This window comes from Ensifer sp. GW821-FHT05G01 (genome assembly GCF_059419585.1).
The window spans coordinates 168,999-284,341 of record NZ_JBWKSC010000002.1; the positions used below are offsets into that span (position 1 = coordinate 168,999).

A 115,343-nucleotide genomic window follows, 5' to 3' on the forward strand; every position below is an offset into this window, starting at 1 on the left:
GTCAAGGTTTATGGTACCGATCTCAAGGAGATGGAGCGGATCGCCCGCGATGTCGAAACCGTCCTGAAGACCATCCCCGGCACATCGAGCGCCTATGCCGAGCGGGTGATCGGCGGATACTATCTCGACATCGTCCCAGACCGCATCGCGCTCGGTCGCTACGGTCTGAGCATCGACGACGTGCAGGAGGTCATCGGCACGGCGCTCGGCTCCGAAGTGGTCACTTCGACCGTGGAAGGCCGTGAACGCTACGGGGTGGCGGTGCGTTATCCGCGCGCCTTGCGAAGCGATCCGCAATCGATCGCCCGCGACGTCCAGGTGGCGTTGCCGGGTGGTGGAACAGTGCCTCTCGGCGAGGTCGCCGAGGTGAAACTGACGCGGGGAGCGACGACGATCAGGACCGAGAACGGACAACTGGCTGTGTACGTCTTCGTAGACATCGCCGGACGCGACCTGGGCGGCTATGTCGGGGAAGCACAGCAAACCGTTGCCGATAGCGTGAAGCTACCGTCTGGATACTCAGTCGCCTGGAGCGGCCAGTACGAATATCTCGAACGGGCGAAAGCACGGTTGGCGATCGTCGTGCCGTTGACGCTCGCGTTGATCTTCCTTCTGCTCTACCTCAACTTCAAAGCGCTCACCGAGACGCTGATCGTCATGCTGTCGCTACCGTTCGCGCTCGTCGGCGGCATCTGGCTGATGTGGTGGCTCGGTTTCAACGCCTCCGTGGCCGTCGTTGTCGGCTTTATCGCCCTTGCCGGGGTCGCGGCCGAGACGGGTGTGATCATGCTGATTTATCTCGACCAGGCCTGGAAGGAGCGGCGATCTGCCTGCCAAGCCGAACATCGAGACGTGACGAGAGCCGACCTTCATCAGGCGATCATGGTCGGGGCGGTCGAACGCGTACGGCCGAAGATGATGACCGTCGTCGCGATCATGGCGGGCCTTGTGCCAATCCTGTGGAGCACGGGTGCCGGCTCGGAAATCATGCAGCGCATCGCCGTGCCGATGATCGGTGGCATGATCTCGTCGACGATCCTGACGCTCGTGGTGATCCCGGCGATCTACGGGCTGGTCAAGGGATGGCGGCTGCCGGCGGAAGCAGCCGCCCGGACGGTCGAAACCGAGGTCGAACAAGCGGCCCTGACGGAGGCTGCCGAGTGAAAGGAGGATGCCATGACGAACGATATGATGGGTGGCGGCATGATGTGGGGCATGGGCCTTGTGGGTCTGATCGGACTCGTGCTGATCGCACTCGTGATCGCGGCGCTCGTCAAGTACCTCTTCTTTCGATGAGGCGTTGCCCGCGCCCCATACCACAATGTTCACGCCCCAGCCCGGCGGAGTGACGCATGATGGCTTGTATTTGCGGGAATTCGGCGTGTTTCTCTCGGGTGTCATGAGACCTGGGCGGTCCAACAGCTTTTCAGTGTGTTCCTCGCGGTCTTCGTCGCCGCGCGGATCTTCGTCTATGCGGAGGAGTGAGATCGGAAAGGAAGTTATTGCCATGGTCGAAATCACCACGGAGAAAACCTCGAAGGCGGACGGCGGCTTCATAAAGGTTTCACTACTGAATTGGCCGACGGCTGGTAAACTGACCTTGTTTAACAGGGATGATTTGATGGCAACGGGCGACCGACAGACGCACTGGCAAGGCGTATACACTACCAAGTCTGATATCGAAGTCAGTTGGTACGAGGACACTCCGGAGCTATCGCTGACCCTGCTGCGGGAGGCGGGACTTACCCAGGGAATGTCAGTAATCGACATTGGCGGTGGTGCGTCGAGGTTGGTAGATGCGCTGGTGGCCGCCGGGCAGGTCCACGTTAGCGTCCTTGATCTTTCTAGCGCAGCGCTCGGCAGAGCAAAGTCTCGGCTGGCAGACACGGCTCATGTGCAATGGATTGTATCGGATGTGACCTCATGGACACCGGACCGGGAGTATGATCTCTGGCACGATCGGGCAGCTTTTCATTTCCTGACAACGGTCGTCGATCAGCAAGCCTATGTTCGCGTGATTGCACGAGCCCTCAGAGAGGGTGGCAAAGCTGTGATCGGCACCTTCGCTTTGGATGGCCCGGAAAAATGCAGCGGTCTTCCTGTTACCCGTTATGATGCGGAGAGCTTGCAAGCTGTTCTTGGCGAACAGTTTAGGCTCGTTGCGACGCGGCGACATGAACACGCAACCCCATGGGGAACAGTGCAGAAATTCCAATTCAGCACTTTTGAAAAGGTCGGAGATCCAGGCACACCGCCACCGGCTTTAATCCCATAAGCTCGTTCGGTTCAGCAACGTTCCCGCCGATCCAACGGCAGTACGGGTCCTGTGGGTAGAGCTCGGCTCCAATTTCCGAGGCGATCTCCCGGCTTGTCGACCGGTCACGGGCGGCACCTGCGCTCCCAACGACGTGTGGACTCGGTGCGATCACGTTGGTCAATGCGTGACGATCACAGAGCCGCCCCGCACGGCCCCTTTCGTTTGATGTTTCGAGTGCTTGCAGTAGGTGCTCGGCGACGTCCAGCCACCGCAGCCAGAGTGCCCAAGTTCCTTCTTGTCGTCTTGCGCGGTGGCCATGGGCGAACTCTCCGGCTGGTCTCTGCGAGCCACGGCTTGCAAAGGCGGGAGGTTCAAGGCGCTATCCGATCCTGATCCTATGGTCGTCAAGGAAGGCGTAGGGCGGGATTGGAAGGTTGCGCGGTGCGGGGCCTTTTCGGACTCGTCCCGAAGCATCGTAGATCGATCCGTGACAAGGACAGAACCAGCCGCCGTAGGGACCGCGCGGATCGCTGTCTTTCTGGCCAAGCGGGATACAGCCAAGGTGGGTACAGACGCCCACCATGATCAGCCACTCTGGCCGCGGCGCGCGTTCACTGTCGGTGGCAGGATCGATCAGGGCCGGGTTGCCATCGTCCTCCCGAGCCTGAGCCAGCATTGCGTCCGTTCGGTAGACGACGAAGACAGGTTTGCCGCGCCATTTGATCGTGATGCGCTGTCCTGGCTCGATGAGGGAGATGTCGACTTCCACAGAAGCCATAGCGGCGACGTCGGCGGATGGTTGCATGCTGTCAATAAACGGCCAGAGGAAGGACGCGGCGCCGACGAGCGTGGCCATGCCCGTGCAAATGTAGAGAAAGTCGCGTCGGGTCGGTCCGCGCGGCTGTTCGATCTTGTTGACGGCGTCGGTCATGGCACCACCGCCCCGAGGGGAACCTTCGTCTTGTCTCTAGTTCAGCGACCCATCAATTTTCCGCTTCCGTTGCGGTCACGTCAACAGGTGGACATTCTCGACGCCTCTCTGCCTTGCGGAGATTTGAGACGGTTCGACTATGTCGGTGACTTCGGGCGTCTCCGCCAACCGCAATGGCCCTCTTCAAGTGCCGGATCAGCGTGCCCGGAGAATGTCCGCGAGCCGTTCCTGCTTAGTTGCCGCGAGGCCAACGTCGAGCCCTGAAAGGACATCCTCCAGGTGGCTTTTCATCAACTCGGCGGATTGAGAGGCGTTTCCCTCGGCGATCGCCTCGACCAAAGCCGCATGAGCATGGCTTTCGCAGGTCGTCTCGCGCTTCTTCCAGTAAAGCGCGACCACGAGGGACGAGCTGGAGACGAGTTCGCGAACGAAATTCGTGAGCACGGTGTGATTGGCGATCTCGGCGATCTCTATATGGAATTGCGCGGATGCTGCGATAGCGTTGCTTGCGTCGCCGGAGCCGACGGCCTCGTGCTCGGCCTCCATGTGCCGGCGCAGCTTGGCGACATCCGACTTCTTGGCGACTTCTGCGGCGATGGCTGCAACTTTCGGCTCGATCAAGAGCCGCGCTTCAAAGACCTCGCGCGCCTCCTGCTTGGTCGGACTGGAAATGAAGGTGCCCCGGTTCGGCTGGAGTTGCGCGAGCCGATCGTGGGTCAGCGCCTGCAGTGCCGATCGGACAACGGTTCGGCTGACGTCGTAGATTGATGCCAGTTCATCCTCGGGCAGCTTCGTCCCGGGTGCCAGCCGATGACTGACGATCGCATCGCGCAGCGCGACATAGATCGGCCACCAACTGGTCTGCTTCTCCGCGGATCGGTCGTCTTTGAACATGGACTTGTCTCGAAACAGCTTAAACCCGCGATGTATTATCTTCCTGGTTGTGCGTCTAGCCGGTGTATGGCCCTCCAGGCAAAGTATCGTCGATACTTCCAGCAGGGGATCGGGTTGGTGACCGAAGCGCCACGTCCAAATAGGCGCTTCGGCACGCCGAAGCGTTAAGGTCGCTCGGCCGTTCCATTGGGGTTCTGTCTACCGGACGCAGACGGGACACTCGGTTTTGACCGATCCTTCGCCTCGGGCAACGGTCCGCCGTAGCCGGCAACGATATCGTGGTGAGCGAACTCGTCCGGTTTTGTCAGCACGAACTGATTGTCGGCGACGATGTAGTTGTTGGCATGCAAGCGGGCGATGGGCTGATAGACTTCCGGAAGGACATAGCGGCCACTCGCATCGAGGCATTCGTCGCGAACATGCATCTGGACGACTTCGCCAATGACGATCGAGCGGAGGCCGTAGTCGAGGATTTGGGACACGCGGCACTCCATGGCGCAGGGCGATTCCCGGATACGCGGCGGTGCGACTTTGACGGAAGGCACGCTCGTCAGCCCGGAGACCTCAATCTCGTCGACGTCGCTCGGGAAGTTGATGCCGGTAATGATCATCTCCTTGGCGATGGCCATGTCCACCATATGGACGACGAATTCGCCCGACCGACGGATATTCGCCACCGTGTCCTTCGAGTTGCCGTCCGGGCGTGTCTGCATGCCAAGGATCAACAGTGGCGGATCGTGTGAGAACACGTTGAAGAAGCTCATGGGCGCGGCGTTCTTGCAGCCCTGCTCGTCAATGGTGGTGACGAGCGCAATCGGCCTCGGTCCGACGAAGCTGCAAAGCAGGCGGTAGCGATCCTTTTCCGGCAACTCGGTAAAATCGAAATCCATGACTAGCTCCGTACTGCTGTTGCGAGTGCTGCAAGGTTGATGTTGTCGCGCAGCTTGAGACCGGCCGGGGCGTATTCCGCCAATTTTCCGGCGTAGGCTTTCGGCAACGGGTAGGCCAGATCTCCAACCTTCGAGGTCCGCAGGCCCATGCCCACAATCGCTTCGGCGAACTTGACCGCGGCTGCAACTCCGTCGATGACGGGAACGCTCAGCCGCTGCTGCAAGCGCTCCACGAGGTTTGACATGCCAGCGCAACCGAGCACGATCGCCTCCGCACGATCCTCGCTCAGAGCCTTCTGACACTCCGCCAATATCGCAGCATCCGCCGTCGAATCCAGCTTTTCAAGGTCAAGTACGGGCACGTCAGTGGCACGCACGCGCCGGCAATGGTGCTGCATGCCGTAGCTACGGACGAGGTGTTCGGAGATGATCCGAGTACGCTCAAGGGTCGTCACGATCGAGAAACTCGTCGCCACGAACGTTGCGGCATGCATGGCAGCTTCGGCAATGCCCAGGACTGGTGAAGCGGTGATTTCGCGCGCGGCGAGCAGGCCGGGATCGCCGAAGCAGCCGATGATGTATGCGTCTGCCGTCTCCCCTTGCGCGATCTCGTCGATCACGCCCACCACGCTCAAAGCCTCGTCGTAGTGCCCCTCGATCGAGGCGGCACCCGAGCGCGACGTCGCCAGGATGATTTTGCTTCCGGCAGCAGCAACCGTTCGGGCGGTATCACCCATACGCTCTGTCATGGTTGAGGTGGTATTCGGATTTATGAGTTTGATCAGCATTCATTCCCTCCCGGATTGTATACAATAATTATCGATATTGTTGAAGGCGTCGGGGCATTTCAGATGCCCCATGTAGCTCGGCTACGGTGCTTGGCTGCATGCCAAGTGCGGCGATAGAGCCGATGGTTCCAGCCTATTCCCCTCCTGATGCCTGTCGAATTTTTGTTTGTCGGCCAAAATGTCGACAATACAAAATACGATCTTGACGCAAAATTGTATACATGAGAAAGTCCTTAATGTCTATACAAAACGGTGTGGAGGCCGCTTGTATCGACGGCGCGAGGAGCGCCCAAACGGAGGAAAAAACTCATGTCAGTGAATAGACGTACGTTCCTGCAAGGGGCGGCCGGCGCTATCGGCTTGGCCATCGCACAGGGTGCATTGTCGAAAATCGCCTATGCGCAAGGTGCCGCGGGCACGCTCAGGGTTGCTATCGCGAAACCTGCCGGCAACCTCGATCCGCAAAGCCACTATGCCATCTGGGCGATCCAGGATCTGATGTTCGAGCCGCTCGTGAAGTACGGCAAGGGCGGTCAGATAGAACCTTGCCTTGCGACCGACTGGAAAATCGCAGACGGAGGCAAGACGCTGCATCTGACGCTGCGCGAGGGTGTGACGTTCCAGGACGGCACTAAATTCGACGCCGCCTCGTGCAAATGGAATCTCGAGCGCTGGATGGGTCTCGACCAGTTCAGTTGGATGAATTGCTCCAAGCACTTCCAGTCACTGGACGTGGTCGACGACTACAACATCACCCTGCACTTTAAGGAGCCGGTGCTCGCGCTGATGCAGGAGCTTTCCTATACGCGGCCGACGCGTTTCCTTTCGCCCAAGTCGGTTGGCGCCGACGGCAAGTTCAAGGATCCAGTCGGAACAGGCCCCTGGCGCCAGGTCAGCGCGGATGATACGCAGAGCGTCTTCGAGCACCACGAAGGCTATTGGGGTCAACTGCCGTCCTACGAGCGCCTTGAAGCCAAGGTCATCCCCGACGCTCGGTCGCGCGTCGCGGCGCTTCGCGCCGGCGAAATCGACCTGATCGGCGGTTTCTGGATTGCGCCGCTGACGCCGGAAGAGGGCAAGCAGCTCGAGGGGGCGGGCTTAAACGTGGTCGTCGATCCCGGCAACGTCACGCTGGTCTTGGCGTTCAATCCTGATCGCGCCGAGGCGCTCAAGGATTCGCAAGTGCGTAAGGCTGTCAGCATCGGCATCGACCGCGCGGCGATCTCCAAGGTGCTCTACCACGGTTACGCCAAGCCCGCAGGCAACATGTTCTCTGGTGCCTTGCCCTATGCCGGGACGCAGTATGATGCTCCCGTCCGCGACGTTGCGGCCGCATCGGCCTTGCTCGAAAAGGCCGGTTGGACGGGTAGCCCGATCCGGTCAAAGGACGGCAAGCCGCTGACGCTCGAACTCGTCGTCAGCCCCGACGCAGTGCCGGGGTCGCGCGTTATCGCCGAAGTCATCCAGTCCGAGATGAAGGAGATCGGTATCGACCTCGTCATCCGTTCGGTCGACCACGCCTCCAAGCACACGGATATGCTAGAGCAGAAGTACGACCTCGGCTTCTTCCTCACCTATGGCGCGCCATACGATCCGTTCGGCTCGATCGTGGCGCTCTGCCTGTCGACTTTCAAGAATGACGTCGAGGGCAAGCTGGTGACCGATCCGGTCAACCTCGATCCGTTGATCAATGCGGCGACGGCCGCGACCGGGGATCAGATCCAGCCGACCATTCAGAAGGTCTACGACTGGCTGAGAGACAACGACGCGATTGCGCCGCTCGTCTACGTGCCGAGCATTTGGGCGCATTCGCAGCGGGTCCACGGCTTCACCAGCCCGGTCACCGAATACGACATGCCCTACGAAAACATTCTGCTGGACGAATAGGAGGGTATCTTGATCCACTTCATCAGCAAGCGGCTGAAGCACTCCTTGGTCCTATTGTTCATGGCATCCGTGGTTTGCTTCACTCTCGTCGTATCGGCACCCGGCAATGTTGCCGTTCTGATTGCCGAGTTGCGGGGAGCCGTCGCCACACCCGGTTATGTTGAACAGGTCGAAGAAGAGATAGGACTGAACAAGCCACTGCTGATGCGCTACGTGGATTGGCTTGGCGATGCGGTTCGCGGAGACTTTGGCATCTCCTATAGAACCGGACAGGACGTCAGCGCGGATCTCGCCAACCGGATGCTCGTGACCGGTACGCTGATTGCGGGCTCGGCCGTGATCGCCACTCTCATCAGCCTGGCTCTCGGGTTCCTCGGAGCCTTTTGGCCCTACAGATTGCCGGACCGCGTCTCGCGCGGTCTGGCGCTCCTCGGCGCGTCAACCCCGACGTTCTTTGTCGGCGCGCTGATGATCTACGCTTTCTCCGTTACCTTCCAGCTTCTGCCGTCGTTCGGGTTCGCCGGCCCGAAAAGCTGGATCCTGCCGTGGCTCACCGTCGCGGTTCTGCCGGCGGCCGTCCTCAGTCGCGTCGTGCGGGTCGGTTTGGAGGAAGCAATGACCAGCCCCTTCGTTCTGACTGCAAAGAGCAAGGGCCTGGGCCGCACGGCGATCCTCTTCCGCGAGGCGCTGCCCAACATCACGCCGCTCTTCATCAATGCACTCGGCACCCAGGTCGGTTTGATGACTGCAACCGCGATCATCGTCGAACCGCTCTTCGCCTGGCAGGGCGTGGGGGATTATTTCCTCGCCGGCGTGCGCTTCCGCGACTTCATGGTGGTGCAGGCCTGCCTGCTCATCTTCCTCACTTTCTTCATCGTGGTGAACCTGATCGTCGATCTAGCGGTTCTTTTGACCGATCCACGCATCCGTCGCCAATGGAGCTGATCATGAACATGCTCAATCCCATTCTGGCCCGATTGAACAAGATGCCGCGCGCGGCACTGATCACCATCGGCCTCTTCCTCGCGCTCGGAACCTTCGCGCCCTGGCTTGCGCCCCAGGATCCGAGCACCCAGAACCTGCTGGAGGCGGGGCTTGGTCCGTCCGCCGCCCACTGGCTCGGGACCGACCACCTCGGACGCGACACTTTCAGCCGGCTCATCATTGCCGCGAACACCTCGCTCGTCAGCGTCGGTTCGGTTCTCGGCGTTGCCATGACTATCGGCATCCTGCTCGGAACGATCGCCGGCTATCATCGCGGCTGGGTGGATGACCTGCTGATGCGCGTCGTCGATGTCGGCTTGTCCGTACCGAGCCTGATCATCTCGCTCGCCGTCATCGGCATCGTCGGCCCAGGATACTGGACGATGGTGCTGGCGCTGGCGCTTGCCTGGTGGCCCATGAGCGGCCGCATCAGCCGGGCTGTCGCCGTCAGCATCATGAGCAAGCCGCATATCGAGGCCCTACGTGTGCTCGGAGCCAGCCCCTGGCGCATCTATTTTGGTCACCTTCTGCCGGGCACCATCGGCTCTGTGATGGTCTATGCCACGGCCGATGCCGGCACGGCTGCGCTGGCGGTCGCGACACTGAGCTTCCTTGGTCTTGGCATCCAGCCGCCGACGCCGGAGTGGGGGCAGATGCTCGTCGATGCGCTGCCCTATCTCGAATCCGATCCGCGCCAGGTTCTGCTTCCAGGCCTCGCTCTAACGGCCGCCGTGATCGGCTTCAACACACTCGGCGAGTCCATCGCGCTTAACCGCATTCCGAAGCCGCTGACCCGGCGCATGCTGGCACTCCGCCGCGCCGAGGTTGGAAGCTGGAGCAAGGAGAATTCCGATGCATGACGAAGCGCTCCTTGAAGTCAGCAATCTGACCGTCAACTTGCTGACAGCGAAATCCGCAGTCCGTCCCGTAGACGGTGTCAGCTATTCGGTCCGCCAGGGCGAGTGTCTCGCCATTGTCGGCGAGAGCGGTAGCGGCAAGACGGTGATGAATTTCGCACCGCTCGGCCTGATGCCAACAGGCGTGACGACGATGCTCTCGGGATCCGTCAAGCTCGAAGGACGCGAGCTGATCGGGCTGCCCGAGCCTGAGATCCAGAAGCTGCGCGGCAAGTCCGTCGGCTTCATCTTCCAGGATCCGATGAGTGCCCTCAACCCGGTGCGCCGGATCGGGCGGCAGATTGCCGAGATGGCCGAATTGCATCTGAATATGACGCCGAAGGCCGCCGAGGCGCGCGCCCTCGAACTGGTCAAGCTCGTCGGGATCTCCGACCCGGTGGCACGGTTGCGGCAATATCCGCACGAGCTCTCCGGTGGCTTGCGTCAACGCATCGTCATCGCCATTGCGCTTGCGGGCGAGCCGAAGCTGCTGATCGCCGACGAGCCGACAACCGCGCTCGACGTGACGGTTCAGGCGCAGATCCTGCGGTTGCTCAAGGACGTGCAGCGTCGGCTCAACATGGCGATGGTGTTGATCACCCACGACATGGGCGTGGTCGCGGGTGCCGCCGACAACATCGTCGTCATGTACGCGGCGCGTGCCGCAGAATGCGGTCCAGTCGACAAGGTGCTGGTCAGCCCGCGTCACCCGTACACAAGGGGGCTGATCAACGCGATACCGAGGCGGGAGGACCCGATCGGGTCGGAGTTCCGCGGGCTGCCCGGCATTCCGCCGACGCTTGGTGCACCGATCAAGGGCTGCGCGCTTGCGCCGCGTTGCGAGCTCGCCGTCCCCGCATGCAGCAATAGCCGCCCCCCGTTGGTCCGGTCGGACGACAGCGCGGTTCTCGTGGCTTGCCCGGTCGTCAATCAAGGAAAGGCTGCCGCATGACCCAAGCACCTGTTCTCAAAGTCGAAAATCTGCAGACTCGTTTCAAGAGCGTTCAGCGAGGCAAATTCGTCCACGCCGTCGACGACGTTTCGATCGAGCTCTATCCGGGTGAAATCGTCGGCCTTGTCGGTGAATCCGGCTGTGGCAAGTCGACGCTCGGACGCACGATCGTCGGGCTCGAGAAGGCGAGCAGCGGACGTGTGCTGCTCGATGGCGTCGACCTCAGCGGTCTCTCGGGCGCAGCCCTTCGCGACAGCCGTCGGGCGTTGCAATACGTCTTCCAGGATCCGTATTCGTCGCTGAACGATCGCCAGACGGTGGGCGAGGCGATCGATGAAGCTCTTGTGATCGCCGGCACCAGATCGCCAGAGGAACGGGATCGCCGGACGAAGGAGCTTCTGGACCAGGTCGGCCTGGCGTCCGCCGTCAGAGACCGTCATACGCGCGAACTCTCGGGCGGCCAACGTCAGCGCGTGGCAATCGCTAGATCGCTTGCTGTGAACCCGCGCGTGCTGATCTGCGACGAGCCGGTGAGCGCGCTCGATCTTTCGATCCGTGCCCAGGTGATGAACCTGTTCCTGCGGCTGCAAAAGGATCTGGATGTGGCATGCCTGTTCATTGCCCATGATCTGGCACTGGTGCGGCAGGCCGCCTCGCGGGTCTATGTCATGTATCTCGGCAAGATCGTCGAACACGGCTCGTCTCAGGAACTCTACGACCGCCCGAGCCATCCCTATTCGCAGATGCTGCTGGCATCCGCGCCCGAGGTGGATCCACGGATCGAAAAGCACCGCAGGGGCCCGTTGATGATCGGCGAAGTCCCCAGTCCGACAAACCCGCCGTCGGGCTGCCGGTTCCGGACCCGCTGCCCCCTGGCGGTGGACGACTGTGCCAAGGCTTTGCCGCCGTCCCGTGTCCTTCTGCCGGGTCACAGTGCCGCCTGCACTTTCGCGGTGGATCTTCATCGCGGCAAGCGTTCGGCTCTCGTTCAGCATGAGGTGTCGGCTGCATAGGGCCTGGGAGCACTAGCAGATGGCCTAGCAAAGGATGCCCGCGACGGCGCGCTTGGGCGTTGCCGGCCGGGAGATAGCCCGTCTATCCGAAGCCCACAGTTCCCTCGCATCCTTTAAAGCTGGGGATGCGCGACTGCCCCGCCATCGCGCGGGGCTCTTTTTTGTCATCACGGCAAGAAACCGGAAGTTTACGCGACGGAATGAAGTGCGGCACGCCGAAGCAGGGCCTCGCCGCGAATCCTGCTACCGCTAACAGTGGTAGGATTCGCGTTCGAAACGTATCAGGCGGGACTCTCGGTCGCCTTTGGCCCACGTTGCGCGGCTGTGACAATGACGATCGCCAGAAATGCAGCGGCGCCCGCCATGCCGACGGCGCCTGTAATCCAAAGCGAGTGCACGACACCCAGACCACCCATTGAGACCGCCATCGCGACGGGGGCGATGGCGGACGTCAGTTGCTTGGCGGAGGTGCACCAGCCAAGCCGCCGCCCGTATCCTTCGCGGCCGAACAGTTCGAGTGGCAGGGTGCCGCCGACAATGCTCGTCAGGCCGGACCCAAGACCGAAGCAGATCGCGAACAACACCGCTCCGGGTCCCCAGGGCGTGGTCAAGAGCAGGATCATCAAGCCGATCGGCAGAAGCGCCGTCGCAATGACTGCGAGCCAGCGCTGGGATAGCTCCTTGCCAAAGCCCAGATTGGTCAGACGGCTGGCGACCTGGGCCGGACCAAACAGCGACGCCACCAGCAATCCCGCCGCTCCAAGACCGAGCGCCTGGGTCAGCGGAACCATGTGAACCAGGATCGCCGAGAGGGCGTATCCTTCGACGGCAAAGCCGACCAGCATGAGGGAAAACACCAGCATGCTTCCATTCGCGCGATGTTGGTCCCCGGGCGCGGTGGTCGTGGCTGCCACCGCCGGAGCGGATCTGGACGTTAGCCGCCCCAATGCAAGATGAACCGGAAGGCAGACCAGAAGGTTCATTGCGGCAAAGAGCAGATAGATCTCGCGCCAGGACAGATACCCGTGAAGCCACGAGGTCAGCGGCCAGAACACCGACGATGCGAATCCTGCTATCAGGGTCAGGTGGACTATCGACGTCTGCGCTGTGCGACCGCCCACCTGGACGATGGCGGTGAATGCCACGGCGTAAAGGACCGCCGTGGACACAACCTCCGTGAGCGCCAGTCCCAAGGCGAACGTCGTCGCTCCCGGTGCGAACGCCGTCAGGCAGAGCGACAGGGCGGCAAGAACGGAGCCTGTGGCCATGAGCCGTCCTGCTCCGAACCTGTCAGCAAGATGCCCCGCCACAGGCGCGGCAAGGCTGCCGACGAACAGGGCGATGGAGAAGGCCCCGAACACCCATTCCTGTGATCGACCGATATCTCGAGCAATGTCCGGCACCAGGATGCTGAAGGCGTAGTAGAGGGTGCCGTATCCAATGACCTGCGTGGCACCCAGGCCCCAGACTGTCCACACAGGCAGTTTGCTTTCCATCGTCAGACACCCTCGCTGACGGCTTCGGGCCGTGGCGAGCTACCGCAGCCACAGCCCGATCTGCCAGAGGATTTCGCGACAGCGTCTGCGACGCAGCACGCGTCAACTTCCACCGGCGCGGGACCGCCGCAGCAGCCGGCCGATGAGGTAGTGACAGGATCCGCACTACACACGCCCGTTTCCGGAAGGACAAGCTCGACCTGTCGTGCGGCCGCATGGTCGCCTGCAATCTCGGCGACGACCGATCGTACCTGCTCGTATCCGGTGAGCATCAGGAAGGTCGGCGCGCGGCCGTAGGATTTCGAGCCGACGATGAAGAAATCCTTCTCCGGATGTCTGAGTTCTTCGACGCCGTGCGGTGGTACCGTGCCACAGGAGTGCAGGTTCGGATCGATGAGCGGAGCGAGCGCGGGTGGCGCTTCGACAGCGGGATTGACCTCGACCCTCAGTTCCCGGAGGAACGAGAAGTCAGGCCTGAACCCGGTCGTGACGACGACCTGATCGACAGCAAGACTGATCGGCCCATCGCCCGCCGTGGCCCCGATCACAAGGCTACTGCCGTCGATCGCGATGCTTTCCGCCGCGAACCCGGTCAGCATGTTCAGACGCCCATCGGCGATGGCGCGCTTGGCGGCCAGCCCGAGGGCTCCGCGTTCCGGAAGCTGGTCATTCAATCCTCCACCGAGAAGACGCTCGACTCCGCTGTGGCGGAGCGCCCAGAAGATTTCGGTTTTGGGTTCGGTCTGCTGCAGTTCCATCAGCGCCAGGGCGACGTTGATCGCGGAATGGCCGCCTCCGACCACGAGCACACGCTTACCGATGAAGTCTGCCCGGCGCGCGCCGGCGACGTCGGGGATACCGTATGAAACCTTATCTGTAGAGCGTTCGCCCCGTACCGGGAGACCACTTATGCCCATGGGGTTCGGTTGCGTCCATGTGCCGGAAGCATCGATGACGGCTCGGACGGCAACGTCGTGCTCTCCGAGTGTGTCGGAGTAGCGCACGAGGAACGGTCTGCCGACACGCCCGTCCGAGGATACCTTGTCCAAGCCGTGGCGCGCGACGGCGGTCACCGTCGCCCCGAGCTTCAATCCTTTCGCAATCGCTGGGACACGCGAAAGCGGCGCTAGGTAGTCTTCAACGATTTCTCGGCCGTTCGGCAGATGGTTCGGCGCAGGCGCATCCCAGTCGAACGCCTCGAGGAGGTTTCGCGCGGCCGCATCGATGTTGTACCTCCATGGAGAGAAGACCCTTACGTGGCCCCACTCTAGCATCGCAGCGCCGACGCTCTTACCTCGTTCCAGGATCAACGGCTCGATGCCGCGCTCGACGAGGCGCGCGGCGGCGGCAAGTCCGACGGGACCAGCGCCGATGACGGCGACAGGGAGATTTTCAATCGAGGTCATGTGGTCTCCTTTTGTATTTCCAGAAGGTTCGAAATAAATGCGCAAAAAAGGGGCTTACACAGCCGCCTTCTCGGGACGCTTGGCGCACCCGGCGTCGATGCAGCACTCGTCGACGAGATAGCCGACAAGCGCGTTCATGTTGCGGTAGTGGGCGGTGCAAATCAGGGTCGTCGCCTGACGGTCCTGGACCACCAGTCCAGTATCCACGAGCCGCTTCAGATGGTGCGAGAGCGTGGAGGCCGGGATGTCGAGCTTCTCCTGCAGCCGCCCGACGGGAAGGCCGTCGTCGCCGGCGCGAACCAGCGCGCGATAGATGCGGAGACGCGTCACGTTTCCGAGGGCCTCGAGCTGAGATGCTGCTTTTTCGATAATCATGGAAATAGCGGTATCGCGGGCGATGTCGCGTGTCAAAGCCTATTTCGACAAATGCAAAAATAAGCCATGCCGAGGCCAAGCATGTAGCTCAGATGTACGGTGGTAAGTCATCTGCCGTGCGATCAATCAGAGCAACAGTTGCCGCCCGTTCCGCTTCTCCGCGCCTCCTGGATCGGCGGACATGGTACTGAGCCATAAGAGCAAAACACGCAGCAATCTCCGTCCTTTGGCCGCAAGACCGCTTCACAGCCCGTACAGTCGTAGAAGAACTGGCAAGCATCCGTTGGCATGGTTTCGGTCGCCTGCTTTCCGCAATGTGGGCAAGTCAAAGTCGAGCGCAGCTCCATCACGAATCCTTCTCTGGTTTTAACGTCGGAATGCAGCCGCGGGGCGATGCAATAGGTCGTTGGCGGTCTCGGCGCCCAAGATCATTTGAATCTCGCCCACGGACTCAGGAGGTCCCTACGGACGTGGCCGGCCAACGGCCAAGCTTCGGAGCGACGCGTACGTAGATCAGTTCGCTGACCAGCTCGACCAGCGTCTGCGTTACGATGATTGCGGGAAGCACGGGGAGGGCATCGGGAACGGCAAGGGCAAGCGGCAGAACGACCAGAGAGTTGCGCGTGGCGGCACTGAAGGCGACTGACCGCGCCGACGGCACGTTGAGGTGGAACATCCTGGCGGTGGCCCAACCCGCCACGGGGGCGACGACGGCGAAGGCCACGTAGATCGGCAATACTCGCAAGGCATCATCGAGGGCCGGACCTAGCTGCGGGACCACTGCAGCGACGACGACAAAGAGCACGACGGCGGTCGCCGGAACGGGCAGCAGGCCCAGTGCCGCGGAGATGCGCGCGGCGACAGCACTTCTGCCAGCCCAAAGCTGGACGAACACGGCAAGTGTCAGGGGAACCACAATGAGCCAGACGAACGCGTGTACGAACGGTCCAACCTGAACGAGTGCGGCCGCTTCGGAGCCCAGGAACAACGCCAGATAGCCCGGCAGGAGCACCATCTGGACGATCAGAAGCGCGGGCGTCGCCGCGAGCAGGAGCCGGGCGTCGGCGCGGCCGAGATGCGAGAACGTGACGACATAGTCGATGCAGGGGGTAAGTAGCACCAGCAATACGCCGAGACGCAGCATGGGATCGGCAGGCAGGAACTGGACGAGCGCCGCCACGATGGCGGGGACGACCAGAAAGTTGGTGACGAGCAGGACCGCGAGAAACCTGACGCGGGAGAATGCCTGCCGCAGATCGGCGAGCGGAACCTGAAGGAAGGTCACAAACAGCATCAGCGCGAGGGCAGGATTGATGCCGACCTCCAATGCCGTTGTGCCGGGGATGATAAGCGCGACGACCGTCGCCAGGACCACGGCGCAGAAGTAGATGCCGACTTGGTGTTTTTCGAGGATCTCGCGGAGGCTGGTCAAACGGACTGCTTTCCTCTTTCAGGTGATTGGCGGCAATGTTTCATGCAATCAACTGGATAACCACCCAGATCGCCTCATATTTTCGTGGTCAGCGTCAGCAGCCATTTCGGCATCGCGCCTTCGAGTGCCGTTTGCAGCACCCTGTCGCTTCCGGTGAGCGTCATCGTTCCCGCCAGGATCAAAAGAATGCCCAACGCGATCTTCAGGCCGCCCGCCGATCTCGTGATGTTGCCGCGCCAGCGGGCCAGGGCCTCCCGCGATAGCGAGCCGAGCAGCAGCAACGGCAGCGCGGCCCCAACGCCGAAGGCAAGCATCGTTGCGCTGACGGACCAGAGGTTCTCGCCTCTTGCGGCCATGACCGAGGCTGCGCCCAGAGTGGGGCCGACGCAGGGAGTCCAAACGGCTCCGAGCAGCAGTCCAACGCCGAACTGGCCTCCGATCCCGGAGCTGGACATTCCACGGAAGCGGCTTTGCGTCCAGTCGCTGAGCGGCGCGGCAGCCGTCGCGAACTTCGCCTGAAGTTGCGGGACGACGAGCACCGCGCCGACGAGGATGAGCAGCACAGCGGAGGCCATCCTGAACAGCGTCATGTCAAGACCGATGGAGAATCCTATCGTCGCGACAAACACGCCTATCGCCGTGAACGAGATGGCGACGCCAGCAGCCAGCGCGAGCGGGGCGGCCCTATGCTCGGCCGCCGCACCCGCCATCACGACCGGTACGAGCGGCAGGACGCAGGGCGACAGGATCGACAGGATGCCCGCGAGGAAGGCGAGTGCTGCCATTGTCAGAGCGCCTTGCGCAGGAAGGCCTCGATCTCAGCCGGATCGCTGACGCCAATGCTCCTGTCGATCTCCTTTCCGTTCTTAAAGAGGACCATGGTGCTCTGCGACTGCACCCTCAGCTTTTGAAGGACGTCCTTCTGGCTGTCGTAGTCGACTTCGAACTTTTTCATCGACGCGAAGTCACCATTGCCGACCAGCTTGGCGACGACGGGCTTCTGCGCCTGGCAGACTTCGCACCAAGGCGCTGTGACGTGGACAAGCACCGGCACTCCGGCTGCGGCTGCCTCGTTGAAGCCAGGAACGAGGTCTTCGGCAGCAATGGCAATCGGTCCTGCCGACAGCGTTAGAAGAAGGGCGGATGCGGTGGAAAGGAACAGGCGGCGGTTCATCGTGCGATCTCCAGATGTTTGGATATGGAAGGCGGCGCAAAGTGGGCGAAGAGCGTGTCGGCGGCATCGCGGGCCGCCTCGGGCGCGGTGATCTTGAGGCTCACGCCCTCGCGGGTCTCCGTGAGATAGAAGTCGAGGAACGCGCAGCATTCCGTCTCCTTGCGGACAAGGTCGCGCAACTCGTCCAAGGCTTCGGTCGCGTAGGTCAGTTCGATTGACAGCGGCTGCCTAGACACGTGCCGCAGGTGGCGCGATGCGAGCGCCTCGATCTGTGCCGTGCAGGTCTTGAAGTCACCCGCGTCCAGCGTGCAGGCGATGGGCGCGTCCTTTTTCTCCTCGGTGGAGCACGATTCGCAGCCACACTGACCCACAGTGGACATCGCAAAAGTGCCCTCGCGCCCGGTGGCCTGCCTGCGGGAAAGTAGGAGCAGACTTCCCAAAGGCAGCAAGACCAAGAGCGCCAGTGACCCCCAGGTGGCGGTGGCCCCCGCGGCGACACTCGCTCCGGCGGCGACTGTCAGCAGCGGGGCCGCGCAACAGGCGGCGCAGGCAACGAGGCCCACGCCCGCGAGTTTGGTCGTATTGTTCATTCTCTCGATCTCCCTCAATCGTGAATGGTCGAATCCTACTCCTTCAAGTAACTTGAAGGGCAAGGGAGCTAGATCGCAATGAACGTTCACATGTCCGTGTTCACCATCGGAGCACTCGCCAAGGCATCAGGCCTGACGACGCCGACCATCCGGTACTACGAGGAGATTGGGCTCATTCCAAAGGCGCGGCGCTCGGTTTCGGGGCAGCGTTACTACGAGGACGCGGACCTTTCGCGCCTGACTTTCATCAGGCAGTGCCGGGATTTTGGCTTCGGCATCGAGCAGGTGAAGGTGTTACTCGACCTCTCGATCAGCCAGGACAGAGACTGCATCGAGACGCGTGACATCGCCCAAGCGCATCTGGCGGAAGTGCGGCAGAAGCTCGATGAGCTGCAGGCGTTGGAGAAACGCCTCGCAGCGTTCGTCGATCGATGCAACGAAGCGTGTGCTGGCGGCCCAAGCTGCGACTGCGTCATTTTCAGGGAACTCGCCGAACCGACGTCGCAATCCTGTTGCGGGGGCGCGTAGGGCACGCGTCCACGCAGCGCTGGCGGGCCCGACGGGCTCAGATCGCCTTTAGGTTCACCCGCTTTTCGAGCTTCTCCGCATCTTCCTTGCGCTCGCTGTAGCGGTCGACGAGATGGGCCGACGCGTCGCGCGTCAAAAGCGTGAACTTCATCAGCTCCTCGCAGACGTCGACCACGCGGTCGTAGTAGGACGACGGCTTCATGCGCCCGTTTCCGTCGAACTCCTGGTAGGCCTTGGCGACCGACGACTGGTTCGGGATCGTGATCATCCGCATCCAACGCCCGAGCAGTCGGAGCGAGTTGATGGCATTGAAGGACTGCGAACCGCCCGACACCTGCATGACGGCGAGGGTCTTCCCCTGCGTCGGTCGGATCGAGCCGATCGACAGCGGGATCCAGTCGATCTGCGCCTTCATGATCCCGGTGATGGCTCCGTGGCGCTCCGGGCTGACCCAGACCTGGCCCTCCGACCATGCCGAAAGCTCCCGGAGTTCCTGGACCTTCGGATGGCTCACGGGTGCATCATCCGGGAGCGGTAAACCGGAGGGATCGAAGAAGCGCACCTCAGCCCCGAAATGCTCCAGCAACCGCCCGGCCTCCTCGGCCAGCAACCGGGAATAGGAGACCTGGCGCACCGACCCGTAGAGGATCAGGATGCGTGGCGGATGCGTCGAAAATTGCGGCCTGAGGGTGTCGACATCAGGCTTCTGGAGATGGCGCAGGTCGGCGGCGAGAAGATCAGACAATGCGACGCCCCCCTTCATCGAGAACCTTCTCGCCGTCTTCCTTGGTGAAGGCGCCCTTGTGGGTGTCGGGGAGGATCTCCAGGACCACCTCGGACGGGCGGGATAGGCGCGTTCCCATCGGCGTGATCACGAACGGCCGATTGATCAGGATTGGATCCTTCAGCATGGCATCGAGCAACTGATCATCGGTCAGCTCCGGGTTGTCGAGGCCGAGCTCCGCATAGGGCGTGCCCTTCTCGCGGATCGCCTCGCGAACGGTGAGCCCCGCATCGGCAATCATCCGCACGAGCTGGTCGCGCGTCGGTGGTTCGGTCACGTATTCGATGATGGTCGGCTCGATGCCCGCATTGCGGATCATTTCGAGTGTGTTGCGGGACGTTCCGCAGGCTGGATTGTGATAGATGGTGACGTCCATGGTCATGCCCTTTCGGTAATCGCTTTATCGGCGACGGTGTTTCTGGCGACGGATGGGCTTGCCTCGTACCAGCCCTTGGAACGGTTCACGATCCAGACGACGGACAGCATCACCGGCACTTCGATGAGGACGCCGACCACGGTTGCCAGCGCGGCACCCGACTGGAAGCCGAACAGGCTGATCGCCGCCGCGACGGCAAGCTCGAAGAAGTTCGATGCCCCAATCAGTGCGGACGGTCCCGCGACGCAGTGCTGTTCTCCGGACATGCGGTTCAACAGGTATGCGAGACCCGAATTGAAGTAGACCTGGATCAGGATCGGAACGGCAAGCAGCGCGATGATGGTCGGCTGGGCGATGATCTGTTCGCCCTGGAAGCCGAACAGCAGGACCAAGGTTGCCAGCAACGCCACAAGCGAGAGTGGCTGCAGCTTGGCCAGGAGCCCATCGAGGGCCTTCGTGCTGCCGTCGGCCATCATGATTTTGCGCACGACCTGCGAGATCGCCACGGGGATGAGGATGTAGAGTGCGACCGAGATCATCAGCGTGTCCCACGGCACGGTGATGGCCGAGAGGCCGAGCAGCAAGCCGACGATCGGAGCGAACGCGACGATCATGATGGCGTCGTTGAGAGCCACCTGCGATAGGGTGAAATGGGGCTCGCCCTTGGTGAGGTTGGACCAGACGAAGACCATGGCCGTGCAAGGCGCCGCAGCTAGGATAATCAGGCCGGCGATATAGGAATCGATTTGGTCGGCGGGAAGCAGTGGCCTGAAGAGCCAGCCGATGAACAGCCATCCGAGCAGGGCCATGGAGAACGGCTTGACCGCCCAGTTGATGAACAGGGTGACGCCGATCCCGCGCCAGTAGCTGCCGACCTTGGTCAAGGATCCGAAGTCGATCTTCAACAGCATGGGAATGACCATCAGCCAGATGAAGACGGCCACGGGGATGTTGACCTTGGCGATTTCCGCCGCGCCGATCGCTTGGAAGACGCCCGGCATGAAATGTCCAAGCGCAATGCCGACGAGAATGCAGAGAAACACCCAGACGGTGAGGTATCGTTCAAACGAGGACATCAGCTTGCCTCTGCCTGGGGCTGAGTGGAGCCTTCCATTTGGCCGATCTGGCGCAGTTGCTGTTCGAGCGCAAGCTTGTCGATGGAGGAATGCGGAAGGCTGAGGAAAGTCATGATCCGGTTTTTCAGGAACCGGGCGGCGGTCGCGAAGGCGCGCTGGATTTCGACCTCAGAGCCGTCAACGGCCGCGGGATCTTCGACACCCCAATGCGCGGTCATCGGATGTCCGATCCAGACCGGGCAGGCTTCGCCGTGCGCGCTGTCGCAGACGGTGAAGATGAAATCCATCTGTGGTGCGCCTGGCTCAGCAAAGACGTCCCAGCTTTTCGAGGAAAACCCCATGGACGGATATCCGAGTGCCTCAAGTTCCTTGAGGGCGTGAGGATTGACTTCGCCCTTTGGCTGGCTGCCTGCGGAGAAGGCCCTGAAGCGGCCGCCACCTTCCTTGTTGAGGATGGATTCGGCGAGAATAGAGCGAGCGGAATTGCCCGTGCACAAGAAGAGCACGTTATAAACGCGGTCAGACATTGTCCTTGTCCCTAGTGGTGTTGATCCGGGTTCTGAGAGTTACGAAAACTCATGCGGTCACCTTTGCGGGCGGGCAGCAGGGCATGAGTTCGGCAATGAGTGGGGTGCAAATCTCCGCGTTGCCGCCACAGCAGTCTCTGATCAGGAATAACGTCAACTCCCGGAAGACATCAAGGTTTGCGCGGTAGACGATTGAACGGCTATGCCGCTCGCCGGCGATCAGGCCAGCCTGCGTCAGTATCTTGAGATGCGCAGACATTGTATTTTGCGGCACGTCGATGGTTTTCGCCAACTCGCCGACGGGCAGACCGTCAGGCTCGTGCTTGACGAGGAGCCGGAACGTGTCGAGACGGGTGCTTTGGGCAAGAGCGGCGAGCGCGGCAATGGCTAAATTTGTATCCATATATCCACGTTAATGGATATTACGGAGGTCGTCAACGTGTACGGGACTCGGACGCCTGCACGGAACGATTGGAATGAGTTTAGTTGATAACGACCAGAATATGCCGCGCGTTCGTCTGGCGAAGGCTTCCTTCCAACTGGGTTCAGCCCTCTTTCCGGAACATCAATGATGTCCTCGTCGGTGATGACGGAAATGCTAGAACTGTGCCAGTCTTTCATCCGGACATTGGTCGTCAAGGATTTGCCCCCGCGCGGCTCGCGAGCGAAATCACTTGCGTCACGACAAATCCTCGCCGAATTCAAGCCGCCGCAAAGCGTTGCGTTCCTCGGCACGACGTTGTTCCGAAAGGATTTCACGTTCGATCGAAGAGATCTGCTGCCTCGCAAAATCCGCAACAACACTATCGTCGTTCAGCCAGGGCTCGATCAGCGTCTTTTTTTCCCTGAGGCTGTCGACGAAACCAAACTCGCCATGCACGACGCCAGTGTTCTGAATGCTCCTTGCTACGCCCGAACGGACAAAATCGCTCTCCGGAAAGCTCACGAGCAGAGCCTTCAATACCGCATGGGTTGAGGGTTCGCCGTGGAAGTTCTGCATCACACCGAGAACGAACCGCGCGTCGTCTTCGTCGCCGGCCGTGACCCGTGCGATCAATGCATCGGAGATGTCCGCTGCGCACGCAGGGAAAATCTGGGCAAGAACCTTTCCGCCCCGAAATGCAAAAAGCGATGAATCTGCATCAAACCAAGACCGCGTCTTGTTCAGGGCCAGCTCAGCGTTCGAGGAGAGCCGCCGCGTCAGAAGCTGAAACCTGTATGGAACCGCCTCGAAGCGATGGTCCCCGCTTTCCTCTCTTGGATGTGCAAAACGCCTACCGAGGAACTCCCAGACACGCTCAAGGTATCCAACTGCCACATACGACACGAGTCGTTCGGCATCGTAAGACAGCTCGGTCAATTCCAGAAGGCTTTCAAGGATCAGATCCGCGTCGACCGCATCGAGCTGATCGAAAAACGGCGTCTTCGTTGGGAGCCACGCGTTCCGGATCCAGCTTGGATCCGCATTGTTGATGAAGTGCCGGAGCGCCGGTCGGAAAACGACATCGAGTGGAGGAACCTTGTCGGGAAATTCCCGAATGACAAACACCGCGCATTCGGCGATCGCCTGGCGGTCATCTTCTTCAAGCGAGCGATGCAGCAACTGGGCGAGCGTGTCGGGATCGTCCGGGGACGATCCGCGCCAATGCAAGGCGATGGCGGACAGATGTCCCGGCTTAGCGAGGAAGGTAGTAAGGACTCGCCGGTAGAGTTCGTGGTCGGCTCCCTGGAACAGCCCGTTTAGAAAGCCCGGCAGGAAACGCAGCAGATCATCGTTGGCATTGTCGAGCATGAACTCGGCGATGCTGGGGTTCCGCTTCGCCAAGTTGACAATGAATTGGCCAAGCTTGGGAAAAGTTGCGAGGTCGTTCGACTTTGTCGCAGCGCAACGTTCGAGAAACCGCAACCAATCTTCCTGCGTTTCGTCGGTAACCTCGCCGAGCATGGCAGTGCTTTGTTCGTCCCGATAGGATTCCACCCTTTCCGGATCGAACTCCGGTTCATCCCATTGCCATGCCATGACGCCTTCGTATCCAACGAGGATCTTGTACCGAAAATACGTAGGGTCTTCGTTGAAGGCATCCCGAATGGTTCTGATCGCCAGCGTGAGTTCAGTGGCTTGATGCTGGCAACCGAGCGCAGCGCCCGTCGTGCCGAGCAACGGTATGGCGTGATGGTAATCGTAGAGCAGCGAGTGTTCGATCGTCTCGCGCAATTCATACGAAAGAGAGGGGGCTCTCGCCGCAAGGAAGTCGATTATTCGCTTATGATCGATGAGGCATTGACGCTGGAAGTCAGGGTTTGAGTCTCCGCGATTTGCCGGTCGCTTGGCGTTCTCAAGAGCGTGGAAAATTTTGCGCCGTTCTTGGTCTGAGCCGGCTTGTTCGAAGAACTCGAAAAGGGCTGAGATCGCGGTCTGCCTCAACTCATGTACTTGATCAATCGGAACTTCCCCGAACTGAATTGATACCGCATCGGCGGTCCATTCGTTTCCCGTCGCCTCCGCGTCCAGCATCTGATTCCATGTCTCGATAAACAGCGGACGAACTGTTGATGGCACCACCGCTTGCATTTTCATGACCGAAGCGAGCCGGCGCTGCACCTCTGACCCGACTTGATGCCAAATCTGGAGATTGTATTGAGCGAGGCGGCCGACGGTCTCGGAGATCTTCGTTCTGATGCGCTCGTTCGATTCGTCGGCAAAGATTTTCTGCAGAGCTTGAAAGCACTCCTCGATTGCGGTGTAGCGGAACCGGTCGATAATCTCGACGGCCTTTTCGGTCACGTCACTAGCTTCGTAGCCCTTGTAGCTGGAAAATGGGGTTTCGATCGGCTGTACTGGCGTAACCCGAGCCGTGATAGCTGCCTCAACGAGGACGTCGAGCACTTCTGGGAAAATCGACGGTACGTCGTCATAGAGCGGAAGAAGGTCGTCCCCCAGTGATGTGACGAACTGGTGACGATCGTTGTTGTTGGAAGCATTCCTCAAGGATTCAAGAAGCTTCTGATCGAAAAGCTCTTTGCCTGCCACGAGGCGCTCGTAGTCCTGCTGGACGCGCTGGAACTCGTAGCCCGCGGGCACGAGGTACTGATCCATAATCCGGTCGAACCGCTTCTTGATCTGAGTCAACGCCTCGGTGCCAAATTCCTGGCGGTCATCGACCTTGTAGATGATGTCGTGCGACGTCTCGGCCCACGCATGGATGAGAATAGTCTGGATCTGTATCTCGCATCGAAGGCCGGCGAACTCCTGGTACTCCGGGAGTACGGAGCGGGCTTCGTTGAGCGACACCGTGTAGTGAACCGCCCGGTAGCGGGTTTCGTCATTCTCCGGCAAGGGGTGATGAATCTTGGTCGCTGCGCGATCAACGTCGAAATTATCAAATACGATGCTGGAGTTCAGGAAACGGTTGACGTCATTGTTCGTATAGAAGATGAGGCGAACGCCGGCGAGGTCCCGCCGCACCGCCGACACGTCCGCATCAATAATGCCGGCTTCCTCCAAGCGCTTGCGAAGACTCATGGCCGTCTTCGCCCGAGATTGGATGGATACCGGTCGTGGCAGATCCCCCGTGGCACTAATGGCCCTCTCAAGGATCAGACGAACTGTCTCGGCGAAACGCTGATACCGGGCGAAATGCGAACGCTCGTACTCGTCTATGTTCATTCGGGGCCTCCGATGCAACCCTACAAGCCCTGAGCGATGGCGACGAGTTGCTCGTCACAGTTGCAGCGCCCTTGCCCACAGATTTCATTTGTCCGCCGATCTCCTCGGTCCGGATGCTGGCACATAGCTTGTCTATGGCTGCGTACTGTGATCAACACCCCTTATAGATGTTGAGATGCGGTTCTTGAGGAACCGTGCGGTCTGAGCGAAGGCTTTTTGCACTTCGATCTCGGTGCCTTCGACGGCTGCCGGGTCTTCGGCACCCCAATGCGCGGTCATGGGATGACCAATCCAGACCGGGCAGGCTTCACCAGCCGCGCTGTCACAGACGGTGAAGATGAAATCCATCTGTGGTGCGCCTGGCTCAGCGAAGACGTCTCAGTTTTTCGAGGAAATCCACTTGGACGGATACCCCAGTGCCTCAAGCTCTTTGATGGCGTGAGGGTTGACCACGCGCTTTGGATTGCTGCCAGCGGAATAGGCGCGGAGGCGGCCATTGCACTCGGCATTGAGGATGGACTGCCAAGAGGCGGTCAACAGATGTATTAACGTAAAAGCAAGGATTCGGCTTCGAGTCTTTATTGTCAACAATTAGTATTGATTGGCGTGTATCACATTCATCCTAGTAAAGCTAAGAATATATTTTCGTTTCCACAAATATTGCCGATCGACATAGATCTATGCGGTTCGCTAATGTCCACTCCCGAACGACGCAACATGAGGGCGTCGAAATAATCGCAGGCTCCGCCGATCGGCCGGACGAACTAGCCATCGGCCATGGCGATAGCTCGACGCTGGGACTGGTCGTATGAATGAATTGGTCAAAGGAAGTGCTTTCCAAGCGCGGATCGAACTGGTGGTCTTCGCAGACGGAGAGCGGTGTCCTATGCTCCTTGACGGAAAGGGAGTTCCATATTTCGATCCGGCGGTTTGGGCATTGACGAGATATCGCCAAAAGAGTGCCTCTACGGTCGAGCAAGCACTTCGAGGAGCAATGCTCATCCACCTGTTCTGCTGGCTGTATGAGATTGACTTACTTGAGCGTGTCCGAACAGGCTCATTCTTCAGTGTCGGCGAATTAGAGGCTTTGGCAACGCTCGCTTGCCTGCCCTTCAACGACATACGGAAGACGGTCAAGAAGAAGACGAAAACTCGGGCCGCTGTAAGGGGTCGCGCCCGGAACGCCTCTGCTCTTCTTCGGCGCCTACCTCGGGCAAAGCGGCTGAAAACGGTGGCAGCAGAGACGACGTCAGTCAGGCTGCACTATGTATGCAGCTACCTACGGTGGCTTGGCGAAAGACAGAAGGCGCGGTTCCAGGATGAGTGGTCGGGTGACGCATTCTCTCGTTCGCATGTTTATGAAGAACGATTGGCGGGCATCCTAAAACAAGTGAAAGAGAGAGGGCCCTCTGCAAGCTCAAAGGGCCGTTCCAGCTTCATTCCAGGTGCTCGAGACCGCCTGCTGGCAGTTGCCGATCCCTCCAGTCCAGAAAATCCATGGACCAGCCCATTCGTGAAACTACGCAACTGGACAATCGTTCAATGGCTTATTGGGACAGGAATGCGCAAGGGCGAACTTCTAGGCCTCTTGGTTGCTGATTTTAATCGGGTCAAGCGCTACTGCGAGATCCGACGCAGGCAGGACAATAAACGAGATCCGCGCCGAAGGCAGCCGGCAGCAAAGACGTTCGAACGGCTCGCACCTTTGGTCGAATCTCTGACGAAGCTCGGCGAAGAGTATCTGGCTGCTCGTTCCAAAATCGAAGCTGCGCGAAAGCACAGCTTTTTGTTCGTTTCACAAAGTGGAAAACCGCTCTCACTCAGCGCGGTAACCCGATTGTTCGCGACATTGAGAGAGAACTTTCCCGACTTGGGCGACGCCACTCCGCACACTTGTCGCCATCAGTGGAACGAAGACTTCTCCGACTATGCAGACACCATCGGAATGAAATCGGAGGACGAATTGAGGGAGAGGATATGGCTGATGGGGTGGTCGGCCAAATCGAACATGCCGGCTCGTTACGTTAAGCGCAGAACGAAGGCGAAGGCAGATGAACACAGTCGCGAAATGCAAACAAGTCTCATGAAGCGTCGCTCAGAACGGGACCCACGTAGCTAGAGGTCGGCATAGTCCCATTGACTTAATCCTATGGAGAAAACTGTTTTGCTTCGAACCTCACCCAGGGACCGGTTGCCAGAAGAGGCGATCACGCGCGATGGCTTTAGGTATTCGCCCCTACTCGACCATTGGTGCATTGTGACGGAGACCGGAAGAAAGCACTTCCACTTCAACGATCTCCGGGTCTCACCAGACCTGACTGCGAGCTTCAAACAATTTATATCCACCCTCCTTCTCGCCGAGAGTCCAAATACGGTCCATTGGATGTACCAGCAGGTCAGGAGCCTATTGGTGTATGTGGGTAGTTATGACAGCACGTCGACTGAAATACTGCCATCGCACCTGTTGAACTTTGGTGGATCACTGGCCCAAGAACATCGCTATCGGTCCGGAGACGCAAATTGCGCCGTGCGTCTCTGGTCTAAGCTCACTATTCCGGGCATCTCGCATGCAGCCTTTGTAACAGCCGCCGAGATGCCGAGAAAATCGCGCAAACGGGCGCAGGCAGTCCGATTGCGAGACCCCTATATGGGAGCTTACACCAACATCGAGTACGATGGATTGTACAAAGCCCTCCACGCAAAATTTGCTACTGGAACGCTTTCACTTTGCAACTATGCCATTTGTTTGCTCAGCGGGGCAATCGCGCCAAGACCCGTCCAACTAGCAAGTCTCATGGTCGGTGACTTCAAGGCAAGGGAAGTGAATGGAGCGGTTGAGTATGTGCTATCTGTTCCACGTGCCAAGCAAAGGGGCGGGAGGCATCGATCCCAGTTCACTGATCGTCCTCTTGTCGAAGACATTGGGATCGTAATAGAGGCGCAGGCACGTCTTGTTCGGAAACAGGCGAAAGACGCCGGCTTAAAGCATCCAGATCAAGTGCCGCTGTTTCCAGCAAATCACGTTAAATCCACATTCTATATCGGCGGCGGAATACCTGTTGCGCCAACTTCTGGATCGATAGCGACGCGCATCATCAACGTTATGGAGAGCCTGCAGGTCAAATCAGAAAGAACCGGCGAGGCTATCAATGCGCATGCCACGCGGGCCCGCCGAACACTAGGCACTCGAGCGGCTCAAGCGGGCTGCTCGCTTGAGGAAATCGCCGTTCTCCTCGATCATACATCCTTGAGGGCGGCGCATCACTACATCGAAATCCGGTCAGAACTTCTCCAGAATATCGACCGAAAGGTGGCGATTTTGCTTGCACCCCTTGCTCAGCGGTTTGCCGGCTCAATTCAGAACCGGATCAATGACCAGGAAGTCCGCGTGCAAAGGCATGTTTTTGGCGTTGGCGACTCGGGAGCGCCCGTTGATGTTGGTGGCTGTGGCAAATTTGGCTTTTGCGGCCTCGGGAGGCCAATAGCCTGCTACACATGCCGATTGTTCTATCCTTGGCAGGATGGTCCTCATGGGGCCATCCTGGAAAGCCTTCTAGCGCGCCGTGAAAAAATGGCGGCCGAGGGCTCTCTGATTGTCGCTCAATCGCTTGACGACACTATTCTTGCGTGCGCCGAAGTTGTTCGCCAGTGCCAGCTTATGGCTTCAGGCGCAGCCGAATGAGTGACTTCATACCGTTCATACCGAAATCCGGCCAGTCTGATGCTGAAAACATGGCGGAATTCGTAAAATTCTGTCGCCACGAGTTAACCGTGTTCGGGGCAGATCTGCGGTTTGAGGCGAGCACCTGGGATGTTAGTCGCCACTATCGACGTCGAGGACACAAGAGCAGCCTACTTAACTTCACTCGAGTGGGCCCCAGGCATGGAGTACTCGGCGGTGCATTCCCCGAACCGTTCGGAGAGCAATGCAGAGCCTATATGCGATATACTGCCGTGACCAGTGCCAATACCAGCCCTCCAGTGGCCCACCTGATTGCGCTTCGTGAATTACTTCGAGCCTTTGAAGATAAAGGTTTGATCGCAGATTTGTGCTCGATCAATGCGCACATCCTCGATCATGCCGTGTCACTTGCAAGCGCAAGAAAAGCGGGGGGATACGCTTCGAGGGTTGGTGTGTGTCTCGCTCCTTTGTCAAGGTTTCTCAGAGATAAGAAGCTGGCGGTGAATGCTCCAGTTGCTTGGCAACATGGCCATCCATGGCCGTCACAACGTTTGCATTTGAGCGGGAAAGCTGATGAGCGTCGCGCTAAATTGTTACCGTCTCAGGACGCCATAGACGCTCTTCCACAAGCCTTCCTGCTCGCTGAGAAGCCGGGCGACGTTATCCTGGCATCGGTGATGGCTCTCTTAGTCTGCGCCCCAAGTCGAGTGAACGAGGTCTTTGCACTGCCTGAGGACTGCGAGATCAAGCCTCTAGTTGATGGCGAGGATGGTCATCTGCTCCGTTGGGCAGGATCGAAGGGCTACCGTGACTTTGAGAAGACGATCCCCGGTGTCATGACTGACCTGGCGAGAACTGCGATCGATCGCATCAGAGCCGCCACCGGCGAAGCACGCCATATTGCATTATGGTACGAGAACCATCCTACTGAACTTTACTTGCCGGATGATTGCGCCCACCTCCGGGGACAATCTTTGTCAGCCGCGGAGCTTTCACAGATTATTGGTTTTACCAAAAAAGGCAGTGCGACTGAATGGGCGGAGTCCCGAAAAATTGCACGCGTTCTGGCTCGGTCACCAAGCGGACAAAAAATGTATATCTATCGTTTCGAGGACATAGAGCGGGAAATACTAGGGTTGCTTCCCAGAGATTTTCCGATTGCGGACAGACCTACCGGGCTGAAGTACAGCCAGGCTCTTACAGTGGTCCACCGGAATGAATTCGGGTACGAAGGCAGTGTCCGGTGGCGATGCATGATAACTCTACTTGATTATAACAATGTACAACGCAACTTCCATTTTCCGCACAAAGGGATCTTTATCCGTCTGGGGCTTTCGACGCCGGAGCACCCCGTATCGATACGGACGAACCAGCTCCGCCACTATCTGAACACGCTTGCCCAGACCGGTGGCTTGTCTGAAGTTGAAATTGCTGCATGGAGTGGACGGAAGGATATTCGTCAAAACGCGGCTTACGACCATCGTACGCCGGATGAAGTGCTAGCTTCCATACGTATGAGAGAAAAGCAAACTTCCTCCGCTGACGGCCGGGGCGTAACGATCAACTCGCCAGTTAATAGAACGGAGGCAGCAGCCCGAGCGATTCAGGGGCATTCCACCGATCTCGGTTTTTGCGAACATGATTTCGCATCATCGCCGTGTGCCAGGTTTATGGAATGTCTGCATTGCACCGAACACTCTTGCGTCAAAGGCCTTGATCCACACCATCTGGAACGCGTCTCGACGGCTTTGCAGCACGCTCAAAGAAGCCTAATCGAGGCGGAAGCGGGAGTGATGAAGGAGTACGAGGGGGCTATCGAATGGGCTACGGCCCATAGGCAACACATCATACGCCTCGAGCAATTGCACGCCGCGCTCTCTGACCCCCAAATTCCAGATGGTTCGATTATCCGCCTGTCCAAATCTGACCGCTATTCGGTAGTTGAACAAGCGATGCTTGACCAAGGAATGGAGCGACCTGCACTTGCGTCAGCCCATTCGACTCTGCTTACCAGAACCGCCGATGACTAAACGCCTAGCCGCGAAAAGGCGGCGGGCACGACGCCGAAGTCCAGCAATTGACGCTGCTCGCGTTGCACGAATTGTTGATATCGTAAGGGCTTGGAACGGGGCCCTTACCTGGGAAGCGCTTTGTCGGCAAGTGGCAACTGAAACTGGCAACCTGTACTCGAGGCAAGCGCTAAACAATTTTACCGAGATCAAAGCGGCCTACGCCGCATATCGTGAGACCCGAGGTCACCATAAAGTCGCCAAGCCGTTATCAAGCACGCAGCAAAGGATCCTGGAGCTAGAGCAAAAGGTCATCGAGCTTGAGGCGGTTCGAGACGTCCTTCTCGAAAAATTTGCTCGTTGGGCGATAAACGCCAGCACAAGAAATCTTGATGAAGCATTCTTGGATCAACCGCTCAGACCAATTAATCGCTCAGAGAATCTATAATTATCAGCGACCTTTCCTTAATGCCTCCGAAGCCGATGATCGGTCCGTCACGCTGCGGCCAGCGCCGTCCGCGATAGAGTGGTCTACATCAATCTCGTGGCGGTGACGTCGACGTGCCGCCTAACCGCGTCGGCCAATTTGTGCACGCCATCGTTCTGAGTAACATTTGCTCGCCGTCCATGCTTTGGGTCGGGAACATTTTTCCGGATTCTGCTCCCGTTTGGAGCCGCAAGCCGCCAGATACGCGTAAAGTGGGGAGGAGCCATCCCCAAGCCCGGACGCAAGGCGCGGCTACGATCTCGCCCGAGACTGAATTCATATATACACTACCGATATTTCGCCTTCATCGACGCCGTCGCCGACCACAGAGATGAGTCTGGGCGCTGCTCAGGGTATCGGCAACTCGTGGCCGTGACGCGCAGCTCTGAGCCATCGAGTCGATAGCCGCTGTCAAAGCTAAAGCCGAAGATACCCACCACCCGCACTTGGCCTACCCTCTGCAACCCCGGCCAGCGCCGGGCAGGCCAAGCGCTGATCGCCTGCACGAGGGCTGAGATCGCGCTCCACGAGCAATAATCGGCGCCGATCTGTGTCAATCAAGAAAAAAGTGTTTAACTGCAAGAGTTTAACGGTCTCGGTTTACATGGTCAACCGACATGTGCTTTAGAACTTGTTGTAGCTGACGCCGGCTGACGCCGTCAGCTTCGTTGTCGCCTTGATTTTTGCGCGGATTTCCTCGGCAATCTCGGTGGCGATCTCCATGCCCTTCAGATTGTCGGTCACGTCGAGATAGGCTTCGTCGAGTGAGAGCGGCTCAATGACAGGCGTATATTCGGCGAAAATCTCGCGGATCTGCTGCGATACGCCGCGATAGACGTCGAAGCGTGGCTTGACGAAGATGAGGTCGGGACATTTTCGTTTCGCCGTGACGGACGGCATGGCGGAGTGGACGCCAAACTTGCGCGCTTCGTAACTGGCGGCGGCAACGACGCCACGCGCAGCGGCGCCGCCGACGGCGACCGGCTTGCCCCGCAATTCCGGATTGTCGCGCTGCTCGACCGATGCATAGAAGGCATCCATGTCGATGTGGATGATCTTGCGCTGCCGCTCGGCTACTGACGCATTCGCCGCCGGCTGCCTTTCGTTCATGCTTTCGATAGGCTCGGCCACGTGCCGCTCCTTACTTCCACATGGTCCGCATGCGCGCGCCGACATCGATGCGGATCTGACGGGCGCTGCGCTCGGACGCGGAGGCGCTGACCAGTGGCCAGGAAGCCGTCTCGAAGAACTGCAGGAGGGTTGCCGGAATGAAGCGCGTGCGCGCGGCGTAGACGTGACGATCGCCTTGCGCGTGCTGGCCGCTCGTGAAGAACCGCTGCGGCGTGATCAGTGTCAGGCTGTCCTTCGCCCGCGTCATGCCGACATAGAGCAGCCGGCGTTCCTCCTCGAGCTCATGCGTTGTGCCGACGCTAAGATCGGAGGGGATGCAGCCGTCGACGACATTGAGCATGAAGACGGAGCGCCATTCCTGCCCCTTGGCCGAATGGATGGTCGACAGGATCAGGTAGTCCTCGTCAAGCAGCGGCACTCCCGCCTGGTCGCTGGTCGCATCCGGCGGATCGAGTGTCAGCTCGGTGAGGAATCGTTCGCGGCTGGGATATCCTCCGGCAATCTGCTCCAATTGCAGGAGGTCGGCTTTTCGTGTGTCCGCATCCTCGTGGATGCGGTCGAGATGCGGCTCGTACCATTCGCGCGCCTGGGCAATTTCGCCCGGCCAGCCGCCGGCCTGTTTGCGCAAGCTCTCGATCAGGGTCACGAAAGCGCTCCAGCTGTCGCCGGAGCGCGGCGGCGCGGGGATTTCCGCAAGTGCCGCCAGCGGTTCCGGATCGGCGGCAATGGCGTCGAGGATCTTTCCGGCGGTCTGCGGGCCGACACCCGGCATCATGTGCAAAAGGCGAAAGCCTGCGACCCTATCTCTGGGGTTCTGGGCGAACCTCAGCACGGCGAGCATGTCCTTGACATGGGCGCTGTCGAGGAACTTCAGCCCGCCGAATTTCACGAAGGGGATGTTGCGTCTGGTCAGTTCCACCTCGAGTGGCCCGCTGTGGCTCGATGTGCGAAACAGCACTGCCTGCTGTTTCAGCGTCATGCCGACCTCGCGGTTTTCCAGCACCTTCTCGACGATATAGCGCGCCTGGTCGGCCTCATCGGCGACCGCCAGCAGTTTCGGTCGTTCTGGTGACTGGCGCTCGGTCCAGAGGTTCTTGGTGAAGCGCTCGCGGGCGAGATCGATGACACCATTGGCGGCGGCGAGGATCGTTTGGGTAGAGCGGTAGTTTCTGTCAAGCGTGATGACGTCGGCCGGCGGGGTGAACGTTCCCGGGAAATCCAGGATGTTGCGCACGGTCGCCGCCCGGAACGAATAGATCGACTGCGCATCGTCGCCGACAACTGTCAGGCCTCGACCGCCGGGCTTCAAGGCCATCAGCACGGAGGATTGCAGGCGGTTGGTATCCTGATACTCGTCGACCAGCACGTGGTCGAAACGGTTGCCAATGTCCTCAGCGAGTTCCGGCACACTCACGGTCTGCGCCCAGTAGAGCAGCAGGTCGTCGTAATCGAGCACGTTCTGCGCCTGCTTCGCCTCGACATAACGGACAAACAGCTGCTTCAACTGCTCCTCCCAGCCAGAGACCCAGGGGTAGTGCGCGCGCAACACTTCGCCCAGCGACGTCTCCGAATTGACCGCCCGCGAATAGATCGACAGGCACGTACCCTTGGTCGGAAAGCGTGTCTCGGTCTTGGAGAGGCCCAACTCATGCCGCACGAGGTTCATCAGGTCGGCGCTGTCTTCCCGATCGTGGATGGTAAAATCGACATTGAGCCCGATCTGTTCGGCATAGATGCGCAAGAGGCGCGCGCCGATGCCGTGGAACGTTCCCGCCCAGGTGAGCGCATCGGTGGCCACCGACGCGTTCGCGCCAAGCACCTGGGCGCAGATGCGTTCGACCCGTCGGGCCATTTCGGATGCCGCGCGGCGCGAAAACGTCATCAACAGGATACGGCGCGGATCGGCGCCATTGACGATGAGGTGGGCGACGCGATGGGCGAGCGTATTGGTCTTGCCCGACCCGGCGCCCGCGATGATCAGAAGTGGCCCGGCGATCGTTTCGCCCGGAGCGGTCACGCCAAATTCGACGGCATCGCGCTGTCGGTCGTTCAATTTTTCCAGATAGGCCGCCGCCACGCCGAAGTCCCCGGTAAGTCTCTGCCGATTCTACCCCATGCGCCAGGCGTCGGCGCAAATTGCCCGGCGCTCCGGGCAATGCCGAGGCATCCCCGCCCACGAAATGAGCGATTCTTGACGGGGAACGAATAAGGAACATATCAGCCGTGGGACATATTGCAAAGGCCCCCGTTGGCAATGGCAAAGATGCGCCGCGGTTTCCGTCCGCAAATTCTCGATCCGGCGGCACGACAATCTGTCCCATTGCTGGCGGCTATCGAAGCCGCGTGCTAGCAGGTTATGCCTTCGCGCCAGACTTCAGCCAACGAGCGCATTGCAAACGAGCCCGCCCGCACCGTGACACCAAACGATCTGCAAGCCGACAATTTGTCCTCCGATACGCCGCCTTCTGACACGCCCACCGCGCGCATGCTGTCGTGGGCGCGCAACTCGGCGGTCTATCGCCTCGAGCGCCAGATGATGACCGAGAAGCAATTGTTCGACGCCATCACCCGGAAGGCGCGACAGAAGTTCGAGGATATCAGCCAGGAGCAGCTGAAGGCTGTTGCCGACTTCGCGGTCAAGTTCGCCTATGATCTGAACGCCCTGAACGATACCGATTACGCGCAGGTCAGCACCCAATCGGCGGTGCGCAGCGGAAAATCGAAACGGGCGATTGCCCAGAAACTCCAAGTAAAAGGCATAGACCGGGAAATCGCAGCCCTCGCGCTCGAGGCGACCGATGATCTCTACGCGGCCGTCGTCTTTGCCCGCAAGCGCGGCTTCGGTCCTTTTCGTCGCGGTGAGCTCGACGACAAGCGCAAAGCCAAGGAACTGTCCGCATTTGCCCGCAACGGCTTCGGCTTCGAGATCGGCAGAAAAGTATTCGACATGAGCCTCGGCGAGGCGGAAAGCGCGCTGCGGAAGGATGCCGTCCGATAGAGGCAAGGCCCGTCGAATTCATCTGCTCTGTCGGGTTGTTTCGCCCCTGGCTGACTTTGGATGTTGCTCCGGCATGGGCCGCATCAGCTCCTCGCGCGCGCCCGACCGAGTGAATTTTGCAACAGTCGGACGACCGCGAACCCCTGGCGGTGATCATCCACCAGTGAGATCGGATTTGACCACATTTCGGTCACGAATGGGACCAAAAGCAGACCTCTCTCCGCGCATGTCCCCAACCCCGGAATAAAACAGTGTCATTTCAATTGTCCCGCCGATCGCTGCTTGCAGTGGCCGCAAGCTCCATTTTGAGCGCCTGTACCCAGGTCCCGAAGCCCGGTCTCGAGGCAAAAGCCGCCGACAAGGCCAACAAGGACGTCATTACCCCTCGCGAGATCGATCCGATCGAGCCTGAGCGCAAGGACGAACCGGCGCCGAAGCTCGACTACGCCAAGATCTACGGCCCGGTTAAGGACGAGGGCTATGATGTTCCGGCAGTCGAGTTCGGTGCGATCAAGCCCGAATTCCTGCGGCAGGAAGTTGCCTATGCGACCAACGAGCCGGCCTATTCAATCGTCGTCGATACCCAGAAGATGTACCTCTACTGGGTGCTGCCCGGCGGCAAGGCGATCCGTTACGGCGTCGGTCTCGGCGCCCAGGGTCGCGCCTGGAAGGGCAGGGCCGTCGTGCACTGGAAGCGCAAGTGGCCGCGCTGGACGGTGCCGGACGACATGGTCGCGCGCCAGCCGCACCTGAAGAAATACGGTATCGAGGCCGGCGGCATGGATCCGGGCCTCAGCAATCCGCTCGGCGCGCGGGCGATGTACATCTTCCAGGATGGCCAGGACACGCTCTATCGCATCCACGGTTCGCCGCAGTGGCGCTCGATCGGCAAGAATGCGTCTGCCGGCTGTGTGCGGATGCTGCAGCAGGATGCGATCGATCTTTACAACCGCGTCCGCGGCAAGACACCGCTGCTCGTTATCTAAGGCCGGGTTTCGTTCGTGGGGGCATCCGTTGCTCCCACGTGGACTGGTCCGTCTTAATAGATCGGCGGCGGTGCACCGGGAATGCCGCCTTCTCCGGGCAGGAGATTATCCTGCGGCAACGGCTCCGCCTGTTGCGCCGCCATGCCGCCGCCCGACAGGTCTGTCACCACGATCGGCGTGCCGTTCGGGACGCGATCATAGAGATCGACGACGTCCTGGTTGATCATGCGCACGCAGCCCGACGATACCGACTGGCCGATGGTCCACCATTCCGGCGAGCCGTGGATGCGGTAGAGCGTGTCCTCGCCATTCTGGAAGATGTACATGGCGCGGGCACCGAGCGGGTTCTTCAGCCCCGGCTCCATGCCGCCTGCCTCGATGCTGTACTGCTGCAGCTCCGGCTGGCGGGCGACCATCTCGTTCGGCGGCTTCCAGCGCGGCCATGGCCGCTTGTACTGGATGACGCCACGCCCGGCCCAGGCGAAGCCGGCGCGGCCCAAGCCGACGCCGTAGCGCATCGCCTGGCCGTTCTCGTAGACACGGTAGAGGAAATGGTTGCCGACATCGACGACCAGTGTGCCTGGCCGCTCACCGGTCGGGTCGGGAACCATCTGCCTGTAATACCGCGGGTCGATCTTCTCGTAGGGGATCGCCGGCAGCGGGTAAGTTTCTCCCGGCCGCTCGCCATACATCTCGGCAACAAAGGTATTGGCGGCCGGCACCGGTTCCGGTGCCGGGGCATATTGCTGCGAAACCCGCTCGCGCGTCGACCCGCAACCCGCCAGTCCGAGCGCCGCTATCCCGGCGGAAAGCTTGAGGAAGGATCGGCGACCGACGTCACGTTGGGGCATGGGGGTCCTCAGTTACCTGTGTTCGATGATCACCGGGAATGACGCATTGCTGTCGCTCATCTCCCGACGCCGATCACAGGCCGGCATAGGGATCTGCCAGTGCCGCATCCGGTCGGCTAATGGGGTATTTAGTTGCCGATATCTTTGCGGCCAGCTTTTCAGCACCGTTTTTCTCGAGCAGTGCCCGGAAACTCGGGTGCATGCCGCCGTCGACATAGGCATTGACAGGTGCGGGCGTCTGATTGGCGACCAGGCCGGCAATCTTTGCGTCTTCCGTCTGCAGCCTTGCCATTAGCCCGGCGTCGGGAGCTGTGGTGGCTGCAGGGCAGGCGGCAAGCGGATCGGTCGGCTCGCCATCGGCAAACTCGGTATTGAAGACATAACGGCCCCCACAGACCGAAACCTTCGGCTGGCGCTTCGTCGCCTCGAAGATATCGTAGCCCTGCTTGATGTTCTTCCAGAAATCGAAGTTCGGGTCGCTGCTGTGCTTGGCCATGTTCGTTGCCGTCATGCGGAACGGGTAGGCTTGCACCTGAAATTGCCCTTGGCCACCGGCGAGCGCACGCTGAACCACGGGATAGATTTCGCCAACCCCCTGGTCCGTCAGCGCGTAGCAGCCGGATGACGAGCAGGCGCCATGCACCATAAGCGCCTCGCCGGTATAACCGAGCGCCGACTCAAGCCGGTTCGGATAGCCGAGATTGAACGACAGGTAATATTGCGACTTCGGGTTCAGCATGCGTGCCGACACATGGTAGAAGCCTTCCGGCGCCTGGCGGTCGCCCGACTTGGTCTTCGGCCCAAGCTTTCCGGACCAACGGCACATCGGGTAGGTCTTCAAGAGCGCATACTGGCCCGACTTGTTCTGTTTCCAGATCTCCAGTTCGCTTTCCTGCTTGAAGATGCGAACGAGCACCGGGCTTTCCGGCTTGGAGCCATTCTTGGCCATGGCGGCGATCAGCTTTGCCGGGATCGGCGGCGGCGCACGCACGTCGTCGAAGGCCGACATGCAGCCGGAAAGGGCGGTGGCGACCGACACGGCAAGGGCGGCGCGCCGGGCCTGCTTCGTCTTGCCCAGCAATTCACCGGCATTTGCTGATGACAGGGAAAGAAGATGTCTCGTTATGCGCCGCATGCGGGCTCCTTGAAATGGCGACCGGACCATAAGACCTCTAGCGGCTTTAGCTGCAAGCGCTTGCCGCTGGCTTTCGTGACGCGGCGGTTCAACAAAACTTGAACGCGCCTGCATCTCCGGTGCACACCAGCCTTGGCATGTGATGGTAAATTTTGTCCAAACAGCGGCATCACGTGCGCGTGACTCGTCCGGCCCTTGTCGCCGCCCGTTCGCTAGGCCGCCCGGTTGAGCGAAGACGCCATGGCGCGAAGGATCACCACGGACGATGCGGCGCCGGGGTCCACATGGCCAAGCGAGCGCTCGCGCACCCTTGCCGCGCGTCCCTTGGTGGCAATCATCGAGCGCGTTGCGTTGGCTCCAGCCTCCGCCGAGGCGACGATATCGCGCCAGAAACCGTCGGCACCCTTGTTTTCGGCAAGCGCTGCCGCGGCGGCATCGGCTGCCGGCAGCCAGGCGTCGAGCATCGTCTTGTCTCCGCGCTGCCCCTTGCCGCGCTCGCGCATTCCCGAGCCCATGGCCTCGATGATGGCCGCGCAGGTGGCAAGGTCGAGTTCCGTCTTGCCGGCAACGACCTGCGCTGCACGGCGAAAGGCCGTGGCATAGAGCGGGCCGGTCGAGGCGCCGACGGCATTGAGGAATGCGCCTGCCGCCGTCGCCATGACGTCGGAGATCTGCGCCTGATCAAGGTCGAGCTTTGCCAGTTCGGCCTTCACCGCCAGGAAGCCGAGCGACATGGTGGTGCCGTGATCGGCATCGCCGATGGCACCGTCAAGCTCCGACAGATGATCCTTCTCGGCTTCCACGGCATCGGAAATCGCCTGAAACATGCTGACCAAGCGGCGCGCCGCATTTTCCGACATCATTGTCCTCCCAGAACGCCCGATACCCATGCTTGATCATGGATCCCTGACGGAATGCTAATTGATACGCAGGAAAGCCGTTTCGCAAGGGTGATGCAGCAGATCGGTCAGTTCCTGGTCGAGATGGAGGATCGAGATCGATGCGCCGACCATGTCGAGAGACGTGCAATAATGGCCGATCCAGTTCGCTTCAATCTCTATGTTCTTGGCGGCGAGGCGCTGCGCCACGCGCCGGTAGAGAATGTAGAGCTCCATCAGCGGCGTCGCGCCGAACGAGTTGATGAGAACGGCGACGCGATCGCCCGCCGTTGCCTTCATCTCCTTGAAGATGTTGTCCATGATCGCATCGGTGATGTCGTCGGCCGGCTTGATGCGCTCGCGCGTTACGCCGGGCTCGCCATGGATGCCCATGCCGATTTCCATGTCGTCGGGGCCGATCTCGAAATTGTGCCGCCGCGTCTGCGGCATGGAGCAGGGCTCCAGCGCAACGCCGACCGTATAGGTGCGCAAGTTCGCCTTGCGCGTGACGACCTCGCAGGCGTCGAGCGAAAGCCCCCGGTCGCACGCAGCCCCTGCGATCTTGAAGATGAAAAAATTGCCGGCGACGCCGCGCCGGCCCTCGCGATCCTCGATCGGCGAGGAGGCGATATCGTCGGTGGTCAAGACGGTGCGGACCTTGATGCCCTTTTCCTCGGCGATCTCGGCCGCCATCTCAAAGTTCATCACGTCGCCGGCATAGTTGCCGTAGACGAAAAGCACGCCCTCGCCGCCCGACGCGGCAACGGCGCATTGGACGATCGGATCCGGCGGCGGCGACGAGAAGATGTTGCCGACAGCGACCGCGTCCGCCAAACCCTTCCCGACATAGCCGAGGAAGCACGGTTCATGGCCTGTGCCGCCGCCGATGACGAGGCCGACCTTGCCCGGGCGTGGCCCGGATTTCGCGACGAGCGCGCGGTGCGAACCATTGATCGGTTCGATGTAGTCGCGGTGCGCCCTGACGACGCCGTCGAGCATTTCCTCGACCACCTCATTGGGGTTGTTGAGGAATTTCTTGACGTGGGTGCGGTAGGAGCTGGGCGCCTGGACAAGCTTCGGTCTTTGCGAAATCCGGGTGTCGAGGCCGGTGACGCCATCAGCCCGGAGAATGCCGTGGCCGGTTGCAGCGTCGGTGATCAGCACGTTGGCATAGCCGCCGCGAAGCGCCGCCAGCAGGGCCGGCACCTTGTCGAAGCCTCCGGCAACGGCGATGCGCGTGCCGATCCGGCGCAGCATCTCGAGCGAAATGCCGACCGTCCTGTCATCGAGCGGTCCGGCGACGGGGCGTCCGCGTTCGTCGATGAAACGCCCGGCGACGACGCCGACGGCACCGGCGGCAAGATAATCCTGCAGCGAGACGGATTCGAAGAAACCACTGGTGTGGATGGTGGAGTTTGGCCGCAGCGACGAAATGCCGAAAAGAATGCGGTTGGCCTGCGCCAACGTCGCGAATTGCTCCTGCAGCAGCGGCTCGTCGAGCAGCATCTGCCGCAATTCCCTCGATTTGACGATCGCCGGCGCGGTGATGCCGACGCAGCGTGCGCCAATCGCGCGGGCGATCGAAGCGGCGCAGAGTTCCGGGGTGTAGGAGAACGCCGCCGTCGTGCCACCGGTCGCCTGCACCACGGTTGCGTCCTGCAGTGCCTGCACATCCGCGTGCTCACCGACCGACATCACAGTGCGTCCCCAGGAGACAGCCAGGGTGTCGCCGGATTTCATCAACTTCTGCAGCGCCATTGCCCCGGCGACGCCGAGCCGGTCGATCAACGGCCGGGCGTTGTCGTCGCTCGGAACGACGAGACAGTCGGCAAGGCCGAAATGGCGCTTCAGTTTCTGGGCGATTGTCAGTGACGCGAGCCGGGCCGGCTCAAGCGAGATGTTGACGATACCCTTCTCGCGGGCATCGGCGAGGTAGCTGTTGACGGTCGCGCGCGAGACACCCATGGCATCGGCGATCTCGCCCTGGGTCATTCCATCTTCGTAGTAGAGCCAGCAGGCCCAGACATAGGGATCGTCACCATAGCGCAGCGGGATGGCATCGGACGCGTCGGTCGCGCCGCTCCTGTTCGCGCCGCCCTTGCGTGGTGAGGATGTCTTCGATGTCATCTGGTTGCGTTCGTTCCCTGTTTTGGTTGGTGAACATGGAAGCAACGTCGTGCTTTTGCAACCTTGCAGCACTGCGACTTTAATAGGGCCATTGGAAGTGCCGTGTTTATACAGTCGAATTGGCCCGCGACGCATTTTGGTGCGGGCTGCGGCCGGCGCCGCCGGCTGAATTTCCTCTGGTCGCGGTGCGCGATCCCGCTGCGTTCAGCGGGATCGCGCCGGCCTTGGGAGGCATCTTTGTCCGGCAAAGGCACAGTTGCGTGCCGTCGCCTTCATCATGAACTACGCAATGCGTGCGCGTGCGCCGAGCGAAAGCTCCTTGAGGATGATCGCGCAGGAGGTGGCGCCTGCGTCGAGCACACCGAGCGAGCGCTCGCCGAGCCGGCTGGCGCGTCCGATCTTGGCAACGAGATCGCGGGTCGAATCGCGTCCCGCCTCGGCGGCGACAACCAGGGCGTCGAGCGCCTCGTCGAACGATTTTCCGTTCGCGGTCGCCCCGTCAAAGGCTTCGACCGCAGGAACGAGCGTGTCGATCAGCGTCTTGTCGCCGACCTTGGCCGAGCCGATCGACTGGATGCCCTCGAGGCCGGCATGCAGCATGTTGCTGTAGGTCGCGGCATCGATGGCGGGCACGCCGTCGAGCTTCTCGGCGAACTCGGTGAACATCACCCCGTAGAGCGGCCCCATGGAGCCACCGATCTCGGTCATCAGCACGGTGCCGAGCGTGTCGAGCGCCTCCGACAGGGTGGTTTCCCTGTCCTTCAGCCGGTCGGCGGCCATGCCAAAACCCTTGGCCATGTTGACGCCATGGTCGCCGTCGCCGATCTTGCCGTCGATTTCGCTCAAGTAAGCGCGGTTCTCGATGATGCGCTCTGCGAGCGACAGCACGATCGCGCCGGAATTGGCGTTGCTAAACGTCTGCATGATGCGCCTCTTTCGTCAAAGGATGGTGGTGCAGCGAACCTCGACGTCGAGGAGCGCCTTGAGTTCGTCGTCGAGCGCCAGCACCGTCAGCGTCGCGCCGACCATTTCCAGCGAGGTGAAGTAGTTGCCGATATAGGTGCGGTAGATGCTGAGACCGCGGCCGGTGATTTCCTTCTCGATAGTGTCGTTCAGGATATAGAGCTCGTTGAGCGGCGTCGCGCCGAGGCCGGACACCAGCACGGCGACTTCGGTTCCAGACGCGAGGTTGTGATCGTCGAGCACGATCTGGCACATGTCTTTCGCGACTTCGTCGGCGGTCTTCAGCGCCTCGACCCGCACACCCGGTTCGCCGTGGTGGCCGATGCCGACTTCCATGGTGCCCGGCTCGATCTGGAAATTCGGATGACCGACGGCCGGAAGCGTGCAAGGGCCGAGGCCGACGCCGATCGAACGGCAATTGTCGATTGCCTTCTGTGCGGTGGCACGCACGTCTTCAAGGCTTGCGCCTTCGGCGGCCTTGGCGCCGCCGATCTTCCACATGAAGATCTCGCCGGCCACGCCGCGGCGCTTCTCACGCTCCTCGGGCGGTGCCGAGCAGACATCGTCGTTGGCAACGACGGTCAGGACGTCGATGCCGTCCTTGGCCGCAAGTTTGATTGCCATCTTCACGTTCATGTTGTCGCCGGCATAGTTGCCATAGAGGCAGACGACGCCCTTGCCGCCGTTGGCTTCGCGGATGGCATCATGGAAGCTCTTGGCGGTCGGCGACGAAAACAGTTCGCCGACGGCGACGGCGTCGAGCATGTTGCGGCCGGTGTAGCCGATGAAGGCCGGCTCGTGGCCGGAGCCGCCGCCTGTGACGACACCGACCTTGCCCGCGACCGGCGCGCCCCTGGCGACAACGACGCGCGGATTGTCAGCCAGACGGACGATGTCGGAGTGAGCCTTGACGAAGCCCTTGACGGTGTCCTCGACGACCTCGTCGGGATTGTTGATGAACCTTTGCATGGTGTCTCCTGTAGATGGGTCGTGCTTCGTCAGAGAATGGTGTAGCCGCCGTCGATCAGGAGATCGGCGCCGTTGATCATGTCGGCTCCGGCCGACGTCAGGAACACGGCAGCGGCCGCGATCTCTTCCGGATAGGCGAACCGGCCGGCCGGGATGCGCTTCTTGGCGGCCTCGCCCTTTTCGCCACTCCAGGCTTTCTTGCCGAGTTCGGTCAGAACGATGGTTGGCGAGATGGTGTTGACGGTGATGCCGTGCTTGCCCCATTCGGCCGCAAAGGTCTTCGACATGCCGATGACGCCAAATTTCGAGGCGCAATAGGCGACATGGTCCTCGATCGCGACCGTGCCGGCCTGCGAGGCGAGGTTGACGATCTTGCCGCCCCTGCCGGCAGCGATCATCGCCCGGCCGACGGCTTGGGTGACGAGGAAGCTGCCCTTCAGATTGATGGCGATGGTCTTGTCCCAATAGTCGAGCGACAGCTCTTCGGCAGGCGCGAGGAACACGACGCCGGCGCTGTTGACGGCGATGTCGATGCCGCCGAAAGCCGCGACGACGCCCGAGACAGCCGCATTGACCGAGGCCGCGTCCGAAACGTCGCAGACGAACGGTTTTGCATCCCCGCCGAGAGCCTCGGCCTTGGCGCGGGCGACATCCTCGTTGATGTCGAGCACGGCCACTTTCGCGCCCTTGGCGGCAAAAGCGCTGGCGACAGCCGCGCCGATGCCGGAGGCGCCGCCGGTGACGAGGGCAACCTTGCCGGTCAGCGGGAAGTTGAGGTCGATCTGGGGGGTGGTCTCGGTCATGTCGGTTTTCCCTCGGCGGTTGGAAAGCGGGGCGGGCAAGCCGCCCCGCCTGTGATGGCGTTACTTGCGGGCTTCAAGCAGCTTGTCGACGTTCTCGGTCGTGACCGGGGTCCACGGAACGTTGTATTCCTTGTCCTTGCCGTCGTTGAACGGCATGTCAGGATACTGCGCCCAGATGTCGGACTGCGGCTTGTAGTCGCCCTTCTTGGCCTGGAAGATCGCGAGGTCGAGCGCGCCCTGCGCCTGGGCGCGGGCATCCTGCAGGATCGAGGTCATCGTGCCTTCCTTGACGGCCGTCAGAGCATCGGTCACGCCGTCGATGCCGGCAATGGCGAAGTCGTCGACCTTGAGGCCGGCCGACTTGATCGCTTCGATCGCGCCGAGCGCCATCTCGTCGTTCTGGCCGATGACGCCGTTGATCTGGCCCGAATGAGCCGTCAGCCAGTTTTCCATCAGCGTCTGGGCTTCGGCACGCGACCAGTTGGCAGTCTGCTGCTCGAGAATCTTGACGTCAGGGCACTCGGCCAGCGCTTTCTTGTTGCCTTCCAGGCGCGAGATCTGCGCCGACTGGCCAATCGGACCCTCGATGATCACCACGTTGCCCTTGCAGCCGATCTTGTCGAGAACGGTCTTGGCTTCCATGTAGCCCGACACGGTGTCGTCGGAGCCGACATAGGCGGTCAGAAGCTCGGAGTTGACGCGGGTGTTGGAGCCGACGACCGGAATGCCGGCATCATGGGCGGCCTGGACGGCAGTGGCGCCGGCCTCGATGTCGATCGGCACGAAGATGATCGCGTTGAACTTCTGCGTGATCATCGTGTTGAACTGCTCCTGCTGGACCAGCGCGTCATAACGGCCATCGAACACGGTCAGTTCGACTTCGCCGCTCTTGACGGCAGGATGCTCTTCGAGCGCTGCCGACCAGATCTGCATGAACTCGGCATTGAGGCCGTAGGGTGCGGCGCCGATCTTGAGCTTTTCCTGCGCGACGGCTGATGACGCGAAGAGGGCCGTGGCGGAAGCCAGGGCGATCACGAGTTTCTTCATGCTACTCCTCCATTCTGTGCTTTCCGCCGCCTTCATGGCGCGCGGATTGGTTCATGGCCGCCGCTCGGCGGCCAATATCTTGAGGGTCAGAGACCTTGATTGCGTTTCTGGTCGAGCATCACGGCGCCGACGATCAGCGCGCCCTTGAGGACCTGTTGGTAGTAGGATTGGATGCCCATCAGATCGAGGCCGTTGTTCATCACGCCGATGATCAGCGCGCCGATCAGCGTTCCCGTCACCCGGCCGACGCCGCCCGAAAGGCTGGTGCCGCCGATCACGACCGCGGCGATCGCGTCCAGTTCATAGGCGATGCCGGCCTGCGGCAGCGCGGAGCCTGTTCTCGCTGACAGCATCATGCCCGCAAGGCCCGAAAGTCCGCCGGAAATGACGTAGACGAGGAAGCGGATGCGGGTGACGTTGATGCCGGAGGTCTTGGCCGCGTGGGGGTTGCCGCCGACGGCGTAGATGTAGCGGCCGAAACGCGTGCGGGTCAGGATCCACCAGGAAGCGAGAAAGACGATCCCAAGCAGGATGACCGGCATCGGGATGCCGAGGATGTTGCCGGTGCCGATCCAGCGGAATTCCGGCGTCAGTGCCGGTACCGGCTTGCCGCCGCCGTAGATCAGCGTCATGCCGCGGGCGGCAGATAGCATGCCGAGGGTGGCGACGAAGGCCGGAACGGAGAAGCGCGAGACGATGAAGCCGACGATGATGCCGCAGGCGACGCCGACGAGAATGCCGATCGCAAGCGCCACGAAGAAGGGGTAGGGCGCGCCGGCAACGCCCGCCGTTGCCGAGGTCGTCGCGAAGCTGGCGCTGACCATGCCGGCAAGGGCGACCACGGAGCCGACGGAGAGGTCGATACCGCGCGTCAGGATGACGAAGGTCATGCCGATCGCCAGCACGCCGTTGATCGACGTCTGCAGAAGTACGTTGGAAATGTTCCCCGGCGTCAGGAAATACTCGTTGGAGAACGACAGGATAACCGCCAGCAGCAGGAAGGCGAGAAAGATGCCGTATTCCTGTATCAGCGTGCCGCGCTTTTCGGCGCTGAACCAGCTTCTGGATGCGTTGTTTTCGATGTTGGACACGGTTCTCAGGCCCCTTTGATGTCGGACAAGCGCTTTTTGGCGTCGATCTCGCGGGTGGTTCAGGTCGATAGATGCACGAGCGACTGGGCGTCCGTCGCCCGGCGATCGTGGATGCCGGCGGATTTTCCCTGGCGCATGACGAGGATGCGATCTGACATGCCCAGCACCTCGTCGATCTCGGAGGAGATCATGACGACGGTGCCGCCGGCCGCGGTGAAATCACAGATGATGCGGTAGATTTCGCGCTTGGCCCCGACATCGACGCCGCGGGTCGGCTCGTCGAGAAGAAGCAATCTCGGCTGGCGCAGGAACCATTTTCCGAGCACGACCTTCTGCTGGTTGCCGCCCGAAAGACCCGAGACCGGCATGGTGTCGCGCGCGGCCTTAATGCCGAAGCGGGCGATCATCTCGGCACTGGCCGCGGCCTCGTCCCGCCCCTTCATGACGAAGCGCGGGCTCATCTCCGGAAGGCTTGCCAGGCAGATGTTGCCGCGAACGCTGTCGGCCAGATTGAGGCCACTGACTTTCCGGTCTTCGGTGACAAGCGCGATGCCGCTTGCCATCGCGTCGGCCGGTTTGCTGACGGTGATCCGTTCACCTTCGAGCGTGACATCGCCGTGAGACGGGCGGTCGAGGCCGAACAGGCAGTTGAAGATCTCCGTGCGGCCAGAACCCATCAGCCCGTAGATGCCGAAGATCTCGCCCTTGCGCACCGAAAACGAGATGTCCTCGATCTTGCCGGGCAGTGTCAGGCCCGAGACCTCCAGGCCGATCTCGTCGGTCGGGTCGTTGGTCTTGATGTATTCCTCGCCGAGTTCGCGCCCGACGATCATCTTGATCAGGCCGGGGCGATCGATGTCGGAAAGCAGGCCGCTGCCGACATAGCCGCCGTCGCGAAAGACCGTATAGCTGTCGGCGATCTGGAAGATTTCCGAGAGCCGGTGCGAGACGTAGACGACGCCCTTGCCCTCGGTCTTGAGGCGGGCAACCGCAGCGAAGAGATGCTGCGCTTCCTTCTCGCCAATCGCCGATGTCGGCTCGTCCATGAAGATGACCTCGGCTTCGTGGCTGAAAGCCTTGGCGATTTCGACCAGCTGCATCTGCGCGACCGAAAGCGTCATCATCGTCTGGGTGGCGCGGATGCCGAATTCGAGCCGATCCAGCAGTTGCTGCGCGTCCCGGTTCATCTTCTTGAAGTCGATGCCGCCGAAGCGCCCCGAAGGTTCGCGGCCAAGATAGATGTTTTCGGCGACCGTCATGTGCGGAACGGGGCTCAGTTCCTGCTCGATGATGGCAATGCCGGAGGCAAGCGCCTCAGCCGGGTTGCCATAGTGGACTTCCTTGCCGCGCCGCCAGATCGTGCCGCCGTCGCGCTGCTGGATGCCCATCAGGATCGAAAGAAATGTCGATTTCCCGGCGCCGTTGCCGCCGCAAAGCGCGTGAACGGAACCGGCCTGAAGTTCAAGGCGGCCGTCGCGCAAGGCTGCGACGCCCCCGAATGATTTCTTCAGTCCTTCAACCTTCAAAAGCGGTTGCATGGTGTCCTCCCACGCTGCGATGGCGATCTTGCCGTCATCGATTTCGACAAAAATCACATGATGATCGACATCTGTCAATATCGAGATTTTACTTTTGATTTTTTTTATCGGCTTTTGTCAAATTTGTATCCACTCATCTTTCGAATTGACATGAGTCAATGCAGGGTCCCGATCCCACGGGTTTGGTTTAGCGATCCGGTTACGTCGCGGTGACCGTTCATCACGCGCGACCTATTCCCGGTTGTGTTTGGGCGGCCGCTGGCTATTGTCGTGGTGTGCATTTGAAGGTGGGACGCTGAAATGGAAAAAGCCCGGAAGAATTGGCTCGTGCTCGGCCTGATCGTTTTGGCCCTGGCCGGCGGCTACTACGCCTGGCAGAATCTCGATCGCAACGCCCTACCTGCCGGGATTGCCAGCGGCAACGGGCGCATAGAGGCGGTCGAAATCGATATCTCGACCAAAACGCCGGGCAGAATCAAAGAGATCATGGTCGACGAGGGCGATTTCGTCACCGCCGGCCAGGTGCTCGCCCAGATGGATACGGTCCAGCTCGAGGCGCATAAGCGCCAGGCCGAAGCGCAACAGCAGCGCGCCATTGTCGGTGTCGAGGCGGCAAAGAACCTTGTGACCCAGCGCGAGGCGGAAAAGGCGGCAGCCGAAGCCGTGCTGGCGCAACGCCGGGCACAACTGGACGCTGCCGAGCGGCGCCTCGCCCGCTCCGAGCAACTCGTCAAGACGAGCACAGTTTCGCAGCAGGTGCTTGATGATGACCGCGCCACCGCGGAAGGTGCGAGAGCTGCCGCCAGTGCCGCGGAAGCCTCGCTTGCCGCGTCGGATGCGGCGATCAATTCGGCGAAATCCCAGGTTATCGATGCGCAAGCCTCGGTCGAGGCCGCCAAGGCGTCGGTCGAGAGCATCGTTGCCGACATCAACGACAGCACGCTTGTTTCGCCGCGCGACGGTCGCATTCAGTATCGGGTCGTCCAGCCCGGCGAAGTGCTGGCCGCCGGCGGTCGGGTGCTCAACCTCGTCGATCTCGGCGACGTCTACATGACCTTCTTCCTGCCGACGGATCAGGCCGGGCTGTTGTCTATCGGCAGCGAGGTTCGGCTGGTGCTGGACGCAGCACCGCAATACATCATTCCCGCCAAGGTCTCCTATGTCGCCGATGTCGCGCAGTTCACGCCGAAGACGGTCGAGACCGCCGAAGAGCGCCAGAAGCTGACCTTCCGGATCAAGGCGCAGATCCCGAAGGAACTGCTGAAGAAGTATATCCGCATGGTCAAGACGGGGCTTCCGGGGGTCGCCTATGTCAAGGTCGATCCCAAGGCCGAGTGGCCGGCGAGCCAGACCGGCACGCTGGTGCAGTGATGGCGGATCCCGACAGGGCCGGCCTGTCGCCGGCAGAGCCCGTGGTACGCCTCAACGCCGTCATGCTTTCCTACGGCAAGACCCGGGCGCTTGACGACGTGACGCTCGACATCCCCTCCGGCTGCATGGCCGGCCTGATCGGGCCGGACGGGGTTGGAAAGTCGAGCCTGCTCTCGCTTGTCGCCGGCGCCCGCGCCGTCCAGGGCGGTCGCGTCGAGGTGCTCGGCGGAGACATCGCCGATGCCGGCCACCGGCGGCGGACCTGCCCGCGCATCGCCTATATGCCGCAGGGCCTCGGCAAGAACCTTTACCCGACGCTTTCCGTCTTCGAGAACGTCGATTTCTTCGGCCGCCTGTTCGGCCACGATCGCGAGGAGCGCGAACGGCGCATCGCCAGTCTGCTCCAAAGCACCGGCCTTGCGCCTTTCGCCGACCGTCCCGCGGGCAAGCTTTCCGGCGGCATGAAGCAGAAGCTGGGACTGTGCTGTGCGCTCATTCATGACCCTGACCTCCTCATTCTCGACGAGCCGACCACGGGCGTCGACCCGCTGTCGCGCCGGCAGTTCTGGGAGCTGATCGATGAGATCCGCGCCGAGCGGCCTGGCATGAGCGTCATCGTTGCCACCGCCTATATGGAAGAGGCGGCCCGCTTCGACTGGCTGGTGGCGATGGATGCCGGCCGGGTGCTGGCAACGGGCACGCCTGACGAGTTGCTGCAAAAGACCGGCGTCGACACGCTCGATGCCGCCTTCATCGCGTTGCTTCCGGAAGATCTCAGGCGCGAGCACCACGACGTCGTCATTCCGCCGCGTCCGGAAGAGGTGGGCGACGACATCGCCATCGAGGCGAACAACCTCACCATGCGCTTCGGGGATTTCGTCGCCGTCGACAATGTCAGCTTCCGCATCGGCCGCGGCGAGATCTTCGGCTTTCTCGGCTCCAACGGTTGCGGCAAGACGACGACGATGAAAATGCTGACGGGCCTGCTCGCCGCCAGCGAAGGCACGGCCAAGCTCTTCGGGCGCGAAGTCGACCCGCGCGACATGGAAGTGCGTCACCGTGTCGGCTACATGTCGCAGGCCTTCTCGCTTTATACCGAGCTGACGGTCCTGCAGAACCTCGAGCTGCATGCCAAGCTCTTCGGCATGGCAGCTGACACCATTCCAAAGCGGATCGAGGAGCTTGCGGATCGCTTTGATCTCGCCGGCGTGATGGAGGCGCTGCCGGACGCCTTGCCGCTCGGGGTGCGCCAACGGCTGTCGCTGGCCGTCGCCCTGATCCATTCGCCCGACATCCTCATCCTCGACGAGCCGACATCCGGCGTCGACCCCGTCGCGCGCGACAGTTTCTGGCAGATCCTCGTTGACCTCTCGCGCAACGAGCAGGTGACGATCTTCATCTCCACCCACTTCATGAACGAGGCGATGCGCTGCGATCGCATGTCGCTGATGCATGCGGGCAAGGTGCTGGTCAGCGACACGCCGGAGGGCATCATGAAGAGCCGCTCCGCGTCGACGCTGGAGGAAGCCTTCATCGCCTATCTCGAAGAGGCGATCGCCGGCGCGAAGCCGGCGGCGCCTTCCGTGGTCAGGGCGCACGACCCGTCGAAGCCGGCAATCGCGCAGGAGGTCGAACGAAAGGCGTCGGCGACGTCGGCGTTTTTCGACGTCGGACGCATGTTCAGCTACACCCGTCGCGAGGCGCTGGAACTGGTGCGCGATCCCATCCGGGCGACGCTCGCGACCATCGGCACGGTCATCCTAATGTTCGTCATCGGCTATGGCATCAACATGGACGTCGAGGACCTGACCTTCGCGGTGCTCGACCATGACCAGACCACCACCAGCCGCGAATATATTCTCGAAATCGCCGGCTCGCGCTACTTCATCGAGAAGAACCCGATCACCGATTATGCCGACCTCGACCGGCGCATGCGCAACGGTGAACTCAGCCTTGCGATCGAGATTCCGCCGGGTTTTGCCAGGCGGGCGGCCCGTGGCGACACGGTCGAAATTGCCGCCTGGATCGATGGGGCCATGGCGAGCCGCGCCGAAACGGTCAAAGGCTACGTGCAGGGCTTGCACGCCCACTGGCTGACCGGAAAGATCCGCGAACGCTACGGCGATGCGGCAACCGCCGGCACCTTCAAGATCGAGACGCGCTTCCGCTACAATCCCGACGTCAAGAGCATCGTCGCCATGGTGCCCGCCGTCATTCCGCTGTTGCTGATGCTGATCCCGGCCATGCTGTCGGCGCTCAGCGTCGTGCGCGAGAAGGAGCTGGGCTCGATCGTCAACCTCTACGTCTCGCCGGTGACGCGGCTCGAATTCCTGGTCGGCAAGCAACTCCCCTATATCGCCCTGGCGATGCTCAATTTCGCGCTTTTGACCGCCTTTGCGATCTTCGTCTTCCGGGTGCCGTTCACCGGCAGCCTGCTGGCCTGGACGGTCGCCGGGTTGATCTACGTCTCGGCGGCAACGGCGATGGGGCTCGTCATCTCCACCTTCATGTCCAGCCAGATTGCCGCGATTTTCGGTACGGCGATCCTGACGCTCATTCCGGCCATCCAGTATTCCGGCATGATCGATCCGGTCTCGTCGCTGGAGGGCGCGGGCGCCTTCATCGGCCAGATCTACCCGACGACGCATTTCATGACCATCGCTCGCGGCACCTTCTCCAAGGCGCTCGGCTTCGGCGATCTCGCGGGCGCTTTCGTGCCGATGCTGATTGCGGTGCCGGTGCTGCTGGTGATCGGAACCCTGTCCCTCAAGAAGCAGGCGAGGTGACGATGCGCCTGTCCCACATCTACCACCTCGGCATCAAGGAACTCTGGGGCCTCTGGCGCGACCCGATCCTGTTGATCCTGATCGTCTATTCCTTCACGCTGTCGGTCTATACCGGCTCGACGGCGATGCCAGAGACGCTCAACCGCGCCGCCATCGCGATCGTCGATGAGGACCGCTCGCCGGTGTCGACGCGGATATCGACGGCTTTCTATCCGCCCTATTTCGTGCCGCCGCAGATGATCACGCCGGCGGAAATGGACCGGCGGATGGATCAGGGGCTCGATACCTTCGCGCTCGACATTCCGCCGAATTTCCAGACGGATCTGCTCGCCGGGCGTACGCCGACGATCCAGCTGAATGTCGATGCGACCCGGATGAGCCAGGCCTTCTCCGGCAACGGCTATATCCAGCAGATCGTCACCGGCGAGGTCGCGGGCTTCCTCGAGCGCCACCGCAGCGAGCAGAAACTGCCGGTCGATCTAGTCCTGCGCGCGCGGTACAATGCCGAATTGAACAAGGGCTGGTTCGGCGCAGTGATGAACGTCATCACCAACATCACCATCCTGTCGATCGTCCTGACAGGAGCTGCCCTCATCCGCGAACGCGAACATGGCACGGTCGAGCATCTGCTCGTCATGCCCGTCACCCCGTTCGAAATCATGGTCAGCAAGGTCTGGTCGATGGGGCTGGTGGTGCTGCTGGCTTCTGCGGTGTCGCTGATCTTCGTGGTCAAGGGGGTGCTTGCCGTCCCGGTGCAGGGTTCGTTTGCGCTGTTCCTGCTCGCCACCGCCCTGCAACTCTTTGCCACCACGTCGATGGGAATCCTGCTGGCCACGATTGCCGGCTCGATGCCGCAGTTCGGCCTGCTGCTGATGCTCGTTCTTCTGCCGCTCCAGGCGCTCTCCGGTGGCATGACACCGCGCGAAAGCATGCCGGAGATCATCCAGAATATCATGCTGGCGGCACCAAACACCCATTTCGTCATTCTGGCGCAGGCGGTCCTGTTTCGCGATGCCGGTCTGGATGTCGTCTGGCCGCAGCTCCTTGCCTTGCTGGTGATCGGCGCCATTCTCTTTGCCTTCGCCATGCGGCGCTTCCGGGCGTTCCTGAAGTAGCCTTTGCGCCATGGGCCTTGCGAGCTCTGCGCGCGCAGACTTTACCAGTGGAAAATGCGACCGGCGGTTGACGCGCCGCCGGCATCTGATAGTGCATTTCTTGCGAAACAGGTTCCGTCTGACGACGGATGAAAAGGGAACACGGTGAGGATTGCCCGCAAGGGACCGAAACCGCGACTGCCCCCGCAACTGTAACCGCCGAGCGGAATCCCATGAAGCCACTGCGCGAACTCTCGCGTGGGAAGGCGGGAGGAAGCGACGACGCGGAAGTCAGGAGACCTGCCTGTTTCGGTCACCCATGCCTGGACACGAGGGGTGTCGAGGCGCGGCCGTCCGTAGCGGTGACATTGGAGCAATGTTGCCGCGTGCCGCAGACGGCGCCGGGGTGGTCGCTTGTCGTCTTGCCCCTGCCACCCTTTGCCCGCGGTCGATCGCGCGTGGGCCGGATCGTGCCCATCGCGCCGGAGTGGGGACGATATGACGAAGCAATTGACTGGCGCAGCGGCGCTGGTTCTGACACTCGTGGGCGGGGCTCAGGCACAGGATACGGCCGCAAACGAACAACCGACCAAGCTTGAGAAGATCCTGGTTTCCGATGGCCTGACGCCGACCGAACAGCGCAAATCCGGGCGCGCCTTTACCGTGATTACCGGAGATCAGATCGAGAAAAACCAGATCCGCTACGTCGCCGACGCCCTGCGTCTCGTTCCCGGTTTCTCGGTTTCGCGCACCGGTGCCTCCGGCGGCCTGACGCAGGTGCGCGTGCGCGGTGCGGAAGGCAATCAGCTACTGGTGGTGATCGATGGCGTCGAGGCGAACGACGTGTCCCAGGGCGAGTTCGACTTCGGCGGCCTGGTTGCCGACGACATCGAGCGCATCGAAATCCTGCGCGGACCGCAAAGCACCTTCTGGGGCGCCAATGCCATGGCCGGTGTCATCAACATCATCACCAAGAAGGGAAGCCGCGATGGTGCCGTGTCAAACGCCCGCACCGAAGTCGGCAGCGACGGTACCTGGCTTGGCGGCCTGTCGACCCGCGGCGGCGGCGAGGGCTATGATTACGCGCTGTCCGGCGTGTTCCAGAGAACCGGCGGTTTCAATGTCTCCGATACCGGCTCCGAGGATGATGGCGACCGCAACGGCACCGTCAACGGCAAGTTCACCTTCGATCTCTCGCCGGATCTGCAGCTCGATGCGACCTTGCGCGCCGTCAACCGCAAGACCGACCTCGACGCGCAGGATTACATGACGGCGCTGACCTACGACACGCTGGACTATACGCGATCGCGCGAGCTCTCGAGCTCGCTCGGCCTGACCCATTCGGCGCTCGACGGCGATCTCACCCAGAAGGCGCGCGTCTCCGGCCTTGACGTTCACCGCGACAATGTCAGCGGCTTCGGGCGATCCTGGAACGACGGCAACCGCTACAACGGCAGCTATCAGGCGAGCTACGGCTTCGATGGTGGAGACGGTATCCGCCACCAGATCACCGGAGGCTACGAGTGGCAGCGCGAGACGTTCACGCCGTCGCATCTGCAGCAGACCTTCAGCCGCAATGCGCATTCGCTCGTCGGCGAGTATCGCGGCGAGTTCGCGGACCAGTTCTTCGTCAATGCAGGCCTCAGGCGCGATTTCAACGATCGTTTCGAGGACGCAACCACCTGGAGCCTGAGCGCTTCCTGGGAAATACCCGACAGCGAAACCCGACTGCATGCATCCGTCGGCACCGGCGTGACCAATCCGACCTTCTACGAGCAGTTCGGATATATCCCGGGAACCTTCATCGGCAATCCCTACCTGAAACCGGAGGAAAGCCTCGGCTGGGACATCGGTGTCGAGCAGCGCTTCTTCGACGACGGTCTGACCGTCGATGTCACCTACTTTGACCAGAACCTTAAAAACGAGATCGCCACCGTCTACGACGCCAGCTTCCGTTCGACGCCGGTCAATCGCTCCGGCGAAAGCTTGCGCCACGGGGTCGAGGTCTCCGCGACGGTCGACTTCTTCAAGGGACTGACGACGACGGCGACCTACACCTACACCGCTTCGAGCGAGCAGACGCTGGCCGGTGGTCCGCGTCTGCAGGAAGTTCGCCGCCCGCGCCATGCCGCGTCGCTCGATGCCGCGTATGTATTCCACGACGATCGTATCAGGGTCTTCGGCGAAGTCATCCTCAATGGCCGCATGCAGGACGTGGCCTATCGGCCGGGCCCTGAGCGGGTGCCGCTCGGCGCCTATACGCTGGTCAATGTTGGCGGCAGCTTCAAGGTCAACGACACGCTCGAGATCTTCGGCCGCGTCGACAACCTTTTCGATGAGGACTATGAGGAGATCTACGGCTACAACACGCAAGGCGTGACCGCCTTTGCCGGCCTGAAGGCCTCGTTCTGATGACATCCGGTTGGTGCAGGCGATATCTGGTTGCAGGGGTGCTTTGCACAGCCTTGCCCTTTGGCGCCTGGGCAGGCGAAGCGCCGCGCCGCGTCGTCTCCATGAACGTCTGCACCGACCAGATGGCGATGCTGGTGGCCGACAAGGGGCAACTCCATTCGGTATCCTATCTGGCCACCGATGGCTCGACCTCGGCGCTTGCCGCCGAGGCGAACTCCTATGTGGTCAATCACGGGCTTGCCGAAGAAATCTTCCTGATGAAGCCGGATCTGGTGATTGCCGGGACCTATACGACACGCACGACCGTCGATCTGTTGAAGCGGCTCGGCTTTGCCGTGGAAGAGTTCGCGCCGGAGGCGTCGATTGCCGAGGTTCGCGCCAACCTCCAGCGCATGGGAAAGCTTCTCGGTCGTCAACAGCGCGCGGATCAACTGGTGGCGGAAATGGATGCCGAGATCGGGCGGTTGAAGACGATCAAGGTGCACGATGTCGATCTGGCGCTCTATTATGCCAACGGCTTCACCTCGGGCAGCGGCACGCTGGTTGCCGATATCGTCGGCATCGCGGGACTGGAAAATCTCGCCGACAAGCTGGGCATCTCCGGCACCGGGCAATTGCCGCTGGAAGTTTTGGTGCTTGCACGTCCGGACCTGATCGCCATCGATGCCAGCAGCGAACGCGGACCGGCGCTCGCCAAGCAGAATTTTGCCCATCCCGCATTCAGAGCAGTCACGTCGCAGCACCAGGCCGTCCAGCTCGACAGTCGCTACACCATCTGCGGCGGACCGTTCACCCTGGTTGCCGCACGCATCCTGCAGCAGGCCGCTATGAAACTCGATGCCACGCAACTCGACTTGGGGAAAAGATGAAGGAAACCGCCCGATACCGCTTGCTCATCGTCTTGCTTGCCATTCTTGTCACCTCGCTTTTCGTCCTTTCGCTGACGGTCGGCCCTGCAGATGTCAGCCCATGGCAGGGCCTCGCCGGTCTTTTCGCTGGAGACGACAGTCTGATCGGGCTGGTGATGCGGGAAATCCGCCTGCCGCGGGCAATCCTCGGGCTGATGATCGGCGCGACGCTCGGGCTTTCCGGTGCCGCCCTTCAAGGCTATCTGCGCAATCCGCTTGCCGAACCCGGGCTGATCGGGGTCAGCGCCTCGGCGTCGCTCGGTGCTGTGATCGCCATCTACACCGGACTGTCGGCCCTGCTACCGCTTGCGCTGCCGTTGATGGCGCTTGGCGGCGCGCTCTGCGCCGTTCTGGTCGTCCGGCTGATGGCCGGGGCTGATGCCCGGCCGCTCTCCGTCATCCTTGCCGGCGTCGCGGTTTCGACCTTTGCCGGGGCGATGACCTCGCTAGCGCTCAATCTCTCTCCAAACCCGTTCGCGGCGATGGAGATCATGTTCTGGATGCTGGGCTCGCTCACGGATCGCTCAATGACCCATGTCTGGCTGGCCGCGCCCTTCATGGTGCTCGGCTGGCTGATGCTGGCAAGCCTCGGCCGGGCGCTCGATGCCCTGACACTCGGCCACGAGACGGCAGCGAGCATGGGGATTGATATGAAAAGGGTGCAGCGGCTTGCGGTCATCGGCACGGCCGCCTCGGTCGGTGCGGCAACGGCGGTGGCCGGCGCGATCGGTTTCGTTGGTCTGGTCGTTCCGCATCTGCTGCGTCCCCTTGTCGGGGCGCGGCCCTCGCGGTTGCTCTTTGCCAGCGCGCTCGGCGGGGCGGCCTTGCTGCTTGCCGCCGACATTTTCGTGCGCGTCGTTGCACCCGGACGCGATCTCAAGCTCGGCGTGCTGACCGCTGTCGTGGGTGCGCCGTTTTTTCTGGTTCTGGTGATGCGCGCGCGGAGGCAGATGGCATGAGCCGGCTTGCCGTTTCCAATCTCTCCGCCTCGCTTGGCGGCAATACGGTGCTGAAGGGCATCGCTCTTAGCGTCGGGCCGGGCGAATTCGTTGGTCTTATCGGGCCAAACGGTGCCGGCAAATCGACGCTTCTGCGCGCCTGCCTGGGGCTGATCCCGTCGAGCGGCGAAATTCAGCTTGCTGGGCAGGATCTGCGGCGGATGACTGCAGCCGACCTTGCCCGTCACGTCGCCTATGTCGCGCAGGACAGGGATATCGCCTGGCCGATCACGGTGGAAGCTCTGGTCGACCTCGGAAGACAGCCGCACCGGGGCGCCTTTGCGCGATCGGCGCTCGCCGACCAGGAAGCCGTTGAAGCAGCGCTCCAGCGCATGGATATCGGCAAGTTGCGATCGCGCCGGGCAACCGATCTTTCCGGCGGCGAAAAAGCGCGCGCGCTGATTGCAAGAGCCTTGGCACAGCAGGCCGACCTGCTTCTGGCCGACGAGCCGGTCGCGGGCCTCGATCCGGCGCACCAGATCGCGCTGATGCAGGTGTTCCGCGATCTGACGCGGCAGGGCACTTCGGTCGTAGCCTCGATGCACGATCTCGGTCTGGCGGCGCGCTGGTGCGATCGGCTCGTGCTTCTCGAAGGCGGCCGCATCGTCGCCGACGGCCCGCCTGCCGCGGTGCTGACCGCAGACCTCTTGCGGCGCGTCTACGGCATCGAAGCCTATGTCACCGAGGCCGCGGGGGGACTGATCGTGCAGCCGACGCGCCTTGCGCAAGCCGGCATCGAACAACAGATTGCAGGGGATAATATCCATGGCTGAACTCGCCGACATGCTCAGCACGCATCTGAAAGACCCGGAGGCCGGGTGGAGCATGGGGACCTTCGGCGCCATTGCCGAGTTCCACCAGGATCCCGGTGAAGCGCTCGTTGTCGACGCGCCGGAGATGTTTTGCAGGGCCACGGAGAGAGGTGGCGTGCGGATCGATCCGGCCTGCGTCGCCGATCTCGTGCCGGTCGCCTACGAAGCGCTGAGCCCGAGAGCGCACCGCTGGAGCCACGCGGTCGCTCTGTGCCTGCCGGAAGGCGATGCGCGGCGCGAGGCGCGTGCGCTCCTGACCGAACTCGGCCCTGACGAAGGGGCCATTCGCCCCGGCGATCGCCACGGCATCCTCTTTGACATGGGGCTTTCGCTGCCGCAATGCGACTTCTGCATTCGCACCGAAGACATCGCGCTGCTTGAGGTCATGAGGCGGTGTGTCGGACGCTCGCTGTTCGAAGCCGACAATCCGGCAATGCAGGCTATCTTGAAGGCCCATCCCCATCGCGTTGCCGTCACAGCCATCGGCCGTGTCGAGGTCTATCAGAAGATCGGCGGGCCGGACACCGGCGGCATATCTCCGCCCGGTCCGCACACGCACGTGTTGCCGCAACTCTTGCGCAGCGGCCGCACGCATTCCGCCAATACTCCGATCCCGCCGGGCCTGCTGCCGCTCGGCAGCCTGCATCCCGGCAATCCGGTCGTCGGGCCGATGGGCGAGGAGAGGGGTTTCGATCCGCACCTGCACGAACGGTTCCGGGGGCTTCTGGAGTGTTACGGCAATGCGTCGACGGTCGCCGTAAAGGCCGATCTCATTGCGGCGCTGGCCCGCAATGACCATCCGCAGAACTTTGCCTGCCCGAACGACCGGTCGGCCCGCGCGGCCATGCGCGTTGGCCTCAGGCAGCAGGAGCACCTCGCCCGTCAGGGCGGTGATGATAGGCGCCTCGCAACGGTCCTCGCCTGGCGCGCGGTGTACGATCGCGCCGTCGACGCTGCGGACATCGACGACGAAGCGCCTGGCCACTAAGGGCGAGGCACTGCGGCTGCTGCGGCAAGTCTGAAACGTCTCCGGGCCGCCTTGCAAGGCGCGAGAGGGGAGGAAATGGCTTTCTGCTGCCTTGCCTGACGCGCGTTTTCACGCCAGACACGTGATCCGAACAGTGATCGAATTGACGAAGGGCAGGCGACGATGGCCGAACGCAAACACGGAGAAACAGCCCCCGCCACGGACGTGACCATCGCCGGTGCCGACTGGTACGGGCTCGATATTTCCGACCGCAACCACAGCCGCACGCTGTTTTCGGATCTGGATATGACCGAGGCCACCAGCGCTGGTGCCGTCTTCAAGGAATGCACCTTCCGTCGCGCCAAGTTCAATTGCTCGCGCCACGAGGGCAGCGCCTTCATCAACTGTACCTTCGTCGGGTGCAATTTCTACGACGTCGACTTCAACGACTGCAAGTTCGTCGGCAGCATGTTCGACAGCTGCAAGTTCGATGCGACAAGGGTGAAGGGCGGCAACTGGTCGTTCGTCGGATTGCCGGGTGCGGACCTTCGCAGCGCCGTTTTCACCGACGCGGTCCTGCGCGAGGCCGACCTGACCGGCGCCCGCTGCGAGAGCGGCACGATGACCGGCCTCGACCTGTCGGGCGCCTGGCTTCACAGCGCCAATTTCAGTGGATGTGACCTGCGTGGCAGCGATTTAACGTCGATCGAACCGGAAACGGTGACGCTGAAGCGTGCCGTCATCACCATCGAGCAGTCGGTGATGATCTGCGAGGCCATGGGCCTGGTGGTCCGGGCTTCCTAAATCGTCGAGCGGCAGGTCGCAAGAACCTGCTCAGTTTCGCGGTTCTCCGCTCGGCGCGTAGACCGTCTTCTGCTTGAACGCGAAGATATTGCCGCAACGGCACCGTATCATGTGTTTCGCGGGATCGCTCGACGGGCGCTCCGTCGAAAAGCCCGCTGGCATCTGGTCGATGAGAAAACCACGGGTCCTGCTTTTCGGATCGTCGTTCTCCGAGGCTTCTGCAAAGCCGGACGCACCGCATTTGGCACATTCCAGTTTTCTCGAATAACGATCTCTCGACACGATTGTCCCAATCCAAAATCAATGAGGACCCGCACTACAGGAGGCGAGGGGCTCGTTCAAGACCGTCCATCGAAAACGGTGCTGGATCGCGGCGCTCTGGAGGTCGCCTTTTGCCGGTCAGGCGTTGTCCTACCGGGAACAACGTCGCGGCCGGAAATGCGACGGCCGATGGGTGGTTGCCATTGGCGCCATGCATCCGGCCGAGAAGGCTACTACTTCTGGATTAGTAGTCCCCCTCTCACGTATCTGCGAACTTTCGCATATAATCCGCTCGGCGCTAAGAGGGGTCTCTCAGCTTCATTGAAAACAGGGTGCGGGTCGGAAGGCCTGACGCGGTTCTTTGTGTTCGAATGCAACTTAAAGTTAAGATCGCATCTGTTGCCCTCGAGCCGTGGAGACGGTGCGAGCATATTTTGCAGGCATGGAACGACCGGAGGGAAGGCGACCGCGATTGATCGCGGCGGCAAATCTGATGGAGAACACTGTGCAGACAGACGACATCGGTAACGGCACATCGCAGCTTGTCAGACCAACGGGCGCATCTGCCGATGATGCGGGGCGCCGCGTCACCCTCGCGTGTGGGGATGGTTCGATGCGGGGGCTGGCATGAGCGACCTCGACACGGAATCGAAGACGGCCTGGATTTCCCAGGGCTTCGAGCGGCTGGTCGATCGCGTCCGCAAGGCTCCTGCCGCTGTGCATTTCGATGTCCTGATCATTGGCAGCGGTTACGGCGGCGCCATTGCCGCTTCGACTTTCGCCGGGCGCACGCATGAGGGCAGGCCGATTTCGGTCGGCGTGCTGGAGCGCGGGCGCGAATACCTGCCGGGCTCCTTTCCGACAGGCCTTGGCGAATTGCCGCGCCATATTCGTGGCGACAACAACAAGGAGGGCCTGATCGATATCAGGATCGGTGCTGAGGTCGTTGCGGTCGTCGCCAACGGGATCGGCGGAGGATCGCTGATCAATGCCGGTGTCATGGAAACGCCGCTGCCAAGCGTCTTCCACAAGCGGTGGCCCACGGCCCTCAAGGATCTCTCGGCCTGGAAATCCTATTTCGATCGTGCCCGCGATCTGCTCGGTAGCACCGTCATGGGCGCTCCAAACACTATTGCCGACCATGTCGATGGCGTGCCGCAAAAGTTTCGGTCGGTGCGCGCCATCGCGCCGGACGGCAATTTCAGACCGGCTTCGATCACGGTCGCGATGAGTGACACCACCAGTTCCGGCAATGTGCGCCTGAACAAGTGTCTGCGCTGTGGTGATTGCGCGACCGGCTGCAATAGTGGCGCAAAGAACTCGCTCGACGTCAATCTGCTGGTGAGCGCGAACCAATACGGTGCAGAAATCTTCAGCGGCGCAACGGTCCTCAGCCTGGCCAGGGATGGAGATGTCGGCTGGCTCGTCAGGAGCGTGCACACCAATACGAAGCTCCGCAAGCGCGACACCGACCCGGTGGCGATCAGGGCCCGCAAGGTCGTGCTCGCCGCCGGTGCGCTCGGATCGAGCGAAATCCTCATGCGCTCTCGCGGCGCAGGCTTGCAACTGGCGGACAGGAACCTCGGCACAGGATGCTCGACCAATGGCGACATGCTGGTTGCTGACTACGCGACCGCAGCCGATGTCAACACCGTCGCCGACGAAACGATCAAGCCATCGACCCGGGCCATCGGGCCGATGATCACCGGGGTAATCGACCTTCGTGCCTCAAAGGGTGTGATGATCGAGGAAATGTCGGTGCCGGCGGCTCTGCGCATTGCCTTCGCCGAGGTTTTCACCACCCTCAATACGCTGCACGGCCTCGCCAGGCATGATAGTACGCGGCATCGCCAGGGGTTTCCGGATGACGATATCTACGCAGCGCCGGCCGCACGCATCGGCCGCTCGGCACTTTACGCCGTCATGGCCGATGATGGAGCTGAGGGCCGGATCGAACTCGATGGCGACCCAAATGCGGTCGATCGGGATGGCATTGCGCGGATCCGCTGGGACAAGCTGCAAACTCTGCCCGTTTTCGACAGGCAAGTCGAGGCACTCGCGGCGCTGACGAAAGGCACCGGTGGCCGGCTTATTCCCAATCCGGTCTGGAAGCTGTTGCCGGCCGACCTGACCTGGTTGCTGAAAGATCAGCGCGGGCCGCTGGCGACCTTCCATCCGCTTGGCGGCTGCGCGATGGCCGATACGGGCGCGGACGGTGTGGTCGATCACCTTGGCCGCGTCTTCACATCGGTGGATTCCGACGCGGTGCATGACGATCTCGTCGTGCTCGACGGGTCGATCGTTCCGACCGCACTTGCGACAAACCCAGCCCTGACGATTGCTGCGATTGCGCTGCGCGCCGCGGAAGCGCTGGCCGAGGAATGGAACTATGTTGCAGCCGAAGTTCGGCCCATCGGTTCCCCGCTGGTTCGGCCGGTCTTTCGCAACACCGACGTCGCCGCGCGGGCGCAGTCAAGCGAGGTCGAAATCACCGAAAGGCTTGTCGGCCCCATCAGCTTGACGCCGGTGGATGGGATCGAGGAAACCCGGATCGTCGAGCTGACCATGCGCTTCACGCCCATCTCGCTTTTGCAGTTGACGCCGAGCAATGGCAGCCACCCGATCCTTCGTGTCGCAACCGAAGTGCCGGATGGTGCCATCCGAAGCCAGATCCGGATTTTCCCTCGGGACGTCTGGGAAACGCTGGAGACGACCTGGCTGCCCCTGCATGTGAAGGAGCGAAGGCTCGATGCCGCCGCCGAATTCAGCGCGCCGATCTCCGGCAGTCTGCGGCTCTTCGAGCGCCAGCAGAGCTCGATGCCTGGGCGCGTGTGGCGCGCGGGCAAGGCCTGGGTGCTGAACCGGGGGCTTCGGGACGGCTATCAGGCACTCGCCGATGGAGACGATGGCCCCGGCCTCTGGTCGCGGCTCAAATCGGCTTTTGCGATTGCCAGCCGCTCCGGCGAGATCAGGACGCTCGGCTATGATCTGACCATTGGGCCGCACGACGTCGGCGGCAAGATCGCGCTCGCCGGCAACCGTATCGTCGGCGTCAAGACCTTCACCTATGAGCGGCGCTGCAATCCCTGGCGCCAGCTTATGGAGATGACGCTCGACACGTTTCCGGGCTTGAGCCCCGGCAGCGGCGAGCGCGTGCTGAAACTCGACGCCGGTTATCTCGCGCGGATCGGCGTGCCGTTGTTCCGGGTCGTCGATCAACGCGACGGCGTCAACACCATCGGTGAACTGCTGACAGTCTTCGGCTTCATCGCGCGGCTTCTGCTCGGTCTGCATCTCTGGAGCTTTCGTGCTCCCGACCAGGACAAGCGACCGCGACCGGCGACCGTCAACCGCCTGCCGCCGACGACGCTGAAGCTCCCGGGCGGCGCGTCGATCACTGCCGAGCTGCATCGCATCGCGCTTGCGCCGGAACGGCCGGATGGGGGAGGCAGCGATGTGGCCGGCGAGGTGCGGCTGACGCGCTACCGCTATCCCAACAGCAAGAAGCGCCCGCTCATTATGTTGCACGGCCATAGCGCCAGCGGCACCACCTTTGCGCATCACGCGGTCAACCCCAATTTCGCCAGCCATTTCTGGTGCACGGGTCGTGACATTTGGATCGCCGATCTCAGAACCAGCGCGGGCCAACCGACGGCGACAGAGGCGTGGAGCTTCGACCAGATCGGCAATGTCGACGTACCGGCGGCACTGAAGGCCGTGGCGGCGACGTCGCCGGACGGGACGGTCGACGTGATCGCCCATTGCATGGGAGCCGTCGTCTTCAGCATCGCCGTGCTGAACGGCCATGCGACCGGGCTCGTCCATCGCGCCGCCTTCACGCAGGTCGGGCCGCTCGTCGTTTTTGCGCCGGCCAACATCTTTCGCGCCTATCTCACGCGCTACCTCATCGATTTCCTGCCGGGCAGCTACAGTTTCAACCCGAAGGAACCGACGCTTGCGGACGATCTTCTCGATCGTCTTCTGTCGTCGCTGCCCTATCCGGTCGAGGAGTTCGACGTCGAGAACCCGCTATGGCCAACGAAGCGCACGCCCTGGACGCGCACTCGGCATCGCATGGACACGCTCTACGGACGCCATTTCGATGTGCGCAACATGGAGCCCGAAGTGCTGCGCTACATCGACGAGCATTTCGGTCCGTCGAGCCTGTCGACGGTGTCGTCCCACCTGCATTTCGTGCGTTCCTCGACGATGACGGATTTTGAAGGGCGCAACGGTCTGGTCTCGCGCCAGAACCTGGCAAAGCGCTGGTCGTTCCCGACCTTCAGCGTGCATGGGGGAGAAAACGGACAGTCCCATGTCTCGACCGTTGATCGCATCCGGCAGATTTTTGGCGCCGCCGGCCGGGTCTATATGCCTCCCTTCGTCATTCCGGGCGCGGGCCATCAGGACGCGCTGGTCGGAACCACTCGGCACGCGGCCTTGGCGCAGATACAGCAGTTTTTCGACGCCGACATACCGGCGGGCGTCGTCAAGGCCGACAGTGAAAAAGTGGTCTATCCGCCCTGGATCGGTCCGATCATTACCGAAGAGCGCCCGAAGACCCCGGCGCTGGTCATCCGCCTCGGTTCGGCGCCCTCGCATCGGGCGACCGAAGCCGCATTGCTCCTGCGCATCCGGATGGTCGATGATCGTATCTGTCGGCCGGATGATCCGACACAGCCCTGGGACACAGCCTATCTCCTGGAGCATCTCGTTGCCTATACCTCGAAGGCACTTGAGGACGATGGGTGGGATGCGTTCGAAGTTCCATTGCTCGCCCGCATGCCCGGCCACGGAATTGCCGATCGCAGCGATGCCCTTCTGGTTCTGCTGGCCTATGACGAGGATGCGGCGGTGGCCGCACCGGACCTCGATCGTGAAGAGCCGCCGTCGCCGCTTGAACGCGTCGTGCCCGGTCCTGCCGCCCTGGCGCCGGCCTATGGTTACTTCGTTGCCGATATCGGGCAAAGGCGGATGCGGCGGCTCGATCCGACGGGAGCGGCCGGCAATGCCGCTTGCGGGCAGGCTGTCGCGTTCGCCTACAGCCGTTTTGAGAAGATGGCCGCGGCCGTGGAGCGCGCGATGGCCTTTCCATCGCCGAGGGCAGGGCGCCAGGGCTTCATGCAGTCGGCGCATCCACCTGTTGCCGAGCAGGATTTCGACCTGAGGGACGGCATCGTCCCCTATGATCCACCGGCACTTCCGCCCCTGGAACCGGCGCCGAACGGAACCAGTTTCTCGCTCTCTTCCTGCCAGTATCCGGCTGGGTTTCTCGACGCGGCCGTCGCCTACCGCGGCTATGGGCGCATTGCTGAACGGCTGGAGGCCCGTGCTGGGATCAAGCCGCGCTTCGCGCTTTTCGTCGGTGGCCAGGTCTATGTCGATCCGACGGCGGGGCTCTATGACCCTACCCGACGGGATGATCGTTACCGCCTGCCCTATGAGGCCTGGCTGAGCCAGAGCAGCGTGCGCAACGTTTTGCGACAGATCCCGTCCTTCATGCTGCCCGACGACCAGGAGATCGGCGACAGTTGGGAGCCGATCTCCGATCCGGATGACGATGACAATGCCGGCAAGGCGATGCGCGGCATCGACGCCTACCGGAAATATCAACGCGGCAAACATGCCAAGCTCGATATGTTCGATTTCGACGGGTTCCATTTCTTCATGCTCGACACGCGCACACAGCGAACCCACCGAAAAGCGGGTGATGGCCTGAAGGCGGCCGCGATGTTCGCGCCGGCGATGATGGGCAGCTTGAAGCAATGGCTGTTGCTGGCCCCCGGACCGAAGTTCGTCGTGTCTCCTTCGATGTTGCTGCCGCGGCATCGGCGCGCCACCCAGCGCGATCAAAGCCTTTCCTGGACGAACTTGTCCGCGTTGCATTCCGATGGATGGGACGGCTATCCCAACACGCTTGGCGAGGTGCTTGGCTATATCGCCGAGAACCGGATCGAGCATGTGGTGTTTCTCTCGGGAGGCGAACACCGTGCTTGTGTCGCGACGGCCGACCTCTTCGACGCGGATGGTTCCGTCACCCGAATTCATTCGATCCATACGGCGGCGATGTTTGCGCCCTATCCCTTCGCCAACGGCATCGACGAGGAAATCGTCGAAAGCGAAACGATCGAATTCCGGTCTGGCGCGAGGATCTACCGCTGCGCGGTCAACGCAACGCGGCCGGCTCCTCGGGACGGGGCGACATTCCTGCGTGTTCGCCGGGCTGAAACCGGGTGGGAACTCGATTGCGAGTTCGGCGATGGCGCGGTGCAGACGCTGGCGATCTGACGGATCTGACCGCGGCTTGCCCGGGGGCGGGCCGTTTCAGCGATATCCTGCCGCATCAGCGGGTTTGTCCGTTTCCATCACCTCGCACATGTAGCGCCAGCAATCGGGGCGCGAGCCGTCGAGGTCGGTGAAGCCGTATGCCTGGGCGAGGCTGCCGCTCGACAACGATTGTCCGTTCCATCGCGCTTTCTGCGGGTCCGCGGCAACGGCGGCTATGGCGCGGCCGACGAAGCGCGGACTTTCGGAAATGACGAAATGCGGCTGGAGCTTCGTTGCTTCCGGCCAGGTCTCCTCCGTTACCTGGAAATGCTCGAGCATCATCTCCGATCGCATCCAGCCGGGTGTGATCGATATGGCAGTGGCCCCATGCGGCTCCAGGTCCTTGGCGTGTGCCCAGGCCATGCGATTGGCCGCGACCTTCGCGAGGTCGTAGAACGGCGAGAGCCGGTAGTGTTCTGCGTTGTATTCGGCAGTCCCGTCCGTCACCTCGACCAGCAGCCCGCCGCTATTCTCGATCATCAGCGGCAGGGCGTGATGGGCAGTGATCAGATGCGTGTCGATTGCCAGCCGGAGCAGCTTCAAGCCGTTGTCGAGGTCATGGTCCCATACCGGCTTGTTCCATTCGAAAAGGTTTTCGCCGCCCCAGATATCGTTGACGAGAATATCGAGCCGACCTTGTTCCGTGCGGATGCGCTCGACGAGCGCTTTCACCTCTTGAGATTGCAGGTGGTCGACCTGCACCGCGATACCTTCGCCGCCAAGCGCGCTGACGAGTTCCGCCGTCTCCTCGATCGTTTCCGGGCGCTTGTAGTCCGATTGCTGGCTTCTCGTGGTGCGGCCGGTGACATAGACCGTCGCGCCCGCGGCTCCGAGCTCAGCGGCAATGCCGCGTCCGCCGCCGCGCGTGGCGCCTGCGACCAGCGCTATTTTTCCCTTGAGCATCATTTTTCCTCCATCGGCGATCCGCGCCATCTGGTCGTGGCGGCGGGAATAATATATATAAACGATTATTCGGTTATTAATGAGAGTCAAGATGCCGCGCCCCAAAACGATGCCCGACGAAGATGTGCTGGCCGCCGCGCTGGCGATCATGCATGCAAGCGGACCGGAGGGCCTGACCTTCGCCGCCCTTGCCGCGAGCACGGGGCTCTCCGCCTCCACGCTGGTCCAGCGGTTCGAAAACAAGCAGAACCTTGCCCAGCGCACGCTTCTGCAGGCCTGGGACGGGCTCGACCGCTTGACTGCAGAGCTTGCGGCCACCCTACCGATGACACCGGAAGGTGCCGTCGATCTGCTCGCCGGACTGTCGGGCGATTATGGTGGCATCGAAGCCTACGCCGACGGGTTGCGGGTCCTGCGCGAGGATTTGCGCGACCCGGCGCTTCGCGCCCGCGGCGCGCGGTGGCGCGATGCCCTTTCTGAAGCGCTGGACGTACGTCTGGCCGGTCCGTCGGGGCCGGTGCCCGGTATCGGTTTGCTGATGGCGTCCCATTGGCAGGGGGCGCTGCTTTGGTGGAGTTTCGACCCGCAGATCCCGGTTGCGGATTTCGTCCGGCAGAGCCTGCGCCGTTTCGTGTCGGTGCTTGCCGCAGGCGCTGCCGGCCCACAGGAAGGGTGAAACCGGTGCACGGATACGCCAAGACGGGGCTTTTCACCGGGCTTCAAATCAGCGTGACAATGCATGTCGTCCGATGACGCGGCCGCGCTTTCACCCTAGATCGGAATACATGATCAGATTTACCGCTGCATTGTTCTGGCTTCTGGCGATGTGCTCCCTTGTCGTCGCACAGGAGCGGCCTTCGCTTCCGACGCTGTTGGAGGGACTTGCAGCGCGCGACGACCTGACGCCGCTGAAGACGGTGATCGTCGCCCGATCCGGTGCCGTCGTTGCCGAGCGTGGCTACCGGGGCAATCGCCCTTCGGACAGCACCAACATCAAGTCGGCTTCCAAATCGATCGTGTCGGCGCTCGTCGGCATCGCGATCGATAAGGAGCTGCTGCAGGGGCCGGAGCAAAAGATTGCGCCGATCCTCGAGGCCGACCTGCCGGTGTCCCCGGACCCGCGGCTTCAGGACATCACCATCGGTCATCTGCTGTCGATGCAGGCCGGGCTTGGACGAATGTCCGGCCCCAATTACGGCCGCTGGGTGTCGAGCCGCAATTGGGTTCGCTCCGCGCTGGCACAGCCGTTCGACGATGAACCCGGCGGGGAGATGCTCTATTCGACTGCGTCCACTCACCTGCTTTCCGCAATTCTGACCAGGGTTAGCGGCAAGCCGACCCTTGCTCTTGCCCGCGAATGGCTCGGCCCGATCAAGGGCTTTCGCATCGATGCGTGGGACCGCGATCCGCAAGGCATCTATCTGGGCGGCAACCAGATGGCGATGAGCGTGCGATCGCTGCTTGCCTTCGGCGAGGTTTATCGCAACGGCGGCAAGACGGCCGAAGGGCGACAGGTCGTGCCGGCTGAGTGGATCGCGCAGTCCTGGCAACCGCGCACCAATTCGCGCTTCTCCGGGGACATCTACGGTTATGGCTGGTTTCAGCGCCAGATCGCCGGCGAGACCGTGCACTTCGCCTGGGGGTATGGAGGCCAGATGCTCTATATTGTGCCGGCGCTCGAACTGACCGTGGTGATGACCTCGCAGGAGAGCGGCCCGTCGGCACGCACCGGTTACCGCGATGCCTTGCACCTCTTGCTCGGCAACATCATCGACACGGTCAAGGCCGCGCCACGTTTCGGTGAATAACGGCGGTTCGCGAGCCCCGCCATTCGAACATCATCTGAACCGATGGCCGGCACGGGTCGAACTCGACCGTGACGAAAACAAGCTCGATCTAACCCAATCCCAGCCATTCCAAGCGTGAGCTATTCCGCAGCTGTTGACGTCAGGACTCTGGCTGGGCAGGGGGCCGTATTCGCCCAACCGGACAAAGGTCCAACGCTGATTCAGCGGGAGATGCGTTTAAGAACACCATCGAGCGCTCGTCTCAGGGCATCCGTCCCGCCCTCACCGTCGAAGTCTTGAAACACTTGCTCGTTCAAACCGCCCCTGGTGGCGAATTCGCGGCTCAAATCGATGAATTTGATATCTTCTTCGGCATGAGCTGCTGCTTCTGCGAGACCGGCAAAGAGTGGCGTGAGATAGGCGCGGCCCTTTTCTTCCGGCAACCCGTTTTCCGCGAGCCACTCCGTCGTGCGGTGCATGATGCCGAAATAGGTCGCCATCAGGGCGCTCGCGGTAGCGAGGAGGTCGTATTCCGCCTTGGTTTCGCATTCGACGGCGTTGCCGAGCACGTTGAAGATAGCGGCCGTGCCCTCATCCGGTGGGTAGACGGCGGTGACGCCCTTCCGCCGGGAGACGAAGGGTAGGGGGATGGCCTGGGTGAGCTCAACGTCGGCGCCGATCCAGTCGCGGAGTGCTTGTCTCCCGGTAGCGGCGACGACGCTGATCACCCTCTGGTCGTCACGAAACCGCAAGGGGCGAATGACGTCCTCGGCGATCTGCGGGCGGATCGCCAGGACGACCGTATCGCAGCCGTCGACGATCGCCTGGTTGTCGTTGGAGACCAGCACTTGCGGGAATTCGGCGGCGAGCGCCGCCGAAATATCCGCGCTGCGCATCGACACCATAACATGCGGGACCGCAGCGGGCTTTGCGAGCAGGCCGCGCACCATGGCGTCGGTGATGGCGCCTGTTCCGATGAATCCGATCTTCTGGGGCAGGGGCATGGTCTATTCCGCAGCCGCAAGCGGCCCGAAGGCGACATCGGTCGTGTAATTTTCGCGCAGGAACGAGATGAAATTATCCTGGAACTGGCGGGTGTGGGCATGGGCCAGCTCGTCGGCGCGCTCGACGTTCTTCGCCCGGATTGCCTCCAGCATCAACTCATGCTCGTCGGTCAGGAGATAGCCGTCGCCGGTGCGCTCAAGATATTCGAAATGCAAGTGCAGCATCCGCTGGCCCTGATTGAGGAGGCGCTCGTAGAATGAGGCGAGATAGGTGTTCTTCCCAGCGTAAGCGACGGCCATGTGGAATTGCTTGTTGGCCTCCGACATCTTCAGGTGCATGCCGGTCCTGACGGCCGCCTCGAATTCCTTTTGACGCTTGGCTATGATCTTAAGGTCGGCGTCGGTCCTGAGCGCTGCGGCAAGCCGCGTGTTCATGCGCTGGGCGACATCAAGCGCCTCCACATATTTTGGAAAGCTTGCGACCTCGATCGGCGCCACGATCGTGCTGCGATTGGAAAGCGTCACCACCAGATCCTCGCCCGCAAGCCGGATCAGGGCCTCGCGCACCGGCGACCGAGACATATCGAAACGCTCGGCAAGCGTCGTCTCATCCAGCAATTGGCCCGGCGGCAGGGCTAGCGCGAGAATTTCAGTTCGCAGCGTGTCGTAGACGCTTTTCCAGCCGGTGCCGCGCACCCGTTTCGTATCAATCTCGTCAGACACTTACGTCCCTTTCCGTATTTCTTCGGCATTGGGCCAGAAAAACGACCGCGCAGCAATTGTAAAATTTCCGCTTGACTTTGTCGACACGGAGACGACATAAATTACTCAGTCGACACGGAGCCGACACGAAAAACAAAAAGAGCGGCCGCAGCCGACCGGTGGAACCGCGCTTTACGCGCACAAAAATTGGGGAATGCACATGCTTTCGAGAGTGATGACGTCCGCACTGCGGGCGACGGCGGCGCTCGTCCTGGTGGCGAGTTTTTCTCCCACAGCCGCATCGGCTGAGACCACAGACGGATACTGGCAGGGCGTCCAGAAAACCGGGGCGCTGCGGTGCGGAGCAGCTGTCGCCCCGCCCTATGTCATGCGCGATCCGGCAAGCGGAGAGTATTCCGGCTTTTTTGCCGACCTCTGCCGCGAGTTTGCAGAGGTTTTGAAGGTCAAGCCCGAATTCGTAGACACGACCTGGGACAATATCGTCGCCGGTCTGCAGGCCGGGAAATGGGACGTGTCGCTGGCGCTCAACCGGACACCGGCACGGGCCATGGCCGTGCAGTTCTCCGTTCCTGCGATGGAGTATCAGATCTCGCTTGCCTACAATAAGGAGAATCCCAAGATCCCGACTGGCGCGGCCGCAGTCGCCGATATCGACAAGGCCGACGTCACGCTCGCGGTGATGTCGGGCACGGCACAAGACAAGGCGATCTCCTCGGTCGTCAAAACTGCCACGATCTTGCGCTTGCCAACCAACGATGAAACACGCCTTGCCGTTGTATCGCGCCGCGCGGACATACTTGTCGACGCGTCCGATACCAACCAGCTCTTCACACAGTCCAATCCGGATTGGGCCGTTGCGCTGAACCCCACGCCGGCGCTTGCAAAACAGGGCGTCGCCTTTGGCCTGCCGTATCAGCTTTCCTCTGCCGATGTCGAGGTGATCAATATCTTCCTCGAAGAGCGGGTTGCTACCGGTCACATCGAGGAACTGATCCGCAAGGCGGTCGATCAGGTTCTCAAAACCGGCAACTGAGCCCGGCAACTATCAGCCATGCCGGAGCCGCCCCGCGGCGGCTCCGCTTCCCTGTCTCAAGGAGGAGAGTTTGGACGATGTCGGACACCGCCCCGCTGGTTAAGATCGAAGGACTGCACAAGAGCTACGGCGGCGTCGTCAAGGTGCTGCAGGGCCTCGATATCGAAATGAAGGCGGGCGACCGCGTCGTCGTTATCGGGCCCTCCGGCGGTGGCAAGTCCACACTTCTGCGTGTTCTGATGGGACTCGAACAGATCGACAGAGGGTCCGTCGGTTTCGGTGGAGAGCCCTACATCTGCGCAAACGGCAACGGCAAGACCACGATTGATGCCAAGGTCCGGCGGTCGATCGGAATGGTGTTTCAGCACTACACGTTATTTCCGCATCTCGACGTGATCGGAAACCTGATCCTCGCGCCGATGAAGGTACGGGGAGAGAAGAAGGCCGAGGCAGAGGCGAGGGCCATGGCGCTGCTGACGCGTTTCGGCCTCGCGCAGAAGGCTAAAGCCTATCCAGCCCAGCTCTCCGGCGGGCAGAAGCAGCGCGTGGCCATTGCCCGCGCCCTGATGCTCGATCCGAAACTCATGCTGTTCGACGAGGTGACTTCGGCGCTCGATCCCGAGCTTGTGGCCGAAGTCGAACAGGTGATCCTGCAGCTCGCCCAGCAGCAGATGCCGATGGTCATTGTGACCCACGACATGTGGTTTGCGAAGAACATTGCTTCCCGCGTGATTTTCTGCGCCGGCGGCGTGGTCGTCGAGGATGGTCCGCCAGAGCAGGTGCTTGGCTCTCCCAAGGAGGAGCGCACGCGCGAGTTCATCGAGCGGGTGTTCCACATCAAGCACTGAGGAGGACGCCATGAACTACAGTTTTGACTTCGCGTCCGTCTTTCGCAATTTCGGACCGCTTTGGGATGGCCTGCTCGTCACGGTCGAACTTACGATTGCCGCAAATGCCATCGGCTTGACGCTTGGCTTTGGACTGGCGCTGCTCGTGATGAGCCGCTTTGCTGTGATCCGCCTCCCGGTCACGCTCTTCATCGAATTCTTCCGTTGCACGCCGGCGATCATCCAGATTGTCTGGTTCTTCTATTGCGTCCCCATGCTGTTCAACGTGTTCCTCGGTTCAGTCACGATGGGAATCCTGGCGCTCGGCCTCAATCTCGCGGCCTTCAATGCGGAGGCTTACCGTGCCTCGATCCAGGCCGTGCCGCGCGAGCAGCTCGATGCCGGTGTGGCGCTCGGTTTGAACCCATTCCAGAGAATTCTCTATATCGTTCTGCCGACAGCGGTGCGCAACTCGATGCCGGTGTTGCTCACCAACGGGATTGGGATCTTCCAGCAGAGCGCGCTGGTCGCCATCGTTGCCGTCCAGGATCTGATGTACCAGGGCAAGACTCTGGCCACGCAGACATACCGCCCGATCGAGACCTTCACCATCGTCGCACTGTTCTATTTCGCCGTGTCGTTCCCGGTTTCCCAGGTCGTCGGCTACCTGGAACGCCGCCGCGAAGCCCTGGCAAGCTGAGGAGTTCAACGATGACCTTCGACTTCGCGATCGTGCTGAAATTCCAGCATGCACTCTTGCTCGGCCTCTGGACCACACTCAAGCTAACCCTGATCTGCATCCTGCTCGGCTGCATCCTCGGCTTCCTTGTCGCCCTTGCCAGAACCTCCAAGAACGCAATCCTGCGAGGCCCATCGAGCGTCTATGTGGAGTTCTTCCGCGGCACGCCCGTGCTCGTGCAGCTGTTCTGGATATTTTTCTGCCTGCCATTGGTCCTCGGCGTCGAACTCTCCAACATGGCGTCCGGTGTGATAGCGCTGACGCTCTACATGGGGGCGATCAGCAGCGAAACGTTCCGTGCATCGCTGAAGTCCGTCGGGCGCGAGCAGTTGGACGCCTGCGTGGCGCTGGGCCTTTCTCCCTGGGCGCGCACGGCGAACGTCGTCCTCCCGCAGGCGGTGCTGCGCGCTGCACCGACGCTGCTTTCCAACTGCATCAGCCTCTTCAAGGAAAGCGCGCTGGTCTCGGCTGTCGGCATGGCGGACCTCATGTTCGTCGGTCAGAACATATCCAACAACACGGCCCGGCCCATCGAGGTGCTGACCGTCGTCGCCCTCATCTACTTCGTCATCGCCTTCCCGCTGACGCGCGCCGTCACGGTCATCGAACAACGCATCCTCAAGCGGTTGGCCGTCTGACGCGCCCGCCACACGAACATCCGAATGGAGATTCCCATGAAACTGTCAGGCGTCATGCCGGCCCTCGTCACCCCCTTCGATGCCAAGGGTCAGATCGATTTCAAGGCCTTCGAAAGGCTCATGGTTCACCTGCGTGAAGCCGGTGTCACGGGCTGGGTGCCGAACGGCTCCACTGGAGAATATTTCAGCCAGTCGACAGAGGAGCGTCGCGACGTTCTTCAGTTCGTCAAAGACTTTGCCAAGCCAGGTGAAATCCTGATCGCCGGCACCAATGCGCCGGCCACGCGTGAGGTCATCGAACAGACGGCGATTGCCAAGCAGATCGGCTACGACACGGTCCTGCTCGCGCCGCCGTTCTACACCCGCCCGAGCCAGGCCGAGCTCATCAAGCACTACGAGACCGTTCTTGCCGCCGTCGACGTCGATCTCGTGCTCTACAGCTATCCCGCCAAGGACGGGTCGGACATCAGCTTCGAACTGATGGATCATTTTGCCGACAATCCGCGCGTCATTGCCATCAAGGAAAGCTCGGGCGTGCTGCAACGGGCGATCGACATCGCCAGTCGTTACGAAGGCAAAATCCAGCTTGTCAGCGGTTCGGACGACATCGCGCTCGATTTCATGTTCTGGGGCGCGGAAAGCTGGATCTGCGGTCCATCGAACTGCATGGCCAAGGCCTGCTGCGATCTCGATCGGGCGTATAGGTCGGGGGACCTCGGCAAGGCCCGCCAAATGATGAAGACCCTTTACCGGGCGATGAACATCCTCGAGTCCGGCAAGTTCGTCCAGAAGATCAAGTATGGCTGCGAATTGCAGGGCTTGCCGGTCGGCGAATGCCGAGGGCCGCTCGGGCCCCTGACGGCCGAGGAAAAGTCCGAATTCCGCGCCGCCATGCAACCGATCCTGAACTGGTAAGTCCCCATGACCAGGCGGATGAGCCGCCCGACCAGACTGATGAACAACGGAAAGAGGCGAGCATGACGACCGTGGTTGTCGGCGCAGGGATCATCGGCACGGCGATTGCCTACGAGCTGCAGACGCGCGGCCGCCAGGTCGTCCTTCTCGATAGGGACGAGGTCGGGCGCGGCGCGTCCTACGGCAACATGGCCTCGATTGCCGTGACCGAGTTCATGCCGGCTTCACGCCCGTCGATCTGGCGGCAGATCCCGGGCTGGATGCTCGACCCCGAGGGGCCGGTGCGCGTTCGTCCTGGCTATATGCCAAAGCTCCTTCCCTGGTTCGCGCGTTTCGTTGCCGCCTCGCGGCCTGGCAAGCTGCGTCGGCTGGAGGCCGAGGGTGCGGCCCTCTGCAGGCGTGTCTATGACGACCTCCTGCCTCTGCTGCGCGAAACGGGGCTGGAAGACGAATTGACGGAACAGGGCTGCCTTTCGCTCTACAGCGACGAGGCGGAGTTTCGCGCCGACCGTGAGCATATCGAAATCCTCGAGCGCTTCGGTTTTCCGTACCGCCGGTTGATGGGTGCGCAGGCGCGGGAACTGGAACCGGAACTATCGGACACGATCGGCATCGCCGTCCTCTTTCCGCAGAACCGCAGCCTGCGTGATCCGTTTCGCCTGGTGAACCGCCTGGCGCAACGTTTCCGCGAACGCGGCGGCGAAATCCGGCGCGCAGCGGTGGCGGGGTTTGACCGATCCGACCGCATCACCGCCGTGCGGCTCGCGGGAGGCGATCGCATCGCTGCCGATGAGGTGGTGATCTCAGCGGGTGCCTATAGCGGCTTGCTCTCGAAAATGCTGGGAGAGCCGATGCCACTCGAAACCGAGCGTGGCTATCATACACAGATCATGGCTCCCGGCATTTCCATGCGCCATTCGATCATCTGGCCCGCACGGGCCTTCATGGTCACGCCAACGGCGGGCGGGATCCGCGTCGGCGGCACGGTGGAAATGGCGGGCCTTGACGCGCCACCCGATTACCGCCGCTCGAAGATAACCGTGCGGCGGGCGCAGAAGGCCTTGCCGAAGTTGCGCTGCGAGGACTTTTCGGAGTGGATGGGTCATCGTCCGGCTTTTCCCGACACCGTGCCGGTCATGTCTGCCTCGGCGAAGGTCTCGGGTGTCTTCTATGCCACAGGCCACGGTCATCTGGGCGTTACCTATGCCGCAACGACCGCGCGCCTGATGGGCGACCTGATGACGGGCGTGACACCGCCTGTCGATATGCGTCCTTATCGTGTCGACCGTTTCTGAAGGGCGTTGTCCGCAGTCCGGACTGATGCCGCCCATGCATTACCTGTGAGGATATCATGCAGAACAAGCTTTTCATCGATGGCCAATGGGTCGCTCCCGCCGATGGAGCGATGCTCGCGGTGATCGACCCGGCGACCGAAGAAGTTTTCCATCACATTGCCGCCGCCGGCGCGTTGGAGGCCGAAGCTGCCGTGAAGGCGGCGCGCGAAGCCTTCGACAACGGGCCCTGGCCGCGTCTTTCGGGCAAGGTGCGCGCGAACTATCTCCGCGCCATGGCTAAGGGCATCCGCGATCGCCTGCCGGAGCTTGCGCGCATGGAGACCCGCGATAACGGCAAGCCGCTGCCCGAGTCCGAATGGGACCTGGCGGACGCCGCAGGCTGCTTCGATTTCTATGCCGATCTTGCCGAGGAGCTGGATGGCGAAGTGGAGGAGGTGACGCTTGCGGATGCGCGCTTCGTCTCCAAGGCCGTGCGCGAACCGCTCGGCGTCGCGGTCGCCATCGTTCCCTGGAATTATCCCCTTCTCATGGCCTCCTGGAAGGTCGCTCCTGCTCTTGCAGCCGGCTGCACCATGATTCTCAAGCCCGCCGAAACCACCTCGCTGACGGCGCTGGAGCTTGGCGCGATCGCCGAGGCAGTGGGGCTGCCGCGGGGCGTGCTGAGCATTCTCTCGGGCAAAGGTTCGGTCGTAGGGCAGGCCCTCGTCGAGCATCCCGCGGTCGACAAGGTGGCTTTCACGGGTTCAGGGCCGGTTGGTTCGCGCATCATGGCTGCCGGCGCGAAGGACGTTAAACGCATCAGTCTCGAACTCGGCGGCAAGTCGCCGTTCGTCGTCTTTGCCGACAGCGATATCGAGAAGGCCGTCGAATGGATCATGTTCGGCATCTTCTGGAACCAGGGCCAAGTCTGCTCGGCCACGTCAAGGGTACTGGTGGAAGCCCCGCTCTACCCGAAGCTTCTGGCGCGGTTGGTGGAGGAAGCAAGGAAGATCAAGATGGGCAACGGCCTCGATGCGGGTACGCTGCTCGGGCCACTCGTCAACAAGGGCCAATACGAGGACGTCCTGCGCCACATCGACCGTGCGATAGAGCAGGGCGCGACGGTCGCGTGCGGCGGAAGATATGAGGGCTTCGACAAGGGCTTCTGGGTCGCGCCGACGATCCTCACCGACATGCCGCTCGACAGCGATGCTTGGGTCGAGGAAATCTTTGGCCCGGTCGTCTGCATTCGTCCTTTCGAGACCGAGGAGGAGGCGATCCATCTTGCCAATGATTCCCGCTTCGGCCTCGCCGCCGCCGTCATGTCGGCGGATGATGAACGCTGCGAACGCGTGGCCGCCGCCTTCCGCGCCGGGATCGTCTGGATCAACTGCTCGCAGCCGACTTTCACCGAAGCGCCGTGGGGCGGCTACAAGCAGTCCGGAATTGGTCGGGAACTCGGCCGATGGGGCCTCGACAACTATCTGGAGACAAAGCAGATCACGCGTCTGGTTGGTGATGAGCCGTGGGGATGGTATCTGAAATGACCTTCGACAAGGTGCTCGATATCCTGCTCGTGCATTGCCAGGGCGAAAGCGGCAATGTCCTCATCGGCGGCGCCCCCGACATTCCGGGCGCAACCATCCTCGACAAGATGAACCATCTCAACGACGTGGACCCGTCGCTGCGTCTGTTCCTGACACGCGAGCCGCGGGCGCAGGTTGTCCACACGACCAACCTGCTGCTGCCGCCGACCCGGCCGGATGCCAATGCCGCCTTCATCGTGCTGCAGCCGGATCGTGCCCATCCGATGTCGGGCTCCAACTGCATCTGCGTGGTGACCGCGCTTATCGAAACCGGCCGTGTTGCCATGATCGAGCCGGAAACGGTGGTCCGTCTGGATACCGCAGCCGGGCTGATCGTCGCCCGCGCGCGGTGTGAGAACGGCCGATGCCTGTCGGTCAGCCTCGACAATGTCCCGGCCTTCGTTCACGCGCTCGATGTCGTGATCGACACGCCGAAATGGGGGCGCATCACCGGGGACATCGCCTTCGGCGGTGTCTTTTATGCCCAGATCGACGTTGATCGAGTGGGCTTAAGGATCGTGCCGGAGGCGGCCCGCGCCCTGGCCGAGGCAGGGACGGAGATCAAGGCGCTGTTGGCCAAGCAGGTGGAGGTGGATCATCCTGAGATCCCGGGTCTCGATGAGATCGCCTATGTGATGTTCCGCGACTATCAACCTGATGGATCGGTCATCACCTGCACAACACTGAAACCGGGCCGGGTCGACCGCTCGCCCTGCGGCACGGGCTCCTCGGCCAATCTGGCGATCCTGCATGCAAAGGGGCTGGCACGGATCGGTGACAGGCGCATTTCGCGCAGCATCATTGGGGGGACCTTCACGGCGGAGATTGTCGGCGAGACAACGGTCGGCGGACGCCCCGCCGTCCTGCCGCGCATCACCGGCCAGGGCTACGTCTTCGGCCGCCAGCAACTTCGGCTCGATCCACAGGATCCCTTTGCGCAAGGCTTTGCCCTGTCGGATACCTGGGGTCCGCAGGTGGGTGAACTATGAAGCTTTCGGGACAGTCCATTCTCGTCACCGGTGCGACGGGCGCCATCGGGCGGGCGATCTGCCATGCTCTCGTGGCGGACGGAGCGAACGTCGTCGTGCACTACGGCCGCAATCGCGATGCCGCCGAGGTGCTTGTGAAATCGCTTAACGGCAGGGGCTGGTGCGTGCCAGCCGATCTGTCGGATCCGGCCGGGCCGCAGGCCCTGTGGGATCAGGCCCTGGCCGTTGCCGGTCGGCTGACGGGCCTCGTCAACAATGCCGGTATCCGGTCAGAAGTTGCGATCGACGCGCCGATGGAAGAGTGGCAGCGGGTCTGGGTGCGCGAAATGCAGGTCAACTTCCTTTCGGCAGTCGATCTGTCGAAGCTCGCCATCCAGCATTTTCGCGTGCATGGCGGCGGCCGGATCGTCAACATGGCCAGCCGTGCCGGTCAGCGCGGCTACACCTCCAGTGCCATGGCCTATGGCGCCTCGAAGGCCGCCCTGATCAATCTCACCAAATCGATTGCGCAAAGCCACGGGCATGAGGGCGTGACCGCGTTAGCGCTGGCGCCCGGCTGGGTGCGCACCGAAATGGCCGAAGCCTATATCGCCGAACACGGTGAGGCGGCGGCTTTGGCCGGCATCCCCATCGCCAGGATGGTCGACCCACAGGAAATCGGCGAGATTACCGCCTTCGCCTTCCGTCCCTCGCAGGCCTCTCTCAACGGCGCCGTGCTGGACGTGAACGGCGGCAGCTACATGAGGTAACAGGATGCGTTTCAAGGATAAGGTCGTCATCGTCACTGGAGCTGCTGGCGGCATCGGGGGAGCGATCAGCGCCCGCTTCGCTGCCGAGGGGGCGCGCGTTATCGTCACGGACATGAACGGCGAAGGCGCGGAAGCGACCGTCGCGCAGATTTCGGGCGAAGGCGGCAACGCCCGTGCGCTCGCCAGCGACATCGCCACTGCCGAGGGTTGCCGCGCCATCATCGATAACGTCATTGCGACCGAAGGGCATATCGACGTGCTTTGCAACAATGCCGGCATCAACCGCCGCGGCAATCTCCTCTCGCTGATGCCGGAGGATTGGCGGCTGAGCTTTACGGTCAATGTCGATGCAATGTTCCACCTGTGCCAGGCGACGCTACCTCACATGATCGAGGCAGGCGGCGGCGCGATCGTGAACACGGCCTCCCAGTGGGGCCTTTATCCGGCCCCCAATCACATCGCCTATAACGTCACGAAGGCCGCGGTGGCCAGCTTCACGCAGAACCTTGCGCGCGACTACGCGCCGAACAAGATCCGCGTCAACGCCGTCTGCCCTGGCGAGATCCACACCCCGATGCTGGAAGCCGGAGTGAAGCGTTCCGGACGCACCATTGCCGATCTCGACAAGCTCGTTCCCTTCGGCCGCATCGGGAAACCCGAGGAGGTCGCAGCCTTGGTCGCCTTCCTGGCCTCCGACGAAGCAGCCTTCATGTGCGGTTCACTTGTCGAAATCACCGGCGCACAGGCGGTTGCCTGAGATTGGGGCCAGCATTTCGGCAGTAGGCACGGATCGGACACTGGCCTGATGAGAAGGTTCGCAGTTCGATATCGCTTCAAGCCGTCGGTGTTGTGTCGCACTGCTCTGACGACACTTTGCTCAAAGCAGGTCAGGGCGGAGCAGCCGGATGGGTGAACTGACGCGGGATTTAAAGAAGGGGCGAGGTTTAAGAGTTCGTCATCGCAAGCGACGAGCACGCTGGTAGAGCGTCCCGGGGCCTTGTCGAACACTCAATTGTTTCTTGCAGCGCTGGCAATGAAGGCCGCCTTCAGATGCTCGGCAGCGGGAGAAAGGCTGTGATGGCGCCGTTGAAGCAGTGAGACATCGCGCATGACGATGGGGTCAATGAGATCGATTGTGGTCACCCCGACGGCCGAGGCGAGTTGTCCGGAATTCTCCGGCAGCACCGAAACACCCATCCCGGCAGCGATCATGCTGATCGCGGTCGTCGAAAAACGCACCTCGTACTTCGGCCGATAGTTCGGGACGACGCGGATAAGATTGTGCTCGACGATGTTGCGTAGTGGATTGGAAGCGGCAAGCGTAATCAGGGTCTCGTCTTTAAGTTGTGCCCAGCGCACGGATTTCCGCTTTGCAAACCGGTGATCGTCCCGGCAGACGAGCATCAGCTTGTCGCGCAGCAAGGCCGTCGCGGTGATCTCCGGATCCTCCTCGGAGAGGGTGCCGACGGCGATGTCGACCTCGTGGCGCTTGAGCGCCGGGGTGATCTGCTCCTCGGGCATGTCGCGAATATTGACGGAGATCTCCGGGTACATGCGCAGGAAGCGCGCGATGATCGGCGGAACGATGGTGGCGGCAAGCACGATCGCCGCGGCGACCGTCACCTGGCCGCGCTTCAGCATGGCGTTGTCGCGCACGTCGCCGACGGCCAGTTCCAGGTCCTTCAGGATCTTTCGCGCCTGCGGCAGAAACTCCTGGCCGACAAGAGTGAGGGAGACCATGCGCGTATGCCGGTCGAACAGACGCACGCCGATTTCCGTCTCAAGGTCGCGGATGAGGATGCTGACCGCGGACTGGGTGAGATGGAGATTGCGTGCGGCGATGTTGAACTGGCCGAGCTCGGCCACTGCGATGAAGGCCCTGAGTTGCCGCAGGGTTATGTTCATGTACGCGCGACCTCCCGTTGTCCTGCCCCATCAAAGCCTGCCAAATCTTCGCTTGTCTACCCCGCAGGTGCCGGCTGTTCCTTGTTGCCGGCCATCAGCAAGCCTAGTTCGTCGAGACGAGTGCGGTCCGGGGGCAGTTCGCCAAGGATCCCGCCGTGGAACATCACCAGGATGCGGTCGCAGATTGCGAACAGCTCCTCGAGCTCCGTGGAGATCAGCAGAATGGCGCGACCGCTGTCGCGCTGCTTCAGCATCTCCTCCATCACGAACTCCATCGCGCCGATATCGATACCGCGGGTAAGCTGGTTGACGAGGATGAAATCGGGATTGCGCGCCAGCTCCCGCGCGACGACCAGTTTTTGCTGGTTCCCACCTGACAGCGCAGCGATTGGCTGGTTCTCGTCCCGGCTCTTCACACGAAAACGCTTGATCAGGTCGCGGGTATGCTCGGCAATCACCCGGCCATTCAGCATGCCGCCCGTCGCGAAGGGTTTTTGGTCGTAGCGTTGGAGGATGGTGTTTTCGCTGAGCGACAGCGGGAGCACGATGCCATGTTTGTGACGGTCCTCCGGTATGTGGGAAAAGCTCCTGGCATTGATCGCGGCGGGATCAAGACCGGTAATCTCCTTTCCGTTGAGAACGACGCGCCCTGTATCGACGGGCAGCAGTCCGGAAAGTGCGAGCGAGAGTTCCGTCTGGCCGTTGCCGGAAACGCCGGCGATGCCGACGATTTCGCCGGCGCGCACGTCGAAGCTCACGCCGCGCACGGCCGGAATGCCATTCTCTGCGCGGCAGGCAAGGTTTTCAACAGAGAGCACGATAGGGCCGGGTGGCTCGGGGTTGCGCGGCAGCTCCATGCGAACGTCGCGGCCCACCATCATGCGGGCGAGCTCCCGCGCATTCGTTTCCCCTACCTTGACCGTGTGTACGACGCGTCCGTCGCGCATGACGCTGATGCGATTGCTGACGCGCATCACCTCGTCCAACTTGTGCGAGATGAAGACGACGGTCTTTCCATCCTTCACGAGATCGCTCATCAGGCAGAGGAGGCGGTCGGTCTCCTGCGGGGTCAGAACGGCGGTCGGCTCGTCGAGGATCAGCAGGTCGATGCCGTGGAACAGCACTTTCAAGATTTCCACCCGCTGCTGCTCGCCGACCGAGAGATCTTCGACGATTGCGTCGGGACGCACGTCGAGGGCGTAGCGTTCGGAAAGCGCGCGGATCTTTCGGTGGACCTTGTCCATGTCGGAGATGACGCTGAGTGCAGAACCCTGGCCGAGGATGTAGTTTTCCGCCACCGTGAGGTTCGGCACCAGCATGAAATGCTGGTGCACCATGCCGATGCGCTGGCGGATCGCGTCGCGCGGGCTGGCGAAGCTCACCGATTGCCCTTTGTAGACGATATCGCCTTCGTCCGGCCGGACCATGCCGCATATCATGCTCATCAGCACGCTCTTGCCGGCGCCGTTTTCGCCAAGCAGCGAGTGGATTTCGCCCTCCTCGATTTCGAGGGATACACCGTCGCTGGCGACGATGGGCCCGAAGCGTTTGCGGATATTGTCGATGCGCAGGAAGGGTCTTGTCGACATGTCGATCACCTCATCTCGTAGGGCTGGCCGAGCTTGCTGGGTGCAGCGCCCTTGCCGCGGAACACGACGAGCGTGATGATCGTCATGATATAGGGAAGCGCCTGCAGCACCTGATAGGGCACGACGATGGACGCTTGCGCCTGGAGCATGAGCTGCAGGGCATAAAAGAGGCCGAAGAGCAGCGAGACGAAGAATGCCCCGATCGGCGACCAGCGCGCAAAGACCACGACAGCCAGGGCGATGAAACCGCGGCCGGAGGTCATGCCCTCGACGAACTGGTTGGAGTGACCAAGCGTCAGGAACGCGCCTCCGAGCCCCGCAAACCCGGTACCGACGAGAACGGCGGCATAACGGTAGCCAGGCACGCTGCGACCGGCGACGTCGACGGCTTTCGGGTGTTCGCCGACGGCGCGAAGCGTCAGGCCGAACGAGGTGCGGTAGAGCACGAGTGTGGCGAGGATGGCGGCCAGTATCGTCGAGTACACGATCAGGTTTTGCCGGAAGAACGCCTCCCCGAGGAAGGGCAGGTCGCTCAGCCACGGTATGTGGACTGGCTGGGCGATATCGATGCCCTTGCCCGTCGAGACGTAATAGGTGCGGAAGAGGAAGGCCGTCAGGCCCATGCCGAGCAGGTTGAGTGCCGCGCCCACCACGATCTGGTCTGCCTTGATGGTGATCGTGAAGAAGGCGAAGACGAGCCCGAACAGCATGCCGCCGGCAACGCCCGCCAAAAGCCCGAGCGGAATGTTGCCGGTGGCCGAGGCCGCAGCGAAGCCGCAGAATGCGCCGACGAGCATTGTGCCCTCGAGTCCGATATTGAGCACGCCCGCGCGCTCGGAAAAGACCTCGCCGATCGAGGCGAAGATCAAGGGGGTGGCAAGCCTCCAGGCGGCGCCGACGAGCGTCGCGAGGAAGGTGAGGAGCATCATGTCGTCCATCGGTTATACCCTCTAGGAATGTAGCCAAAGGTTTTGTTTTCCCGCGGACGGCAAAGGGCCGTGCGGGAGTTTCCATGCTTTCAAGCCACGATCCTGAGGACGTCCCGCAGCTTGGCGAAGGCGACGACCGAGAGGATGACAATGCCCTGGATGACGAGCACCAGGACCTGCGGGACCTGCGAGGTGATCTGGAGGACTTCCGAGCCGGAGCGCAGCGTCGCAAACAGGCCGCCCGAGAGGATCGCTGCCAACGGATTGTTGCCCGCCAGCAGCGCCACGGCGATGCCTTCGAAGCCATAACCGGGCGAGATGTTCTGATAGAGCCGTCGGGTGACGCCCGCCACTTCGAAGGCGCCGGCAAGCCCGGCCATCGCGCCGCTGATGCAGATGGCGATCATGACGTTTCGTGCAACGTTCATGCCGGCATAGCGGGCGGCGTGGGGGTTGAGACCGACGACGCGCAGCGCAAAGCCGCGACTGCTTCTTCGCAGGAAGATGTAGAGGCCGACGGCCAGAATCACAGCGACGAGAATGCCGATGTGAAGCCGCAGGTCGGTCACCAGACGTGGTGTCCAGGCTTCGCGCACCAGCCTTGCCGATTGCGGATAGGCCGCGCTCGCGTCGCGCATCGGACCGGTGACCAGATAGCTCGTGAGGATGAGGGCGATGTAGTTGAGCATGATCGTGGTGACGATCTCGCTCGCCTGAAAGCGCACCTTCAGGTAGCCGGCAATGCCGGCCCAGGCAGCGCCCGCCAACGCCCCGGCCAGCATCACGAGCGGCGCATGCACCCACACGGAAAGTCCATCGATGCTGGTGCCGACAAGAGTTGCAGCGATCGCACCAACATAGAGTTGGCCCTCGGCGCCGATGTTCCAGATCGAACAGCGGAAGGCTACACAGAGGCCCGCGCCGATCAGGATCAGGGGGGTCGCCTTGAGGAGAATTTCTCCGACCGAACGCATGTCTTGAAACGAGCCGAAGACCATCACGGTAACGACGTCGCTGCCGTTGAAGCCGTTGAGCGATAAAAGGGCGGCGCCAAAGGCGAGAGCGACGAGAACCGCCGCGATGGGTGTCAGAGCGCTGATCGCGGCGCGCGAGAGCGTGTGGGTGAAGGCGTGGGTTGCTTGAGAATTCACGGTCTCACGCACTCCCTGGTTTATCTCAGCCATGGGTCGGTCCGGATGTTGGTGTGAGGCGGGAGGGCTGCGGCCGGACGACCTGCCGCAGCGTGAAGCCGGCTATTCTGCGCCGGTCTTGATCTCGCCAGCGGCGATCTTGTCGCTGATTGCCTTCACCTCGGCGCGGATGTCCTCCGGCACGGTGACCGGGCCGTCGTCGCGAAACGTAAACGAGATGACCTTGGGATCCTTCAGGCCGAAAACGACGTTTGCCGCCGGCGGGTGACCGTCCTTGATAGCGCGGACCACCTCGACCACGCCTTGCGCGTAATCGGCAACGTAGAGCCCCAGGATGTTGTTGGGCGCTACCTCGGTGAAATCGCTGAAGATCGAGAAGGAGCGCACGTCCGGGCCGGACTCTGCGATGGCCTGATAGCCGCCGACAGTTGCGCCCGAGGCGTTCGGTACGACGAAGTCCGCGCCTTGCGAAATCATGCTCAATGCAGCTTCCTTGGCGGCGGTCGTATCGGTGAAGTTGCCGATATAGGCCTCGCTGATCGGGAAGTCCGGGTTGATGCTTTTTGCGCCGTTCTTGAAGCCGGTGAAGGCCTGCTGGATCGGCGGGATTTCCATGCCGCCAACGAGGCCGGCCTTGCCACCCATTTTCGCGGCGATGACGCCCATCAGGTAGAAGGGCTGGCTGGTATCGGTGTTGAGCCCGATGACGTTGCCTTCGTGGATCGCGCTCGACGAGATAAGGAAATAGGTGTCCGGGTAGTCGAGGGCGACATCGCGCGCGGCGTCCTGGAACTCGAAGCCGTGGCCGAGGATGACCTTGTAACCCTGGCTGGCATAGTCGCGAAACGCCTTCTCGAAGGAGGCCGGGTTCTGCTGCAGCTCGACATAGCTGATCTTGGCGCCAAGCTGTTCCTCCACGCCCTTGAGCGCGTTGTAACCGATCCGGTTCCATCCTTCTTCGGAGACACTACCAGGCACTAGAAGGCCCATCTTAAAGTCTTCCGCATGCGCGACGTCGAGCCGGAGCATTCCGGTCAGGGCCATTCCGAGAGTGGACGCAAGCAGTAAACGACGTGAAATTTCAGTTATCATTTCATTCCTCCCATTAGATTGAAGTCACAATCCCCCCGGAGCAGCCGTTCCCTTTTATGCGTTCTCCTGCAGGCGGATATTTTCGGTGGCGCTCTGCGAGACCAGGCGCCCGTTCGAGAAGACAAAGGCCCGATCCGGTCCGCCGGCAACCAGCGTGTCGGTATCGATGCAGTCAGTGACCACGAAGTCAGCGCGCGCGCCGGGCCTCAGGCCATAGTCTCTTCCAAGGCCCATCAGGCGGGCAGGGGCCGTCGTGATCATGCCGTGCGCTGCGGCGAGTTCATCACCGCGCAGGTGGCCGGCCAGCAGCGTCCAGCGGGCGATTTCCAGCATGTCGCCCGAGCCGGTCGGGACGAAGGGGTCCTGGATATTGTCCGAGGCCGTGGCGATGGTGATGCCGGCACGATAGAGCTCGGCGACGCGCGTCAGTCCGCGCGGCGGCAGGACCTCGTAGTCGCGGCCTTGCAGATAGAGATTTGCCGCAGGCAGCGTCACGACGCCGACATTCAGTTTGTGCAGGCGCTCGGCTATCCGCTGGAACTGCCGACGGGGCAGGGCGCTCAACACAGAGACGTGGCTGAAGACGGTGCGCCCCTGCATGCCGAAGTGCTCCACGCGATCGAGAGCGGCGTCGAGAAGATGCACCCCGCTATTGAGGTGTTCATCGAGATGCAGGTCGATCGGCTTGCCGGACTTCACTGCCGCGGAAAACAAGATGTCGAGGTAACGCGGCGGGTCCTCGGAAACGGCGGGCGTTCCGCCGACGGCATCGGCGAGCGCGACGGCGCCGTCGATGTTCTTGTCCAGCCACTCGAAATCCTGGCCGGGATGGGGCGTCATGAAGGCGACCAGTTGAAGCGTGATGCGGTGCCTCTCAGCATCGCGAATGGCCGCCAGCGTCTCGATGCCGTGGAAGCCGGCATCCTTGTCGACGTTGATATGGCTGCGGATCGCGGTCGTGCCGCGGGAAAGACATCGCCCGATTGTGCGCGTTGCGCGCTTGCGAATGTCGTCAGGGCCGGCGGTACGGGCATATTTCGCGAAGGCTTCGCGGGCGCCCTGGAGCGTGCCTGACGGATTGGGGGTAAAGCGCAGTACGCCCGTTTTGTCGAGATGCTGGTGCGCGTCGACGAAACCCGGCGAAACGAGCATGCCTGTAACATCCACATGGGCGCTGTAGGACCCGCTGTCGAGAAAGGGTTCGACAATGGCGATGCGCCCGTCGGCGCCGACGACAATGTCGCTCACCGATTGTGGGCCGTCGTCATGAATGACGCTTCCGCCCGTGAGAGCAAAGGACTGACCGCCGGTCAGTTTTGCGAGCGACGCCGTTAGATTGTCACGTGCCATTCCGTCCCCACCTTCTTGTCATGGCGGAAGACTAAGCACGGGTCATTAATTGAAACAAATTCATTATTTCAATCATTTGATAAGTAAATCGCAATAATTGCTTTCGTCGGGAATACGCGCAAGTAAAGATCTCCAAAGAAAGTAATAAGCTAAATCAATGTGCTGCGACTGCGATGGGTCGAGGGTTGTGGCCCATCACCTACCGCAGACGACCACCCAAAATCAGTGACGATACTGCGGTTCCTCGACATCCAGCTGGCGACGAAGGGCTGCGAGATGGGCCTGGGCGGACGCGGGATCGCCTTCGCGCATCTGTCTATAGGCCGCCTCGGCAATTGCGGGATTTACCGGCAAGACCTCCCTGCCCGTGGACATGGCGAGCACCTGAACTTCGGCCGCTCGCTCCAGGTAATAGAGGTCGTCCCAGGCTTCTGCGATCGTGGGCGCCAGTACCAGCACGCCATGGTGTTTCAGAAAAACGATATCAGCGTCGCCGGCGGCTGCGGCGATGCGCGCACCCTCCTGGTGGTCGAGCGCCAGGCCATTGTAGTTTTCGTCGACGGCGGTGCGTCCGTAGAATTTCAGCGCCGTCTGTCCAGCCCAGATCAACGGAGCACCCTCGGTCATGGAGAGCGCTGTCGCATAGGGCATGTGGGTGTGGAAGGCGACCTTTGCGCGCGGCAGTCGGCGATGTATCTCCGCATGGATGTAGAAGGCTGTCGCCTCCGGTTCGCCTTCGCCGTCGATGACGGTGCCATTGAAATCGCACACGAGGAGTTTTGACGCCGTCAGTTCGCGAAAGGCATAGCCGTATGGGTTGACGATGAAGAGATCGTCGTGGCCAGGCACGACCGCGGAAAAATGGTTGCAGATCCCCTCCTCAAAACCGTTGCGCGCTGCCATGCGGAAACAAGCGGCAAGGTCTTCCTTCGCCGTACGGACGGCATCGGCGGAAAGATCGGGCCGGTTGTGACGGTCCGCATCGGTGTGGCATTTCAAAGAATGGGCCATGGGTGCTCCTGGGCATGGTTGGGCTGGGAGCGGCGGCTGGCCCGAAGGCTACCGCGCGCAGCGTCGTGCGGCTGCGCCCTGCCTGCCCGAGTCGTCACGGTCCAGCAGCGCCACCAGATAACGCTCGAAGCCTTGCGCGGTCAATTGCGGGCTGGTGGTCCGGGGGGCCGGCACCGCTGACCCTTTACGGTAAAAGCCTAGTGCACGGATTTCAGCAGGAAGTCCCGAAACCGTCGGGCGGCTGGCGAGAGCGAACGCGCACGCTTCTGGATCAGGCTCACTTCCCGTTTGATGTGCGGCTCGGTCGGCGTCCGCACGACGAGGCCCATCGACGTCGCGAGGCGCGTGACCGCCGAGGTCATGATCGCGACGCCGAGACCGCCCTCGACCATGCCGATGATTGTCAGCGGCAGCGCGACCTCCTGCATCGTCTTGTCGAAGGGCAGCACGATGCCGTTGCGCGCCAGTTCGTTCTCCAGGCGGTCTCGGATCGGATTGCCCCGCTGCGGCCCGATCAGCTTCCTGTCGACAAGATCTGTCCAACGCAGCTCGGTCAGTTTGGCGAGCGGATCGTCCGGGTGAAGGACGACGAGGAATTCGTCGGTCGTAAGCCGGGTGCCCATGAGTTCGCTGTCGTCCTCCGGTACCGTGCCGATGCCAAGATCCACCGAGCTGTTGGCGACCTGTTCCAAGACGGCTTTCTCCGCGACATCATGCAGGGCGACGGAGATCTCGGGGTAGAGCTTGTTGAAGGCGTTGACGAGCTGCGGCAGCATCAGAGCGGCCTGCACAGTTCCGGCTGCGATCGAAACTTTTCCGCGCCGGAGCGCATTCAATTCACGCGAGCTCTCCACCATGCCTTCGATGTCGGCCACGGCGCGTGCTGCGACCGGCAATATGTCCGTGCCGGCCTCCGTGAGGCGCAGAAGTCGCGTGTGACGGTCGAAGAGACGCAGATTGAGGTTCTGCTCCAGCTGGCGCACGAGCGTGCTGACGGCCGACTGCGACGAGCCGAGTTTGTCGGCAGCCAGGGTGAACTGTCCGAGGTTGGCCACGGTGACGAAGGCCCTAAGCTGTTTCAGCGTGATGTCCATCGCGATCCATTCATTCAATTATTATATGAATAAATCTAATTGTGCCGATTGTTTGCTGATTTGACCAGCCGCATGATCCTCGGTGTACGGCGTGCGGTTAAAAGATCATGAGGCCAAGATGCCCCACCGCGCCGGAAGCTGTTCGCTGGGAGGAAAGCGAATGCGTAAGTCCGACACGACGGATCCAGTCGAAAAGATGTACCCGATTCCGAGCCTGATGGCTCTGGGCCTGCAACACGTTCTCGTCATGTATGCCGGAGCGGTCGCCGTACCGCTCATTGTCGGCAGCGCACTTCACTTGCCCAAGGAACAGATCGCGATGCTCGTCAGCGCCGACCTGTTCTGTTGTGGCATCGTTACCCTCATCCAGGCACTCGGCATCTGGAACGTCGGCATTCGCCTGCCGATCATGATGGGGATTTCGTTCACCGCCGTGCCCTCCATCATCGCTACGGGCACCAATCCCGATCTCGGCATGCCGGGCGTCATTGGCGCCGTCATAGGCTCCGGGGTATTCACGGTCCTGGTCGCGCCGTTCTTCGGCCGCTGGGTGCGCTTCTTTCCGCCTGTTGTCACCGGTACCGTCATGCTGGTCATCGGCCTCTCGCTGATGCGCGTCGGGGTAAACTGGGCGGCGGGCGGCCAGCCGATGATCAAGGGCCCGGATGGCATGATCCCCAACCCCGCCTATGGCGCGCCCTTCGCGCTCGCCGTCGCCGCCATCGTGCTCCTGTCGATCCTGCTGCTCACCCGCGTCCTCAAGGGCTTCATGGCCAATCTTGCGGTCCTGCTTGGCATCGGTGTCGGCTTCGTGATCGCGATCGCTGCCGGAAAGGTGGACTTCCACGGCGTTGCAGAGGCCGACTGGGTGCGCATCATTCACCCGCTCGCCTTCGGATGGCCGATCTTCGAGTTCTGGTCGATCCTGTCGCTCTGTGCGGTCATGACGGTCATGATGATCGAATCGACAGGACAATTCCTGGCGGTAGGCGACATGGCCGGTCGCAAGATCACCCAGGCTGAACTGACCCGGGGCTTGAGAACCGACGGTGTCGGGAACATTATCGGCGGCCTGCTCAATACCTTCACCTACACGACCTATGCGCAGAATGTCGGCCTTCTTCAGATCACCGGCGTGCTCAGCCGCTTCGTGGTGGCGGCGGGCGGCGTCATCCTGATCCTGCTCGGCTCGTTGCCGAAAGTTGCTTTCGTCAGCGCTTCGATCCCGAGCTACGTTGTCGGCGGTGCTGCCATCGTGATGTTCGGCATGGTGTCGGCAACGGGCGTGAAGATCCTGACGAAGGTGGATTTCGCGGCGAACAGGCGCAACCTCTACATCGTCGCCGTCAGCGTCGGGCTCGCCATGGTGCCGGTTGTCGCCGAAAACATCTTCGACCAATTGCCCGCGGCGATCGAGAAGTTCCTGCACAGTGGCGTCCTCGTCGGTACCTTCGCGGCAGCGCTGCTCAACATTCTCTTCAACGGCGTTCCGGCGAAGGAGCCGGAGGAAGCAGAGCTCGCGGACGGCACGCCGGCTGCCGACCTTGCCTAGAGAGCAACACCATTAGTCCGGCGGCCGCGCGCCGCCGGAGCTCCGAACCCCAAGAGGAATTCCATGAGACGCTTCGACTATTATCGGGCGGAAACGCTGGAGCATGCGTCCCGCCTTCTCACCGAACTCGGCGACGATACATTTCTGTTCAACGGAGGCACGGACCTTTTGGTCGAGATCCGCGAGCGGCTGCGACGCGTGCGCAACGTCGTCGATATCAAGCAGATCCCTGGCTTGTCCGACATCACATACGACGAGACGCGCGGCCTGACCTTCGGCGCGCTGGTGACCGTCGGACGGCTGGAGAACCTGTCGCTGGTGCGCCAGCAATATCCGAATCTGCGTGCCGCACTCGCCTCGCTCGGCTCCATCCAGGTGCGCAACCGCGCGACCGTCGTCGGCAATATCTGTCGCGCCTCACCGTCGGCCGATACCATTCCGCCATTGGTCGCGGACGGCGCCTTCGTGCACATCTACAGCCGCACCGACATGCGGGTCGTGCCGATCGCCGAGTTTTTCACCGGCCCCGGCAAGACCGTTCTCGCCAAGGGCGAGATCGTTACCGGCATCACCGTGCCGCCAGCGGCGGACAATATCGGCAAGGCCTATCTCAAGCACGGTCGCCGCAAGGCGATGGAGCTTTCCACCGTCGGCGTCGCCGTGAGCCTGGCGATGGACGAGGGTGTCTGCAGCGACATCCGCATTGCGCTCGGTGCGGTCGGTGCCACCGTGTTCCGCGCGCCGCAAGCCGAAGCCATGCTGCGTGGATCGAGGCTCGACGCCGCGACGGTCAGGAAGGCCGCCGACAAGGCAATGGAGGAATGCACACCGATCAGCAACGTTCGCGCCAGCGCGGACTACCGGCGCGACATGGTCGGCGTCCTGACCGGCCGGGCCATCAGACAGGCATTGGAGACTTTCGCATGAAACGGATGGTCGAATTCATCGTGAATGGCGAGGCACGCGAGATGGCCGTCGATGGCTGCCGGTCCCTGCTTGATGCGTTGCGCGACGATGTCGGTCTCACCGGCACCAAGAAGGGCTGCGACGTCGGCGACTGCGGCGCCTGCACCGTGCTCGTCGATGGCGAGCCGGTAAACGCCTGCCTGATACTTGCCGTGGAAGCCGAGGGCCGCTCGGTCGAGACAGTCGAAGGGCTCCAGCCGGGTGTCGACAGGCTGCATCCCCTGCAGGATGCCTTCATGCGGCACGGCGCCTCGCAATGCGGCTTCTGCACGCCCGGCATTCTGATGATGGCGAAGAAGCTGCTCGACGACAATCCGAGCCCGACCGATGAGGAAATCCGCTTCGGGCTCTCCGGCAATATCTGCCGCTGCACCGGCTACACCAAGATATTCGACGCGATCAAATCCGCCGCGCGCGAGATGGAGGCTGCAAGACCATGAACATCACCACCCCTATCGAACAGCGCGAGTTCAGGATCGTCGGCAAGAGCGTCAAGCGCGACGACGTGCTCGAGAAGGTGACAGGCGAGGCGCAGTACACCGGCGATATCAAGCTCCCCGGTATGCTGCACGGCAAGATCAAGCGCGCGGCCATCGCCCATGCCCGCATCAAGGCGATCGACGTCAGCAAGGCGCTCGCCTATCCGGGCGTCAAGGCAGTGCTGACCCATGAGACCGTGCCGCGCGTGCTGCACTACGGCTCGCCGCACCCTCGCTCGGCCTCCTGCACCAAGGACCAGTACATTCTCGACGACAAGGTGCGGTTTTGGGGCGAGGGCGTCGCCGCCGTCGCTGCCATCAGCGAGGAGATCGCCGACGAGGCGCTCGACCTGATCGAGGTGGAATATGAAGCCCTGCCGGCCGTCTTCGAACCGGAGGATGCCGCGCAGCCAGGCGCACCGCTGATCCACGACATCGGCCCCGGCGGCAACCTGGTGCTCGACCCCGTGCGCGTCAGCCGCGGCGACATCGACAAGGGTTTCGCCGAGGCGGATTTCGTTCTCGAGGGCACCTTTGCCGGCGGGCGGCCGCACCCGGCCTATATGGAGCCGAACGTCTGCATCGCCGACTGGGACGGCTCCAACAAGCTGACCTTCTGGACCTCGACCCAGACCTCCTTCATGGTCCGCGGCATCCTCGCCGAAGTGCTCGGCCTGCCACTCACCAAGGTGCGCGTGCTCGTGGATCATATGGGCGGTGGCTTCGGAGCCAAGCAGGACCTCTTCCAGCACGAGTTTCTGTGCGCGCTTCTGGCGAAGGAAACCCGCCGGCCGGTGAAAATGGAGTTCACCCGCCACGAGACCTTCGTGGCTGGTCGCTCGCGTCACCCCTGCAGGATCTGGCTGAAACAGGGTTTCAAGAACGATGGCACGCTTGTCGCCCGCGACATGAAGCTGGTCTATGATTCCGGTGCCTACGGTTCCCACGGTCCGGGTGTGACCATTGTCGGAACCACCGCCGCCACCTCGCTCTATCGCTGCGAGAACGTGCGGCTGGAAGGGCGCTGCGTCTATACCAACACCCCGATCAACGGCGCTTTCCGCGGTTACGGGGTGGTGCAGAGCTACTATGCGCTCGACATCCAGATGGACGAGGCGGCCGAAAGGCTCGGCATGGACCCGGCGGATTTGAAGTTGAAGAACGTTGTGCGGGCGGGTGACATCGCGCCATCAGGCCATCCGATCATCGGCCACGGACTTGAAATCTGCCTCAAGCACGGCATCGACGTGCTGGACTGGAAGAGGCTCAGGAACCGCGACCGGACGCCCGATCCGAAGCGCCCGCACATCCGCAAAGGGTGGGGCATTGGCTGCGAAATGCACGGCTCGTCCGCCTACCCGGGCATCAAGGAGCAGGGCAACGCTACGGTGAAGATCAACGAGGACGGCACGGTGACGCTCCTGACCGGTGCGGCGGGCCTCGGCACTGGCGCGCACACAGCCCTTGCGCAGATCGTTGCGGAAGAACTTGGCGTGCGCTTCGAGGACGTGGGCGTGATCCATGGTGATACGGATGTGGTTCCATGGGACATCGGCGCCTTCGCCAGCCACACGACCTATCTGGTCGGTACCGCCGCCAAGATGGCCGCTGGCAAGGTCCGCGCCGCCGTGCTCGAACGGGCAGCCATGAAGCTGCAGGTCTCGTCTGATGAGATCGACCTTTGCGATGGCAAGGTCTTCGTCACCGCCGAGCCCGACCGCTCCATGACGGTTTCGGAAGCCATGGGGCCCTCGCGCGGAATTCCCGCCGCCAACATTGTCGGCAACGGTACCTATGAACCTACCAAGTCCTATTCCTTTGCGGCGCACTTCACTGAGGTCGACGTTGATACGGAAACCGGGATCGTTGAGGTCAAGCGTGTCGTGCCGGTGCACGATGTCGGCCGGGTGATCCATCCGATCGCCGCGCAGGGCCAGATCGAAGGCGGTATCCAGCAGGGCATCGGCCATACACTGACTGAGGACTACCTGATCGACAAGAAGACCGGTCGCTCGCTCAATGCCGGCCTGGTCGACTACAAGATGCCGCTCTCCATGGACATGCCCGATATCGAGACGATCATTCTCGAGGCAGCGCCCGATCCGGGCGGCCCATGGGGCGCCAAGGGTGTGGGCGAGGATCCGATCATCGCGATCGGGCCGTCCATCGCCAACGCCATTCACGACGCGATCGGCATTCGCTTCCACCACTATCCGATTACTCCGGAAGACGTTCTCAAAGCCTTGAGGGAGAAGGGCGCATGAACATGCATATCGAGCCTGCGAGCCAGCAGAAACTCCCGATCACGATCCTTACCGGGTTCCTGGGGTCGGGAAAGACGACGTTACTCAACTACATCCTTACCGAGCGTCATGGCCATCGCATCGCGGTGATCGAGAACGAATACGGCGAGGTCGACGTGGACAGCGATCTGGTCCTCGCTTCCGACGAGGAAATCTTCCAGATGCAGAACGGCTGCATCTGCTGCTTCGTCGACGTGCGCAATGATCTGATCGACGTGATGAAGAAGCTCCTGAGCCACAAGGACAAGTTCGACCACATCATCGTCGAGACCTCAGGTCTTGCCGATCCCACGCCGGTTGCCACCGCCTTCTTCGTAGACCGCAGTGTGGCCGACGAGGTGGAGCTCGACGCCGTCGTGACACTGGTGGATGCAATGCATATCGACCAGCACCTATACGATCCGGTGCTCGACGGCAGCGACAATCAGGCGGTCAACCAGATCGTCGCGGCGGACCGCATTCTCGTCAACAAGATAGACCTTGCTGAGGAGGATGCCCTCGGTTCGCTGGAAAGCTCGCTGCGTCGGCTCAACCAGACGGCACCCATCCTGCGCTCCAGCTACGGCAAGGTGGACCTCTCCAATATCCTCGGGGTCAAAGGTTTCAGGCCGTCCTATGTGCGAGAGCGGGCGGAAATCCTCGACATCGACATGGATGACGATCACGGTGCTGACCACCACCATCATCATGATTGCTCCGAGCCCTGTTGCGACCACCCCGATCACGATCATGGGCACCACCATCACGGCCATGACCATGGACGTCCGCATGTAGCCGCCCTGCGGCCACACCTGCATGACGCGACGGTGAACTCCCACTCCTTCGTTTATTCCGAAGCCTTCGATGGCGAGAAGCTCGCAGGGTTCCTGAAGGACTATCTCGGCGAGCACGGTGGCGACATTTTTCGCACCAAGGGCATCATTTCCGTTGCCGGCGACGACCGTTTCTTTGTGCTCCAGGCCGTGCACAAGCTTGTCGATTTCCGCCCGGACCACGCCTGGGGTGAAGACAGGCGGAAGTCGAAATTCGTGTTTATCGGCCGCAATCTCGACCGTGTCAGCATCGACAGAAACTTGCGTGCATGCCTGGTGCCCTAGCAGCGAGTCTCCCGCCGGACGGCGCTTGCGTAAGCCTTTCTGTCTGAGCCGCCCGCGCACCTCCAGCGCGGGCGGTTGCTGCTGTTTTTCTAAAAATCTATTTAAAAATAATGACTTAGATCTATTTTTGTGTTGACAGAAACCACGCGGAGTGGTTCCTTTGAAGGCGAGTAGAAGCACCGACAATTGCTCACCGTCTGTTGGAAGATGAGGCTGCGATGTCGATGCTGACGAATAGAGGAATGCCCGGTTGCCCCGCCCTGGGAGCTTATGCGCCGGCCCGTTCCCTCCGTCTTCGGCATTTCCTGAGATCGCGGATCCACGCCCGGCTTCGGCCGGCATGGCGTTCATCGCGCGGCCCCGCATCGACCGGACCCTCTACGACAGGAGAAACCTATGATTATTGACCTGAGCTGCTATCCCACCGATCTGGTGGACCTGGCTTGGCGACACGACGGACCGCCGTTCACCGGCGACAAACTGCTCAAGATGATGGATGGCCCGTACTATGTGAACGGTAAGCCGCGCCGGATCGACAAGGCCTTTATCCAGCCGCCGCAGGGCAACACCATCTACACCCACGAGGTCATGGATCTGGAGGGCAAGGCCGCCATCCGCCAGTACATGGCCTACACGGAAAAGATGGTCACCGAGCATCCAGACCGGTTCCTTGGCTGCTTCGTCTACAACCCGCGCTACGGCACCACGAACGGTGCCGAAGAAATCGAACGCTATGCCAAGGAGTTTGATTTCAAGATGGTGCAGCTGCAGGCAAACATGCACGCCTACCGCCCGGACCGCGCCCTCGACTGGCTTCGCCCGGCACTGAAAAAGTGCGCGGATCTCGGGCTGATGGTGAAGGTGCATACCGGTGACGGTCCGTACTCGATCCCGACGGAGTTCTATCCGATCATCCGCGAGTTTCCGGAAGTCAACTTCATCCTGGCGCATTTCGGCGTTCAGACCGGCGGCGTCTACGTGTTCGAGCCTATGCAGATGGCGCTCGACACGCCGAGTGTCTACGTGGAATCCGGTTGGTGCCTTCAGTCGCGCATCGTCGAGTTCGCCAAGGTGCTCCCCAAGCACAAGATCCTCTTCGGCTCCGACACACCGCCGAACGAGCCGGGCATGTGGATCAACCTTCTGGAGGTCCTTTGCCATGAGCCGCCGCAGGGCCTCAACCTCGATGAGGATACGCTCGAAGATTACCTCGGCAACAACGTCGCCCGGATGATCGGCCTGGAAGCGACGAAGCCGCCGGCCACCGTCGAGGAAGCCGAGGCGTATCTGCGCCAGCACGGCGTAGCACTTGCCGCGTAAATTTGAACGGAGTGAACAATGATCATCGATACCCACCTTCACCCGACGAACCTCGTTGACGAGGCGTGGCGCCACACGGGCGAGCCCTTCACGGGTGAGCGCATGCTCAAGCTGATGGATGGCCCCTACATGATCAACGGCAAGCCGCGCCGGATCGACATGGGCTTCATCCAGCCGCCGCCGGGAAATACCGGCTACCGCGACGGCAATCGCAAGGGTCGCGAGGGCATTCGCGACTACATGGCCTATTGCGCCGAGCTTTGCCAGAAGTACCCGGACCGCTTCATCGGCAACTTCAACTACAACCCGCGCTGGGGACCTGAAAACGGCGCGGCGGAGCTGGAATTCCACGTCAAGGAATACGGCTTCAAGATGTTGAAGCTGCACGCCAACATGCACGGCTACCGTCCTGACCGGGCGCTCGACTGGTTGCGTCCGGCGATGAAGAAATGCGCCGAACTTGGGGTGGTGGTCCTCATCCACACCGGCGACGGCCCGTACACCATCCCGACGATGTTCTACCCGATCATCCGCGAGTTTCCGATGGTCAACTTCATCATCGGTCACTTCGGCATCCAGACGGGCGGCAACTACTCGTTCGAATCCTTCTGGATGGCGATGGATACCCCGAACGTCTACTGCGAATCCGGCTGGTGCTTCCAGTCGCGCATCGTCGAATTCGCCCAGCAGCTGCCGAAGAACAAGATCGTTTTCGGCACGGACAGCCCGCCGAACGATCCGGGTATGTGGCTGCGCGAACTGGAAGTGCTCTGCAAGGATCCGCCGCACGGGATCAACCTCTCCGAGGACGATCTGGAAGGTTACCTCGGCAACAACATCGCCAGGCTCGTCGGCATCGATCCGTCGCCGCCGCCGCGTGACCTGAGGGACGCCCAGGCGCGCCTGAAGGACTCGTACGCCGGCGTCGACCGCGCCACGGGCAAGCACAGGGAATTTGCCTGAACAAGTCGACGGCGCCCTTCCGGGGGCGCCGTCACCCAACCGCTGCGCCGAGGCCGAGATTATGACCGAGTACCACAAGCAAGACGTTCGTCGCTTCCTGGCCGACTACCGGGCAGAACACCCCGAGGACGTGATCACCATCGACCAGCCGGTCCTGGACGACCAGGATGCGACGGCGCTGATCTGGAACCTGGCCGATAGGGGCCAGCACCCCATGCTCTACCTCAAAAACGTCAGCGGCATCGCCAGCGAGGTCCTTTGCAACATCTTCGCCTCGCGCGACCGCATCGGGCGCCTTCTCGGCTCGACCGCCGACAGGCTGCACGAGGCCTACCAGGCGCGCGCCAATCGGCCGTTTACGCCTCAGGTCCTGGAAGAAGGCCCGATTACGCAGGAGATCATCTCCGGCGATGCCGTCGACCTCAATGCGCTGCCGATGCTCAAGCACTTCGACACGGATCGAGCGAAATACATCACCAGCGGCATTATCATCGGGGAGCATCCGGAAACCGGCGCCGGCAATCTCAGCTACCACCGCGCGATGATCCATTCGAAGAACTCGCTTGCGACCTCACTGCATTCGCGCGGCCATCTCTGGCGGCTGATGAACATGGCCAAGGAAAAGGGCAAGCCGATGCCGGTAGCCATGGTCATCGGCGGCCATCCGCTCTTCATGGTCGCCGCCTCCGCCCGCCTTGCCTTCGGCGAAGACGAACGCGATGTCGCCGGCGGCCTGCTAGGCGAACCGCTTCAAGTCGTGCGCACGCCGAAGTACGGGATCCGCGTTCCCGCCCATGCCGAGATCGTGCTCGAAGGCGTGCTAGATCCCGAGGCGCATGTGGAGGAGGGGCCGTTCGGCGAGTTCACCGGCTATTCCTCTGACCGCTCGACCAACAACCTCTTCACCGTCGAAACGATCATGCGTCGGCGCGATGCCATGCTTGTCAGCGTAGCGGGCGGCAATTCCGCCGAACACCTGAACCTTGGCCGTGTGCCGCGCGAGGCGGAGGTGGTGGAGAAGCTGAAGGCCCGCTTCCCCTCGATTACCGCGGTGCACTACCCCTCATCGGGCACGCATTTCCACGCCTATATCGCCATGAACCAGACGCGCGAGGGAGAGGCGCGGCAGGTTATGCTCGGGCTTCTCGGCTGGGACCAGTATCTGAAAACCGTCGTCGTGGTGGACGCGGACGTCGATATCACCCGCGACAGTGAGGTGCTTTGGGCGCTCGCCACCCATTTCCAGCCGCACAAGGACGTCGTCATCATCGAGGGCCTGCCGGGCAACGCTCTCGATCCTTCGGCCAGCGGCATCGGGACGACTTCGCGAATGGGGCTCGATGCGACGCGCGGCCCGAATTTCCACGGCGTGCGCGCCCGTATCAGTGATGACGCCTGCGCGCGCGCCGCAGCACTCCTGAAAAGCGCGAGATAGAGCGATGGCGCATCCACGACGCATGATCGTCGGCATTTCGGGCGCCTCCGGCGTGGTCTACGGCAAGCGCATCCTCGAACTGCTGCGTGATCTCGAAATCGAGACGCACCTGATCATGTCCCGCGCCGCCTGCATTACGCTTGCGGCCGAGGCGGTCTTTACCAGAAAGGACCTCGAAGCCCTGGCGACGACGACCCATTCCAACAAGGATATCGGCGCGGTCTGTTCCTCCGGCTCCTACAGGACCCTCGGCATGATCGTCGCGCCCTGCTCGGTCAAGACGCTTGCCGAGATCGCCACGGGCACGACGGATAACCTCATTTCTCGCGCGGCCGACGTGGTGCTGAAGGAGCGGCGTCGCCTCGTGCTGATGCTGCGAGAGACGCCGCTACATCTCGGCCATATCCGCAATATGGCACAGGTGACGGAAATGGGCGGCATCATCTATCCACCCGTGCCCGCCTTCTACGCGAAGCCCCAGAGTATCGAAGACATGGTCGATCACACCGTCGGTCGGGTGCTCGATCTCTTCGACCTTGACCCGGGCATCGTGCGCCGCTGGCCGGGAACGCAGGGAGTGGAATGACATGACTGCCCGCATCGCCGCCGATCCGGAGGCGCTTGCGCCAGAACCCCGCGTCGCCTTCATCTCGGATGATGCGATTGATATCCTTGCCTTCGCCGTTCAGTCTCTCGAAGAGGGGCGCGGGGCAGCCCTCATCACGCTCGTCGAAATCCGCGGTGGGGCGGCGCGCCGTCTCGGCGCGCAAATGGTGGTGCGGGATGACGGTCTTTATTGCGGGTTCGTTTCGGGTGGCTGTACGGAGGCTGCCGTCGCTGCCGAAGCGATGATCGCCCTTGCGAAGGGCATGGATCGTCACCTTCTTCTTGGTGAAGGGTCGCCCTTTTTTGATATCGTTCTGCCCTGTGGCGGCGGCATTACGCTTGCGATCCATGTCTTGGTGGACGCCGCAGTCTTGCGCCAGGCACTGGCCGCCCTTGATCGCCGCATGCCGGTGGGGCTGCTTTATCATCCGGGTAAGCGCGCCCTCTGTCTGCGCGAGGGCGAAGCAGCAAGCGGTTGGGATGGAGAGTGGTTCGTGCGGGCCTATAGGGCGAAGCCGCGGATCGTCGTTGCCGGCACGCCGTTGGAGGTCGGAGCGGTTGCCCGCGTTGCCGTCGCGGCCGGCTACGAGACCGTGGCGCTTGAGGGTGGCCAGGTGCCGTCACCAGGCGACCTCGACGCGGACACGGCCGTCGCTCTCTTATTTCACGATGTTGACCGTGAGTTACCGGTGCTTACCGCGGCGCTCGCGTCAGACGCCTTCTACGTCGGCGCCCTTGGCAGTCGTCGCACGCATGCCAAGCGTTGCGGGGCCCTGCTTGCGTGCGGGCAAGCGGAGAGCGTGCTTGCCCGCGTCAGGGCGCCGATAGGCATATTTGACAAGGCAAGGGATGCACGTGCACTCGCCATCTCCGTCGTTGCAGATATCGCGCATGCACGGACGCGGCTGGAAACAGCCTTCAATCCAAATTCTCACCGCTGAGAGCCGTCTCGAAAGCTTCGGACCTCATTTGCGCTCAGCCGCCATTGCACATCACCGGTTCCGATCTGCACCGATCCGAACCACGCCCGCCTCTCGTTGCGAAAAGCGGGCTATCACATGCCACATCATTTCAGGTCAACAAGCAGACAGAGGCAAGCCGGGCTCCGTTCGAAGCCCGGCGTTGCTCTATTGCGCGTTGGCGCCGAGATCGATCTTGCCGAGAAGAAGCGCGGGATCCTCTGCGGCTCCGACGAGGTCGAGCGCATTGATGCCGGCAGCGTCCTTGGCTTTGACCGTCAGGGTGAAGGTTCCCGGCTTGGTGATGAACTGAGAAAGCGCCGTGGCTGCCTCCTGCAGTTTTGGTTGCGTGGACGCAAACTGCTGCAGACCAGCGGTCGTCATCATCACAAGGATGCCGCGCACGCTGTCTTCGGTTAGGCCGTTCTCATCGGCATAGAGCTTGATGCCCTTTGCCATGATCCCCTTGTCCTCGATCTTGACCTTCGCCTCCCGGGCCGTGAGGCCGAAGAGTGCCATCTGAGCGGCGGTCATGTCGCCGGAGAAGAAGTCCGTGGTGACACCGCCCATGATCCCCGAGAAGGAAAAGCTGCCCATGTCCTTGCCGCTCAAGGAAATATCCTTGATGACGAGGTTCTCATTCGGCTCGTCCCAGGCCAGTTCGACGTCGGAAGAAAAGACCAGTCTGTCGAAGCCAAGCTGGCGCAGCGTCTTGGAGCCTTCGTCCACGGCGTCCGAAGGGAGCGGCACGCTGAGGTCCTGATAGGCAATGCGAACGTCGGTCGGGATGCCGTTGCGCGGCTTGGTCAATGCCACTTCATAGCTGTCCAGCGTAAACCGGATGCGCTCGGGGACGGAAGGCATGGCAGCCTGGTCCACCGGTTCCTCGTTCAACTCCGCGTTCGGGTTGGCGGCTTCGTTGGACGGATCCGCCTCGGGCGATGCGTCGGTGGTTTCAGGCGGCGCTGTGGCGCTGTCGGTTGAGCTGTCTTCTTCCGTGACAGTTTCGGTGGCAGACGTGCTTGCCGCTTCCCCCGGCATATCGATGTCCAGACCCTTCAACCGGATCGTGCCGAATTCCGGCATGAGCGTGGTGAGAGGGAAGCTGTCGATCTGCTCTTCGTTCAACGCCGCCAGTTTCGTCAGCGCTTCCATGGTCGGGTGCCACGAGAAGCCTGTGATGCTCGCTTCCGAGAATCTGGCGTAATCGGCACCTTCGCCGGTGGAAACGCCATGCATCGCGCCGTCGAAGGTGCGACCTTCGAGATGAAACGCCATCTTGTCGACGTCCAGCTTGATTGTCCTGCTTCCGCCGTCGTCATCCTTTTCCGAGATCTGTGTCTTGAGACCGAGCATCTCGATGTCGCCCTTGCCGATGATGTCGGCAAGCGAAAGGGCGCGCTTGAAAAACGCCTGATGCTCAGCAGGCGGCAGTGCGTCGGGATCGGCCACTTGCAGCTTCTGAAGCGTTTCAAGGAGCGGTTCGGCCGGCATGCGGATGCTCAAGCCACTGCTGCGCAACTCGTCGTAGCTGAAATTCGACGCGCCATGCGATAGCACGATGTTCTTGACCGAGACGGGGCCGTAAAGTGGTTTGGGGTCTTTGTCGTCAGGCCCTGCCTTGTCCCCGTATATCCGGGCGAGATAGGCGGCGTCGAAATCCTTGCCGTTCATGGCGCCCATGGAGCCGTTCATTTCCTCCCGTCTCGGCTCGCCTTCTCCGTTCGGGATGTCCAGCTTCAAACCGAAGCTCGCCCCGCTTGCAGAATAGCGTGCCACGCGGCCGCCGCCGATATCCTCCAAAGCAACATCCTTGTAGACGGTCTTCTGCTCAGAGCCGGCGACAGCCTGGCTGATCGTAACTTCCGGCGCCAGCACACGCTTTGCCGCAAAGCCCTCAATGCGTTTCAGCAGCGGCACCTCCTTCGCTTGATCGCCGCTCTTTGCATTTGCCACGGTGGCGAAATCGGGTTCTTCGATGCTCACCTGTGGCACGGACAGTTTGCCCATCGCCAGTTCGAGCTCGAGCCCCTGCAACTCAAACCCGCCCTTCAGGAAGGAAATCGTGGGTCGCCCGTCAATCGCAGCGACGCGCACACTGCCGCCGCTGGCGAAAGGAAGCGTGACGTCACGCATATGAATGCGCCCGAAAAAGTCGGCTTCAACCGAACCTGCCTTGCCACCGCGCTCAACAAGAAATCGATCGGCCTCCCTTGCGATCATGAACTTGCCGGCGGTTGCGCCCGCCACTGCGAGCGCGATGATCGCTACCGAGGCCCATAACGCCTTGCGCCCGCCACGACCGGTTCCAATTTCTGCTTGCGGCACGATTTTTGTTCCTTCACTAAACAAGACTCACAACGATTCCTTGCGTGCCGTGTGACTAATGAGCGGCTTCGCTTTATGCAAGTTTTGCGAGCGTTGAAGCACATCGTTCCTGCGCCGGACCATCAGACCGTGTGTCGCGGGTTAGTCCGGGTGAATAGCAGTCGCTCGTCGTTCCCATGACGATAGCCACCGCGGTCATTCTGGATCTGGCGTCAATCGACGACGGTCGCGCAATCAGGGCGCTGAGTGCGTTTCGATCATTCAGGGCGACGTGGCGTCTGCCCAGTTGATGCGAAGTTGCGGCTAACCGTTCGAAGTCTGAGCCTTCCGAAAAGCCATTACACCCCCGCGATCCCGAGGGCTGCCAAGCGTCAGCTTGCCAATCACGCCGTCTCTATTCGCGCGCGGCTTCAGCCGGCGGAGACGTATTTTCTCCAGCCATGCTCGCCGCGAAAACCCAGCACCTCCCGGACCTTCCGGTTCGACAGAAGCGTCTCGAATTCGCCGAGTTCCCGCTTGAGCGGTGTGCCGGAATAGAACCGGTCGATCAGTTCGCGGGTCGGCAGATCGGAGGAGGTGTCGTCGTTGGCAGCATTGAAAATCTGAAACCCGAGCCCGTCCTTTTCCACGGCGCGAAGCGTGATCTGGCCAAGGTCGCGCGCATCGATGTAGCTCCAGGCGATACGCTTGCGGAAACCCGGATCTGCAAACCATCCGGGAAACAACGCGTACTCATGCGGTTCGATGACGTTGCCGATGCGCAAGGCGTAGATGTCGATGCCGCTGCGCGCCGCAAACGCGCGTGCCGTCTGTTCGTTGACGACTTTCGACAGGGCATAACTGTCCATAGGGTCAACGTCGTACTCCTCGTCGAGTGGGAAGTAGGCCGGGTTGCGGGGTTCGTTGGCGAAGACGAGGCCGTAGGTCGTTTCGCTGGATGCGATGACAACCTTGCGAATACCGAGTTTCACCGCCGCTTCGATGACGTTGTAGGTGCCGAGCGCATTGACGCGGAAAAGCTCGTTATCGGGAGCGATCATGATGCGTGGAATGGCGGCAAAGTGCACGACGGCGTCGATGGGCTGCGGTCTCAAGGACGGGTCGAACTCGTGCAGCCCGGTGTAGCTCGACAAGGCGTTGAAGACTTGGCCGCTATCGGTGATATCGGTGATGAGTGTCCTGACCTTGGGATTTTCGAGTGGCCGGGTATCGAGGTTGAGCACCTGGTGCCCTCTTTCGACCAGGTATTCAACCACATGGCGGCCGGCCTTGCCGCTGCCGCCGGTGAAGATGATCCTCTTTGTCATTCTGCTCCCCACACTGTGATATACATGTGTTCTCTCTCGCCAATGCGCTCAGGAACCATTGAGCCGATGGCTCAAATGATCGGCATTGCGAACCCGCCGACAAAGCCGCGAAGTATGAATTGCGGCTGTCGATCAATACTCTGCGATGCTGTCGATACGTCTCGCTCGCGTCAACAGGGAAGACCTTGATACGGCCCGCGTCCGCGCCTTGAAGGCGCGACGCGGGCGCGGCAGACTGCGAGGGGTTTCATCCGGGCACCCACGACGAGGCCCCGGACGAGACCGTCACTTTTGGATGCACGTATCGACCGTGTCCTTGGTGCATTCATCAAGTCCGGTGAACACCGGATCTTCTACCGGCTTGCCGGCGATCAGGTCCATCATCACGGACGGCGCCTTGTACCCCATTTCGAACGGGCGCTGCCCGACGAGAGCTGTCACCAGTCCTTCCCTCGCGATGGCCACCTCGTCACCGATCGTGTCTGCGGCGCCGATGACGAATTCGTTCTTGGCAATCTTTTCCGCTATCGGCTTGAAGAGATCTCGGTAGGGCTGCGGTGCCCCGAACAGTGGCCAGCCGCCCATGATGCCGAAGGCGTCGAGGTCCGGGTTGGCTGCAAGAATGTCGGTCATCGCCTGGACGCCTTTGGCCCCGTCGTCATTGGTAAAGACCGGGCAGCCTGCGACTTCCGTCCAGCCACCTTCGCCCTTCAGTTCCGTCAGCCCCTCCTTGCCGGTTAGCGTGTCGCGCATGCCCTGGGCCCGGCGCAAGATATTGTCCGCTCCCGGATTGCCTTCGATCGTGCAGATCTTGCCGCCACTCGGCTTGGCCTTCTTGATGTATTCACCGATCCGCGCGCCCATCAGGTAGTTGTCGGTTCCGAGATAAGTCTTGCGCAGTGCAGAGTCCTCCTTGGCGAGGTCGGCGTCGAGCGTCATGACCGGAATGGTCGGGTTGGCTGTCTTCAGCGTCTGAGCGATCAGTTTGGCATTCGAGGGCGAAATGGCGATTGCGGCCGTGTCGGCCTTGCCGAGCATGTCCTGAACGATCTGCGCTTCGCCTGCCTCATCCGACGTCGAGGCCGGTCCGGTGTAGAAGCATTCATATTCGGAATCCGGATTTTCCTTGTTCCATTTCTGGCAACCCTGATTGATCGCTTCGAAGAAGGGGTTGTCGAGGCCCTTCACGACGATGACGAGTTGCTTCTTGGCCAATGCCTGACCGGCGCAGAGTGCCAGGACGGCGACGGCAGCCAACAATACAGTTTTTCTCATTCTTTCCTCCCATTGAACAAGCGGACAGCATCTGTCCGCGGCACAAATCAACCCGGATACCAGACGACACGAGGATCGTTCGGCTGACGCTCGTATTGCCAGGCCGAGTCGATAAGCTTTTCGAGATCGTAGTCAGGGCGCCAATCCAAGAGGTACTTGGCCTTGCTGTTATCCATCCAGTTCGAGTGGAATGCGCTGGGAACGTCGACTGAAGCGAGGCCGCGCGTGCGTGCGAGGTAGCTTGCGACCTCGCCGTAGTCGACCGGGCGATCCATGGAGACATTGAAGAGCTGCCGTTCGGCACGCGGGTTGTCGATTGCCGCCAGGATCGCCGAGACCAGGTCGCCGACATGGACGAAATTGCGTTTGAGCGGCCGACCATCGGCGTCACGCAGGAGCGGCACGGTACCGGTTTCGGCGTATCGCCTGGCTTCCTCAGGCGCAAAGAAGGTCTTCCAGTCAGGCCCGCCGAATAGATCGTCGCCGAACGACAACGTGTGCTTGAAGTCGTCCTTCTCCATGATCCACGGTGCACGCAGGCAGCAACCATTCGCTCCATATTGAACCGCGTATTGCTCGAGCATCACTTCCTCGAGAACCTTCGATAGCGCGTAGCAGCCGGGGTAAGCCCGGTGCGGGGTGTTCTCGGTCACAGGTCCATCGTGGCGGTGGAAGAAATGACCAACGGCCGCGTCACCGCCGACCAACACGAACTGGCGCGCGGAAGGGCTCGTCCGGAAGGCCTCGAGTAGCCAGAACATGCCCTTGATGGTGGTGTCCATGACATCGTCGGGCGTTTCCTTGCAGGTGGCGAGGTGCACGATATGGGTCACACCCTTCACTGCGGCTTCGACCACATTGCGGTCGGCAATCGTTCCGCAAACCACGTCCATTCGCTCGGACGGATCAAGCCGCCGATTGTGGCAGAGCGCACGGATTCGCGCTCTCGAAAAACGTGCTTGGTCAAGCAGCCTCGCGATGAGGTTCCGCCCGACCTTGCCCGTTGCACCGGTGACAAGGATAAGCATGCTCGTCTCCCACCGATGTCTAATATACAGGGCAACGTGTATTTGTCATACAAAACAGTTTCTACGCAGAGGACGTCATTGACGCCTTCATAAGGATTTGCGTAAATAAGCTGTCGACCGCTGGGTGAAGACTGAGGAACGATCGCGCCCCCTGGCGTGCCGGCGCGCTTCGGGAGGCGAGACGGCTGGTGGCGACACTTGAGATCACCAACATTTCCAAGCACTTCGGTGCCATTCAGGCGGTTAGCGACGTTTCGCTTTCGCTGGAGGCGGGGCAGGTGGTCGGCCTCATGGGAGATAACGGCGCCGGCAAATCAACCTTGGTCAAGATGATTGCCGGGAATTATCGGCCGAGCCAGGGAACGATACGGCTCAACGGCAGCGAAATCGTGCTGCATCGGCCGATCGAGGCTAGGCAGCACGGCATCGAAATCGTTCACCAGGACCTGGCGCTCTGCAATAATCTATCGGCGGCAGCCAACGTCTTCCTTGGGCGCGAGCTCAGGCGCGGCTTCGGCCCTTTGCGGGTGCTGGACTATAAGGCGATGTACAGGCGCGCGGGAGAAATCTTCAGGGAGCTTCGATCCGAAACGCGCCCTCGTGACCTCGTCCGGCAGATGTCCGGAGGGCAAAGGCAGGCGGTCGCGATCGCGCGAACGATGATTTCCGAGGCAAAGATCGTCCTCATGGACGAACCGACGGCCGCCATATCCGTGCGCCAGGTCGCCGAAGTGCTGCATCTGATCCGAGGGCTGCGCGACCGCGGCATTGCGGTCGTGCTCATCAGCCATCGCATGCCGGACGTCTTTGACGTTGCCGATCGCGTGGTGGTCATGCGTCGCGGCCGAAAGGTTGCCGACAAGCCAATCTCGCAGACATCGCCTGAGGAAGTGACTGGACTGATTACCGGCGCCATCGAAATAGGATGAGCGCTGCAAGGCTGCATCGAGGGAACGTGTAGACGATGGCAACGATGCTCGACCAGACCATGGCTCAGAAACGGCGCACGCTGGGGGCCGCCGTCCTCGCCAACCAGACCTTCTGGGTTTTGCTCGCCGTCGTGCTGGCATGCGTTTTCCTGTCCTTCGCGACGGATTCCTTCGCCACGTCGAAGAACCTTTACAACATCACCCGCAACACCACCTTTGTCGCCATCATTGCCCTTGGCATGACGCTGGTCATCATCACAGGCGGGATAGACTTGTCTGTCGGGTCGGTGCTTTGCCTATGCAGTATGATTTTGGCGGTGGTCATGCATGCCGGCTACAGTATCGAGGTCGGAATTGCTGCCTCGGTGGCAACGGCGCTTCTCATCGGCGCGTTCAACGGTGTCCTGATCGCCTATTTGGGATTTCCACCTTTCGTGGTCACACTTGGCATGCTTTCGATTGCGCGAAGCCTGGCCATGGTCGCCTCCAACAACACTGTCGTTTTTCAGTTTGGCCCCGACCACGACAAGCTGCTGGCTCTTGGCGGTGGGGCATGGCTGTTCGGCATCGCCAACCCGGTAATCTACATGATCGTGCTGGCGCTACTCACTGGCTTCGTTCTGCGGTGGACAAGGCTCGGTCGCTATATCTACGCCATCGGCGGCAACGAGCACGCGGCAACCGCGACCGGTATTCCGGTTCGACCGATCAAGGTCGGTGTCTATATGATTTCCGCCCTCTCGGCCGGCGTCGCCGGCATCGTCCAGACCGGGTGGCTCGGAGCGGTGACAACCAACATTGGCGCCGGCATGGAGCTGCAGGTCATCGCAGCGACGGTGATCGGCGGTGCCAACCTGGCCGGCGGCACAGGCACGGCCCTTGGCGCGCTGGTCGGTGCAGCGCTCATTGAAGTGATCCGCAATAGCCTCGGGCTGCTCGGCATCAACGCATTCTGGCAGGGGACGTTCATCGGCGGCGCGACCATCCTCGCGGTCCTTTTCGACCGCATCCGCAATTTCCGGCAGTCTGAATAGCTCACCAATCCCATGTAAGCACGGCGCTGTACGCGGTGCTTCCTGGGGCCACCTTCCAGGAGATCAAATTCATCTTGTTGGCGGGTGGAATTGGCGCCCCGACGCAGGCCACATGCATTGTCTTCTGGAGGTGGTTCGGCTGTGGGTGGCAGTGCAATCTTCCGCACTTGAGGTGGCTATCAGGCAGCCGCAGTCGCTTTTGAGAACCTGGTGGTTGACCGCGCAGATGCTTGGGCGACGGCACCTTCTCACTGGTGTCACTGGTCTCCGCCGGCCTTGGGATCGGCTTTGCGCCGGAATGGACGCCGGATCTGCCCAACCGAAACTTCGAGCTTCGCAAGGTGAGGAGCGTAGATTTCAGGATCGGGCTCGATGTCGCCTGGTCGAAGGATGATCCAACGGCTACCCGTGACGACATCATCGATATCGTGCGGTCGCTGGCCAGCGATCCCCCTATCGGGCGGAACGGTCTGCCGGGGGGGTATTCGGTCCCGGCTCTCGCCTTTCAGGCAGTGCTATGCTGAACCTCTTGGCGCGCAACCCCTTTTTACCCGGTCAAGCCGCGCACAAACTGGCGCTGGCAGCGACGCTGCCAACGCCCGGTACGCTCATTTGCCAAGTGACTGGTTCATGAGCTCGGCAGTCCCCTAGATGCACCGAGGGTTCTGATCCAATCAAGGCAACAGACCTTCAATATTTCTTTTTGCGAACGATCTTGTTGCCACGTGGTCCGCTGATGACAGGTGTTCTATCACGGTTTTCAGAAACCAGGCTTCGCCAGCGTTCAACGCGGTCGGCGGCCAAAGTGCCGCTTTTGACGGCTGCCTGAACCGCGCAGCCCGGTTCATGCGCATGGGTACAATCGCGAAAGCGGCAAAGCTGTGCCAGTTCCTTTATGTCGGAAAAAAGCGTGTCGATCCCATCGGTGATATCGCTGACGTACAGTGTTCTTATTCCGGGCGTATCGATGACCCAGCCGCCGCCCGGAATAGGATGTAGCGAGCGCGCGGTCGTGGTGTGACGGCCTTGCGCGTCATGTTCGCGAATAGTCCCGGTTTTCTGCTGTGCGTTCGATTCAAGTCTGGTCAACGTGTTGACCAACGTCGACTTTCCCACTCCCGACGATCCAACCAGAGCGATCGTTTGGCCAGCGCCGCACCAGGAACTCAAAAGGGAGCTTGCATCGGCTGAGCGCCCATTCAGGGCAACGACAGGTAGGTCGCGCTGCAAAGCCTCGGCTTTGGCCTGAAATATGCCAACGTCTTCCGCGGTGTCAGCCTTGGTCAACACGACCACCGGTTTGCTGCCCGCCTGGTTAGCCATGATGAGGTAACGTTCCAGCCGCTCGATATTGAAATCGGCGTTGCACGACGTCACGATCAACAGTGTGTCGATGTTGGCAGCAACAAGTTGTTGGCCACGTCCGACCTCCGGGCGTCGCTTAAACACGGTCTTCCGGTCAAGCCGCCTGACAAGCATGTCGGACCGGGGATCGGCAAGCACCCAGTCGCCCACGGCGAAATCAGCCGTATTGGCATTGGCAGGTAGCTCTAGCCTGATCGATCCCGTGGTGCCCATCGCCTCAATGCGTGCCCGGTGAACCGACGCAACGCGCCTGGGTACGAGGTCTGCTTCGGTCGGCTTTACCTGATCCGCAAAAAAGCCGGACCAACCAAGCAATTCCAACGCTGAGTGGAGACTGGAGTTCGTCAAATTTTGCTTCGCCTTTGATTTTTTGCAGGCTTTTTGCCTAGTTGCGCTGATGATCTCGTTTTGGCAAAGAATTTGCGTAAGCTGCAGCCTCGCCGGAGTAGGGGAAATGGTCCCCTAACTGACTGTCTCCGTCATAGACTTTGAAGGCTGGTCCATCGACTTCGACGATCTTATACCCATTCACGTATTCAAATTTTGGTGTTTTCCAACCCATAAATGCTCTCCAGTTTCGGTTCAGTGTTTCCAAACTCTGAAAATGATGTCCGGCTGTCATACTTCGCAATCTATCGCAATATCACGTGCCCGCACAAAAGACGAACTAGCCAACGCCGGTTCGTATCCCATCAAGGCGAGGGATTGATAGTCGGCTCTGCGGCCGAGCGGACGGGCAACTCAGAGAGACAGATGCCGCATAGCTGGTGTTGAAGGCTGCAGTCCTGAGATTTGATGATACTACGCGGCCAATTGCCCGTGGCGTTCGAGGAGACTCATCATGAGCCCGTTGGCATGGGTAAAATTGGCGCGCTGATCCTGGAGATGGTGTGTCCATTTCTCGCCGTGAAAGAGGTTGTTGCGGAAGCGCCAGACGATGATCAGCGCGGTGAGCAGCCAGTCACGTGGATCGTTGTCGCTGCCATCGAGAACCAACCAGACAACAGCGGGTTTGGTCGTCACGCCGATCCTCGGCAAGCTTTATTCCGGCGAGTAAACGGCCCACGGATGCTATTCGGGCGCGGTCGTCGATGTCCACTTGCCGGACAGGACGAGCGGCGACAGGCTGAGATCGCCGACGACCTGCTCGACCAGTTGGTTCTGCTCCCTCGCGGTGTAGACGACGGCTTCGACTGCGATAATGCCGCCCTCGCTCGCAGAGTGACTTTCAAGTGCCCGGAGACGCAGCTTTCGCGCCTCCATCGCCTGCAGCAGGGCTGAGCGCACGACGGCCTCTTCCTTAGCCAGGCATTTCAGCTCGATCATGTAATAACGCTCGACGGCTTCCTTCTCTGGCGCGTGCCGCTCGATCAGCGCGCCGATGCGGGGCATGGTGAGGTTGATCAGGAGAACAAACGCGCAGGCCTCCGACGCCGCAAGCAAATAGCCATAGCCGGCCAGCACGCCGACGGCACCGGTAGACCAGACCGTCGCCGCTCCGCTCAAACCCCGAACGCTCAGCCCATCACGCATGATAAGGCCGGCCCCGAGAAAGCCGATCCCGGTCACCACCTGCCCGCCCATGCGCACATCCGTGCCGCCGTCAATCAGCATGCCAAGCGAGGTGAAGGCCGCAGCACCCAGCGAAACCAGCGCATGAGTGGTGAGGCCCGTGTACCGCTGTCGCCACTGACGCTCCAGCCCGATCACCATTCCAAGGAAGGCCGCGATGGCGAGATTGGACGTGATCGACAGCTCGTTCAGGAGGGCTGATTCAAAAGACGACATTCACACATCCTGTTCAGCATGCGCGACAGGGAGAGCCTGAAGGGGCTTGAGCGATTGCTGGCGCGGGTCGATTTAACCGGCCTGCCACTGCACTTGCAAGCGGCTTTCATCCGTGAGCCTTAACGCTCGACACCGAGGATGGGGATTGCTCAGCGGGGCAACGGTCGCTCGGTGCTCCTGCATAATTCCTCAAACCGCGATCGATCGATTTTGGGGACGCCCAGGTCAATGGCCAATCCCCCTTGAGGCACCCTTCAGGGGGAGCTGTCACGCGAGTGATAGAGGACATGGCGACTGTCGGACCCGATCCCTGCCTGAGCTGCGGGGGCTGCGTCCCAAATTGTATTTCCAAGTCCAAACAGTTCGATGCTTTGAAACAGTCGCCGATGTCGAGAGGCAGGCTTGCGCTAGAGCGTCGTGCGTTTAATGGTTCCGGCATTCGGCTCTATTGAAGGCAGATAGGCTGAAAGCTTGCCGCTACCTGCCGCTGTCCACCATCGACACAACACGCCCGCGAATATCCAAAGAATGAAACTTACCCATGATTCACCTCCATCTGAAGTGAAACACAAATCGACAACAAACGGACTCCGATGGACGAGTCAGTTTAATCGAACGAGGCTCTAGGCCGAGCCGCGCAGCATGATCTCGGCGCTGAGCAAGATGCGCTCGTCCGCGGGGAAGGCCTGGTCGGCATTTTCCGTTTCGCCGAGCTTGTAGAGCAGAAGCTCGATCGCCAGCCGGCCGATCTCGTTGTAGTTCTGCGCCACCGTCGTCAGCGGTGGACAGGTATAGCGCGACAGCGGGTGGTCGTCGTGGCCGGCGACGCGCAGGTCGCTGTCGGCTTCCCGGCCGACCTTGATGCCCGACTGGAAGGCGGCCGCAATGACACCGAAGGCGACGCGGTCGTTGGCGCACAACACCGTTCTCGTCGGAAAGCCGCCTTCGCTGAGAATGCGTAGCGTTTCGTCATAGCCGAATTTTTCGAAATCCCACGAGGCATTCGGCGCAGTCGGCACGATGGCCGCATCCATCTTCAGCTGCTGCATCGCCTCCTGATAGGCGTGTTGGCGGGCGAGCGCGTTGTTGTTGACCGGCGGCATGCCGAAGTAACAGGGCGGTTCGCCGGAGCGGCAGAGATAGTCGACCATCAGCTTGAAGCTCTGCCGGTTGTCGGTGCCGACGAAGGACGAACTGCCGTCGAGCGGCGAGTCGACATAGACAAGCGGGATGCTCTCGCCGAGCGAGGTGAGCTTCTGGTGATGAGACTGGACGCCGAGCGGGGCGATGATCGCGCCGGCGACGTTCATCGACTTGAAGGTCTCGATGGCGCGCTCTTCCATCTCCGGCTTGCCATCCGAAGACAGCACGAAAGCGAGAAAGCCCGCCTGGTTGGCGATATGCTCGATCCGCCGTGTCAGCGCCATGTAGAATGGGTCGGTGGAGTTGGGAACGATGACGCCAAGAATATTGGTTCGCCGCCGGTTGAGATTGACGGCGAAGATGTTCGGCCGGAAGCCCGATTGCTTGATCGCGGCCTCGATGGCGTCGCGGGTCTTCTTGCGAACCGAAGATGGATCGTTGAAGTATTTGGAGACTGTGGGGCGCGACAAACCGACGAACTCCGAAAAATCCTCCATCGTCTTGATTTGTCTGTCCACGGTCGAAGCGCCCCCATTCTTCTTTTGGGTTTCGTTTATAGATTTATTTCCGAGGGATAGGCAGTGTCGACTGCGAAATATTCACGGAATGAACAGCCGCCTCTATCCTTTGCAGGCAGCGAAGTAATCCTCCAGAACCGTATCGACGGCGGCAATCGCCAGTGCCTTTGCTTGCGGCGCCACCTGGCCGTCTCGCACCCGCTCGTAACTTCCCGAGAGATACTGGCTGATCAGCGTTTCGGGGATGGTGACGCCATCAAGCAGCCGGAGAAGCTCTTCGACCGCCGTCGCGACCTTCGGATGCGGCCAGTAGTAGCGGATGCGGTCGCTGTAGGAGAAATGGCGCTGAAGCCGCAGCGCTTCGGGCGAGCCGTGATAATACTTGCCCCAGTTGGCCGGCTCCTCGCGCATGACCTCCTCGGTGGTTTCAGCAAGGCTCTTCGAGCGCGCATCGGGAAACAGGAACGCGGCGATCTGGTCGAGGCCATAAAGCGCTTCGCGCAGCGCGAAGGTGAGGCCGGGGCCGACCTTGAGGATGGCGAAGCCATCGGACACTAGATCGCGAAGTGCGTCTTGGGTCTGGTAGTCGGTGGAATGCGCCTCGAAGACGAAGCCATCGAGCTTCGTCAGGCTCTGGCTCAACGCGGCGGCCTTCTGGCGGTCGTAGGGAATGACGTTTTCGTTGCCGAATTCGACGCCCGGCTGAACGACGGCGCCCACCACGCGTGAAAAGGCTTCACCGGCGCCGGCTTCGCCGAAGGCCCGGCGATGAATGTCGACGGTTTCGACGGCCGCATTGGGGGCGGTGACTTCGAGCTCGTCCAGTTCCTCCAGCGCGCCGCCGGGGACCGGAACTTCGGTGCCGATGATGTAGACCGGAGCGGTTCCGTCGCGTCCGCGGATCGCATCTTCGGCGGCAGCGGCAAGCCGTGCCGCACGCGTCGCGGTCGTCGCATCGGGAAGGGCGACCGGCTCGCCGGCGCAGCCCATGCTGGTGTCGAGATGCAGCTTGGTGAAGCCGGCCTGAGCATAGGCGCGGATCATCGCTTCGGCCTTCGCCATCGCCTCAACCGCCGGCAGGTTCTTCCACGGGTTAGGACCGAGATGGTCGCCGCCGAGGATGATGTTTTCGATCGGGAATCCGGTCTTTGCGGCGATCTCGCCGACGAAGCCGGTGAAGTCGGCGGGCGTCATGCCTGTGTAGCCGCCCTCCTGGTTGACCTGGTTGCAGGTCGCCTCGATCAGGAGATGCGTGCCTTCCTTCAGCGCCCTGAGCATTGCGGCCTCGATCACCAGCGGATG

General features: G+C 61.6%; 97 protein-coding genes, 3 pseudogenes and 1 riboswitch (2 of these 101 cut by a window edge). Of the genes and pseudogenes, 48 read left to right on the forward strand and 52 right to left on the reverse strand.

The annotated features are described in order from the left end of the window. Together AC07UR_RS06630 and AC07UR_RS06635 are read left to right on the forward strand one after the other, a co-directional pair. Positions 1–1,164, forward strand: the 3' portion of a protein-coding gene (locus tag AC07UR_RS06630; protein WP_209789379.1) for an efflux RND transporter permease subunit. 2,013 nt of this gene lie to the left of the window's left edge; only the last 1,164 of its 3,177 coding nucleotides appear in the window; its start codon lies off the left edge, out of view; it ends in the stop codon at positions 1,162–1,164. Positions 1,165–1,621: 457 nt separating this feature from the next. Continuing rightward, positions 1,622–2,275 carry a class I SAM-dependent methyltransferase gene (locus AC07UR_RS06635; RefSeq protein ID WP_209789725.1) on the forward strand — a complete coding sequence of 218 codons (654 nt, stop codon included), beginning with the start codon at positions 1,622–1,624 and terminating at the stop codon, positions 2,273–2,275. Between the two features lie 361 nt (positions 2,276–2,636). Here AC07UR_RS06635 and petA read toward each other — a convergent pair whose 3' ends face one another. From petA to AC07UR_RS06655, 4 genes are all read right to left on the reverse strand, one after another. Continuing rightward, positions 2,637–3,188 (reverse strand): ubiquinol-cytochrome c reductase iron-sulfur subunit, encoded by a 552-nt coding sequence (gene petA, locus AC07UR_RS06640; RefSeq protein ID WP_209789380.1) that lies wholly within the window; start codon positions 3,186–3,188, stop codon positions 2,637–2,639. Between the two features lie 195 nt (positions 3,189–3,383). Continuing rightward, positions 3,384–4,082, reverse strand: a complete 699-nt coding sequence (locus tag AC07UR_RS06645; RefSeq protein WP_209789381.1) for a GntR family transcriptional regulator — start codon at positions 4,080–4,082, stop codon at positions 3,384–3,386. A gap of 164 nt (positions 4,083–4,246) precedes the next feature. Continuing rightward, the gene (locus tag AC07UR_RS06650) at positions 4,247–4,972 is read right to left on the reverse strand and encodes a flavin reductase family protein (RefSeq protein ID WP_209789382.1); all 726 of its coding nucleotides are present in this window, start codon (positions 4,970–4,972) and stop codon (positions 4,247–4,249) included. A gap of 2 nt (positions 4,973–4,974) precedes the next feature. After that, positions 4,975–5,760, reverse strand: coding sequence for an aspartate/glutamate racemase family protein (locus AC07UR_RS06655; protein ID WP_209789383.1), 786 nt, complete (start codon positions 5,758–5,760; stop codon positions 4,975–4,977). 309 nt (positions 5,761–6,069) lie between these two features. Between AC07UR_RS06655 and AC07UR_RS06660 the strand changes: the two genes are divergently transcribed. From AC07UR_RS06660 to AC07UR_RS06680, 5 genes are read left to right on the forward strand one after another with little or no spacing between them, the layout of a single operon-like run. Further along, positions 6,070–7,647 carry a nickel ABC transporter substrate-binding protein gene (locus AC07UR_RS06660; protein ID WP_209789384.1) on the forward strand — a complete coding sequence of 526 codons (1,578 nt, stop codon included), beginning with the start codon at positions 6,070–6,072 and terminating at the stop codon, positions 7,645–7,647. A gap of 9 nt (positions 7,648–7,656) precedes the next feature. Next, positions 7,657–8,592: an ABC transporter permease gene (locus tag AC07UR_RS06665; protein ID WP_209789385.1), complete on the forward strand. Its 936-nt coding sequence runs from the start codon at positions 7,657–7,659 to the stop codon at positions 8,590–8,592. Next, on the forward strand, positions 8,583–9,491 hold the full coding sequence (locus AC07UR_RS06670; RefSeq protein ID WP_209789386.1) for an ABC transporter permease: 909 nt from the start codon (positions 8,583–8,585) through the stop codon (positions 9,489–9,491). The genes AC07UR_RS06665 and AC07UR_RS06670 overlap by 10 nt, the downstream gene beginning before the upstream one ends. After that, positions 9,484–10,479, forward strand: coding sequence for an ABC transporter ATP-binding protein (locus tag AC07UR_RS06675; RefSeq protein ID WP_209789387.1), 996 nt, complete (start codon positions 9,484–9,486; stop codon positions 10,477–10,479). The genes AC07UR_RS06670 and AC07UR_RS06675 overlap by 8 nt, the downstream gene beginning before the upstream one ends. After that, on the forward strand, positions 10,476–11,492 hold the full coding sequence (locus AC07UR_RS06680; RefSeq protein ID WP_209789388.1) for an ABC transporter ATP-binding protein: 1,017 nt from the start codon (positions 10,476–10,478) through the stop codon (positions 11,490–11,492). The genes AC07UR_RS06675 and AC07UR_RS06680 overlap by 4 nt, the downstream gene beginning before the upstream one ends. Positions 11,493–11,773: 281 nt before the next feature. On the opposite strand, the gene arsK is transcribed toward AC07UR_RS06680, so the two are convergent. The 8 genes from arsK to AC07UR_RS06720 form a co-directional block, all read right to left on the reverse strand. Continuing rightward, entirely contained in the window at positions 11,774–12,988 is a 1,215-nt protein-coding gene (gene arsK / locus AC07UR_RS06685; RefSeq protein ID WP_209789389.1) for an arsenite efflux MFS transporter ArsK, read from the reverse strand. 2 nt (positions 12,989–12,990) lie between these two features. Next, entirely contained in the window at positions 12,991–14,394 is a 1,404-nt protein-coding gene (locus AC07UR_RS06690; RefSeq protein ID WP_209789390.1) for an FAD-dependent oxidoreductase, read from the reverse strand. 54 nt (positions 14,395–14,448) lie between these two features. Next, on the reverse strand, positions 14,449–14,769 hold the full coding sequence (locus AC07UR_RS06695; RefSeq protein WP_209789391.1) for an ArsR/SmtB family transcription factor: 321 nt from the start codon (positions 14,767–14,769) through the stop codon (positions 14,449–14,451). A gap of 122 nt (positions 14,770–14,891) precedes the next feature. Next, positions 14,892–15,116, reverse strand: a complete 225-nt coding sequence (locus AC07UR_RS06700; RefSeq protein ID WP_234941726.1) for a GDCCVxC domain-containing (seleno)protein — start codon at positions 15,114–15,116, stop codon at positions 14,892–14,894. 104 nt (positions 15,117–15,220) lie between these two features. Further along, a complete protein-coding gene (locus tag AC07UR_RS06705; RefSeq protein WP_209789392.1) occupies positions 15,221–16,201 on the reverse strand; it encodes an arsenic resistance protein in 981 nt (326 codons plus the stop codon). Between the two features lie 74 nt (positions 16,202–16,275). After that, complete coding sequence (locus AC07UR_RS06710; protein ID WP_209789393.1) at positions 16,276–16,986, reverse strand: cytochrome c biogenesis CcdA family protein; 711 nt, start codon at positions 16,984–16,986, stop codon at positions 16,276–16,278. Positions 16,987–16,988: 2 nt separating this feature from the next. Further along, complete coding sequence (locus tag AC07UR_RS06715) at positions 16,989–17,375, reverse strand: thioredoxin family protein (protein ID WP_209789394.1); 387 nt, start codon at positions 17,373–17,375, stop codon at positions 16,989–16,991. Then, a complete protein-coding gene (locus AC07UR_RS06720) occupies positions 17,372–17,965 on the reverse strand; it encodes a hypothetical protein (RefSeq protein WP_209789395.1) in 594 nt (197 codons plus the stop codon). Before AC07UR_RS06720 ends, AC07UR_RS06715 begins: the two co-directional genes overlap by 4 nt. 78 nt (positions 17,966–18,043) lie before the next feature. On the opposite strand from AC07UR_RS06720, the gene AC07UR_RS06725 reads away from it, so the two are divergent. Next, entirely contained in the window at positions 18,044–18,493 is a 450-nt protein-coding gene (locus AC07UR_RS06725; RefSeq protein ID WP_209789396.1) for a MerR family transcriptional regulator, read from the forward strand. A 37-nt stretch (positions 18,494–18,530) separates the two neighbouring features. On the opposite strand, the gene arsH is transcribed toward AC07UR_RS06725, so the two are convergent. The 7 genes and pseudogenes from arsH to AC07UR_RS06760 form a co-directional block, all read right to left on the reverse strand. Beyond that, entirely contained in the window at positions 18,531–19,256 is a 726-nt protein-coding gene (gene arsH / locus AC07UR_RS06730; RefSeq protein WP_209789397.1) for an arsenical resistance protein ArsH, read from the reverse strand. After that, positions 19,231–19,659, reverse strand: coding sequence for an arsenate reductase (glutaredoxin) (gene arsC / locus AC07UR_RS06735; protein WP_209789398.1), 429 nt, complete (start codon positions 19,657–19,659; stop codon positions 19,231–19,233). The genes arsH and arsC overlap by 26 nt, the downstream gene beginning before the upstream one ends. Further along, positions 19,656–20,729, reverse strand: a complete 1,074-nt coding sequence (gene arsB, locus AC07UR_RS06740) for an ACR3 family arsenite efflux transporter (RefSeq protein ID WP_209789399.1) — start codon at positions 20,727–20,729, stop codon at positions 19,656–19,658. Before arsB ends, arsC begins: the two co-directional genes overlap by 4 nt. Further along, positions 20,729–21,256 (reverse strand): arsenate reductase ArsC, encoded by a 528-nt coding sequence (locus AC07UR_RS06745; RefSeq protein ID WP_209789400.1) that lies wholly within the window; start codon positions 21,254–21,256, stop codon positions 20,729–20,731. The genes arsB and AC07UR_RS06745 overlap by 1 nt, the downstream gene beginning before the upstream one ends. A gap of 49 nt (positions 21,257–21,305) precedes the next feature. Further along, the gene (locus AC07UR_RS06750; RefSeq protein ID WP_209789401.1) at positions 21,306–21,659 is read right to left on the reverse strand and encodes an ArsR/SmtB family transcription factor; all 354 of its coding nucleotides are present in this window, start codon (positions 21,657–21,659) and stop codon (positions 21,306–21,308) included. Between the two features lie 276 nt (positions 21,660–21,935). Continuing rightward, positions 21,936–24,923 carry a RelA/SpoT domain-containing protein gene (locus AC07UR_RS06755; protein WP_209789402.1) on the reverse strand — a complete coding sequence of 996 codons (2,988 nt, stop codon included), beginning with the start codon at positions 24,921–24,923 and terminating at the stop codon, positions 21,936–21,938. 171 nt (positions 24,924–25,094) lie between these two features. Further along, positions 25,095–25,445, reverse strand: a pseudogene (locus tag AC07UR_RS06760) (arsenate reductase/protein-tyrosine-phosphatase family protein); the annotation flags it as partial. Between the two features lie 286 nt (positions 25,446–25,731). Here AC07UR_RS06760 and AC07UR_RS06765 point away from each other — a divergent pair. The 3 genes from AC07UR_RS06765 (at position 25,732) to AC07UR_RS06775 (ending at position 30,635) form a co-directional block, all read left to right on the forward strand. Then, a complete protein-coding gene (locus tag AC07UR_RS06765) occupies positions 25,732–27,042 on the forward strand; it encodes a tyrosine-type recombinase/integrase (protein ID WP_209789403.1) in 1,311 nt (436 codons plus the stop codon). 30 nt (positions 27,043–27,072) lie between these two features. Continuing rightward, positions 27,073–28,605, forward strand: coding sequence for a site-specific integrase (locus AC07UR_RS06770; RefSeq protein ID WP_209789404.1), 1,533 nt, complete (start codon positions 27,073–27,075; stop codon positions 28,603–28,605). Between the two features lie 257 nt (positions 28,606–28,862). Beyond that, positions 28,863–30,635: a hypothetical protein gene (locus AC07UR_RS06775; protein WP_209789405.1), complete on the forward strand. Its 1,773-nt coding sequence runs from the start codon at positions 28,863–28,865 to the stop codon at positions 30,633–30,635. Positions 30,636–31,728: 1,093 nt separating this feature from the next. On the opposite strand, the pseudogene dinB reads toward AC07UR_RS06775, so the two are convergent. Then, positions 31,729–32,211: pseudogene (gene dinB / locus AC07UR_RS06780) on the reverse strand (DNA polymerase IV); the annotation flags it as partial. A 31-nt stretch (positions 32,212–32,242) separates the two neighbouring features. Next, positions 32,243–34,309, reverse strand: coding sequence for an ATP-dependent helicase (locus AC07UR_RS06785; RefSeq protein ID WP_173421554.1), 2,067 nt, complete (start codon positions 34,307–34,309; stop codon positions 32,243–32,245). Between the two features lie 366 nt (positions 34,310–34,675). On the opposite strand from AC07UR_RS06785, the gene recX reads away from it, so the two are divergent. Both recX and AC07UR_RS06795 read left to right on the forward strand, forming a co-directional pair. Beyond that, positions 34,676–35,230, forward strand: coding sequence for a recombination regulator RecX (gene recX / locus AC07UR_RS06790; RefSeq protein ID WP_209789726.1), 555 nt, complete (start codon positions 34,676–34,678; stop codon positions 35,228–35,230). Between the two features lie 251 nt (positions 35,231–35,481). Further along, positions 35,482–36,216, forward strand: a complete 735-nt coding sequence (locus tag AC07UR_RS06795; RefSeq protein WP_209789406.1) for a L,D-transpeptidase — start codon at positions 35,482–35,484, stop codon at positions 36,214–36,216. A 53-nt stretch (positions 36,217–36,269) separates the two neighbouring features. On the opposite strand, the gene AC07UR_RS06800 is transcribed toward AC07UR_RS06795, so the two are convergent. The 10 genes from AC07UR_RS06800 to AC07UR_RS06845 form a co-directional block, all read right to left on the reverse strand. Then, positions 36,270–37,067 (reverse strand): L,D-transpeptidase family protein, encoded by a 798-nt coding sequence (locus tag AC07UR_RS06800; RefSeq protein ID WP_173421556.1) that lies wholly within the window; start codon positions 37,065–37,067, stop codon positions 36,270–36,272. A gap of 73 nt (positions 37,068–37,140) precedes the next feature. Next, positions 37,141–38,202 (reverse strand): L,D-transpeptidase family protein, encoded by a 1,062-nt coding sequence (locus AC07UR_RS06805; protein ID WP_234941680.1) that lies wholly within the window; start codon positions 38,200–38,202, stop codon positions 37,141–37,143. Positions 38,203–38,414: 212 nt separating this feature from the next. Beyond that, on the reverse strand, positions 38,415–39,062 hold the full coding sequence (gene dhaL / locus AC07UR_RS06810; protein ID WP_209789407.1) for a dihydroxyacetone kinase subunit DhaL: 648 nt from the start codon (positions 39,060–39,062) through the stop codon (positions 38,415–38,417). A 57-nt stretch (positions 39,063–39,119) separates the two neighbouring features. Further along, positions 39,120–41,207 carry a bifunctional sugar-binding transcriptional regulator/dihydroxyacetone kinase subunit DhaK gene (locus tag AC07UR_RS06815; protein ID WP_209789408.1) on the reverse strand — a complete coding sequence of 696 codons (2,088 nt, stop codon included), beginning with the start codon at positions 41,205–41,207 and terminating at the stop codon, positions 39,120–39,122. A 282-nt stretch (positions 41,208–41,489) separates the two neighbouring features. After that, the gene (dhaL, locus tag AC07UR_RS06820; RefSeq protein WP_209789409.1) at positions 41,490–42,131 is read right to left on the reverse strand and encodes a dihydroxyacetone kinase subunit DhaL; all 642 of its coding nucleotides are present in this window, start codon (positions 42,129–42,131) and stop codon (positions 41,490–41,492) included. Positions 42,132–42,146: 15 nt separating this feature from the next. Then, the gene (locus AC07UR_RS06825) at positions 42,147–43,139 is read right to left on the reverse strand and encodes a dihydroxyacetone kinase subunit DhaK (RefSeq protein WP_209789410.1); all 993 of its coding nucleotides are present in this window, start codon (positions 43,137–43,139) and stop codon (positions 42,147–42,149) included. Between the two features lie 29 nt (positions 43,140–43,168). Next, positions 43,169–43,942, reverse strand: a complete 774-nt coding sequence (locus AC07UR_RS06830) for an SDR family oxidoreductase (protein WP_173421561.1) — start codon at positions 43,940–43,942, stop codon at positions 43,169–43,171. Between the two features lie 60 nt (positions 43,943–44,002). Continuing rightward, positions 44,003–44,989, reverse strand: coding sequence for a substrate-binding domain-containing protein (locus AC07UR_RS06835; protein WP_209789411.1), 987 nt, complete (start codon positions 44,987–44,989; stop codon positions 44,003–44,005). Positions 44,990–45,075: 86 nt separating this feature from the next. Then, positions 45,076–46,080: an ABC transporter permease gene (locus AC07UR_RS06840; RefSeq protein ID WP_209789412.1), complete on the reverse strand. Its 1,005-nt coding sequence runs from the start codon at positions 46,078–46,080 to the stop codon at positions 45,076–45,078. Between the two features lie 59 nt (positions 46,081–46,139). After that, positions 46,140–47,618 (reverse strand): sugar ABC transporter ATP-binding protein, encoded by a 1,479-nt coding sequence (locus tag AC07UR_RS06845; protein ID WP_209789413.1) that lies wholly within the window; start codon positions 47,616–47,618, stop codon positions 46,140–46,142. A 300-nt stretch (positions 47,619–47,918) separates the two neighbouring features. Here AC07UR_RS06845 and AC07UR_RS06850 point away from each other — a divergent pair, with 300 nt between their 5' ends. From AC07UR_RS06850 to AC07UR_RS06890, 9 genes are all read left to right on the forward strand, one after another. Continuing rightward, positions 47,919–48,989 carry an HlyD family secretion protein gene (locus tag AC07UR_RS06850; protein ID WP_209789414.1) on the forward strand — a complete coding sequence of 357 codons (1,071 nt, stop codon included), beginning with the start codon at positions 47,919–47,921 and terminating at the stop codon, positions 48,987–48,989. Further along, complete coding sequence (gene rbbA, locus AC07UR_RS06855; protein WP_209789415.1) at positions 48,989–51,775, forward strand: ribosome-associated ATPase/putative transporter RbbA; 2,787 nt, start codon at positions 48,989–48,991, stop codon at positions 51,773–51,775. Before AC07UR_RS06850 ends, rbbA begins: the two co-directional genes overlap by 1 nt. A gap of 2 nt (positions 51,776–51,777) precedes the next feature. Beyond that, positions 51,778–52,890 carry an ABC transporter permease gene (locus AC07UR_RS06860; protein WP_209789416.1) on the forward strand — a complete coding sequence of 371 codons (1,113 nt, stop codon included), beginning with the start codon at positions 51,778–51,780 and terminating at the stop codon, positions 52,888–52,890. Positions 52,891–52,982: 92 nt separating this feature from the next. Further along, positions 52,983–53,191: riboswitch (cobalamin riboswitch) on the forward strand. A gap of 176 nt (positions 53,192–53,367) precedes the next feature. Beyond that, the gene (locus tag AC07UR_RS06865) at positions 53,368–55,281 is read left to right on the forward strand and encodes a TonB-dependent receptor plug domain-containing protein (RefSeq protein ID WP_494700018.1); all 1,914 of its coding nucleotides are present in this window, start codon (positions 53,368–53,370) and stop codon (positions 55,279–55,281) included. Positions 55,282–55,319: 38 nt separating this feature from the next. Further along, on the forward strand, positions 55,320–56,150 hold the full coding sequence (locus AC07UR_RS06870) for an ABC transporter substrate-binding protein (protein WP_327795826.1): 831 nt from the start codon (positions 55,320–55,322) through the stop codon (positions 56,148–56,150). Further along, positions 56,147–57,148 (forward strand): FecCD family ABC transporter permease, encoded by a 1,002-nt coding sequence (locus AC07UR_RS06875; protein WP_209789418.1) that lies wholly within the window; start codon positions 56,147–56,149, stop codon positions 57,146–57,148. Before AC07UR_RS06870 ends, AC07UR_RS06875 begins: the two co-directional genes overlap by 4 nt. Beyond that, positions 57,145–57,960, forward strand: a complete 816-nt coding sequence (locus AC07UR_RS06880) for an ABC transporter ATP-binding protein (RefSeq protein WP_209789419.1) — start codon at positions 57,145–57,147, stop codon at positions 57,958–57,960. The genes AC07UR_RS06875 and AC07UR_RS06880 overlap by 4 nt, the downstream gene beginning before the upstream one ends. Beyond that, the gene (locus tag AC07UR_RS06885) at positions 57,953–58,987 is read left to right on the forward strand and encodes a DUF6925 family protein (protein ID WP_209789420.1); all 1,035 of its coding nucleotides are present in this window, start codon (positions 57,953–57,955) and stop codon (positions 58,985–58,987) included. Before AC07UR_RS06880 ends, AC07UR_RS06885 begins: the two co-directional genes overlap by 8 nt. 162 nt (positions 58,988–59,149) lie before the next feature. Further along, positions 59,150–59,770: a pentapeptide repeat-containing protein gene (locus tag AC07UR_RS06890; RefSeq protein ID WP_173421573.1), complete on the forward strand. Its 621-nt coding sequence runs from the start codon at positions 59,150–59,152 to the stop codon at positions 59,768–59,770. A gap of 30 nt (positions 59,771–59,800) precedes the next feature. Here the strand turns inward: AC07UR_RS06890 and AC07UR_RS06895 are convergent, their stop codons facing one another. Further along, positions 59,801–60,055, reverse strand: a complete 255-nt coding sequence (locus AC07UR_RS06895) for a hypothetical protein (protein WP_327795830.1) — start codon at positions 60,053–60,055, stop codon at positions 59,801–59,803. Between the two features lie 603 nt (positions 60,056–60,658). Between AC07UR_RS06895 and AC07UR_RS06900 the strand changes: the two genes are divergently transcribed. Next, positions 60,659–66,319: an alkaline phosphatase D family protein gene (locus AC07UR_RS06900; RefSeq protein ID WP_209789421.1), complete on the forward strand. Its 5,661-nt coding sequence runs from the start codon at positions 60,659–60,661 to the stop codon at positions 66,317–66,319. A 36-nt stretch (positions 66,320–66,355) separates the two neighbouring features. Here AC07UR_RS06900 and AC07UR_RS06905 read toward each other — a convergent pair whose 3' ends face one another. Continuing rightward, positions 66,356–67,264 (reverse strand): SDR family oxidoreductase, encoded by a 909-nt coding sequence (locus AC07UR_RS06905; protein ID WP_209789422.1) that lies wholly within the window; start codon positions 67,262–67,264, stop codon positions 66,356–66,358. Positions 67,265–67,352: 88 nt separating this feature from the next. On the opposite strand from AC07UR_RS06905, the gene AC07UR_RS06910 reads away from it, so the two are divergent. Next, positions 67,353–67,937 (forward strand): TetR family transcriptional regulator, encoded by a 585-nt coding sequence (locus AC07UR_RS06910; RefSeq protein WP_209789423.1) that lies wholly within the window; start codon positions 67,353–67,355, stop codon positions 67,935–67,937. 109 nt (positions 67,938–68,046) lie between these two features. Continuing rightward, on the forward strand, positions 68,047–69,069 hold the full coding sequence (locus AC07UR_RS06915; RefSeq protein WP_209789424.1) for a serine hydrolase domain-containing protein: 1,023 nt from the start codon (positions 68,047–68,049) through the stop codon (positions 69,067–69,069). 200 nt (positions 69,070–69,269) lie between these two features. Here AC07UR_RS06915 and AC07UR_RS06920 read toward each other — a convergent pair whose 3' ends face one another. Further along, entirely contained in the window at positions 69,270–70,052 is a 783-nt protein-coding gene (locus AC07UR_RS06920) for a pyrroline-5-carboxylate reductase (protein WP_209789425.1), read from the reverse strand. Between the two features lie 3 nt (positions 70,053–70,055). Next, positions 70,056–70,775, reverse strand: a complete 720-nt coding sequence (locus tag AC07UR_RS06925) for a GntR family transcriptional regulator (RefSeq protein WP_173421579.1) — start codon at positions 70,773–70,775, stop codon at positions 70,056–70,058. A 199-nt stretch (positions 70,776–70,974) separates the two neighbouring features. On the opposite strand from AC07UR_RS06925, the gene AC07UR_RS06930 reads away from it, so the two are divergent. The 10 genes from AC07UR_RS06930 (at position 70,975) to AC07UR_RS06975 (ending at position 80,282) form a co-directional block, all read left to right on the forward strand. Further along, entirely contained in the window at positions 70,975–71,808 is an 834-nt protein-coding gene (locus AC07UR_RS06930; protein WP_209789426.1) for a substrate-binding periplasmic protein, read from the forward strand. 77 nt (positions 71,809–71,885) lie between these two features. Beyond that, positions 71,886–72,656: an amino acid ABC transporter ATP-binding protein gene (locus AC07UR_RS06935; RefSeq protein ID WP_209789427.1), complete on the forward strand. Its 771-nt coding sequence runs from the start codon at positions 71,886–71,888 to the stop codon at positions 72,654–72,656. A gap of 10 nt (positions 72,657–72,666) precedes the next feature. Further along, positions 72,667–73,335, forward strand: coding sequence for an amino acid ABC transporter permease (locus AC07UR_RS06940; protein WP_173421582.1), 669 nt, complete (start codon positions 72,667–72,669; stop codon positions 73,333–73,335). An 11-nt stretch (positions 73,336–73,346) separates the two neighbouring features. Beyond that, on the forward strand, positions 73,347–74,012 hold the full coding sequence (locus AC07UR_RS06945) for an amino acid ABC transporter permease (protein ID WP_209789428.1): 666 nt from the start codon (positions 73,347–73,349) through the stop codon (positions 74,010–74,012). 36 nt (positions 74,013–74,048) lie between these two features. Beyond that, positions 74,049–74,927: a dihydrodipicolinate synthase family protein gene (locus tag AC07UR_RS06950; RefSeq protein ID WP_209789429.1), complete on the forward strand. Its 879-nt coding sequence runs from the start codon at positions 74,049–74,051 to the stop codon at positions 74,925–74,927. Positions 74,928–74,989: 62 nt separating this feature from the next. After that, positions 74,990–76,222, forward strand: a complete 1,233-nt coding sequence (locus AC07UR_RS06955) for an NAD(P)/FAD-dependent oxidoreductase (RefSeq protein WP_209789430.1) — start codon at positions 74,990–74,992, stop codon at positions 76,220–76,222. A gap of 56 nt (positions 76,223–76,278) precedes the next feature. Next, positions 76,279–77,748: an aldehyde dehydrogenase family protein gene (locus AC07UR_RS06960; protein ID WP_209789431.1), complete on the forward strand. Its 1,470-nt coding sequence runs from the start codon at positions 76,279–76,281 to the stop codon at positions 77,746–77,748. After that, positions 77,745–78,776, forward strand: a complete 1,032-nt coding sequence (locus tag AC07UR_RS06965) for a proline racemase family protein (protein ID WP_209789432.1) — start codon at positions 77,745–77,747, stop codon at positions 78,774–78,776. The genes AC07UR_RS06960 and AC07UR_RS06965 overlap by 4 nt, the downstream gene beginning before the upstream one ends. After that, a complete protein-coding gene (locus AC07UR_RS06970) occupies positions 78,773–79,525 on the forward strand; it encodes an SDR family NAD(P)-dependent oxidoreductase (RefSeq protein WP_173421588.1) in 753 nt (250 codons plus the stop codon). Before AC07UR_RS06965 ends, AC07UR_RS06970 begins: the two co-directional genes overlap by 4 nt. A 4-nt stretch (positions 79,526–79,529) precedes the next feature. Next, entirely contained in the window at positions 79,530–80,282 is a 753-nt protein-coding gene (locus AC07UR_RS06975; protein WP_209789433.1) for an SDR family NAD(P)-dependent oxidoreductase, read from the forward strand. 251 nt (positions 80,283–80,533) lie between these two features. Here AC07UR_RS06975 and AC07UR_RS06980 read toward each other — a convergent pair whose 3' ends face one another. The 8 genes from AC07UR_RS06980 to AC07UR_RS07015 form a co-directional block, all read right to left on the reverse strand. Next, entirely contained in the window at positions 80,534–81,430 is an 897-nt protein-coding gene (locus tag AC07UR_RS06980; protein ID WP_209789434.1) for a LysR family transcriptional regulator, read from the reverse strand. Between the two features lie 56 nt (positions 81,431–81,486). Next, positions 81,487–83,019 (reverse strand): ABC transporter ATP-binding protein, encoded by a 1,533-nt coding sequence (locus AC07UR_RS06985; protein WP_209789435.1) that lies wholly within the window; start codon positions 83,017–83,019, stop codon positions 81,487–81,489. Between the two features lie 5 nt (positions 83,020–83,024). Further along, a complete protein-coding gene (locus AC07UR_RS06990) occupies positions 83,025–83,957 on the reverse strand; it encodes an ABC transporter permease (RefSeq protein ID WP_173421592.1) in 933 nt (310 codons plus the stop codon). 80 nt (positions 83,958–84,037) lie between these two features. Next, entirely contained in the window at positions 84,038–85,132 is a 1,095-nt protein-coding gene (locus tag AC07UR_RS06995; protein ID WP_209789436.1) for an ABC transporter permease, read from the reverse strand. Positions 85,133–85,201: 69 nt separating this feature from the next. Beyond that, positions 85,202–86,191 (reverse strand): BMP family protein, encoded by a 990-nt coding sequence (locus tag AC07UR_RS07000; protein ID WP_209789437.1) that lies wholly within the window; start codon positions 86,189–86,191, stop codon positions 85,202–85,204. A gap of 54 nt (positions 86,192–86,245) precedes the next feature. Further along, entirely contained in the window at positions 86,246–87,541 is a 1,296-nt protein-coding gene (locus AC07UR_RS07005) for an amidohydrolase family protein (RefSeq protein ID WP_209789438.1), read from the reverse strand. Between the two features lie 222 nt (positions 87,542–87,763). Continuing rightward, complete coding sequence (locus AC07UR_RS07010; protein WP_209789439.1) at positions 87,764–88,552, reverse strand: aldolase; 789 nt, start codon at positions 88,550–88,552, stop codon at positions 87,764–87,766. Between the two features lie 197 nt (positions 88,553–88,749). Beyond that, positions 88,750–89,646, reverse strand: a complete 897-nt coding sequence (locus AC07UR_RS07015; RefSeq protein ID WP_173421597.1) for a LysR family transcriptional regulator — start codon at positions 89,644–89,646, stop codon at positions 88,750–88,752. A 160-nt stretch (positions 89,647–89,806) separates the two neighbouring features. Here AC07UR_RS07015 and AC07UR_RS07020 point away from each other — a divergent pair, with 160 nt between their 5' ends. From AC07UR_RS07020 to AC07UR_RS07065, 10 genes are all read left to right on the forward strand, one after another. Next, a complete protein-coding gene (locus AC07UR_RS07020; protein WP_173421598.1) occupies positions 89,807–91,198 on the forward strand; it encodes a nucleobase:cation symporter-2 family protein in 1,392 nt (463 codons plus the stop codon). A gap of 63 nt (positions 91,199–91,261) precedes the next feature. Further along, complete coding sequence (locus AC07UR_RS07025) at positions 91,262–92,125, forward strand: FAD binding domain-containing protein (RefSeq protein WP_209789440.1); 864 nt, start codon at positions 91,262–91,264, stop codon at positions 92,123–92,125. Next, positions 92,122–92,604, forward strand: coding sequence for a (2Fe-2S)-binding protein (locus tag AC07UR_RS07030; protein ID WP_209789441.1), 483 nt, complete (start codon positions 92,122–92,124; stop codon positions 92,602–92,604). The genes AC07UR_RS07025 and AC07UR_RS07030 overlap by 4 nt, the downstream gene beginning before the upstream one ends. Next, positions 92,601–94,907, forward strand: a complete 2,307-nt coding sequence (locus AC07UR_RS07035) for a xanthine dehydrogenase family protein molybdopterin-binding subunit (protein ID WP_209789442.1) — start codon at positions 92,601–92,603, stop codon at positions 94,905–94,907. Before AC07UR_RS07030 ends, AC07UR_RS07035 begins: the two co-directional genes overlap by 4 nt. A gap of 2 nt (positions 94,908–94,909) precedes the next feature. Beyond that, a complete protein-coding gene (locus tag AC07UR_RS07040; RefSeq protein ID WP_412728347.1) occupies positions 94,910–96,043 on the forward strand; it encodes a CobW family GTP-binding protein in 1,134 nt (377 codons plus the stop codon). A 396-nt stretch (positions 96,044–96,439) separates the two neighbouring features. After that, complete coding sequence (locus AC07UR_RS07045) at positions 96,440–97,363, forward strand: amidohydrolase family protein (RefSeq protein ID WP_077504493.1); 924 nt, start codon at positions 96,440–96,442, stop codon at positions 97,361–97,363. An 18-nt stretch (positions 97,364–97,381) separates the two neighbouring features. After that, entirely contained in the window at positions 97,382–98,326 is a 945-nt protein-coding gene (locus AC07UR_RS07050; protein WP_209789444.1) for an amidohydrolase family protein, read from the forward strand. A 61-nt stretch (positions 98,327–98,387) separates the two neighbouring features. Then, on the forward strand, positions 98,388–99,761 hold the full coding sequence (locus AC07UR_RS07055) for a UbiD family decarboxylase (protein WP_209789445.1): 1,374 nt from the start codon (positions 98,388–98,390) through the stop codon (positions 99,759–99,761). Positions 99,762–99,765: 4 nt separating this feature from the next. Continuing rightward, complete coding sequence (locus AC07UR_RS07060) at positions 99,766–100,347, forward strand: UbiX family flavin prenyltransferase (protein ID WP_209789446.1); 582 nt, start codon at positions 99,766–99,768, stop codon at positions 100,345–100,347. A 1-nt stretch (position 100,348) separates the two neighbouring features. Next, positions 100,349–101,308: an XdhC family protein gene (locus AC07UR_RS07065; RefSeq protein WP_209789447.1), complete on the forward strand. Its 960-nt coding sequence runs from the start codon at positions 100,349–100,351 to the stop codon at positions 101,306–101,308. Positions 101,309–101,494: 186 nt separating this feature from the next. Here the strand turns inward: AC07UR_RS07065 and AC07UR_RS07070 are convergent, their stop codons facing one another. From AC07UR_RS07070 to AC07UR_RS07085, 4 genes are all read right to left on the reverse strand, one after another. After that, complete coding sequence (locus tag AC07UR_RS07070; RefSeq protein ID WP_494700019.1) at positions 101,495–103,654, reverse strand: aq_1923 C-terminal domain; 2,160 nt, start codon at positions 103,652–103,654, stop codon at positions 101,495–101,497. A 410-nt stretch (positions 103,655–104,064) separates the two neighbouring features. Next, on the reverse strand, positions 104,065–104,961 hold the full coding sequence (locus AC07UR_RS07075; protein ID WP_173421608.1) for an NAD-dependent epimerase/dehydratase family protein: 897 nt from the start codon (positions 104,959–104,961) through the stop codon (positions 104,065–104,067). 285 nt (positions 104,962–105,246) lie between these two features. Then, positions 105,247–106,236, reverse strand: a complete 990-nt coding sequence (locus tag AC07UR_RS07080; RefSeq protein WP_173421609.1) for a sugar-binding protein — start codon at positions 106,234–106,236, stop codon at positions 105,247–105,249. A 47-nt stretch (positions 106,237–106,283) separates the two neighbouring features. Then, positions 106,284–107,264, reverse strand: coding sequence for an NAD-dependent epimerase/dehydratase family protein (locus tag AC07UR_RS07085; RefSeq protein WP_209789449.1), 981 nt, complete (start codon positions 107,262–107,264; stop codon positions 106,284–106,286). 131 nt (positions 107,265–107,395) lie between these two features. Between AC07UR_RS07085 and AC07UR_RS07090 the strand changes: the two genes are divergently transcribed. The 3 genes and pseudogenes from AC07UR_RS07090 to AC07UR_RS07100 form a co-directional block, all read left to right on the forward strand. Continuing rightward, positions 107,396–108,193, forward strand: a complete 798-nt coding sequence (locus AC07UR_RS07090) for an ATP-binding cassette domain-containing protein (protein WP_234941731.1) — start codon at positions 107,396–107,398, stop codon at positions 108,191–108,193. A 35-nt stretch (positions 108,194–108,228) separates the two neighbouring features. Continuing rightward, a complete protein-coding gene (locus AC07UR_RS07095; protein ID WP_173421611.1) occupies positions 108,229–109,227 on the forward strand; it encodes an ABC transporter permease in 999 nt (332 codons plus the stop codon). Positions 109,228–109,463: 236 nt separating this feature from the next. Then, positions 109,464–109,751 (forward strand): annotated as a pseudogene (locus AC07UR_RS07100) (LysR substrate-binding domain-containing protein); the annotation flags it as partial. 166 nt (positions 109,752–109,917) lie between these two features. Here AC07UR_RS07100 and rsgA read toward each other — a convergent pair. The 5 genes from rsgA to AC07UR_RS07125 all read right to left on the reverse strand — a co-directional run. Beyond that, entirely contained in the window at positions 109,918–110,940 is a 1,023-nt protein-coding gene (gene rsgA, locus AC07UR_RS07105) for a ribosome small subunit-dependent GTPase A (protein ID WP_173421612.1), read from the reverse strand. Between the two features lie 453 nt (positions 110,941–111,393). Further along, complete coding sequence (locus tag AC07UR_RS07110) at positions 111,394–111,615, reverse strand: hypothetical protein (protein WP_209789749.1); 222 nt, start codon at positions 111,613–111,615, stop codon at positions 111,394–111,396. A gap of 48 nt (positions 111,616–111,663) precedes the next feature. Continuing rightward, on the reverse strand, positions 111,664–112,380 hold the full coding sequence (locus AC07UR_RS07115) for an MgtC/SapB family protein (RefSeq protein ID WP_234941683.1): 717 nt from the start codon (positions 112,378–112,380) through the stop codon (positions 111,664–111,666). 623 nt (positions 112,381–113,003) lie between these two features. Then, positions 113,004–114,020: a LacI family DNA-binding transcriptional regulator gene (locus AC07UR_RS07120; protein WP_209789730.1), complete on the reverse strand. Its 1,017-nt coding sequence runs from the start codon at positions 114,018–114,020 to the stop codon at positions 113,004–113,006. 123 nt (positions 114,021–114,143) lie between these two features. Further along, positions 114,144–115,343, reverse strand: the 3' portion of a protein-coding gene (locus AC07UR_RS07125) for a D-tagatose-bisphosphate aldolase, class II, non-catalytic subunit (protein WP_209789450.1). It continues 81 nt past the right edge of the window; 1,200 of the gene's 1,281 nt are visible here — the last part of the coding sequence; the start codon falls outside the window, past its right edge; the stop codon is at positions 114,144–114,146.

Coding starts and splice junctions, on each gene's coding strand:
- AC07UR_RS07085 (WP_209789449.1), bottom strand. CDS start 107,264: ATGCTTATCCTTGTCACCGGTGCAACGGGCAAGGTCGGGCGGAACCTC.
- AC07UR_RS06675 (WP_209789387.1), top strand. CDS start 9,484: ATGCATGACGAAGCGCTCCTTGAAGTCAGCAATCTGACCGTCAACTTG.
- AC07UR_RS07115 (WP_234941683.1), bottom strand. CDS start 112,380: ATGTCGTCTTTTGAATCAGCCCTCCTGAACGAGCTGTCGATCACGTCC.
- AC07UR_RS07050 (WP_209789444.1), top strand. CDS start 97,382: ATGATCATCGATACCCACCTTCACCCGACGAACCTCGTTGACGAGGCG.
- AC07UR_RS07025 (WP_209789440.1), top strand. CDS start 91,262: ATGAGACGCTTCGACTATTATCGGGCGGAAACGCTGGAGCATGCGTCC.
- AC07UR_RS06720 (WP_209789395.1), bottom strand. CDS start 17,965: ATGAACAATACGACCAAACTCGCGGGCGTGGGCCTCGTTGCCTGCGCC.
- AC07UR_RS06985 (WP_209789435.1), bottom strand. CDS start 83,019: ATGTCGACAAGACCCTTCCTGCGCATCGACAATATCCGCAAACGCTTC.
- AC07UR_RS06765 (WP_209789403.1), top strand. CDS start 25,732: ATGAATGAATTGGTCAAAGGAAGTGCTTTCCAAGCGCGGATCGAACTG.
- AC07UR_RS07065 (WP_209789447.1), top strand. CDS start 100,349: ATGACTGCCCGCATCGCCGCCGATCCGGAGGCGCTTGCGCCAGAACCC.
- AC07UR_RS06905 (WP_209789422.1), bottom strand. CDS start 67,264: ATGATGCTCAAGGGAAAAATAGCGCTGGTCGCAGGCGCCACGCGCGGC.
- AC07UR_RS06805 (WP_234941680.1), bottom strand. CDS start 38,202: ATGCGGCGCATAACGAGACATCTTCTTTCCCTGTCATCAGCAAATGCC.
- AC07UR_RS06845 (WP_209789413.1), bottom strand. CDS start 47,618: ATGCAACCGCTTTTGAAGGTTGAAGGACTGAAGAAATCATTCGGGGGC.
- AC07UR_RS06745 (WP_209789400.1), bottom strand. CDS start 21,256: ATGTCTGACCGCGTTTATAACGTGCTCTTCTTGTGCACGGGCAATTCC.
- AC07UR_RS07055 (WP_209789445.1), top strand. CDS start 98,388: ATGACCGAGTACCACAAGCAAGACGTTCGTCGCTTCCTGGCCGACTAC.
- AC07UR_RS06945 (WP_209789428.1), top strand. CDS start 73,347: ATGACCTTCGACTTCGCGATCGTGCTGAAATTCCAGCATGCACTCTTG.
- AC07UR_RS06990 (WP_173421592.1), bottom strand. CDS start 83,957: ATGGACGACATGATGCTCCTCACCTTCCTCGCGACGCTCGTCGGCGCC.
- AC07UR_RS06865 (WP_494700018.1), top strand. CDS start 53,368: ATGACGAAGCAATTGACTGGCGCAGCGGCGCTGGTTCTGACACTCGTG.
- AC07UR_RS07060 (WP_209789446.1), top strand. CDS start 99,766: ATGGCGCATCCACGACGCATGATCGTCGGCATTTCGGGCGCCTCCGGC.
- AC07UR_RS06660 (WP_209789384.1), top strand. CDS start 6,070: ATGTCAGTGAATAGACGTACGTTCCTGCAAGGGGCGGCCGGCGCTATC.
- dhaL (WP_209789409.1), bottom strand. CDS start 42,131: ATGCAGACGTTTAGCAACGCCAATTCCGGCGCGATCGTGCTGTCGCTC.
- AC07UR_RS06800 (WP_173421556.1), bottom strand. CDS start 37,067: ATGCCCCAACGTGACGTCGGTCGCCGATCCTTCCTCAAGCTTTCCGCC.
- AC07UR_RS07040 (WP_412728347.1), top strand. CDS start 94,910: ATGCATATCGAGCCTGCGAGCCAGCAGAAACTCCCGATCACGATCCTT.
- AC07UR_RS06650 (WP_209789382.1), bottom strand. CDS start 4,972: ATGGATTTCGATTTTACCGAGTTGCCGGAAAAGGATCGCTACCGCCTG.
- AC07UR_RS06915 (WP_209789424.1), top strand. CDS start 68,047: ATGATCAGATTTACCGCTGCATTGTTCTGGCTTCTGGCGATGTGCTCC.
- AC07UR_RS06715 (WP_209789394.1), bottom strand. CDS start 17,375: ATGAACCGCCGCCTGTTCCTTTCCACCGCATCCGCCCTTCTTCTAACG.
- AC07UR_RS06950 (WP_209789429.1), top strand. CDS start 74,049: ATGAAACTGTCAGGCGTCATGCCGGCCCTCGTCACCCCCTTCGATGCC.
- arsK (WP_209789389.1), bottom strand. CDS start 12,988: ATGGAAAGCAAACTGCCTGTGTGGACAGTCTGGGGCCTGGGTGCCACG.
- arsC (WP_209789398.1), bottom strand. CDS start 19,659: ATGACCATGGACGTCACCATCTATCACAATCCAGCCTGCGGAACGTCC.
- AC07UR_RS06835 (WP_209789411.1), bottom strand. CDS start 44,989: ATGAAGAAACTCGTGATCGCCCTGGCTTCCGCCACGGCCCTCTTCGCG.
- AC07UR_RS06725 (WP_209789396.1), top strand. CDS start 18,044: ATGAACGTTCACATGTCCGTGTTCACCATCGGAGCACTCGCCAAGGCA.
- AC07UR_RS07010 (WP_209789439.1), bottom strand. CDS start 88,552: ATGGCCCATTCTTTGAAATGCCACACCGATGCGGACCGTCACAACCGG.
- AC07UR_RS07095 (WP_173421611.1), top strand. CDS start 108,229: ATGGCAACGATGCTCGACCAGACCATGGCTCAGAAACGGCGCACGCTG.
- rbbA (WP_209789415.1), top strand. CDS start 48,989: ATGGCGGATCCCGACAGGGCCGGCCTGTCGCCGGCAGAGCCCGTGGTA.
- petA (WP_209789380.1), bottom strand. CDS start 3,188: ATGACCGACGCCGTCAACAAGATCGAACAGCCGCGCGGACCGACCCGA.
- AC07UR_RS06700 (WP_234941726.1), bottom strand. CDS start 15,116: ATGGAGCTGCGCTCGACTTTGACTTGCCCACATTGCGGAAAGCAGGCG.
- arsH (WP_209789397.1), bottom strand. CDS start 19,256: ATGAAGGGGGGCGTCGCATTGTCTGATCTTCTCGCCGCCGACCTGCGC.
- AC07UR_RS06690 (WP_209789390.1), bottom strand. CDS start 14,394: ATGACCTCGATTGAAAATCTCCCTGTCGCCGTCATCGGCGCTGGTCCC.
- AC07UR_RS06750 (WP_209789401.1), bottom strand. CDS start 21,659: ATGGATACAAATTTAGCCATTGCCGCGCTCGCCGCTCTTGCCCAAAGC.
- AC07UR_RS06940 (WP_173421582.1), top strand. CDS start 72,667: ATGAACTACAGTTTTGACTTCGCGTCCGTCTTTCGCAATTTCGGACCG.
- AC07UR_RS07020 (WP_173421598.1), top strand. CDS start 89,807: ATGCGTAAGTCCGACACGACGGATCCAGTCGAAAAGATGTACCCGATT.
- AC07UR_RS06965 (WP_209789432.1), top strand. CDS start 77,745: ATGACCTTCGACAAGGTGCTCGATATCCTGCTCGTGCATTGCCAGGGC.
- AC07UR_RS06880 (WP_209789419.1), top strand. CDS start 57,145: ATGAGCCGGCTTGCCGTTTCCAATCTCTCCGCCTCGCTTGGCGGCAAT.
- AC07UR_RS07000 (WP_209789437.1), bottom strand. CDS start 86,191: ATGATAACTGAAATTTCACGTCGTTTACTGCTTGCGTCCACTCTCGGA.
- AC07UR_RS07080 (WP_173421609.1), bottom strand. CDS start 106,236: ATGAGAAAAACTGTATTGTTGGCTGCCGTCGCCGTCCTGGCACTCTGC.
- AC07UR_RS06910 (WP_209789423.1), top strand. CDS start 67,353: ATGCCGCGCCCCAAAACGATGCCCGACGAAGATGTGCTGGCCGCCGCG.
- AC07UR_RS06670 (WP_209789386.1), top strand. CDS start 8,583: ATGGAGCTGATCATGAACATGCTCAATCCCATTCTGGCCCGATTGAAC.
- AC07UR_RS06755 (WP_209789402.1), bottom strand. CDS start 24,923: ATGAACATAGACGAGTACGAGCGTTCGCATTTCGCCCGGTATCAGCGT.
- AC07UR_RS06875 (WP_209789418.1), top strand. CDS start 56,147: ATGAAGGAAACCGCCCGATACCGCTTGCTCATCGTCTTGCTTGCCATT.
- AC07UR_RS06860 (WP_209789416.1), top strand. CDS start 51,778: ATGCGCCTGTCCCACATCTACCACCTCGGCATCAAGGAACTCTGGGGC.
- arsB (WP_209789399.1), bottom strand. CDS start 20,729: ATGTCCTCGTTTGAACGATACCTCACCGTCTGGGTGTTTCTCTGCATT.
- AC07UR_RS06960 (WP_209789431.1), top strand. CDS start 76,279: ATGCAGAACAAGCTTTTCATCGATGGCCAATGGGTCGCTCCCGCCGAT.
- AC07UR_RS06770 (WP_209789404.1), top strand. CDS start 27,073: ATGGAGAAAACTGTTTTGCTTCGAACCTCACCCAGGGACCGGTTGCCA.
- AC07UR_RS06885 (WP_209789420.1), top strand. CDS start 57,953: ATGGCTGAACTCGCCGACATGCTCAGCACGCATCTGAAAGACCCGGAG.
- AC07UR_RS06930 (WP_209789426.1), top strand. CDS start 70,975: ATGCTTTCGAGAGTGATGACGTCCGCACTGCGGGCGACGGCGGCGCTC.
- AC07UR_RS06815 (WP_209789408.1), bottom strand. CDS start 41,207: ATGACATCGAAGACATCCTCACCACGCAAGGGCGGCGCGAACAGGAGC.
- AC07UR_RS07030 (WP_209789441.1), top strand. CDS start 92,122: ATGAAACGGATGGTCGAATTCATCGTGAATGGCGAGGCACGCGAGATG.
- AC07UR_RS06695 (WP_209789391.1), bottom strand. CDS start 14,769: ATGATTATCGAAAAAGCAGCATCTCAGCTCGAGGCCCTCGGAAACGTG.
- AC07UR_RS06830 (WP_173421561.1), bottom strand. CDS start 43,942: ATGACCGAGACCACCCCCCAGATCGACCTCAACTTCCCGCTGACCGGC.
- AC07UR_RS06825 (WP_209789410.1), bottom strand. CDS start 43,139: ATGCAAAGGTTCATCAACAATCCCGACGAGGTCGTCGAGGACACCGTC.
- AC07UR_RS06920 (WP_209789425.1), bottom strand. CDS start 70,052: ATGCCCCTGCCCCAGAAGATCGGATTCATCGGAACAGGCGCCATCACC.
- AC07UR_RS06635 (WP_209789725.1), top strand. CDS start 1,622: ATGGCAACGGGCGACCGACAGACGCACTGGCAAGGCGTATACACTACC.
- AC07UR_RS07005 (WP_209789438.1), bottom strand. CDS start 87,541: ATGGCACGTGACAATCTAACGGCGTCGCTCGCAAAACTGACCGGCGGT.
- AC07UR_RS07015 (WP_173421597.1), bottom strand. CDS start 89,646: ATGGACATCACGCTGAAACAGCTTAGGGCCTTCGTCACCGTGGCCAAC.
- dhaL (WP_209789407.1), bottom strand. CDS start 39,062: ATGTCGGAAAATGCGGCGCGCCGCTTGGTCAGCATGTTTCAGGCGATT.
- AC07UR_RS06775 (WP_209789405.1), top strand. CDS start 28,863: ATGCGATATACTGCCGTGACCAGTGCCAATACCAGCCCTCCAGTGGCC.
- AC07UR_RS06900 (WP_209789421.1), top strand. CDS start 60,659: ATGAGCGACCTCGACACGGAATCGAAGACGGCCTGGATTTCCCAGGGC.
- AC07UR_RS06655 (WP_209789383.1), bottom strand. CDS start 5,760: ATGCTGATCAAACTCATAAATCCGAATACCACCTCAACCATGACAGAG.
- AC07UR_RS06935 (WP_209789427.1), top strand. CDS start 71,886: ATGTCGGACACCGCCCCGCTGGTTAAGATCGAAGGACTGCACAAGAGC.
- AC07UR_RS06850 (WP_209789414.1), top strand. CDS start 47,919: ATGGAAAAAGCCCGGAAGAATTGGCTCGTGCTCGGCCTGATCGTTTTG.
- AC07UR_RS06710 (WP_209789393.1), bottom strand. CDS start 16,986: ATGGCAGCACTCGCCTTCCTCGCGGGCATCCTGTCGATCCTGTCGCCC.
- AC07UR_RS06645 (WP_209789381.1), bottom strand. CDS start 4,082: ATGTTCAAAGACGACCGATCCGCGGAGAAGCAGACCAGTTGGTGGCCG.
- AC07UR_RS06955 (WP_209789430.1), top strand. CDS start 74,990: ATGACGACCGTGGTTGTCGGCGCAGGGATCATCGGCACGGCGATTGCC.
- AC07UR_RS06980 (WP_209789434.1), bottom strand. CDS start 81,430: ATGAACATAACCCTGCGGCAACTCAGGGCCTTCATCGCAGTGGCCGAG.
- AC07UR_RS06975 (WP_209789433.1), top strand. CDS start 79,530: ATGCGTTTCAAGGATAAGGTCGTCATCGTCACTGGAGCTGCTGGCGGC.
- AC07UR_RS06995 (WP_209789436.1), bottom strand. CDS start 85,132: ATGGCTGAGATAAACCAGGGAGTGCGTGAGACCGTGAATTCTCAAGCA.
- AC07UR_RS06970 (WP_173421588.1), top strand. CDS start 78,773: ATGAAGCTTTCGGGACAGTCCATTCTCGTCACCGGTGCGACGGGCGCC.
- AC07UR_RS06680 (WP_209789388.1), top strand. CDS start 10,476: ATGACCCAAGCACCTGTTCTCAAAGTCGAAAATCTGCAGACTCGTTTC.
- AC07UR_RS06890 (WP_173421573.1), top strand. CDS start 59,150: ATGGCCGAACGCAAACACGGAGAAACAGCCCCCGCCACGGACGTGACC.
- AC07UR_RS07045 (WP_077504493.1), top strand. CDS start 96,440: ATGATTATTGACCTGAGCTGCTATCCCACCGATCTGGTGGACCTGGCT.
- AC07UR_RS07035 (WP_209789442.1), top strand. CDS start 92,601: ATGAACATCACCACCCCTATCGAACAGCGCGAGTTCAGGATCGTCGGC.
- AC07UR_RS07075 (WP_173421608.1), bottom strand. CDS start 104,961: ATGACAAAGAGGATCATCTTCACCGGCGGCAGCGGCAAGGCCGGCCGC.
- AC07UR_RS07120 (WP_209789730.1), bottom strand. CDS start 114,020: ATGGAGGATTTTTCGGAGTTCGTCGGTTTGTCGCGCCCCACAGTCTCC.